Raw genomic sequence first — 115,343 nt, 5'->3', positions numbered from 1 at the left:
TGTTCGCCGCGGCGCATTTCGAAGTCCAGGCGCGCCAGGCGCAGGTCTTTGGTCAGGCCGTTGAGGCTGGAGATGAAGCCCAGCTTGTCGCCGCGACTGATCACGTCACCCAGGCCGGTCCAGCCGGTAAAGGTGATCAACAGCGTCAGGATCAACACCAGGCCAAAGCCGACGCTCAGCTTGCGGTTGACGCTGACATTCCCCAGTTTCTCGGCTAACCAACGATACATGCTGCGAACTCCCCTGGAACAAGGCTTGGACTTATCCAGAGGCTATCGGCATGGGCGCAGGTTTCTGTAGCTATGCACATCTGATGGGGAAGGATGCTTCCCCACTTTCTGTAGGAGCGAGCTTGCTCGCGAGAAACCCATGGGCGCCGCGTTTATCCAGAAGACACGCGTTATCGTTGACGTTTTTCGCGAGCAAGCTCGCTCCTACAGTGGATCGCGAGCATTTTATTAGAACAGTCGGGCAAGCAGGGCGGTGACGGCGGTTTCAACGCGCAGGATACGCGCACCCAGTTGCACCGGCTGCAAACCGGCCTTGGTCAGCAGCTCGACTTCATAGGGAATCCAACCACCTTCCGGGCCAATCGCCAGCGTCACCGGCTCATCCAGCCCCCGGGGGCACGCAGGGTAATCACCGGGATGGCCGATCAGGCCCAGGGTGCCTTCAACCATGGCCGGCAGGCGATCTTCGACAAACGGCTTGAAGCGTTTTTCGATAATGATCTCGGGCAGTACCGTGTCCCGCGCCTGTTCCAGGCCGAGGATGAGTTGCTCGCGCACCGCCTCAGGCTCCAGGAAGGGGGTCTGCCAGAAGCTTTTTTCCACGCGGTAGCTGTTGACCAGCACCACCTTCGGCACGCCCATGGCCGCCACCGTTTGCAGCACCCGGCGCAGCATTTTCGGGCGGGGCAGGGCCAGCAGCAGGGTCAGGGGCAGTTTGGGCGGCGGCGATTGATCGAAGCTGACTTGCAGCTCGGCTTCACCGACGTCCAGGCGCAGCAGTTGGGCATTGCCCATCAGCCCACCAATGCGGCCCACACGCAGGTAGTCACCCACAACAGCGCGGTGGACTTCCTGCATATGCACCAGACGCCGATCACGCAGCACCACCCGGTCCGCCGCGATAAAGTCGGCATCGAGAAGCAGCAGCAGGTTCACGACTGGGTCGCTGGCGGCTGGTCGTCGTCGGCAGCCTGGTCATCCGGGTGTTCGCCACGCTTGCTGATCAAGCCGCTGAACAGGATGCCCACTTCAAACAGCATCCACATCGGTACGGCCAACAAGGTCTGGGAGAAGATGTCCGGCGGCGTGAGGATCATGCCGACCACGAAGCAGCCGATGATTACGTACGGGCGGATCTTCTTCAGGTACTTGACGTCGACTACGCCGATCCATACCAGCAACACCACGGCCACGGGGATTTCGAAAGCGACGCCGAAGGCGAAGAACAGTGTCATCACGAAGTCGAGGTAGCTGGTGATGTCGGTCATCATCTCCACGCCGGCCGGGGTGGCAGCGGCGAAGAACTTGAAGATCAGCGGGAACACCAGGAAGTACGCGAAGGCCATGCCGGTGTAGAACAGCAGGATGCTCGACACCAGCAATGGCACGGCGATGCGCTTCTCATGCTTGTACAGGCCCGGGGCGATAAAGCCCCAGATCTGATGCAGGATCACCGGGATCGCCAGGAACAGCGAGACCATCATGGTCAACTTCAACGGCGTCAGGAACGGCGACGACACATCGGTGGCGATCATTGTCGCGCCGACGGGCAAGTACTGGCGCAACGGCGTGGAAACGAAGGTGTAGATCTGCTGGGTAAAGGCGAACAGCCCGGCAAAAATGATGAAGATTGCCGCTACGCAACGCAGCAGGCGGGTACGCAGCTCGGAGAGGTGCGAGACCAGTGGCATGTGCTGGTCGTTTTCCGGTTTATCAGCGCTCATGGGGCTCGCGGCGGCAATGTAGGGTCATGGGGCGCGGGCGACGCAACGGGCGTCGGCGCGGGCTCTGTCGGAGCGGGCTCGGCAGCGGGGGCGGGCGCGATACTGTGGTCGGCCACCGGTGGTGTAGCCGGCTTGGCCGGTTCTTGCACCGGGGAGAGAATCTTGCGTGCCTCCTGCTCCAACGACAGGATATGTTCGTTGTGCAATTGCCGGCGGATCTCGTCGGCACCGATTTCCCGTTCAACCTCCTGTTTGATCGCGTTGAAACTGCGTTTCAGACGCCCGATCCACAGGCCGGCGGTGCGTGCGGCGCCGGGCAGGCGTTCCGGCCCCAGTACCAGCAGGGCCACCAGGCCGACGAGCAGCAGTTCAGAGAAGCTGATACCAAACATTAGTCAGTGCTCACGAGTCTTTGCGGGTCGTCTCTTGGACTTTTTCAGCCTGCACGTCGAAGGTGCGACGTTCGGTGATCGGCTGGGTGGCCTGCGGGTGTACAGGCTGGGCCGGGGGCACCGGGTTTACCGTTGGCTCGGCTGGTTTTTCGTCGTCGTTCATGGCTTTACGAAAGCCCTTGATCGACTCACCGACGTCGGTGCCGAGGTTTTTCAGTTTCTTGGTGCCGAACACCAGAACAACCACCACCAGAATGACGATCCAGTGTTTCCAGTCAAAAATGCCCATGCTGCAAATCCTCAAGTCTTAGTTATTCAGGCGGACGGGCGCGAGGCCTTCTCGGCGTGCCCGGACAGGCCGAAGCGACGGTCCAGTTCATCCAGCACGGCCTGTGGATGCTGCCCCAGTTGGGCGAGCATGACCAGGCTATGGAACCACAAGTCGGCGGTCTCATAGATTACATCGCTGCAATCACCGCTGATTTGCGCGTCCTTGGCCGCAATGATGGTCTCGACGGATTCCTCGCCGAGTTTTTCCAGAATCTTGTTCAGACCCTTGTGGTACAGGCTGGCGACATAGGAGCTGTCGGCATCCGCGCCTTTGCGGTCTTCCAACACCTGGGCCACACGGTTCAGGGTATCGCTCATGTTCAATGTCCTGCGGGATAAATGGCGTGCGGGTCTTTGAGCACCGGTTCCACGACTTTCCATTCGCCGTTCTCGAACACGCGATAAAAGCAGCTGTGGCGCCCGGTATGGCAAGCGATACCACCGATCTGGTCGACCATCAGGATCACCACGTCGGCGTCGCAGTCCAGGCGCATCTCATGCAGGATCTGCACGTGCCCGGACTCTTCGCCCTTGCGCCACAGTTTGCCACGCGAACGTGACCAATAGATGGCGCGCTGCTCAGTGGCAGTGAGGCTCAGGGCCTCGCGGTTCATCCAGGCCATCATCAGCACGCGCCCGGTCTTGTAGTCCTGGGCAATGGCCGGCACCAGGCCGTCACTGTCCCACTTGATCTCGTCCAGCCAGTCTTTCATCTTCGGCTCCGGCAATTTGCGACAGTGTATAACCGGATTGGCTATCGACGCACGATCAGATAAACGCCCACGGCTACCATGATACCGGCCGGCCAGTGGCCCAGTTGGTTCAATGGACCGCCAATTGCCAGCATCGCGCCGCCCACAAGGTGCGCGGCGCCCAGCAGGCGCAGGAACCAGTCGTCTTTGCGTTTGCGCCACGGCGGCTCGGGGTCTTTGGCATGGGGCTGGGACATACGCTCGAGCAGGTCGCGGGTCATGTTGGCCAGGTGCGGTAGCTGTTCGAACTGGCTGTGCAGGTTGCCCAGCATGGTCTTCGGGCTCATCCGCTCGCGCATCCAGCGTTCAAGGAACGGCTGTGCGGTGTTCCACAGGTCGAGGTCCGGGTACAGCTGGCGGCCCAGCCCCTCGATGTTCAGCAAGGTCTTCTGCAACAGCACCAGTTGCGGCTGCACTTCCATATTGAAGCGCCGCGCGGTTTGGAACAGGCGCATCAGCACCTGGCCAAAGGAAATATCCTTTAACGGTTTTTCAAAGATCGGCTCGCATACCGTGCGGATCGCCGCTTCGAATTCATTGAGCTTGGTTTCCGCCGGCACCCAGCCCGAATCAATGTGCAACTGCGCCACGCGCCGGTAATCGCGCTTGAAGAAGGCAAACAGGTTGCGCGCCAGGTAATCCTGGTCTTCCGGGGTCAGGCTGCCGACGATGCCGCAGTCGATCGCGATGTACTGCGGGCTCCACGGGTTGACGGTGCTGACGAAGATGTTGCCCGGGTGCATGTCGGCGTGAAAGAAGCTGTCGCGGAATACCTGGGTGAAGAAGATCTCCACACCGCGCTCGGCGAGCATCTTCATGTCGGTGCGCTGGTCGGCCAGGGTAGCGAGGTCGGTAACCTGCACGCCGTAGATGCGCTCCATCACCAGCACTTTCGGCCGGCACCAGTCCCAATACACTTGCGGCACGTACAGCAGTTGCGAGCCTTCAAAGTTACGCCGCAGTTGACTGGCGTTGGCCGCTTCGCGCAAAAGGTCGAGTTCGTCGTAGATGGTTTTTTCGTAGTCGGCGACCACATCCACCGGGTGCAGCAGGCGTGCGTCGGCGGAGAAGCGTTCGGCGGCGCGGGCGAGGATGAACAGCCACGCCAGGTCCTGGCCGATGATCGGCTTGAGGCCTGGGCGAATCACCTTCACCACCACTTCTTCGCCGGTTTTGAGCTGCGCGGCGTGCACTTGTGCGACCGAAGCCGAGGCCAGGGGCTCGACGTCGAAGCGGCTGAACACTTCGCTGATCTTCTTGCCCAGCTGTGCTTCGATCAGCGCCATGGACTGCTGCGAATCGAACGGCGGCACGCGGTCTTGCAGCAGCATCAGCTCGTCGGCGATATCTTCGGGCAGCAGGTCGCGGCGGGTCGAGAGGATCTGCCCGAACTTGATAAAGATCGGCCCCAGGTCCTGCAGCGCCAGGCGCAGGCGTGCACCACGGCTCAGCTCCAGCTGCTTGCGCGGCAACCAGCGCCACGGCAGCACGTAACGCACCGCCAGCAAGAACCACGGCAGGGGCAGGGCAAACAGCAGGTCATCGAGGCGGTAGCGGATAACGACGCGCTGGATACGAAACAAACGGCGGACGGCGAGCAGCTTCATGCGTTATCGCTTGGATCAAGGGAGCGGCTCAGGCGTTCGAAGCGGGCCTCGAGGCGTTCCAGGTCGATTTTGGCCTTGTCGAGCTCACGAAAGCGCGCTTGCGCTTCCCGTTGCCCGACCAGGGTGCGCGATTCTTCGCTCAGGTATTCGGCGAGGTTCTGGTTGAGGCTGGCGAACCCTTGCTGGTACCAGCGCGTGCGGCTGCGCAGGTGCCCGCTGATCAGTTGGGTGGCCACGGGGCCGATCCAGCGCGACAGTTCGTGTTCCCAGTCCAGCTCCAGGTCTTGCAGCACAACGGCCAGGTCCATCAGCACCGCACTGTCGCCTTCCAGCTCCACCTCGGGGCTGTGGAGGATGGCGGTCTTGTTGCGGCTCAAAGCCAGGTGCAACAGGCTGGAGGCCGGTGCACGCAAGGTGCAGTCAGCTTCGGCGGCCCATTGGGTGGCGAGAAGCAGGCCTTCATCGCTGGGCAGGATAAATAGCTGCATGGCGGGGCTGCGGCAGTCGACGGCAATGACTTTGCCGTTCAAGTGCGCGAGCCGCGCCAGGGCGGTGCTGTCCAGGCGCAGCACACGGTTAAGGCCGTGTTCAACGCTGGCGAGAAGGCCTTGAAGCAACATCAGGGCTTGATGCCGCGGTGCAGGGCGACGATGCCCGAGGTCATGTTGTGGTAGGTCACGCGGTCGAAACCGGCTTCCACCATCATCGACTTCAGGGTCTCCTGGTCTGGGTGCATGCGGATTGACTCGGCCAAGTAGCGGTAGCTCTCGGCGTCGTTGGTGATCAACTTGCCCATCAGCGGCATGAAGGCGAACGAGTAGGTGTCGTAGACCTTGGACATCAGCGCGTTGGTCGGCTTGGAGAATTCCAGCACCAACAGGCGACCGCCCGGCTTGAGGACGCGCAGCATCGAGCGGATCGCGTCTTCTTTATGGGTGACGTTGCGCAGGCCGAAGGCGATGGTCACGCAGTCGAAATGATTGTCGGGGAACGGCAGCTTTTCAGCGTCGGCCTGGACGAATTCGATATTGCCGGCCACACCTTTGTCCAGCAGGCGATCGCGGCCGACCTTGAGCATCGAACCGTTGATATCGGCCAACACCACCTGGCCGGTGGGGCCAACCAGCTTGGAGAACTTGGCCGCCAGATCACCCGTACCCCCGGCGATGTCCAGCACGCGGTTGCCGGTGCGTACGCCCGACAGCTCGATGGTGAAGCGCTTCCACAGGCGGTGCATGCCGCCGGAGAGCACGTCGTTCATCAGGTCGTACTTGGCCGCCACGGAGTGAAACACCTCAGCGACTTTTTCCGCTTTCTGGCTTTCCGGGACGTTCTTGAAGCCGAAGTGAGTGGTGGGTTCGGCATCGCTGCCTTTGCGCTGATCAGTCATATCGCTGTCACCAAAAGAGAATGCGGGACATGATAATCCCCAAGGCCTGCTTTGTCTTGGCAAGGCTGCAGGTAAGATAGGCGCTCACCGAGACCTTTTGCCGCATGGCGGGTGTTCTGAGTCGTTATAAAGAGGAGTCATTGCAATGGCCCGTATTACCGTTGAACGTGAACATTCCCTGGGAAAAGAACAGGCGCGGGCAAAGGCCGAGCAATTGGCGCGCAAACTCGAGGATAAATATGGCGTGGAGTCCTCATGGTCTGGCGATACCCTCAAGCTCACGCGCTCCGGGGTCAAAGGCACGGTGGCAGTGGCCGATGATTCATTGCGTATCGATGTGGAACTGGGCCTGTTGATGTCGGCCATGAGCGGTACGATCAAGTCCGAAATCGAGAAAGCCCTGGATAAAGCCCTGGCCTGAGCCTGAGGTTCTTAGGGTGCCGATTCTAATTTTAAACCCTACTTTGTGCCCAAGCCCTCAACTCCTGCGGGCGGTCCTCCCCCCTATTTTGTGTGAGGTGCACCATGGCCAAAGTTATTTTGCAGAAAAAAATCGACGTTCAGGCCACTACCCTGAGTGAGGTTAAAAGCTATGCCCGTAAGATTTGGCTGGCAGGTCTTGGTGCCTATGCCAAGGTTGGCAGCGAGGGCGGCGAGTACTTCAAGGAGCTGGTTAAGAGTGGTCAACGTATTGAAAGTAAAGGTAAAAAAGTTGTAGTTGAACAACTTGATGCTGCCAACAGTCAGATTGACCAAGTAAGGAGTAATGTCTCCAGCGTCAAAGGCCGGGTTGAAGTTCAACTGGATAAAGTTGAAAAAGCTTTTGATACTCGTGTCGGCAGTGCCTTGAATCGGATCGGCATTGCGTCTAAACATGACGTGGAGACACTCTCTGCTAAGCTCGAAGAGCTGACGGCATTGCTCGAACGTGTCGCGCGTAAACACTAAGGAGACATCGGGATGGCTGTTAAAAAGACTACTCAGAAAGAAGGCAGCTCGTGGGTCGGGAAAGTTGAAGAATATTCCCGCAAAATCTGGCTCGCTGGTTTAGGCGTGTACTCGAAGATCGACAGTGACGGCAGCAAACTCTTCGAGACCTTGGTTAAAGACGGCGAGAAGGCCGAGAAGTTGACCAAGAGCACAGTGGGTAAAAAAGTGGACGCTGCCAAGGCCAGTGCGGGTTCCGCCAAGTCGAGCATTTCGGATACGTGGGGCAAGTTGGAAGAGACTTTCGACAAGCGCCTCAACAGTGCTATTTCGCGACTGGGCGTGCCGAGCAAGGCTGAGTTGAAAACGCTGCACAGCAAGGTCGATACCCTGACCAAGCAAATCGAAAAACTGACGGGCGCCAAAGTGGCTCCAGCGAAGACGGCGGCGGCCAAGCCTGCTGCAAAACCTGCGGTTAAAACAGCTGCTGCAAAGCCCGCTGTTAAAACGGTTGCCAAGCCTCTGGCTAAAGCTGCAGCCAAACCTGCGGCCAAGGCTCCAGCCAAAGCCGCCGCCAAGCCAGCCGCTAAAACAGCTGCCGCCAAACCGGCCACCAAGCCTGCCGCCAAGCCAGTGGCCGCTAAAGCCGCCGCCAAACCTGCGGCTAAACCGGCTGCCAAGGCCGCTGCAAAGCCTGCCGCGAAACCTGCGACTGCTAAATCTGCTGCCAAGCCATCCGCTGCGAAACCAGCAGCCAAACCAGCAGCAGCCAAGCCGGCCGCTAAACCCGCGGCCGCCGCCAGCAAGAAGCCAGCGGCAGCAAAAAAACCAGCAGCACCAAAACCTGCCGCTGCGGCATCAACCGCTTCGACAGCCAACTCGGTGTCCGCACCGACCCCTGCTGTTGCGACCCCGACTGCTACCTCGGCAACCCCGCCGACATCCAGTCAGTCCTGATCTTTCAGGACAAAAAAATGCCCGACCTGCAGAGGTCGGGCTTTTTTTATGGCGGGCTTATCAAACCCCATGTTCACTCCGTGGTATCCAGGTACTTGAGTGCAAACCGCTCTGTCGCCTGCCGCGCCGTCGGCAGCAGATGCGGGGCCACCAGCATCATGACCTGGTAGACCACCACCTGCACCTCGCCCTCACGGTCGAGAATCCGCTGGTAATCCAGGGAAAACAGCAGGGTGAGGGTGATCTGCTCCACCAGTTGCCCCAATGCCTGGGTGCCGCTGACCAACTGCCCTGAGGCTTTCAAGCGCGCAAGCAAAGAGGCCAGTGTGCGTTTAAGCGCGGTGAGCAGGTGGCGAATCCCCTTGGCCAGCTTCGGCAAGCGCCCGGCCAGGTTCGACAGGTCCTGGAATAGAAACCGATAGTGCGCCATGCGCTCGACTATCAGGTGCAGGAACAGCCAGTAATCCTCGGCCTCCAGTTGCGCGTCGGCGGGAGGGTCGAGCAAAGGCGCCAACTCGCCTTGAAAGCGCTCGAACAGCCCGAGCACCAGCGGCTCCTTGCCGTGGAAGTGGTAGTAGAGGTTACCGGGGCTGATCCCCATTTCATTGGCCACCTCCATGGTCGACACGTTCGGCTCACCCTTCTGGTTGAACAGCTGCAGGGCACATTCAAGGATACGGTCGCGGGTCTTCATCCAGTCTTCTTAATCTGATCGTTGAGCTCAGCGCACCCGCACGTAAGTGCCTGGGGCTGCTTCCATCGGTGGATAATTCTGGTTGCCCAGGGCGGTGAGGGTTTCGCGCTGTACACCGGAGCGCTCCTGTGCCCACGCCAGCCACTGCGGCCACCAACTGCCTTCGACGTGCTGGGCGTCGTAGTACCAGGCGCGAGGGTCGCTGCTCAGCTTGAGGTTTTCGACGTAGTTGGCCTTGGGGTTGCCCGGCGGGTTGAGGATGCTCTGGATATGCCCGCTGTTGGACAGTACAAAGCGCCGCTCGCCGCCCAGCAACTGGGTTGAGCGATACACCGCGTCCCAGGGCGTGATGTGGTCGTTGATCCCGGCCACGCTGAAACTGTCCACCGTGACTTTGCGTAGGTCGATGGGAGTGCCACACACCTCCAGCCCGCCGGGATGGCTCAGCGGGTTGTGCTTGAAGAAGTCCAGCAGGTCGCCGTGCAAGGCGGCAGGCAGGCGTGTGTTGTCGTTGTTCCAGTACAGGATGTCGAAGGCCGGCGGCTCCTTGCCCAACAGGTAATTGTTGATCCAGTAGCTCCAGATCAGGTCGTTGGGGCGCATCCAGGCAAACACCTTGGCCATGTCACGGCCGTCCAGCACGCCTTGCTGGTAGGAGCGGCGCTTGGCGGCTTCCAGGGTCTGTTCATCGGCAAACAAGGTCGCGGGGCTGTCGATCTGGCTGTCCAGCAGGCTCACCAGGTAGCTGGCGCTGGAGATGCGCCGCAACTGGCGCTTGGCTTGCAGGTGGCCTTGCAGGGCAGCTATGGTCAGGCCACCGGCGCAGGCGCCCATCAGGTTGACCTCGCGGGCGCCGCTGATCGCCCGGCAGACGTTGAGCGCTTCTTCAAGCGCTGCCACGTAGGTGGAGAGGCCCCATTCGCGATGACGCACATCCGGGTTGCGCCAACTGACCATGAACGTCTGCAGCCCGTTTTTCAGGGCGTATTGTACAAAACTGTTGGCCGGGCTCAGGTCGAAGATGTAGTACTTGTTGATTTGCGGCGGCACCACCAGCAGCGGCTTGGCGTACTGTTTTTCGCTCATGGGCTTGTACTGGATCAACTCCAGCAGCTCGTTGCGAAACACCACCGAGCCGGGCGTGGTCGCCACTGTCTTGCCCACTTCGAAGGCATGCTTGCTGACTTGGCGCGGCAGGCCATTGTTGTGCAACAGGTCTTCGAACAGGTTGCTCACGCCGCGCACCACGCTGTTGCCACCGGAATTGAGCAGTTCCTTGATCGCCAACGGGTTAAGCAGGGTGTTGGAGGGGGAGACTGCATCGTTGAGCAGGGAAAAGGCGAAATGTGCGCGGGCACGGTCATCGGCGCTCAGGGTGCTGTCATCGATCCAGTGCCGTGTCTGTTTCTGCCAACTCAGATAGGCCTGTAAGCTGCGCCGGTATAGCGGGTTGAGCGTCCAGGTGGGATCGATAAAGCGCGCGTCCCTGGGGTTGGGTTCCTGCACGGTTTCGCCCAGCAGCACGCGGCCCAATTGACCGCCTAGCGCCAAGACATGGCGGGCGGTATGTACGGGGTTACGCAAACCATGGGCAGCCACGCTGCGCAGGGTCGACAGCAGATCGCGTCCCCTGAGGCCGGTGATCGCGTTTTGCGCGTTGATGAACGCAGCAGGGATGGGCGCCGGGGTCGTCACGGGTCTTTCTCGCATGATTCAACACTCCTTGGTCAAGTCATCAAGCAGGCACGCCAATCCAGAACCATAGCTGGTTCCTGGCAAGTTGCGCGTTGGTGTGGTCCTTCACACCGCCGGTCGCGGATGTATCACAGCGCGCAGGCGCTCCTCCTCGAGAAATTTCATGATGATCGGTGCCACGGCTTCGGCCCGCGTGATCAGGAACAGGTGGCCGTCATCGATAATGTGCAACTGCGCATTCGGGATGCGCCAGGCCAGCATGCGCATGTTGATCAGCGGGATCAGCGGATCATCGTCCCCGGCCAGCACCAGGGTGGGCTGGCGGATCTTGTGCAGCCAATGAATGCTGGTCCAGCCCACCCCGGCGAACAGCTGCCAGTAGTAACCCAGCTTGCCGGCCGAGCGCACTTTGCTCGCATGTTCGGCGGCCAGGTTCGAATCGCGGCGGAACGAGCCGCCATAAATCATCGGCGCGATACGCACCACATGGGAGGGTTGGATATAACGCCGGGGGCTGGCCATCAGCCACAGCACTTTGGGTTTGCCCGGCACCATAAAGGCGCCGGCTGCCGTGGCCGCCAGGATCAGCTTCTTGCAGCGTTCCGGATAGTCATAGGCAAACTGCTGCGCCAGTGCGCCGCCCCAGGACACACCCACGGCGTTCACCTGGCCGTAGTCCAGGTAATCGAGCATGCGTGCGGTAAGTTTGGCCAGGCCCGGAAAGCGGTAGGGCCGGTTCGGCGTCGATGAGCCGCCGACACCGGGCACGTCGAAGGCGATCACTTCCAGGTCCGGGTCCAGGGCCTGGACGAACGGGAACACCAGCTCAAGGTTGGCGCCGATGCCGTTGAAGATCAGCAGCGGCGTCAAGTGCGGTTTGCCCGGGCGTACCGCCGTACGGATGGTCTGGCCATCCAGGTCGATGGTACGGAAGATGAACGATTGCGGCATGCTCAAGCCCTGTGAAGTGTTACAGGAGGAATACAGTCAAAATGTGGGAGGGGGCTTGCTCCCGATGGCGGTGTGTCATTGAGCACAACTGACACTGATCCATCCCTATCGGGAGCAAGCCCCCTACCACATTTGGATCTCATTCCAATCTACCGCTCATGTACATAGGTACCTGGCGCCGCTTCGGCTGCGGCATAGATTTTATTTCCTAATGTCGCCGGTGCTTTCTTCAACTTGCCCGCTCGCTGCGCCTGCCACACCTGCCAATGCAGCCACCACGAATCGGTGTGCTTGGTGGCGTTCTCCTGCCACTCCAGCGCGCTGCCCGACAAACCCTCGCTGGTCTGGTAGCGCGCCTTGGGGTTGCCCGGTGGGTTGAGGATGCTCTGGATATGCCCGCTGCTGGACAGCACAAACTCGACCTGGCCGCCAAACAACTGCGCCGACTTGTAGCAGGACTGCCACGGCGTGATGTGATCATTGGTGCCCGCCAGTGCGTAGACATCGGCGGTGACCTGCTTGAGGTCGATGGGCGTGCCGCACACCTCCAGCGCGTTGGCGCGTACCAGTGGGTTGTTCTTGAACAGTTCGATCAGGTCGCCATGGAATGCAGCTGGCAAGCGCGTGGTGTCGTTGTTCCAGAACAGGATGTCGAACACCGGCGGCTCGTTGCCCAGCAGGTAATTATTGACCCAGTAGTTCCAGATCAGGTCGTTGGGGCGCATCCAGGCGAACACCTTGGCCATATCGCGGCCTTCCAGCACACCGGCCTGGTACGAATGGCGCTTGGCTGCTTCGAGGGTCTGCTCGTCGACAAACAGCGCCACCTGGGTGTCCAGGGTGGTGTCCAGTACGCTCACCAGCAGGGTCAGGGCGTTGACCTTCTTCTCGCCCAGCGCCGCGTAGTGGCCCAGCAGTGCTGTGCAGGTGATGCCTCCGGAACAGGCCGCGAGCATATTCACGTCCTTACTGCCGGTAATCGCCGTGACCACATCGACCGCTTCCTTGAGCGCCTCGATATAAGTCGACAGGCCCCACTCGCGCTGGGCCTTGGTGGGGTTGCGCCAGCTGACGATAAACGTCTGCTGCCCATTGCGCAGGCAGAAGCGCGCCAGGCTCTTATCCGGGCATAGGTCGAATATGTAGAACTTGTTGATCTGCGGCGGCACCACCAGCAGTGGGCGCTCGTGTACTTGCTCGGTGGTGGGCTTGTACTGGATAAGCTCCAGCACGTCGTTGCGAAACACCACCGCGCCTTCGCTGGTGCCCAACGTCTTGCCGACTTCAAAGGCACCCATGTTGACTTGGCTCGGCATGCCGCCGTTATGCACCATGTCCTTGGCCAGGTGGGACAAACCGTCGAGCAGGCTTTTACCGCCGGTTTCAAAGAAACGCTTGACCGCTGCCGGGTTGGCCGCGCTGTTGGTGGGGGCCATGGCTTCGGTCATCAGGTTGATCACGAAGTGGCCGCGGCTGATGTCCTGTGCCGACAGGCTGCTGTCGTCGATCCAGTCGTGGAGTTCCTTGCGCCACGCCAGGTAAGTCTGCAAGTAGCGTTTGTAGAGCGGGTTCTGGCTCCAGGCCGGGTCGTTGAAGCGACGGTCGTCGCCCTCGGGCGCCAGGGGGGATTTGCCGAACATCACATTCTTCAATTCGACGCCAAAGTGGGCGACGTGCTTGACGCTGTGCAACGGTTGCTTGATGGCTTGGGTCAGCACCATCCTGGCCGAGGCCAATAGATCCTTTTTGCGTAACGCGATGATCGGGTTCAGCCCCAGGGTGTTTTCCGAGGCCTGGCGTTTCAAGTCATCGTTATTCTTGTTACTCATCTACGACGCTCCGTTGTCCGAAAGACGAGTACCGGCGATTGCTGCGCACCCAATTTCGATACACGACACCAGCCTGGTACTGCGACCCGGGTGACCGTTGATACCGCATCGTCAAATGCAGGGAACTTGCCAGTTCCATTGGTTACCCGAGTTTATTTTTTTTCGCAAGCGGGCCGATCATTGGCCTCGCGACAGGGCATTCAAGCAGATGAAATTAGAAAATGCCCTCTAAAGAGCAAGACGCCTGAGCTAGAGCATCAGCCGCACGACCGACTGGTTCGGGTCGCGGGTTTTTCCGGCCGCTTTGAGCTCGGCCAGGTAGTCGCTCCACAGTGCGTCCTGACGTACGGCCAGTTGGTAGAGGTAGTCCCAGGTGAACAGCCCGCTGTCATGGCCGTCGTCGAAGGTCAATTTCAGTGCGTACTGGCCGGCCGGTTCGACCTTGCTCAACCTGACGTTGAGCTTGCCGAATTGCAGGATGGGCTTGCCGTGTCCCTGCACCTCGGCGGAAGGCGAGTGCACCCGCAGGAATTCGGCGGGCAGATGATAAACCTCGTCTGGGCTGTAAGTGAGGCCGAGGGTGTTGGAGGTTTTGTGCAGGTTTACAGCAGTAGGAAACTTGGCCATATGAGGTACTCCTGAATAAACCGGCTTAAAAATGTGGGAGGGGGCTTGCTCCCGATGACGGTGTGTCAGTCAGCTCATCTGATACTGAAACACCGCCATCGGGAGCAAGCCCCCTCCCACATTTGAAGCAAAGCAGTTCTGTGTGAGGCTTACAGGATATAACGAGACAAGTCTTCGTTCTGCGCCAATTCGCCCAGGTGGCTGTTGACGTAGTCGGCATCGATTTTGATCGCTTCGCCATTCTGCGCACCGGCCATGTCACCAGCACTGAACGATACTTCCTCAAGCAGGCGCTCAAGCAAGGTATGCAGGCGGCGGGCACCAATGTTCTCGGTCTTCTCGTTGACCTGCCAGGCGATTTCCGCCAAACGCTTGATGCCGTCGGCCTGGAACTCGATACCCAGGCCCTCGGTTTTCAGCAGCTCACGGTATTGCTCGGTGAGGGATGCGTGAGGCTCGCTGAGGATGCGCTCGAAGTCGCCCGGGGTCAGCGCCTTGAGTTCCACGCGAATCGGCAGGCGGCCTTGCAGCTCGGGCACCAGGTCGCTTGGCTTGCTCAGGTGGAAGGCGCCGGAGGCGATAAACAGGATGTGGTCGGTCTTGACCATGCCCAGCTTGGTGTTGACTGTGCAACCCTCGATCAGCGGCAGCAGATCGCGCTGCACGCCTTCACGGGAGACATCGACGCCGCCGGAGTTACCGCGCTTGGCCACCTTATCGATCTCATCGATAAACACGATGCCATGCTGCTCGACAGCTTCCAATGCCTTGGCCTTGAGTTCTTCCTCATTGACCAGACGCCCGGCTTCTTCGTCGCGCACCAGCTTGAGCGCTTCCTTGACCTTGAGCTTGCGGCTCTTCTTCTTGTCCTTGCCCATGTTGGCGAACAGGTTCTGCAACTGGCTGGTCATTTCTTCCATGCCCGGCGGAGCGGAAATATCCACACCGGACACTTCGGCCACTTCAATCTCGATTTCCTTGTCATCCAGCTGGCCTTCACGCAGGCGCTTGCGGAACAGCTGACGGGTGTTGGAATCCGAGGACGGTGCGGCGTCTTCGTTGAAACCCATGCGTGCCGGTGGCAGCAGGGCATCGAGGATACGTTCTTCAGCGGCGTCTTCTGCGCGGTGGCTGACCTTGGTCACTTCCTGTTCGCGCAGCATTTTCAGGGCAGCGTCGGCCAAGTCACGAATGATCGACTCGACGTCGCGGCCCACATAGCCGACTTCGGTGAATTTGGTCGCTTCCACCTTGATGAACGGCGCATTGGCCAACTTGGCCAGGCGTCGGGCGATTTCGGTTTTACCGACACCGGTCGGGCCGATCATCAGGATGTTCTTGGGCGTTACTTCAACGCGCAGTTCTTCCGGCAGTTGCATGCGGCGCCAGCGGTTACGCAGGGCGATGGCAACGGCGCGCTTGGCATCGTCCTGGCCGATGATATGGCGATTGAGTTCATGGACGATTTCGCGGGGAGTCATGGACATAGTTGTTTGGCGGCCTCAAGCGAGAATAAGCCCAAGGCTTACTCGGCGAGGTCCTGCTCCTCAATGGTCTGGTTGTGGTTGGTGAACACGCAGATATCGCCGGCGATGCCCAGGGCGGTCTCGACGATTTCCCGGGCCGACAGATCGGTTTTCTTCAGCAACGCACTGGCTGCCGCCTGGGCGTAGCCACCGCCGGAACCCATGGCGATCAGGCCGTGCTCAGGTTCTACCACGTCGCCATTGCCGGTGATGATCAGGGACGCGTCTTTGTTGGCGACGGCGAGCATGGCTTCAAGGCGGCTGAGGGAGCGGTCGGTGCGCCATTCCTTGGCCAACTCGACAGCGGCGCGCACCAGGTGGCCCTGGTGTTTCTCAAGCTGGCCTTCGAAGCGTTCGAAGAGGGTAAAGGCGTCGGCGGTAGCGCCTGCGAAGCCGGCAAGCACCTGGCCGTGGTACAGGCGACGCACTTTCTTCGCGTTGCCTTTCATTACGGTATTGCCCAGGGAAACCTGGCCGTCGCCGCCCATGACAACTTTGCCGTGGCGACGTACTGAAACGATGGTGGTCAAGGGGAGAGTCTCCACGCAGCGGGGCGAAAATGCCCTGATGGAAACTCATATGGGGGTGGCGGTGGGGATTTCAACCGTAGGACGAGAGCGCGGACGAGTGGTGTTTACCGCTCTGACACCTAACCAAGCACACCGCAAAATCAAATGTGGGAGGGGGCTTGCTCCCGATGGCGCGCTGTCAGCCAATGAATATGTTGACTGACACTCCGCTATCGGGAGCAAGCCCCCTCCCACATTTTGATTTGTGTTGACCCCGAATCAGCGACTCTGGCGCTGTTGTAACAACAGGTTGCTGAACCCGGCGCCGGCCAATTGTTTCTGTGCCACGGTCAGTTGCTCACGGTTGCTGAACGGCCCTACCAGTACGCGATACCAGGTCGCTTCCTTCACCGTGCCGGACTCCACCGTCACCGACTGGCCCAACAGGATGATCTGCGCCCGCACCCGGTCCGCATCCGCCTGTTTCGGGAACGAGCCCGCCTGCAGGAAGAACTTGGTCACCGGCGCGGCCTTGGTGGCAGCGACCGGCGGTGGTGGCGGCGGCGTGATCCCGGCCAGCGCGGCCTGGGCGCGGGCGGTGTCGATTTTCGCGGCTTCGGCAGGTGTCACCGGCGTGGTTGGCACTTGCGGCGTCGGCAGGGTCTTCTCCGGCACGGCATCAGGAGGCACGATCACTTCCGATTCCGGCAGCAGGGTGTAGAAGTCGTACTTCGGCTTCACCGGTGCAGTCGGGCTCGGCGCGGTTTTGTTGGCCTCGGCGATTTTCGTGGCCTTCTGCTGCTCCTGTTTGACGCGCTTGACGTCGTCGCCCTGGCCAGGTTCGAGCTTCATCAAAAATACGATGAATGCGCCGACCGTGAGGCCGATAGCCATCCACAGCCAGCCCGGAATCGGCTGCTTCGCCGGGGCCTGGTAGCGGCTGGCGCCGCGCTTGGGGGCAGGTTTTTTCTTGGCGGCCAACTTACATGCGCTCCAGGGTTTCCAGGCCCAAGAGTTCCAGGCCTTGCTTGAGGGTGCGTCCAGCCAGGGCGGCGAGGCGCAGGCGACTTTGTTTCTGGGCTTCGTCGTCGGCGGTCAGGATCGGGCAGTTCTCGTAGAAGCTGGAGAACAACCCGGCCACTTCGTACAAATAGGTGCACAGGATATGCGGTGTGCCTTTCTCGCCGACGCTGTTGAGCACTTCGCCGAACTGCGCCAGCTTGGCGGCCAGTTCCTGCTCATGGGCGGCATCCAGCACGATCTGGCCTTCGACTTCGCTGAAGTCCTTGCCCAGCTTGCGGAACACACCCGCCACGCGGGTGTAGGCGTACAGAAGGTACGGCGCGGTGTTGCCTTCGAAGTTGAGCATCAGGTCGAAGTTGAAGCTGTAGTCGCTGGTGCGGTGTTTGGACAGGTCGGCGTATTTCACCGCGCCAATACCTACCACGCGGGCGATGTTGCGCAGGTCGGCCTCGGCCAGCTCCGGGTTCTTTTCCTTCACCAAGCTGTAGGCGCGTTCCTGGGCCTCGGTGAGCAGGTCGATCAGCTTCACGGTGCCGCCGTCACGGGTCTTGAACGGGCGGCCATCGGCGCCGTTCATGGTGCCGAACCCCATGTGTTCCATGTGCATCGGGTGGGTGACGAAGCCGGCACGACGGGCCACTTCGAACACTTGCTGGAAGTGCAGGGCCTGGCGCTGGTCAACGAAGTACAGCGCACGGTCGGCCTTGAGCACGCCGCTGCGATAGCGCACGGCGGCCAGGTCGGTGGTGGCGTAGAGGTAGCCGCCATCGGCCTTGACGATGATCACCGGCAGCGGCTCGCCGTCGGCGGTCTTGAATTCTTCGAGGAACACGCACTGCGCGCCGTTGCTCTCCACCAGCAGGCCCTTGGCCTTGAGGTCGTTGACCACGTTGATCAGGTCGTCGTTGTAGGCGCTTTCACCCATCACGTCGGCCATGGTCAACTTCACGTTGAGCAGCTCGTAGATTTCCTGGCAGTGGGACAGGGAAATTTCCCGGAAGCGGTTCCACAGCGCCAGGCACTCCTCATCGCCCGCTTGCAGCTTGACCACCAGGCCGCGGGCGCGGTCGGCGAATTCTTCGGATTCGTCGAAACGCTTCTTGGCGGCGCGGTAGAAGTTCTCCAGGTCGGCCAGCTCGTTGCTGGTGATCGGGTTTTCCTGCAGGTAGGCCATCAGCATGCCGAACTGGGTGCCCCAGTCGCCCACATGGTTCTGGCGGATCACCGTATCGCCGAGGAATTCCAGTACCCGGGCCACGCCGTCGCCAATGATGGTGGAGCGCAGGTGGCCAACGTGCATCTCCTTGGCCAGGTTCGGCGCCGACAGGTCGATGACCACGCGCTGGGCGGCACCAGCCTTGTGCGCACCGATGTTGGCATCGGCCAGGGCGGCGTCCAGGCGCGCAGCCAGGGCCTGGGTGTTCTGGAAGAAGTTGATAAAGCCCGGGCCGGCGATTTCGGCCTTGGTCACACTGGCGTCAGCCGGCAGCGCGGCAATGATTTTTTCCGCCAGGTCGCGGGGTTTCATACCGGCCGGCTTGGACAGCATCATCGCGATGTTGCTGGCGAAGTCGCCGTGGGTCTTGTCGCGGGTGTTCTCCACCTGGATCGCCGGCGACAGGCCTTCAGGCAACACACCTTCGTTGACGAGTTGGGTGAGGGCTTGTTGGAGCAGCTGGCGAATGGTGTCTTTCATGGTGTTCTCTTTCGACCGCAAGCGGCGGCGCGCGATGCGCAGGTGGAAAAACTGGGCATTATCCGTGGCGAGGGCGAGCTTGCCAACCGTTCCGGACCTGTGGAGCATTTTGTAGGAGTGAGCTTGCTCGCGAAAATCGTCAACGATAACGCGGGCTTCCTGATTTAACGCGGTGTTCTTGAGTTTTTCGCGAGCAAGCTCGCTCCTACAGTGGTGGGTGGATCAGTACAAATCTACCGGGTCTACATCCAGTGACCATCGCACTTGTCGGCCGCTGGGTATTTGCTCCAGCTCAAGCATCCAGCGACTTAATAGCCGATGCAGCGGCGCACGGGAGGTTGCCTGCAAGAGTAGCTGAGCGCGATAACGTCCGGCGCGACGCTCCATGGGGGCGGGTACCGGCCCGAGCAATTCGATGCCGCTCAGACTCAATTCACCCAGCAAACCCTCGGCGGCACTGCAGGCTTCATCCAGGAAACCTTCGGCTTGTCCCGGTTTATGCGCCTCGGCACGCAACAATGCCAAGTGCGCAAAGGGTGGCAAGCCGGCCGCGCGGCGTTCACTCAAGGCCTGCTCGGCGAAGGCAAAGTAGCCTTGTTCCGTCAGTTGAATCAGCAATGGATGGTCGGCCAGGTGCGTCTGGATAATCACCCTGCCCGGCTCTTCGGCCCGTCCGGCGCGCCCTGCCACCTGCACGATCAACTGCGCCATGCGTTCGCTGGCGCGGAAATCCCCGGAGAACAACCCGCCGTCGGCGTCCAGGATCGACACCAGGGTCACCCGCGGGAAGTGATGCCCTTTGGCAAGCATTTGCGTGCCCACCAGGATGCACGGCTGGCCTTTCTGAATGGTGGCAAACAACTGGTTCATCGCGTCTTTGCGCGAGGTGCTGTCGCGGTCGACCCGCAGCACCGGGTAATCCGGAAACAGAATGCCCAGGCGCTCCTCGGCGCGCTCGGTGCCGGCCCCTACCGGGCGCAGGTCGACCTTGCCGCACTGCGGGCAATGGCGTGGCACCCGCTCTACATGGCCGCAGTGGTGGCAGCGCAGTTCGCCATAGCGCTGGTGCACGGTCATGCGTGCATCGCAGCGTTCGCACCCGGACATCCAACCGCAGTCATGGCACAGCAGCGTCGGGGCAAAGCCACGGCGATTGAGAAACACCAACACTTGTTGGCCTGCGGCAAGGGTCTGGCCGATGGCCTGTTGCATCGGGCCGGAGATACCACTGTCCAGCGGGCGGCTCTTTACGTCCAGGCGCAGGAAGCGTGGTTGCTTGGCACCGCCGGCGCGCTCATTCAGGCGTAGCAGCCCGTAGCGTCCGGTGTAGGCGTTGTGCAGGCTTTCCAGGGACGGCGTGGCCGAGCCCAGCACAATCGGGATGTCTTCCTGGCGTGCGCGCACCAGTGCCAGGTCGCGGGCGTGGTAGCGCAGGCCTTCCTGTTGTTTATAGGAGCCGTCGTGTTCCTCGTCGATGATGATCAGCCCGGGGTTCTTCATCGGGGTGAACAGCGCCGAACGGGTGCCTATGATGATGTCTGCCTCACCGTCCCGCGCCGCCAGCCACGACTCCAGGCGCTCACGGTCATTGACCGCCGAGTGCACCAGGGCGATGCGGGCGTTGAAGCGCTGTTCGAAACGCGCCAGGGTCTGTGGGCCCAGGTTGATCTCGGGGATCAGCACCAGTGCCTGCTTGCCGGCCTGCAGGGTTTCGCGGATCAGTTGCAGATACACTTCGGTCTTGCCACTGCCGGTGACGCCGGCCAGCAGGAACGCATGGAAACTGTCGAACCCTGCGCGGATCGCCTCATACGCGGCGCGTTGCTCGGGGTTGAGCGGCAATTCCGGTTGGGCCAGCCAGTGTTCGTGGCGCGGGTCGGGGGCGTGCTTGCGGATTTCCACCTGCACCAGGCCCTTGGCCAACAGCAGGTCGAGGCTGTCTTTGCTCAGCATCAGCTTGCTTAACAGCTGATGGGCGACGCCATGGGGATGCTGGGCCAGTGTGGCCAGGGCTTCACGCTGGCGCGGGGCGCGGGCGATACGCGGGTCGTCCAGGCGTGCACCGGGCGCCATCGACCAGAAACGTTCCTGTCGCGCTTCGGCCAGTTCGCCCTGGCGCAGCAGCACCGGCAAAGCCCAGCTCAAGGTATCGCCGAGGCTGTGCTGGTAATACTGCGCGGTCCACAGGCACAGCTTGAACAGCTCAGGCGGCAGTGGTGGCGTGGTATCGAGGATGGCCAGCGCCGGTTTGAGTTTCTCCGCCGGGACTTCGCTGTGATCGGTGACTTCTACCAGGATGCCGATCATCTCACGCCGCCCGAACGGCACGCGTACGCGCATCCCCGGCTGCAACTGCGCCCGCAGCACCCCGGCCGGAGCCCGGTAATCGAACAGGCGGCGCAGGGGCGAGGGCAGGGCTAGGCGCAAAATGGCGTCGGGCACGCGAGGGGTCTCATATAAAGGCAGGCGGTGGTGCAGGGGCGCGAGCCTAGCAGACGAGGGGGGGCTTGGGTATGCCTCGCTTTTCTGATGAAAGGCGCTTTTATCTTTACAAGCAAATAGTGTTGCCGCTTGCGCGTTTAAAAAGGTCTGGTAGAATCCGCGGCCTAATTACGTGCGGTATTCGACAATAGTGTCGAGTGGCGGCACGCTAGCCCGAGGAAGTGCCATGAAAGCCGATATCCATCCAGCGTACGAAACCATCGAAGTCACCTGCAGCTGCGGCAACAAGTTCGAAACCCGTTCGAACCTGTGCAAGCCACTGGGTACTGACGTATGCAACGAGTGCCACCCGTTCTACACCGGTAAGCAGAAAACTCTGGACACCGGCGGCCGTGTACAGCGCTTCGCAGATCGCTTTGGTGCTTTCGGCAAGAAGCCTGCTGCTGCTACTCCAGCAGAGTAAGGTTCAAGAGCCTTATGGGCTTTTGCCAGCTGTTGAAAAAGGCGTCCCTTGTGGGCGCCTTTTTTGTGCCTGGCATTTGGCTGGCGACCGCCCGGGCCGAAGCATTCTGCCCCGCACCGGCCTCTGTGGTGCGTGTCGAGGTGCAGCGGGTGGTGGACGGCGACACCGTGCGCCTCAAGGATGGCCGCAGCGTGCGCATGATCGGCCTCAATGCGCCGGAAACCGGCAAGAAGAGACGCGCTGACGAGCCATTTGCCGTCGCCGCCCGCCAGCGTCTACAGGCGCTGGTGCAGGCCAGCGATGGGCGTGTCGGTCTGGTGCCGGGGCGCGAGGGCAAGGATCACTACGGTCGCACCCTGGCCCATCTTTACGGCGCCAACGGTGAGAATCTGGAGGCGCAATTGTTGGCTGAGGGCTTGGGTTTCCAGGTGGGCGTGGCGCCGAATGTGGACCTGGTCGCCTGCCAGCAGGCCGCCGAAAACAGCGCCCGCCAAGCGCGGCTCGGCCTATGGCGCCAAACGCCAGTGCAAACCGTTGGGCAACTCAAGCATTCCGGCTTTGCTTTGATCACTGGCCGGGTCAGCAAGATCGAGCGCAATCGCGGTGGCATTTGGATTAAATTACAGGGCTCATTGGTATTACGCATTGCACCCGATCTGATCAGTCGTTTCGACGCGACCCTGCTCAATGGTCTGCAAGGGCGTACCATCGAGGCGCGTGGCTGGGTGCAGGATCGCTTGCGACGCGGCGGCCTGAAAAAAGGCCAGTCACGCTGGCTACTGCCACTGACCGACCCCAGCATGCTGAAATCAACGTCTTGAATAAAAAAATTGTAGACATTTTTTATTTCGATTGTGAACAGTTGAGCCCTTGTATCCCGTGGCTCTTGGCCAAAAGTCGTAGCCCAGGGCCCTTGACACCCGTGACTGCCCAGTCTTGTAGGTAAATTGCTACGCGCGTATCCTCGGCGGTCCGTCGACCAACAGTAAAAGCGGAATGCCGATATGTCTGATTTGAAAACTGCCGCTCTCGAATATCATGCCCATCCTCGTCCAGGAAAGCTGAGTGTAGAGCTCACCAAAGCCACTGCCACCGCTCGCGACCTGTCGCTGGCCTACAGCCCTGGTGTTGCCGAGCCCGTACGTGAAATCGCCCGTGACCCGGAACTGGCGTACAAGTACACCGGCAAGGGCAACCTGGTTGCAGTGATTTCCGATGGCACCGCGATCCTCGGCCTGGGTAACCTCGGCCCATTGGCCTCCAAGCCAGTCATGGAAGGTAAAGGCGTGCTGTTCAAGCGCTTTGCCGGCATCGACGTTTTCGACATCGAAGTCGATTCCGAGAGCCCGCAGGCTTTCATCGACACGGTCAAGCGCATTTCCATCACTTTCGGTGGCATCAACCTGGAAGACATCAAGGCACCTGAGTGCTTCGAGATCGAAAAAGCCCTGATCGAGCAGTGCGACATTCCGGTATTCCACGATGACCAGCACGGCACCGCCATCGTTACCGCAGCCGGCATGATCAACGCCCTGGAAATCGCTGGCAAAACCCTGGGCGAGGCGAAGATTGTCTGCCTGGGCGCCGGCGCTGCGGCCATTTCCTGCATGAAGCTGATCATCAGCATGGGCGCCAAGCTGGAAAACATCTACATGGTCGACAGCAAGGGCGTGATCCAGTCCGAGCGTACCGACCTGAACCAGTACAAGGCGATGTTTGCCCATCCGTCCTCCAAGCGCACCCTGGCTGACGCCCTCGACGGTGCCGACGTGTTCGTCGGCCTGTCCGGCCCGAACCTGCTGAGCGCCGAAGGCCTGAAGTCCATGGCACCGAACCCGATCGTGTTCGCCTGCTCCAACCCAGACCCGGAAATCTCGCCTGAGCTGGCCCACGCCACCCGCAGCGACGTGATCATGGCCACTGGTCGTTCGGACTACCCCAACCAGGTCAACAACGTTCTGGGCTTCCCGTTCATCTTCCGTGGAGCCCTGGACGTACGCGCCAAGCGCATCAACGAAGAAATGAAAGTGGCCGCCGCCAACGCCCTGCGTGAACTGGCCAAGCTGCCAGTGCCTCAGGATGTCTGCGACGCCTACGGTGGCGCCAAGCTGGAATTCGGTCGTGAGTACATCATCCCGAAACCAATGGATAAGCGCCTGATCACCCTGATCTCCGATGCCGTGGCCAAAGCCGCCATCGAGACCGGCGTGGCGACCCTGCCGTATCCGAAGCACTACCCGCTGCAGAGCGTGGATGATGTGTTCAACGGCTAAGCTGTTGTAGCGCACCAACAAAAAGCCCCGGCTCGAATGAGTCGGGGCTTTTTTTATGGCAATTCTCTTGAAGCCGATAGAGGTCAAATGTGGGAGGGGGCTTGCTCCCGATGGCGGTGTATCAGTCGCCATATTCATTGACTGACAGTCCGCCATCGGGAGCAACCCCCCTCCCACATTTGGATCTATGTTGCGTCTTGGATCGGGTCAGAACAAATCGATCGGCGCGCCTTCATCCGCCGGCAGCGGGCTGCCCGGTGCCACGCCATTGCCCAGCTCGTTGACCGACGGCGGCGTGTCCTCGCTCTTGAACAGCTCGAAGTAAGCATTCGGCGTACTCGGCGAAGCCGCACGTCCACTGATCGGATCGATGCGCAGGCTGAGGATGCCTTCCGGTTCCGGTTGGGTGTGCAAAGGCTTGTCCTTCAAGGCCGCGCCCATGTAGCTCATCCAGATCGGCAGGGCGACGGTGCCGCCAAACTCGCGGCGGCCCAGGCTTTCAGGCTGGTCGTAGCCGGTCCACACAGTGGTCACGTAGTCGCCGTTATAGCCAGAGAACCAGGCGTCCTTGGATTCGTTGGTAGTACCGGTCTTGCCGGCAATATCTGCGCGGCCCAGGGCCAGTGCTCGGCGGCCGGTGCCCTTCTTGATCACGTCTTGCAGGATGCTGTTGAGAATATAGGTGGTACGGCCATCCACGATGCGCTCGGCAACTGCCGGGGCTTGCGGTTCGGTGGTCGCGGGGGCGGTTGCCGCAGGCGTCGTGCCTGGGGTTGGTTCAATGGTGATGCCGCCATTACTCGGTGCCGCGAGGCCATCGGTCGCTGCCACCCCATTGACCACGTCGCCCGGCACCCGCGGTGGGTTGGCGGTGAACAGCATGTCGCCATTGCGGCTTTCGATCTTGTCGATCAGATACGGCGTGATCTTGTAGCCGCCGTTGGCGAAGGTGCTCCAGCCGGTGGCGATTTCCATCGGCGTGAGAGTCGCGGTACCCAGGGCCAGGGACAGGTTCGGCGGCAGGTCGGACTTGGCGAAGCCAAAGCGTGTCATGTAGTCGATGGTCTTGCCCACGCCCATTGCCTGCAACAGGCGAATCGACACAAGGTTGCGCGACTTGTACAGCGCTTCGCGGATACGGATCGGGCCGAGGAAGGTGTTGGTGTCATTCTTCGGGCGCCAGACCTTGTCCAGATATTCATCGACAAACACGATCGGCGCGTCGTTGACCAGGCTGGCGGCGGTGTAGCCGTTGTCCAGCGCGGCGCTGTAGACGAATGGCTTGAAGCTCGAACCCGGCTGGCGCTTAGCCTGGGTGGCGCGGTTGTAGTTGCTCTGCTCGAATGCAAAACCGCCGACCAATGCACGGATCGCACCGTTCTGCGGGTCCAGGGACACCAGGGCGCCCTGGGCGACCGGCACCTGGCTGAACTTGAGGCTGTCATCCTTCTGACGTTGCACGCGAATCAAGTCGCCCACCTGGGCCACGTCGGACGGTTGCTTGGGCATCGGCCCCATGCTGTTGGTATTCAGGAACGGCCGCGCCCATTTCATGCTGTCCCATGCCACATGCGCTTCGCCGGTACGGGTCAGCACCTGGATGCCGTCTTTTGTCACCTGGGTGACGATGGCTGGGTCCAGGCCGCTGATGGAGCGCTGCTTGCTCAATTCGGTGGTCCACGCGCTCAGGGTCTTGCCGGGCAGGCGCGATTCCGGACCGCGGTAGCCGTGGCGCTGGTCATAGGTGATCAGGCCTTCATGCACCGAGTTGTTGGCGATTTCCTGCAAGTTGCTCGGAACCGTCGTGGTCACCCGGAAGCCTTCGGTATAGGCGTCGCTGCCATAGCGCCCAACCATCTCGGCACGGGCCATTTCGGCGATATACGGCGCATTCACTTCTGGCGTCGGCACGTGATAACTGGCGTTCAGCGGCTCGGCCACAGCGCTTTCGTAGGCGGCCTGGTCGATCTTGCCCAGCTTGTACATGCGCCCCAGGATCCAGTCGCGCCGCTCTTTGCTGCGCGCCGGGTTGGCGAGCGGGTTAAAGCGCGACGGGGCCTTGGGCAGGCCGGCAATCATGGCCATCTGCGCCAGGCTGGCGTCACGAATCGACTTGCCATAGTAGACCTGGGAGGCGGCCTCGATGCCGTAGGCGCGGTTGCCCAGGTAGATCTTGTTGACATACAGCTCGAGGATTTCGTCCTTGGTCAGCTGACGTTCGATCTGCAGTGCCAGCAGGATCTCGGTGGCCTTGCGGGAAAAACTGCGCTCGCTGGTAAGGAAGAAGTTCTTCGCCACCTGCATGGTAATGGTGCTGCCGCCGGATTGAATGTGTCCGCTTTTTACCAACTGCGTGGCTGCACGCACCAGGCTGCTGGGGTCGACGCCGTAGTGGTTGGCGAAATTGTCGTCTTCGGCAGACAGCAAGGCGCTGATGAAATTGGGCGGAATATCGGCGAAACGGATCGGTGTGCGGCGCATTTCGCCGAACTCCGCGATCAGTTTTTCATCGCTGCTGTAGACCCGCAAAGGAATCTGCAACTGGATACTTCTGAGGGCCTCTACGGAAGGCAAACCCGGACTAAGGTAGAGGTAGGCCCCGCTGAGTACGAGCAGCAGCCCGCAGACGATGGCGACAATGGAGTACCCGAAAAACTTCAGCAGACGAATCAAGGCTTTTGGATTTCCAGAGAAAAGAATGAGTTACGCGTCGGGGCATGCATGGCTAACGATGGATCGACCCGGGCAGCAGATAAAAGCGGGAAAAAACGCTGGGCATTAAAGCATTTTTCAGCTTGGGGCGTCATTCGCGTGCCTTGAGCAAGCCGACCGGATGCAAGGTGCCTGGCAGCAATCAGACGATACGACAGCCGGTATGACAGGGAAAGTTTTGGGGAGTTTTATGGGAAAGGGAATTTTCAGGCGAAAAGTCGACACCGTCCTGGGCGTCGATATCAATGACAGCAGTATCAAGCTGGTAGAGCTGGGCCGTTCAGCGGGCGTTTTCAGCGTCCAGGGCTACGTGACCCAGGCGCTGGCGGCCCATGCGGTGGTCGATGGTACCCTGTTGGACCTCGAAGGCGCGGGGCGGGCATTGCTGCAGGCATTATCGCGCTTGCGTCCCTCGGCCCGGCATGCAGCCGTGGCGGTGGGGGGGCCTTCGGTGATCACGCGGTTGATCGAAATGGACGCAGGGCTCAGCGATGAGGAAATGGCCTGGACGATTCAGATGGAAGCCGATCAGTTCATTCCTTATCCATTGGATGAGGTGGCCATCGACTTTCAGGTCTGGGGCCCGTCGGCCCAGGGGCCACAATGGGTCCAAGTGATGTTGGCGGCGTGCCTGCGCGAGCAGGTCGAGGCGCGTGAAACGGTTTTGTCCCAGGCGGGGCTGGTGCCGCGGGTGGTAGATGTGGAAGAGTTTGCATTGGAGCGCGCTTGCCGTCAGGATTTTGCCAGCTTCGCGCCGGGTCATCGAGTCGATGGCGCACAATGGGCCGTGGATGCCCAAGGGATGGGAGTGGCTTGCGGGTTGGCCCTGAGGAGTTTCGCTGGATGATACGAATCAATCTTTTGCCTTGGCGCCAGGCGCTGGCGGAACGCAGGCGCAGGTATTTCCTGGTGCTGTTGCTGGTGTTTGCCTGCCTGGCACTGGCTGCAGTCTGGTTGGCTGGCCAGGTGATCGACCAAGCGATAGATCGGCAGGTAAGTCGAAACAATCGCTTGGGTGAGGACATTGGCGTACAGGATTCACGGATCAGGACCATCGACGACCTGCAGGAGCGCAGCCAGCAATTGGCCGAACGCATGAAGGTTGTTCAGGATCTGCACGACGCCCGTTCTTCCGGTGCCCGGCTGTTCGATGAGTTGGCTCGCGCAGTGCCCGAGGGCGTACATCTGCATGAGGTGGTGGCGAATGGCGATACCATCAGCATCCGCGGCAGTGCTGAAAGCCACCAGGATATCGCCCAGTTGATGCGTCGGCTCGAGGCCACGCAAGGGGCTCATGCGACTCGTCTGGAGCGCGTGCAGGCCGAAGGTGAACGCGGCGAAAGTGAATTCCAGCTGATGGTTCGCCAGGGGGAAACTGTCGAGGCGCAACCATGAGCCTGTCCAGGCTCGACGTTTTCACGCTTTCCCACAACGCTGCCAAATGGCCCTTGCCCTGCCGGGTCCTGCTCGGCTGTGCGCTGGCCGTCCTGGTGTTGCTGGTGGGAGAGGTTGTGTACCTGGGCCCGTCGCGGGAGCGGTTGCAGGGGGTCGAGGCGCGAGGGCATGTGCTTCAACAGCAGCTTGCAGAAAAAACCGGATTGGCCGCCACTCTTGAAGTGCGCACTGAGCGGTTGCGCGCGATGGAGAATAAGCTCGCAGGCCTTCTGCGGCAGTTGCCCGCAGAGTCCGAAGTGCCTGCCTTGCTCGAAGACGTGGCCCGGTTGGCGGTTGCCAACGGTATATGGGTGGAGGGCATCACGGTGCTCGAAGAAGAGCCCCGTCAACTCTACACCGGGCAACCTATGCAGGTGGGCGCCACTGGGGCCTACCACGACCTGGCGGCGTTCGTCAGTGCCTTGGGTGGGCTGCAGCGGGTCGTCACCGTGCAGGATGTCACGCTTCGGCCTGAGGGTGCCTTGCTGCGTCTGGAAATGTTGGCCAAGACCTATCGGGGCACCACGCCAAGCGGCAAGGTCCGCCAGGCGCTTGAGTCAGGCCCGCGATTTGTCTACGACCCTACGGCCCTGCGCGATCCGTTCCAGTCGCCCACCTTGCAGATCGCCCGCGCGCCCGGTCGGCCGGCGCTTTCGCCGGATCTCACCCGGCCACGGGGGATGCTGGAGGGCATGACCATCGATCAGTTCGAAATGGTCGGCACACTATCCAATGACATGCAGGCTTTCGCCTTGCTGCGGGTGGGGTCACGGGTGCACCGGCTGGCGGTCGGTGATTACCTTGGGCCGGACCATGGCCAGGTCACGGCCATTCAAGACGGGTATGTCGAACTGGTCGAGCTGTTCCCCGATGAACAGGGCGCATGGCTGGAGCGCCCGCGAACCCTGATGCTGAACGTCAATTCATAACGGAATCTAACAATGAAAAGGACTTTCTCGTCCTTCGGTGTGGCGCTATGGATAGCGTTCACGGCACCGATGGCTGCCGCTGTGCCCAATCGCCCGGACCTGATCCACCTGCCGCCGCCTGACAGTGCCTTGCCGGTCAGCTATACGGGCAAAAAACTGACCCTCAATTTCCAGGACATCGACCTGCGCGCGGTATTGCAGCAAATCGCCGATGTCGCCGGGCTCAACCTGGTGACCAGCGACGAGGTGCAGGGCTCGATCACCCTGCGGCTCAAGGACGTGCCCTGGGATCAGGCGCTGGACCTGGTGCTGCAAACCAAGGGCCTGGACAAGCGGGTGAAGGCCGGCGTGTTGCTGGTGGCGCCCACCGATGAATTGGCCGCTCGCGAACTGCTGGTGCTGGAGTCGCGCAAGCAGATGGCCGAGCTGGCACCCTTGCGTCGGGAATTATTGCAGGTCAATTACGCCAAGGCTGCGGACCTGGCCAAGCTGTTCCAGTCGATGACCGGCTTTGAAGGTGCCACGGATGAGCGCGGCTCGGTGGCGGTGGATGACCGCACCAACAACATCATCGCCTACCAGACCGGCGAACGGCTGGAAGAGCTGCGGCGCATCGTGGCGCAGTTGGATATCCCGGTACGTCAGGTGATGATCGAGGCGCGAATCGTCGAGGCTAATGTCGACTACGACAAAAGCCTGGGCGTGCGCTGGGGTGGGCGGCTCAGCCGCGGCAACTGGGGCGCCGGGGGTATTTCCAAGCCCGTGGCGGACGGCGCCGAGCCTCCGCAAAGCCCGCCCAGCTCACCCTTCGTCGATCTGGGTTCGCTGACCGGCACGTCGGGGCTGGGTATCGCCTACATCACCGACAACCTATTGCTGGATCTTGAACTGACGGCGATGGAGAAAAGCGGCAACGGCGAAATCGTTTCGCAGCCCAAGGTGGTCACGTCCGATAAAGAGACCGCACGCATCCTCAAGGGCACCGAGATTCCCTACCAGGAGTCCACCTCCCAGGGCGCTACCTCGGTGTCGTTCAAGGAAGCGTCCCTTTCACTGGAGGTTACGCCGCAAATCACCCCCGATAACCACGTGTTCATGGCGGTCAAGGTTACCAAGGACGAGCCTGACTATTTGAACCGGCTCAACGACGTGCCGCCGATCAAGAAAAACGAAGTCAACGCCAAGGTGCTGGTCCGGGATGGCGAGACCATTGTCATCGGCGGGGTTTTCTCTAATACCCAAAGCAAAGTGGTAGATAAAGTGCCATTTTTGGGCGATGTACCGTATCTTGGCCGCCTTTTCCGGCGCAATGTGCTGTCGGAGAAAAAATCTGAGCTGCTGGTATTCCTGACTCCGCGTATTATGAATAACCAGGCGATTGCTGTGAGTCGTTGATTCTGTGCGAAATTTGATTCTTGTAGGACCGATGGGTGCTGGAAAGAGCACCATCGGCCGTTTGCTGGCCAAAGAGCTGCGCCTGCCATTCAAAGACTCCGATAAGGAAATTGAATTGCGCACGGGTGCCAATATCCCATGGATCTTCGATAAGGAAGGCGAGCTGGGCTTTCGCGACCGCGAGCAGGCGATGATTGCCGAACTGTGCGGTTGCGATGGCGTGGTGTTGGCGACCGGCGGTGGCGCAGTGATGCGCGATGAAAATCGTCGGGCGCTGCATACCGGTGGTCGGGTGGTGTATTTGCACGCGTCGGTCGAACAGCAGGTGGGCCGCACCGCCCGCGATCGCAATCGCCCTTTGCTGCGCACGGCCGACCCGGCGAAAACCTTGCGGGACCTGCTGGCGCTACGCGATCCGCTATATCGGGAAATCGCCGATCTGGTGGTGGAAACCGATGAACGGCCGCCGCGGATGGTGGTGCTCGACATTCTAGAGCGCTTGCAAAGGTTGCCGCCCCGTTAAAGCCTGGCCCGAAATGCGCTATTCTCGGCGGCGCGCCATGACTTGCGAGGTGTGGCGTAGAGCTATCAGGCGGTGTCGGATCACGGCGTTGCCGGTCGTCAATATATCTTCAACGCGGGGACACATGCAGACACTTAAGGTCGATCTAGGCGAGCGCAGCTACCCGATCCACATTGGCGAAGGCCTGTTGGACCAGCCCGAGCTGCTTGCGCCGCATATTGCCGGTCGGCAGGTGGCGATCATCTCCAACGAAACGGTCGCACCGCTGTATCTTGAGCGTCTGAGCCGCAGCCTTGCGGCGTATTCGGTGATCTCTGTGGTGTTGCCAGACGGCGAAGCCCACAAGAACTGGGAAACCCTGCAACTGATCTTTGATGGCCTGCTGACTGCGCGTCATGACCGTCGAACCACCGTGGTCGCCCTGGGCGGCGGTGTGATCGGCGACATGGCCGGTTTTGCCGCGGCCTGCTACCAGCGCGGCGTGGACTTTATCCAGGTGCCGACCACCCTGTTGTCCCAGGTCGATTCGTCGGTGGGCGGCAAGACCGGTATCAACCATCCGCTGGGCAAGAACATGGTCGGTGCGTTCTACCAGCCCCAAGCGGTGCTGATCGATACCACCACCCTCAACACCTTGCCGCCGCGGGAGCTGTCGGCGGGCCTGGCGGAAGTCATCAAGTACGGGCTGATCTGCGACGAGCCCTTCCTGACCTGGCTCGAAGAACACGTAGATGCCCTGCGCGCGCTCGACCAGGTGGCCCTGACCGAAGCGATTTCCCGCTCCTGCGCCGCCAAGGCGCTGGTGGTGAATGCCGACGAACGGGAGTCTGGCGTACGCGCCACCCTGAACCTGGGGCATACCTTCGGCCATGCGATCGAAACGCACATGGGCTATGGTGTGTGGTTGCATGGGGAAGCCGTAGCGGCTGGCACTGTGATGGCATTGGAAATGTCGCAGCGCCTGGGCTGGATCAGCGCCCAGGAGCGCGATCGTGGCATTCGCCTGTTCCAGCGCGCCGGTTTGCCGGTCATCCCGCCGACGGAGATGACCGAGGCCGATTTCCTCGAACATATGGCAATAGACAAGAAAGTGATCGACGGTCGACTGCGACTGGTGCTGTTGCGCCACATGGGCGAGGCAGTGGTGACCGACGATTATCCGAAAGAGATTTTACAGGCCACGCTGGGAGCGGATTACCGCGCCCTGGCCCAGCTTAAAGGTTAATAAGATCCCGATGACTAGTTTGCATGCCGACGAGGCGTTCCTCGGCCATTATCACTTGAGCCATGACCCTTTCGCTCCACGGGTGCCTGGCTTCAAATTCTTCCCGGCCCAGCGCAAGCCCGTGCTGGGGCAACTGCACCACCTGGCACGCTACAGCCAGCTGCTGCTGGTGGTCACCGGCCCGTTGGGCAGCGGCAAGACCTTGCTGCGCCAGGCGCTGGTCGCCAGCACTAACAAGCAATCGGTGCAAAGTGTGGTGGTCTCGGCCCGTGGCGCCGGCGATGCTGCAGGCGTACTGCGCCAGGTGGCCCAGGCGCTGGACGTGGCCAATGCCGAGCCAAACGCGATTCTCAAGCAGGTGGTGCAACTGGGCCTGACCGGCCAGGAAGTCTATCTGCTGGTGGACGACGCCGAGCAGCTTGACGAATCTGCCCTCGAAGCGCTGCTGGCGCTGGCTGCGGGCACGCCGGAAGGTCGCCCCCACGTGTTCCTGTTTGGCGAGTCGTCGTTGATCGCCGATCTGGAGCAGATCAGCGGTGATCAGGAGCTGTTCCACGTCATTGAGCTGCAGCCCTACGAAGAGGAAGAAACCCGCGAATACCTGGCTCAACGCCTTGAAGGCGCCGGGGCGGGTATCGAACTTTTCTCCGCTGCGCAGATCTCTGATATTCACGAAAGCTCCGATGGCTGGCCTGGCAACATCAACCAGGTTGCCCGCGATGCAATGATCGAAGCCATGATTGCCAGCCGCTCAGCGGTCAAGCGTCCAAAGATGGGGTTCACTATGCCTAAGAAGCACGTATTGGCTATTTCTGCCGTTGTCGTGGTCGCTGTTGCCGCCGCCTGGTTGATCCCGGGCCGCAATAAAGCACCGACAACGACCGGCGCGCCAACTGAGCAGGCGCAGTTGCCACTGGGTAAGCCCACGCCAAACGTCGAGTTCGCCAACTCCGGCCAGCCGACCAACCTGCCGATGGTTGGTCAGCCTGTAATGCGTGGCCCGCTCGCCGAAGAAGCCGGTGGCATTTCTGAAGGCGATGACGGTGTGCCGGTGGAAGGCTCCAGTGCCACGCCGCCGACCGTGACCACCACCGCGCCACCAGCGGGCGTACCGGCCGGCACGCCAGCAACCCCAGTAGCGCCTGCCGCACCGGTTGCGCCAGTTGCCAAGCCGACCCCGGCGCCGACGGTCGCGACAGCCAAGCCCGCAGCACCAGTTGCCAAGCCGGCACCGGCACCCGCGGCCAAGCCTGCTGAAAAACCAGCCGCTACCGTGGCCAAGGCCGGCGCCGCTGGCAGCAGCTGGTACAGCAGCCAGCCTACCGGCAACTTCGTGGTGCAAATCCTCGGCACCAGCTCCGAGGCCAACGCCCAGGCGTTCGTCAAGGAGCAGGGCGGCCAGTACCGTTATTTCAAGAAAGTGCTCAACGGCAAGCCTCTCTACGTGATCACCTACGGCAGCTTCCCAAGCCGCGCCGCAGCCGATTCTGCCATCAAGGCCTTGCCAGCGAAGGTTCAGGCTGGTAAACCTTGGCCTCGCACTGTTGCCAGCGTTCAACAAGAACTGGCAGCAACTCGCTGAAGATCCGGCGGCCTTACCCAGGCCGCCCTCCCGGCACCTCAAAAAACAATCGCAAGGCGTGCAGTCCCCCGCAAGGACCGCGCGCTTTGTGGTGTCTGCGCCACAGTAGCTTTTGAGTCGTAGCGGTCAGAATTAAAAAAGTTTTGACTAGCACAGCATATCGCTTTAAACCTTTCATAAATGCGACATAGATTTGCGACATTTCGTCGCTAAATTTGTGAGCGTCTGTGTCGGTGTGTACAATGACCTCCCTTTTGCCCCCGCTAAGCCGGCGTACGTTCGGCGTGGAAGGTAACCGGTTGAATTGAAAAGAAATTTGCCTCGAAATAAGAGGCAGCCTGGTGAGAAAGTGTCTATGAAAGCAGGTCTGTACCAACCCGATGAATTCAAGGATAACTGCGGTTTCGGCCTGATAGCCCACATGCAGGGCGAGCCCAGTCATACCCTTTTGCAAACGGCCATCGAGGCCCTGACCTGCATGACCCACCGCGGTGGGATCAACGCCGACGGCAAGACCGGTGACGGTTGCGGCTTGCTGATTCAAAAGCCCGACCAGTTCCTGCGCGCTGTCGCCAAAGAGCATTTTGCGGCCGACCTGCCCAAGCAGTACGCCGTGGGCATGGTGTTTTTCAACCAGGACCCGGTAAAAGCCGAAGCCGCTCGCGAGAACATGAACCGCGAGATCGTTGCTGCCGGCCTGCAACTGGTCGGCTGGCGCAAAGTGCCAATCGACACCAGCGTACTCGGCCGCCTGGCCCTGGAGCGCCTGCCGCAGATCGAACAAGTGTTCATCGCAGGCGACGGCCTGAGCGACCAGGACATGGCGATCAAGCTGTTCACGTCCCGTCGTCGTTCGTCGGTGCTTAACGCCGCCGACACTGACCATTACATCTGCAGCTTTTCCCACAAGACCATCATTTACAAAGGCCTGATGATGCCGGCGGATCTCACCGCCTTTTATCCGGACCTGAGCGATGAGCGCCTGCAAACCGCGATCTGCGTGTTCCACCAGCGCTTCTCCACCAACACCTTGCCGAAATGGCCGTTGGCCCAGCCGTTCCGCTTCCTCGCCCACAACGGCGAGATCAACACCATCACCGGCAACCGCAACTGGGCCGTGGCCCGTCGCACCAAGTTCGCCAACGATTTGATGGACCTCGAAGAGCTCGGCCCGCTGGTCAACCGCGTGGGTTCCGACTCCTCCAGCATGGACAACATGCTCGAACTGATGGTCACCGGTGGTATCGACCTGTTCCGTGGCGTGCGCATGATCATTCCGCCTGCGTGGCAGAACGTCGAGACTATGGACCCGGACCTGCGGGCGTTCTACGAATACAACTCGATGCACATGGAACCCTGGGACGGCCCGGCCGGCGTGGTCATGACCGACGGTCGCTACGCGGTGTGCCTGCTCGACCGTAACGGTCTGCGCCCTGCGCGTTGGGTCACCACGACCAACGGCTTCATCACCCTGGCGTCGGAAATCGGCGTGTGGAACTACAAGCCGCAAGATGTGATTGCCAAAGGCCGCGTTGGCCCGGGCCAGATCCTGGCCGTGGACACCGAGACCGGGCAGATCCTCGACACCGACGCCATCGACAACCGCTTGAAGTCTCGTCACCCGTACAAGCAATGGCTGCGCAAGAACGCCCTGCGCATCCAGGCGACCATGGAAGACAACGACCACGGTTCGGCTTTCTACGACATCGACCAGCTCAAGCAGTACATGAAGATGTACCAGGTCACGTTCGAAGAGCGCGACCAGGTGCTGCGTCCGCTTGGCGAACAAGGCTACGAGGCCGTCGGCTCCATGGGCGACGATACGCCGATGGCCGTGCTGTCCCAGCGCGTGCGCACCCCGTACGACTATTTCCGCCAGCAGTTCGCCCAGGTCACCAACCCGCCGATCGACCCGCTTCGCGAAGCCATCGTGATGTCCCTGGAAGTGTGCCTCGGTGCCGAGCGCAATATCTTCCAGGAGTCGCCTGAGCACGCTTCCCGCGTGATCCTCAGCTCGCCGGTCATCTCCCCGGCCAAATGGCGCTCGCTGATGACCCTGGAGCGTCCAGGTTTCGACCGCCAGATCATCGACCTGAACTACGACGAGAGCCTCGGTCTTGAAGCTGCGGTGCGTAACGTCGCCGACCAGGCCGAAGAAGCCGTGCGCGCCGGGCGTACCCAGATCGTGCTGACCGACCGCCATATCGCGCCAGGCAAGCTGCCGATCCACGCTTCGCTCGCCACCGGCGCGGTGCACCACCGTCTGACCGAAAAGGGCCTGCGTTGCGACTCCAACATCCTCGTTGAGACCGCTACCGCCCGTGATCCGCATCACTTTGCAGTGCTGATCGGTTTCGGCGCGTCGGCGGTGTATCCGTTCCTGGCGTACGAAGTGCTCGGCGACCTGATCCGTACCGGTGAAGTCCTGGGCGATCTCTATGAAGTGTTCAAGAACTACCGTAAAGGCATCACCAAGGGCCTGTTGAAGATCCTGTCGAAGATGGGCATCTCCACTGTCACCTCGTACCGTGGTGCCCAGTTGTTCGAAGCTATCGGCCTGTCCGAAGAAGTCTGCGAGCTGAGCTTCCGTGGCGTGCCGAGCCGCATCAAGGGCGCACGTTTCGTCGACATCGAAGCCGAGCAGAAAGCCTTGGCGTTGGAGGCCTGGAGTGCGCGCAAGCCGATCCAGCAAGGTGGCTTGCTCAAGTTTGTGCACGGTGGCGAATACCACGCCTACAACCCGGACGTGGTCAGCACTTTGCAAGCCGCCGTGCAGCAGGGCGACTACGCCAAGTTCAAGGAATACACGAGCCTGGTGGATAACCGCCCGGTGTCGATGATCCGCGACCTGTTCAAGGTGAAGACTTTGGACACGCCGATGGACATCAGCGAAGTCGAGCCGCTGGAATCGATCCTCAAGCGTTTCGACTCTGCCGGTATTTCCCTGGGGGCGTTGTCGCCCGAGGCCCACGAGGCCCTGGCCGAGGCCATGAACCGCTTGGGTGCGCGTTCCAACTCCGGTGAAGGCGGCGAAGACCCGGCGCGCTACGGCACCATCAAGAGCTCGAAGATCAAGCAGGTCGCCACTGGTCGTTTCGGCGTTACCCCCGAATACCTGGTCAACGCCGAAGTGCTGCAGATCAAGGTGGCCCAGGGCGCCAAGCCTGGTGAAGGCGGCCAGCTGCCAGGCGGCAAGGTCAACGGCCTGATCGCCAAGCTGCGTTATGCGGTGCCGGGCGTGACGCTGATCTCTCCACCGCCGCACCACGACATCTATTCAATCGAAGACTTGTCGCAGCTGATCTTCGACTTGAAACAAGTCAACCCCCAGGCCCTGGTCTCGGTGAAGCTGGTGGCGGAAGCCGGTGTCGGCACCATCGCCGCCGGCGTGGCCAAGGCCTATGCCGACCTGATCACCATCTCCGGCTACGATGGCGGTACCGGCGCTTCGCCGCTGACCTCCATCAAGTACGCCGGCGCGCCATGGGAACTCGGCCTGGCCGAAACCCACCAGACCCTGCGCGGCAACGACCTGCGCGGCAAAGTGCGGGTACAGACCGACGGCGGCCTGAAAACCGGCCTCGACGTGATCAAGGCGGCGATCCTCGGCGCCGAAAGCTTTGGCTTCGGTACTGCGCCGATGATCGCCCTGGGCTGCAAATACCTGCGCATCTGCCACCTGAACAACTGCGCTACTGGTGTGGCGACTCAGAACGAAAAACTGCGCAAGGATCACTACATCGGCACCGTCGACATGGTGGTGAACTTCTTCACCTACGTCGCCGAAGAAACCCGTGAGTGGCTGGCCAAGCTGGGCGTGCGTTCGCTGGAAGAGCTGATCGGGCGTACCGATCTGCTGGACATCCTCCAAGGCCAGACCGCCAAGCAACAACACCTGGACCTGACACCGCTGTTGGGCAGCGATCACATCCCGGCAGACAAGCCACAATTCTGCCAAGTGGACCGCAACCCGCCGTTCGATAAAGGCCTGTTGGCCGAGAAGATGGTCGAGATGGCCAGCGCCTCGATCAATGACGCCAGCGGTGGCGAATTTGCCCTGGATATTTGCAACTGCGACCGTTCCATCGGCGCACGCATCTCCGGCGAAATCGCACGCAAGCACGGCAACCAAGGCATGGCGAAAGCGCCGATCACCTTCCGCTTCAAAGGCACGGCCGGCCAGAGCTTCGGCGTGTGGAACGCCGGCGGCCTGCACATGTACCTGGAAGGCGACGCCAACGACTACGTGGGCAAGGGCATGACCGGTGGCAAGCTGGTCATCGTTCCGCCGACCGGCAGCGTCTACAAGACCCAGGACAGTGCCATTATCGGCAACACCTGCTTGTACGGCGCCACCGGAGGCAAGTTGTTCGCCGCCGGCACTGCCGGTGAGCGCTTCGCCGTGCGTAACTCCGGTGCCCACACCGTGGTGGAAGGCACCGGCGATCACTGCTGCGAGTACATGACCGGCGGCTTTGTCGCGGTACTGGGCAAGACCGGTTACAACTTCGGTTCGGGCATGACCGGCGGTTTCGCCTACGTGCTCGACCAGGACAATACCTTCGTCGACAAGGTCAACCACGAGTTGGTCGAGATCCAGCGGATCAGCGGTGAAGCCATGGAGTCCTACCGGAACCACTTGCAGCACGTGCTGGACGAGTATGTCGAGGAAACCGGCAGCGAATGGGGCCGGGAACTCGCCGAGAACCTCGATGATTACCTGCGTCGTTTCTGGCTGGTCAAGCCCAAGGCTGCCAACCTGAAATCGTTGCTCTCCAGCATCCGTGCCAACCCGCAGTGATATGCGCCTGAACAGTTTGATGAGGTTTTAACATGGCTGAACGTCTGAATAACGACTTCCAGTTCATCGATGTCGGGCGCAAAGATCCGAAGAAGAAACTGTTGCGTCAACGCAAGAAAGAGTTCGTGGAGATCTACGAGCCCTTCAAACCCCAGCACTCGGCCGACCAGGCCCACCGCTGCCTGGGGTGCGGTAACCCGTATTGCGAATGGAAGTGCCCGGTGCACAACTTCATTCCCAATTGGCTCAAATTGGTGGCCGAGGGCAACATCCTCGCTGCCGCCGAGCTGTCGCACCAGACCAACACCCTGCCGGAAGTCTGCGGCCGGGTGTGCCCGCAGGATCGGTTGTGTGAAGGTGCCTGCACCCTCAACGACGGCTTCGGCGCGGTGACGATCGGTTCGGTGGAGAAGTACATCACCGACACCGCGTTCGCCATGGGCTGGCGCCCGGACATGTCCAAGGTCAAGCCGACCGGCAAGCGCGTTGCGATCATCGGCGCGGGCCCGGCGGGCCTGGGCTGTGCCGACGTATTGGTGCGTGGTGGCGTGACCCCGGTGGTCTTCGACAAGAACCCGGAAATCGGCGGTTTGCTGACCTTCGGCATCCCCGAGTTCAAGTTGGAAAAAACCGTACTGAGTCACCGTCGTGAAGTCTTCACCGGCATGGGTATCGAGTTCCGCCTCAATACCGAAATCGGCAAGGACATCACCATGGAGCAACTGCTCGCCGAATACGATGCGGTGTTCATGGGGATGGGCACCTACACCTACATGAAGGGCGGCTTTGCCGGTGAAGACTTGCCGGGCGTGTATGACGCGCTCGACTTCCTGATTGCCAACGTCAACCGCAACCTGGGCTTTGAAAAGTCGCCGGAAGATTTCGTCGACATGAAAGGCAAGAAGGTCGTGGTGCTGGGCGGTGGCGACACCGCGATGGACTGCAACCGTACCTCGATCCGCCAGGGCGCCAAGTCGGTCACCTGTGCGTATCGTCGCGACGAAGCCAACATGCCCGGCTCGCGCAAAGAGGTGAAGAACGCCAAGGAAGAAGGCGTGAAATTCCTCTACAACCGCCAGCCGATTGCAATCGTCGGTGAAGACCGTGTCGAAGGCGTGAAGGTGGTCGAGACCCGTCTGGGCGAACCGGATGCCCGTGGCCGCCGCAGCCCCGAGCCGATACCGGGTTCCGAGGAGATCATCCCGGCCGATGCCGTGGTCATCGCTTTCGGCTTCCGGCCAAGCCCGGCGTCGTGGTTCGAGCAGTTCGAGATCCAGACCGACAGCCAGGGCCGCGTGGTCGCCCCGGAGCAAGGCCAGTACAAGCACCAGACCAGCAACCCGAAAATCTTCGCCGGTGGCGATATGGTGCGCGGGTCTGACTTGGTAGTGACAGCGATTTTCGAAGGCCGCAACGCCGCCGAAGGCATCCTGGACTACCTGCAAGTCTGACCCCGATCCTGAATTGAAATGGGATCAAACTGTGGGAGGGGGCTTGCCCCGTCCCACATTTGTTTTGCGCTGCGTTCAAGCTACCGCGACAAATTGACCCGATAGACAAAAGGCACGGCGCATTCCGTGCCTTTTGCGTCGCGCTCTGAGAAAATGCCCGCACTTTTTTTGCGGATGCCGACATGACTGCCCTCAAGAACGACCGTTTCCTTCGTGCCCTGCTCAAGCAACCTGTAGACGTCACCCCCGTGTGGATGATGCGTCAAGCCGGTCGCTACCTGCCGGAATACCGCGCCAGTCGCGCCCACGCCGGCGACTTCATGAGCCTGTGCATGAATCCTGCGTTCGCCTGCGAAGTCACGATGCAGCCGCTGGACCGCTACCCACAACTGGACGCGGCCATCCTCTTTTCCGACATCCTTACCATTCCCGACGCCATGGGCCAGGGCCTGTACTTTGAGACCGGCGAAGGCCCGCGTTTCAGGAAGGTCGTCAGCACCCTGGCCGATATCGAAGCCCTGCCGATTCCTGATCCGCACAAAGACCTCGGCTATGTGATGGACGCGGTCAGCACCATCCGCCGCGAGCTGAACGGCCGCGTGCCGCTGATCGGCTTCTCCGGTAGCCCCTGGACCCTGGCCACCTACATGGTCGAAGGCGGCTCGTCGAAAGACTTCCGCAAGACCAAGGCCATGCTCTACGACAACCCGCAAGCCATGCACCTGCTGCTGGACAAGCTGGCGCAGTCGGTCACCTCTTACCTCAACGGCCAGATCATGGCCGGCGCTCAAGCGGTGCAGATCTTCGATACCTGGGGTGGCAACCTGTCGGCGGCGGCGTACCAGGAGTTCTCCCTGGCCTACATGCGCAAGATCGTCAGCGGGCTGATCCGCGAACATGAAGGTCGCAAGGTTCCGGTCATCCTGTTCACCAAGGGCGGCGGCCTGTGGCTGGAAAGCATCGCCGATGCTGGCGCCGATGCATTGGGCCTGGACTGGACCTGCGATATCGGCGAAGCCCGCCGTCGCGTTGGCAACCAGGTTGCGCTGCAAGGCAACATGGACCCCACTGTGCTGTACGCCAAGCCGGAAGCGATCCGCACGGAAGTCGGGCGCATCCTGGCCAGCTATGGCAAGGGCACCGGCCATGTGTTCAACCTCGGCCATGGCATCACGCCGGAAGTGAATCCGGAACATGCGGGTGCATTCCTGCGTGCGGTGCATGAACTGTCGGCGCAGTACCACGAGTGACGGTTGCCTGATAAAGAACGCCCGGCCTAGGCCGGGCGTTCTTGTTTGTGGTCAGCAGACGTATGGTGCTTGTAGTGTCCGTCATTGCGGACATAATGAGCTTCCTATGCTTATAAGTCCGTTATAGGTGACATTATGTTGCTGACCACTCCACCTGATCTGGGCGAAAGGATACGACAACTGCGTCGGGCCAGGGGCTTTAGCCAGGCGCAACTGGCGGACCGGGCCAAGTGCAACCGCAAGACCATCATTGATCTGGAAGCGGGTGAAAATGTCGCGATGTACACGGTGTTCCGGGTGATTTCTGCACTGGGTATGGCCCTGGAAGTCGTGGATAAACGCATCGATCTCAAATCCTTGGCCGATCTGGTGGAGCACGATGAGTAGAATCAAGTTGCTCAATGTTGTGACACCCCAGGGGCATGCAGGCGATTTGTCTAAAGGCTCGCAATTCTCGTTTTCTTATTCATCTGCTGATGCCGGATGCGAGGTATCCCTGGTCATGCCCTACGACCCGACACCTGCGGTCAGTAACGTACTGCATCCGATTTTCGATATGAACGTACCGGAAGGTTTTCTGGCCGATCAGATCAAACGACGGATGGCCAAGCACATGCAGATAGACGAGATGCGCCTGTTATCGGTGATCGGCGGTAACCAGATTGGGCGGCTTACCTACCAGAACCCTGTCGAGGCATCAGTACCCGTGAAGGCTCAGGTGGGCCTCCAGCAAATACTGTCAGCCGATACCTCCCAGGGTGTATTCGAGTTTCTTGTGGAGACGTATTTCGAGTCGGGTATTTCCGGCGTGCAACCCAAGGTACTGGTGCCTGACCTGGACAAGCTGACTGGCAGTCGCAAAACCATGCTCAGTTCTGACCTGATCGTGAAGTCGGGTGCCGATGAATACGTTCACCTGGCACAGAACGAGTTCCTCTGTATGGAGGCTGCGCGCATAGCAGGCATGGAAACACCACCTTTCTGGTTGTCCGGAGGGGGTGACCTGTTTGTGATGGAGCGCTTCGATTTGAACTCGACCGGGCGGCTGGGCTTTGAGGACATGGCCGTTCTGTTGGGACTCAACAAAGATCCCCACGACAATTACAAGTACTCGCAGAGCTACGAGACTCTCGCTGCGGTGATCAATCACGTCTGTGCGCAGGGTGATCCGTTACGCGAGCTTGAGCGGTTCTTTTCTTCGGTTTGCTTGTCGGTCATGGTGCGTAATGGTGACGCGCACCTGAAAAACTTCGGTGTGATCTACACCCATCCTGGAGCCCGAGAAACAGTGCAATTAGCGCCTGTCTTCGATGTCACCACCACTACTGTGTATGAGAACTACAATCCCAAGTCCGGTCGTTCATTGGTTGATCGCACCTTGGCGATAAAAATGAACAAGGTCAAAACCTATCCGGACCGTCAGCAACTGATGGAGTTTGGTCGTAAGCATTGTGGGGTGGAGAAGCCTTGGGTGATCATTGAGCGAATCGCCGAGGCAATGTCCGAGGCGCTCGTTGCCCATCAAGCGCGTATCGATATCGAGCTGTTTTCGGCAATGCAGGCGGAGTGGGATGGAGGACGTGCCATGGCACTTCATGATTCGATCGGCACTGGAATGAAGCGAAAGCCCATTGCGAAAAAACCGCTGTGAAGCGGTTTTCTCGTTAAACAGTGCCTCAAGCTGCTGTGCGTCCCAGCGGCGGCAACTTCGCCAGCTTCAACGCCACCAGCAGCGCGCCAATCAGCAGCGCCACGATAAACCCGCCAATCCCGTTCCATCCGGCAAAGTGCCAGAAGAACCCGCCCGCCGTCCCGGCAATACTCGATCCCACGTAATAGCAGAACAGGTAAAGCGACGACGCCTGCCCCTTGGCTTTCACCGCACGGCGGCCGATCCAGCTGCTGGCCACCGAGTGGGCGCCGAAGAAGCCGAAGGTGAACACCAGCATGCCCGGCACCACCAGCCACAACGGCGTGAACAGCGTCAGTAACATCCCCGAAAGCATCAACACGATGGTGCCCCACAGCACGCGGCGGCGGCCAAGGCGGTCGGCCAGAGAGCCGATCTTGGCCGAACTGTAGATGCCCGAGAGGTACACCAGCGACAGCAGGCCCACTACGGCCTGGCTCAGTTCATAGGGTGAGGCCAGCAGGCGATAACCGATGTAGTTGAACATCGTTACGAACGCGCCCATCAACAGGAAGGCTTCGAGGAACAGCCACGGTAGGCCCGCATCCTTGAAATGCATGACGAAGCCATCCACCAGGCTGCGCGGCTTGAGGCTGCTGGCGCGGAAGTTGCGCGATGGTGGGAGGATCTTCCAGAACACCGTGGCCGCGATCAGGGCCAGGGCGCCGATGATCAGCATTGCGGTGTGCCAGCTGACGAAGTCGATCAATACGCCGATGATCAGTCGGCCGCTCATGCCGCCAATCGCATTGCCGCCGATGTACAGGCCCATGGCCAGGCCGATGTGCTGCGGGTGGATCTCTTCGCTGAGGTAGGTCATCGCCACGGCAGCCAGGCCGCTCAGGGACAGGCCCACCAGCGCCCGCATCAGCAGAATCCCCTCCCAGGTCGGCATCAGACCGCTGGCGATGGTGGCCAGCGCCGCACAGAACAACGCGGCGACCATCACCGGCTTGCGCCCCAGCCGGTCGGAAATCGGCCCGGTGATTAGCAGGCCGCAGGCAAGCATCGCGGTTGCGACCGAAAGAATCAGGCTGCTTTGCGCCGCATTGATGGAAAATTCATGGGACAGCGCCGGCATCATCGGTTGTACGCAATACAACAGGGCAAAGGTGGCAAACCCGCCGGAAAATAGCGCCAACACCGTGCGCATGAACATCGGCGTGCCTTTTTCGATGTACTCGTCATTAAGCTGCGCCACCACCTCATCGAGGGCTGAGGGCGGGGTGTATTGGGCAAGTGGAGCAACAGCAGGATTCACGGGGGACCTCGGGGAGGAAAGTCTGCCAGGACTGACAATACGAAAAAGAATATAGCTGGCTAATGATTCTTTCCAATATATTGTTCGACCTGTTTGATAGGTTCTACGACCTAATGAGGTGTGCATGGAATTACGTCACCTGCGGTACTTCATCGCCGTCGCTGAAGAACTGCACTTTGGCCGCGCCGCGCAGGTGCTGGGTATCTCGCAACCGCCCCTGAGCCAGCAGATCCAGGCGCTGGAACAAGAGGTGGGCGCGCGGTTATTTGAGCGTACCAATCGTCGGGTCGAGCTGAGCGAGGCCGGGCGCCTGTTCCTGCAAGAGGCGCGGCTGGTGTTGGCCCAGGTCGACAAGGCGGCAGACGTGGCGCGGCGGGCGCAATTGGGAGAGCTCGGGGAGTTGAAGATCGGCTTCACGTCTTCCGCACCGTTCAACTCCAGCATTCCCCAGGCGATCTTCGCGTTTCGCCAGGCTTTCCCGGCGGTGCACCTCAATCTGCAGGAGATGAGCAGCACGGAGGTGGCCGAGTCATTGGTGGATGAGTCGATTCAGGTCGGGCTGATGCGGCCTTTGCCATTGCCCGATTCGCTGAGCGTGGTCGAGTTGATGCGCGAGCCCCTGGTCGCGGTCTTGAATGCTGGCCATCCCTTGGTGGAAGGCAGCGAGCGCGGCTTGCACCTGGCGCAATTGGCGCAGGAGCCCTTTGTGTTTTTCCCACGCACCTACGGCAGCGGCCTGTATGCCCAACTGCTCAACCTGGCCCGCGACGCCGGGTTCAGCCCGCATTTTGCCCAGGAAGCGGGGGAGGCGATGACCATCATCGGCCTGGTGGCGGCGGGGTTGGGCGTGTCGGTGTTGCCGGCGTCTTACCAGCGTATCCGCATTGATGGCGTGGTCTACCGCACACTGCTCGACCCGGAGGCGATGACGGCGGTGTGGCTGGTGCAGCGCAAGGGCGTGCAAACGCCGATGGCGAAGGGGTTTGTGGAGTTGTTGACGCGTCAGGTATTGGTGTAGGCGGGGTCACATACCAGGTAACGCAACCGGCTTAGTTATTCGCCAGAAACTTGCGCAAAATCATTCTTTTTCAGGCGAGTGGATATGGATGGCACTTCTCTATCAGCCCAAGGAGGGCAGCGTGTTGATTTGTGATTTTCGTGGCTATGAGGTTCCGGAAATCATCAAGATTCGACCTGTTATTGTGATACGCAAACACCGGACGAATAAGCTGCTCGTAACGGTGGTACCTCTGAGTACTACCGCTCCACAGCAGGTGTTGGAACACCATTTGCGGCTTGATAGCCACCTTCAGGGAGCGAGCCCGGTCTGCTGGGCTAAATGCGACATCGTCGCGACAGTCAGCTTGGGTCGACTGGACCGAATCAAAAGTAAAGATCGTCATGGCAAACGAACTTACAAAATAGCCGAACTCACCAATGACCAATTTTTGGCGATAAAAGCGGCGGTGCGCAGTGCGCTTGGGTTGCGATAAAGTGGGATATAGATGGACGGCGTTTTGCCACCGATTGCAGGTAACCTGCTTTCAGGCATACTGGCCGAGTTCCCGAAAAGGGGCTTGTGAGACTCTGAGGGTCCTGGGCAACCAGCCACCGCAGAGCCAGGCAGGAAGCGGCGATGACAAGCCAACCTGTTTGTGAAGAGGGCGCCTAAAGGCGCCCTTTGTCGTTTCTGGCCTTACTGCATCCCGGTCGAGCGCAACCCTGCCAGGATGTCCCTATCCAGCATGCTTATCCAACGGTTGTAGTTGCGATGGATCTTGCCGTCCTTGTAGCCCAGGTCGCGGCTGTCGCGGTAGGTGATGGCGTAGCTGTTACGGGTGTAGCGGATATCGATGGCGGCATAGAACTGGCCGCGCACGGTGATCTCGGCCTGCACCAGTTGCGGGCTCAGGCGTTGCACCGTCCATTCGCGTTTCTGCAGGGCGGCGACGATGGCCTGTTTCATCTTTTCTTCACTGACCTGGCTGGTAGCCGGCAACTCATGCTGGGTGTTGAGTACCGGTTTGCTGGTGCACCCGGCGGTGGTCAGCAGGGCCAGGGTGATCAGGCTAGCGCGTAGCAGGGAAGACATTCCGTTTTCTCCAATCGATTAAAAGTCAGGACCAGCGGCGGAAGATCAACGAGGTGTTGACGCCGCCGAAGGCGAAGTTGTTGTTCATCACGTAGTCGTTGTGCATCTGCCGAAAGCCACCTTGCAGGTAGTCCAGTTCGCCGCATTGCGGGTCGACCGAATCCAGGTTGAAGGTGTGCACGTACTCGTCGCGGTTCATCATTTCGATGCTGAACCACGACTCCAGCGCGCCGCAGGCACCCAGGGTGTGGCCCAGGAAGCTCTTCTGCGAGCTGATCGGCATACGACTGCCGAACAGGCTGCTGGTGGCCAGGGTTTCGGCGATGTCGCCTTGGTCGGTGGCGGTGCCATGGCCGTTGACGTAGCCAATGGCGGACGGTTCAAGCCCGGCATCTTCCAGCGCCAGTTCCATGGCGCGGCGCATGGTTTTCTGCTCCGGGCGGGTGGTGTGCTGGCCGTCCGCGTTGCTGCCAAAACCAACCAGCTCGGCGTGGATGTGCGCACCCCGCGCCAGGGCATGTTCCAGCTCCTCGAGCACCAGCATGCCGCCGCCTTCGCCGATCACCAGGCCATCGCGGCCGCTGTCGTATGGGCGTGGGCTGGTTTGCGGTGCGTCGTTCTTCAGGCTGGTGGCGTAGAGCGCATCGAACACCATGGCTTCGGTGGGGCAGAGCTCTTCGGCGCCACCGGCGAGCATCAAGGGCAGCCGCCCGAACTTGATCGCCTCGTAGGCGTAGCCGATGCCCTGGCTGCCGCTGGTGCAGGCGCTGGACGTGGGGATCAAACGCCCGGTGAGGCCAAAGAAGATGCTGATATTCGCCGCCGTGGTGTGGGGCATCATGCGCACATAGGAGTTGGCGTTGAGCCCTTCGGCCACCGAGTTGAGCAGCATATTGCCGAAGGCCTTGATCTCATCGGTGCTGCCGGTGGACGAGCCACAGGCCACGCCCATGCGCCCGTCCTTGATCGACTCGTCACCGAGCAGACCGGCGTCGTGCAACGCCTGTTCCGCCGCCCACACTGCCAGGCGCGAGACGCGGCCCATGCTGCGCAGCTGCTTGCGGGTCCAGTGGGCGGGCACGACGAAATCATCGATGGGCCCGGCCAAGCGCGTGTTCAATTCGGTAAAGCGGTCCCACTCATCCATGCGTCGGATGCCGCTGCGGTTGGCGCGAAAGTTGGCGGCAATGGTCTCCCAGTCGCTGCCCAGGGAGGTCATGCCGGCCATGCCGGTGACGACGACGCGCTTCATCAGCACAGGCCTCCGTTCACGGCCAGCACCTGGCGCGTGATATAGCCGGCTTCGGCCGACATTAGGAAATTCACCGCGCCGGCGACTTCTTCCGGGGTGCCCATGCGTTGCGCGGGGATCATTTTCATCAGTTCTTCGACGGGGACGTTTTCATCCAGCATCGCCGTGTCGATCAACCCGGGTGCCACGCAGTTGACGGTGATCTTGCGCTTGCCCAACTCGATGGCCAATGCTTTGGCCGCGCCAATCAGCCCGGCTTTTGAAGCGCTGTAGTTGACCTGGCCGCGGTTGCCGATCAACCCGGAGACCGACGTGATACACACGATGCGCCCGGCGGCGCGGCGGCGGATCATCGGCATCATTACCGGGTGCAGCACGTTGTAGAAACCATCAAGGTTGGTGCGCATCACCACGTCCCAGTCGTCTTCCGACAGCGCCGGGAACGCGCCGTCGCGGGTCAGGCCGGCATTGAGCACCACGCCGTAGTAGGCGCCATGTTGCTCCACATCGGCTTCAAGGATGGCCTTGCAACTGGCACGGTCGGACACGTCGAATTGCAGCACCCGCGCCTTGCGCCCCAGGGTCTCGATCTCGACCTGCACGGCGTCGGCTTCGGCGCGACCACTGCGGCAATGCAGCACGATGTCATGGCCGGCCTGGGCCAGGCGCAGGGCAATGGCGCGGCCGATGCCACGGCTGGAGCCGGTGACCAGTACGGGTTCAGTCATGGCGTTTGGTCCTTCGATTCATCTAGATAGTTGGCCGCCTGGGGCGGTCGAAATACGTTCAAGCGTGCGCTGGCCTGGATGCCGTCGCCGGTGAGGTGGCATTCGAACACACCCATGCCGTTGTCGTCTTCCAGGGAGCGCAAGCCATGGATATTCAACTCGGCGCCGGCGGGAAAGTGCTCCACGTTGCACTCGAATTTACGCGTGCCCAACAGGAAGCCCAGCTCTACCGCCTGGCCTTGCTGGCGCGCACGGCAGCCGGCATAGGCGGCGACGCTTTGCGCCATCAACTCCAGGCCGACCCAGGCCGGCAGGCTGCCGTCAGGGCGGTTGAACAGGCCGCCGGGCTTGACGGTGACGCGGGTGCGCACCTGCTCTTCATCGAACGACAGCACCTGGTCGATCAGGATCATGTCGCCGGCATGGGGTAGTAGTTCGGCAAGTGGCCAATCGATCATGGGGCCTCTGCAATTATCAGGCTGACGTTGTTGCCGCCGAAGGCAAACGAGTTGCTCATCAGGCAGGTTTTTTTCAAGGTGTCGCCGCTGCGTGTCCATTGCAAGGCGGGCAGCGCCGGATCCGCTTGGCCATCCCATACGTGGGGCGGCAGCAAGCCGTGGCCCAGGCTAAGCCAACAGAACGCCGCTTCCAGCGCTCCGGCAGCGCCGAGGGTGTGACCGGTCATGGGTTTGGTCGACGAGCAGGCTACGCCATCGGGGAACAGGCTGGCGACCGCCAGGCTTTCCATGGCGTCGTTGTGTTGGGTGGCGGTGCCGTGCAGGTTCAGGTAGCCGATCTGCTCGGGAGCCAGTTTTGCCTTGGCCAGGGCCTTGCGCATCGCTTGCAACGCGCCCTTGCCGCTGGGCTCCGGCGCGGAGATATGATGGGCATCGCAACTGGCGCCGCTGCCCAGCAAGGCGATCGGGGCTGGCTCGCGGCTCATCAGGAACAGCACCGCCGCTTCACCGATATTAATGCCGTTGCGGTTCACCGAGAACGGATTGCAGCGCTCGCTGGAGACGGCCTCCAGTGCGGTGAAACCGTTCAGCGTCAGCTTGCACAGGCTGTCCACGCCGCCGCAGATCACTGCATCGCAGATGCCAAGATCCAGCAGGCGCTGGGCACTCATCAGTGCTCGGGCGCTGGAGGTGCAGGCGGTAGAAATCACATAGGCCGGGCCGCTCACTTGCAGCCAGTCGGCGAGGAAATTCGCCGGGGCGCTGAGTTCCTGTTGCTGGTAGTCGTAGTCGGCGGGGAACTGCTGGTCGCGCAGGTAGTGGGCAATGCCACGGCTGGCTTCGTCGATGCCTGAGGTGCTGGTGCCGAGCACAATGCCGACCCGCGAAGGCCCATAGGTTTGGATTGCCTGGCGCAGCTGAGCTTCGATCTGCAACGCCGCTTCCAACAGCAACTGGTTATTGCGGCTGCTCTGTTGGCCCAGCGTCACCGGCAGGGGCGCCAGCTCGCCGTGCACGGCCGCCACCGGTACCACGCGCTCTGGCACCCAGCCGCTTTCGGCGCGCATGCCCGAGCAGTCGCCGGCAAACAGCTTGCGGCTGACTTCGGCCTGGCCGCGGCCAAGGGCGCAGATCACGCCAAGGGCGTTGAGGTAAGCGGTCATCGTTTGAGGCCCAGCGGAGTAATGCGATAACGCAACGGCTGGCCCGCCATGTTCACGCTGAACACCTCGGAGGACTGATAGACGATCTGCCAATGGCCCGGCAGCGTACGCGTCAGGTCCATGGCCTGGGCGTGCGGATACAGCGCCGGCACTTCATCGGCCGAGGTCAGGGCAAACAGCAGCGCGGCAAACAGCTCCCGGGCCTGGGGGTTGGGTGGCAGCAAGCCGTCGGCCTGCCACTGCCCATCCACCAGTTTTTGCCGGGCCAGCGGAATGCCCAATGGGTCCATCATCGACCAGCGAATCGCGCTGCCTTCACTCTGGATCACCAGCAGCCAATCCTGGCTCTGGCCGTCCGCCAGGCGTTGCACGTGCAGTTGCATCGGCAAGGCCAGGGTTGGGGTTCTTTGCGGCAGCGGTGCCTGGCTGGCACAGGCGCTCAGCAGCAACACGCAACCGATCAACAGCAGGCGCATCATGGGGCAGCATTCTCCAAAGGTTTACGCGCTACGCAGTTGACCAGGGTTTCCTCGCGCTGGCCTGCCGGCGGCGCCTTGCGCAGGCCCCAGCGCTCCAGCAGGCCGAAGTCGCTGGAGCGGCTCCACCACAGGTAGGGGTACGAGACATTCTGCGAGTCAAATTCAAAACCCTGCTCGCGAAGCATCTCCAGGTATTGCTCGGCGCTTTTCTGCACATGCATCGGGTGGCGGAACAGCCAGCGAATCACCCAGGTGTCGATATAGGCTTCGGTGGATTCGGCAAACAGCAGATAACCGCCCGGCTTGAGTACCCGATAAAACTCCTTGAGTGCGCGATGTTGTTCCACCAGGTGATGGAAGGTCTGGTGGCAGAACAGGATGTCGACGCTGGCGTCCGGTACTTTCAGGGTGGCGCAGTCGCTGCCGATCAACTCGACAGCCATGCCCTGGCGCTCGGCTTCTTCGCGGCTCAGTTCGAGGCTGTGGGGGTCAGCATCCAGGCCGATCAGGCGTGAGGGCGCAAACACCTCCTGCAGCAACCGGAAGGATTTACCCTGGCCGCAACCGGCGTCGAGCAATACCGGCGCCAACGGCAGCGGCTCGCTGAACAGGCTGCGCAGATCGTTGATCGCCACCCGCAACACGTGATGCTGCCAGGTATGGCTGCGCAGGAACCAGAAGCCGAACCTGGTTTCTTCGACGTAATTCTTGCTCAGGTAGTTTTTTCCAACGGCAGGACTGCTCATACCGCTTCACTCGCACAGATATCCGACAACATCCGCAACCGCCGCTTCGGCTCGCTGACAAAGGGGTTGCGCTCATCCCAGGCGTAGCCAGCCAGGATCGAGCTGATCATGCGGCGAATCTCAGGCGAGCTGCCGGGATGGAAAATCACGTCTTGGAACGTGCCGGCATACCAGCCTTCGACGTAGCAACGGAAAGTGTCGACCCCTCGTTTCAAGGGCTCGGCGAATTCGCGTTGCCAGTCGACGGTCTCGCCGTTGAGCTGACGGTGCAGCACCCCTGCGGCCATGCTCGCCGAACGCATGGCGATGGTCACGCCGGAAGAAAACACCGGGTCGAGGAATTCCGCCGCATTGCCCAGCAGCGCAAAGCCCGGCCCGTGCAGGGTTTTGACGTTGGCCGAGTAACCGCCGATGCTGCGCGCCGGGGTGTCCCATACGGCATTGTTGAGCACGCCGGATAAGCTTGGCGTTTCGTCGATGAAGCTGCGCAGGCAGGCGTCGAGGTCGCTGTCGCGGCCATCGAAATGCTCCTTGGCCGCGACCACGCCTACTGAGCAACGGCCATTGCTGAACGGGATGGTCCAGAACCAGATATCGCGCTGGGTCGGATGGGTAGTGACGAGGATCTTGGTGCGATCAAAGCCTGGGTGTTCGATACGGTCTTCGACGTGTGTGAACACGGCCTGGCGCAGCGGAAAGTTCGAAGGTGCTTCAAGGTCCAGCAGACGCGGCAGCACGCGGCCATAGCCGCTGGCGTCGAGCATGAACTTGGCCTTGATGTGGTACTCGCTGCCGTTCTGTCGGCGCACATGCAGGTAGCGGCACTCGCCGGAGAAATCCACGCCGACAATGGTTTGGCCATAGCGGATGTCCACGCCCTGCAACGCCGCCTGATCGGCCAGCAATTTGTCGAACTCGCCGCGTTGCACTTGGTAAGTGGTGGGCTTGCCGTTGCTGAACGTGTCACCAAAATCAAATGCACTGTAGCGCTCGCCCCAGGCGAAGGCAGCGCCGGTTTTTACCTGGAAGCCCGCCGCTTGCACGGCGTCGAGCATGCCCGCTTCTTCGATAAAATCGATGCAATGCGAGAGCAGGCTTTCGCCAATCGAGAAACGTGGGAAGTGCTCGCGCTCGATGATCAACACATCATGCCCTTTGCGCTTTAGCAGCGCGGCCGCGATGGCCCCGGATGGTCCGGCACCGATCACCACCACCTGGCGACGTTCCATTTCAACTATGGGCACGAGGGCTCCTTGCCGCATGGGCGATAATCGCATTCATAAGGTGTGTTTCTGCTGCCCGGCCCAGGGCGCCAGCATAAAGCTGAACGCCAGGCCGAGGCTGACCGACAGGCCGAAATTACTCACCGCCGGTGTACTAGAGACTGCCAGCAGGCCAAACGACAACCAAGTCGTCAGTGCTGCCAGCAGCGTCCCCAACAGGCTGACGGCCGGGCCGCCGATCTGCTCGCGCATCAAAATCGCATAGTCAACGCTGATGGCCGTCACCAGCAACAGGCCGAACAGGCTGAAAAGGGTCAGTGGCTGGCCCAGCCAGCCGAGGCTGGCCAGGCTGCACAGCGCGGCCAGCAGCGGCAGGGCGACGATACGCAAGGCACCGCCAAAACCAAAGGGCGCAATCAGCAACAGCACGATCAGCACGCAAGACATCAACTTTAACTCGGCGGCGCTGATTTGCGTGTCGGCAAACACCCGGTTCAAGTCGCCCAGGCGATCGACCAATTGCACACCGGGCAAGTCCAGCGCCTGCACCCGCAGTAGCGCCGGGTTGTTCAAGCCTTGCAGGCTGACCATGGCCGCGACGCCGCCGTCTACCGGGCCGAGCCACAGCGTGCGCCAGGGTTCGGCCAGCGGCCCTTGCAATGCTGCGTCGATGTCGGTGATGGGCAGCGCCTGCAACTGCGCGATTTCAGCTTGCAGGGCGCTGGCGGGCACACCCAGGTCCAGCAGCGGCTGCCAGTGTTGCGGCAGTTTGTTCAGCGCGTCCCGCAGTTGTTGCTGTTCGTCCGCCAGGCTCACCAGCTGATTGAGCGCCAGGTAACCCTCGAGCTTGTCCATATTCACTAACTGATCCAGGCGTTTGCCCAGGGCGGCTTGGCGTTCCAGCAACTGTTGCTGATTGTCGGCCCGCACCAGGAAAAACTGGCTGGTGGGCTGGAACCCGGTGATGCGCGCTACGGCCTGGGCTTCCTGGAGCAATTGCGGCGGCGCGCCGATCCATTGGCGGATATCGTTCTTGCTGTTCAGTTGCCACAGGCCCGCGGCGCAGAACAACAGCACCCACACCAGCAGCACCGAACTGGGGACGTGCTTGATCAGTGCAGCCCGCATTTGCCACAGCGTCTGGGCGATATGCAGCGGCCATTGGGCCGGGCGCAGTTCCACGCCCTTGAGCAGCGCCGGCAACAGGCACACGGCGCACAAATAAGCTCCCACCAACCCGGCGGCGGAGAACACGGCGATTTGTGTCAGCGCCGGGAACGGCGTCCAGGCCAGTGCCAGGTAGCCGATGCAACTGGTGGCCAGGCTCAGGCTCAGCCCCGGCAGGGTCAGGCGCAAGGCCGGCCAACTGCGCCAGGGTTGCAGGCTCCAGCTTTTCGACAGGTAGTGCAGTGGGTAATCCACCGCCACGCCGATCAGGCTGGAGCCCAGCACCAGGGTCATCACATGCATATGCCCGAACAGCGCCACGCAGGCCACCGCGCCAAACAGCATGCCCACCAGTACCGGCACAAACGCCAGCAATACGCGCCAGCGTCGGAATGCCAGCAGCAGCAATAGCAGGATGCCGACGGTCGCACCGCCGCCGACCCAGGTGATTTCCCGGCTGGCCTGTTGTTGCCCATTGGCGGCGTAGAGCAGACCGCTGGCCGCGAGCAACTGCGCGCCTTGCTCGCCAGCTTGTGCGCGACTGGCCTGAAGCAGATCCGCCACTTGCAGCGGCAATTTCATATCGAAGGCATTGCCGGTGGTGCGCGCCCGCAGGAGCACCCAGCTTTTGCCGTCGGCGTCGGCGATCAAGGCGCCGCTGCCGATATCCAGTTGCACCGAGCCGTGTTGCGGCTGGCTGTTCTGGATACGCCCGGTCAGGCCCAGCCAGTCGTCCTGGCTCGGCACCAGGCTGAAGCCGGTGAACGGGTCGAACAGCGCTTGCACCCGTTGCTGGATGAAGGCGTCGGGTTGCTCAATCAGTTGCTCGCGGTCCTTGGCCGAGAGCATCGACAAGCGCCCGCGCAGCAGTTGCTCGCGCAGTGCTGGCAGGTCGGCTTGCAGGTTCCACTGCACTTTTTCAAACAAGCCGCTGGCCTGCCAGCGCTCGCCCAATTGTTGTGCCATGGCCAGCGCTTGCTGGCGGTCGGCATGCCCCACCAGCACCAGCATTTCGCGGTTGAGCGGCTCCTGCATGCGCTGTTCGGCTTGCTGTTCAAGGGCGTCCGGCGTGCTGCCGGGCACCAGCTCCATCAGGTTGGCCGACAACGGCGCGCCATGGCGCCACTGCCAGCCGGCCAGGGCCAGTACGGCCACCAGCAGGATCAGGAACAGGCGCGGCAGCAGGCGCTCACTGGGCAAAGTCGTGTTGCTCCCCATCGCTCAGGGGCTGGCTGGCCGTGCTGTCCTGCATGCGCAGCACGGTGCTGTCGCCCTGGGTTTCCAGCAGTTCGATTGTGTGCACCAGCTCGCCGCCGTCGATATTGATCCGGGTGAACACTTGCTTGAGCAGCAGCGAGCGCGGGATCAGGGTGAGCTTCCATTGCTGGGCCTGGCCTTGCAGTTGCAGTTCGAAGTCACGCTGCAAGCCACTGCTGTCGCCCTGCAGCACGGCGAGGAACAGGCGATTCTGCTCGGCGCCGGCGCTCTTGTTCGGCAGCGGTTGCCAGCCGTTGGCGTCACGCCTGGCAATGCCTTGGCCTGTGATGCGGTAGTCCTGTTGCAGTGGGGTCTTGAGCAGCCATAACAAGCCGTGGTCCTTGGCGAGCACGAAGGTGCCTTTGCTGACCAGCGGCTGGGGCAGGGCACGCAGGTGTTTTTCCTGGGTGAAGCTGCCGTGGATGACGGCGGGTTTTGCAAGCTGATCGCTCAACTGCTGCAAGTCGAAAGCCTGGGCATTGAAGCTCAGCAACAACGCGACCCCTGTAGGAGCGAGCTTGCTCGCGAAAAACCTGAGGGCGCTGCGCAGTGTCAGTTGGCGCGCGTTATCGTTAACGTCCATCGCGGGCAAGCCCACTCCCACAGGGGATCTCATTTCAAGGCTCTCTCTACGGCGTCGGTGAATACTCTGGGCGAGGCAAGTTGCATCTCGCGGTTGGCGATTTGCACCGCCACCTGCACGGTGCTGGCGCGGGTCAAACGCTCGCCGCTGGCCAGGTCAGTGATCAGGTAATTGACCTTCAAACGGTTCTCCCACTCCACCAGGCTGGCGCGCACATTGAGGGTTTGGCCGAAAGTGGCGCCACGTACATAGCGTAGCTGCATGTCGATCACCGGCCAGGCGTAGCCGGACTCCAGCATGGCCGTGTAGTTATGGCCGATCTTGTCCAGCAACGCACAGCGCGCCACTTCCAGGTACTTCACGTAATGCCCGTGCCACACCACGTTCATGGTGTCGATATCGAAAAACGGCACGAGGATTTCAGTGTCGCTGTGCAACACGCCGGGGCTACGCATGCAGCCTCCAATGTTGCTCGGCGATGCGTTGCAGGCACAGGCGCAGTTCGCCTTCCAGGGCGCGGTCTTCGATGACTGGCGGGAAGTCCTTGGCCAGCTCTGCATGCATCGCGGCCAATGCCGGTGGCAGCGGTCGTGCATCCTCGGCCTGGGCGCGCAGCCACACGCCCTGGTTGGCGGCGAGCAGGGTAGCGGCGGCGACCTGTTCGGTCAGCTCCAGCACACGGATGGCGTCGCGGGCGGCGATGGTGCCCATGCTGACCTTGTCTTGGTTGTGGCACTCGGTAGAGCGTGAGAACACGCTGGCCGGCATGGTGTTTTTCAAGGCTTCGGCGGTCCAGGCGCTGGTGCCGATCTGCACGGCCTTGAAGCCGTGGTTGATCATCGCGCGGTCTTCGGGGGCGCCCGACAGGTTGCTTGGCAGGCCATGGTTGTAACGCACGTCCACCAGCAGCGCGAGCTGGCGGTCGAGCAGGTCGGCGACGTTGGCCACCAGGGTCTTGAGGCTGTCCATGGCGAAGGCGATATGCCCGCCGTAGAAGTGCCCGCCGTGCAGCACGCGTTCTGCTTCGGCGTCGATGATTGGGTTGTCGTTGGCGCTGTTGAGCTCGATCTCGATAAATGAGCGCAGCCAGTTCAGGCTGTCGGCCAGCACACCGAGGACATGAGGGGCGCAGCGCAAGGAGTAGCGATCCTGCAAGCGATGCAGCGGCGCCGTCGGCGCATCAATCGCCAGGTCGTTGCGCAGCCAAGCGGCGACTTGCATCTGGCCTGGGTGTGGCTTGGCGGCGAACAGGCGCTCGTCGAAGTGCTCCGGGTTGCCTTGCAGCGCCACCACATTCAGCGCGGTGATGCGCGTGGCCAGGTGCAGCAGGTAGTCGGCGCGGGCGAAGGCCAGGCAAGCAATGCCGGTCATTACCGCGGTGCCGTTCATTAACGCCAGGGCTTCCTTGGGCCGCAATACCAGCGGCTCCCAGCCCAGTTCGCGATGCACTTCGGCCGCCTGGCGACGTTCGCCTCGGAACAGCACTTCACGTTCGCCGGACAAGGTCGCGGCCACGTAGGACAGCGGCGTCAGATCACCGCTGGCGCCCACCGAACCTTCTTCCGGGATCAGCGGCAACACATCGTGTTCGAGGAATCCATGCAGGCGCTCCAGCAGTTCCACGCGTACCCCGGACACGCCGTGACACAGCGACTGCAAACGCGCCGCCAGTACCGCCCGGGTCGCCTGGGCATCGAGCAACTTGCCCAACCCGCACCCATGAAAGGTGTACAGATGACGGGGCAGCGCCTCGACATGTTCCAGCGGCACCGCCACCACGCAGGAGTCGCCGTAGCCGGTGGTCACGCCGTAGATCACGCCTTCCTTGTCCAGCAACGAGTCGAGGAACTGCGCGCCTTTGGCGATGCGCTGGCGATAGGCAGCGTCATCCTGCAACTGCGTGGGCGCCTGACGGTTGGCCAGGGCCAGCACGTCTTCGATGCGCAAAGGGCGTTCGCCAAAGGTTACCGGCTCAAGATGCGTCGTCATCGGTCTTCCAGAAAGGGTAAAAGTTGAACCATTGTTGGGGCGCTTGCAGGCAAAACTGGCCCAGGCGTGCGGCGTAGCGTGCGGTCCACTCGGCAATCACTTGCTCGCGGGTGCTGCGCTTCCATTCGATCAACGGCGCGAAAGGCTCGATGGTCAGGCGATAGCGGCCTTGGTGTTTGAGGCACATCAGCAGGTTCACCGGGCATTTGAGCAGGCCGGCCAGCAGCCATGGGCCTTGGGGGAAGGCGGCGGCATGGCCGAGGAAGTCCACGCGCACCGTGCGCCCGCCGTGCAGCGGTATGCGGTCGCCGGCAATCGCCAGCCACTCGCCGTCGTCCAGGCGCTGGCTGAGCAGCAGCATGGTGGCCGGGTCCAGTTCGCTGACCTGGATCAGGCGCAAATGGGTGGCGCCGGCTTCGCCCAACAGGCGGTTGAAACGCTCGGCGTGCTTGGTGTGCACCAGCACGTTCATGGTCACCTGCTCACCGATCTCCGCGAGGGCGCGGCACACTTCGAGGTTGCCCAGGTGCGCGCCCACCAGCATCTGTCCGCGTTCGCCGCGCAGTTGCCCGCGCAATTGCGCCGGGTCGTCGATGTCGATCTGCTCCAGGCTTAGCTTGCCGTTCCACACATCGAGCTTGTCCAGCAGCGAATCGGCGAAGGCCATGAACTGGCCGAAGACTTTCCTGTGGGTGGGATGCAGCTCATTGCGCCCACTCCATTCGGCCAGGCGCTGCTGGTATTGCCAGGCGCTCTGGCGGGCGGTGCGGCCGAACAGGAAGAAGTAAAAAACGATGCTGTACAGCAACGGGCTCAACAGTCGACGACCAAGGATTTTTGCCGCGACCGCCGTGAATTTCATCAGCCAGAAGCTGCCACGTTCCTCGCGGTCGGCCCAGTGCTTGGTACTGTCGCTCATGCCTGCCACCGTCGCCACAGGATCATCGGCGCACGCACCAACATGCCGAAGAACAAGCGCGTGTGCATGGCGCTGATGCGAACGTTGTCGCGGAACAGGCGAAAGTGCGATAAGCCGTCGGCCGGGTAGTGCACCTGGGTCGGCAGCCAGCGCATCGGTTGGTTGCGCCAGGCCAGGCGCACCAGGATGTCCGAGTCGAAATCCATGTACGTGCCGATATAAGCCGAGTCCATCAAGGTCAGGGTCGGCGCCAGCGGGTACACGCGAAAGCCGCACATCGAGTCGCGGATCTGCAGCGACAGGGTGTTGATCCACACCCACACGTGGGTCAGGTAGCGCGCATACAAGCGGCCTTTGGGTACGCTGTCGTCGTATTCGGGGTAGCCGCATATCACCGCGTTGGGATGCCGGCGGGAGGTGTCGATAAAGGTTTCGACTTCACGCAAGTCGTGCTGGCCGTCGGCATCCACTTGCAGGGCGTGGGTGTAGCCCAGGCGCGCCGCCTCGCGGAAACCGGCCATGACCGCGCCGCCTTTGCCCTGGTTGCTGGGCAGGGTCAGCAGGGTGACGTTGTCCAGGGTCGCCAGTTGCGCCAGCACCGCCGCGCAGGCCGGGCTGCTGCCATCGTCGACCAGCAGGCAGGGCAGGCCGCTGTCGAGCAGACTGCGGACCACAGCAGGTACGGCGGTTTCATGGTTGTAGACCGGGATCAGGGCGCAGGGGTTATGCATGGGCGGCTTCCAGCTGTATGCGGCCACTGGAACAGGCCGCGACGCCGTTGCGGTAGGCGAAGTACAGCTTGCGGCGTTCCCGGTCATAGCGCAGGTGCAGTTCGATACGGTCGCCTGGGCGCACCAGTTGCTGGAACTTGAGTACTTCCATGCCGGCGAATGTGCTCGGCAAATCGAGCAGTTGCTGGCCCAGATTGAACGCCCATTCCACCTGCACCACGCCTGGCAGCACGGGCGTTACCGGGAAGTGACCGCTGAAATAGGCCAGGTCCGGCGGGACGCTCAGTTGCACGGTCCATTCGCCATCGGCTTCGACCTGCTCCAGCACTTCGGGGGCTTTTGGCCGGGGAGCCAGCAGAAGTGCTTCGATGTCGGCCTGGGGCAGCTTGCCCTGGCTGTTCAGCGGCAATTGGCGCAGCAACCGCCAGCGCCGGGGCAGGGCCAGGGCTTCGCAGTGTTGGCCCAGGTGCTGGCGCAGGGTTTGGGTGAGCGTGCGCCGGCCCTGGTTGCGCAGGGCATGCAGGCCAGCCGCGCTGAGTACCACCAGGGCGCCGAGGGAGGCGCGGTTTTCCTGCACCACGCCCAGGCGGGTTTCCGCAACCCAGGGGTGGGTCATAAGCGCTTGTTCCAGCATCGGCAGGGAGATGCGTTTTTCTTCCAGCTTGACGATGCGGTCCAGGCGGCCCAGCAATTCGAAACGGCCATCGGCATGGATGCGCGCGGCGTCGGCGGTCTGCTCCACATGCCCTTCGGGCAGGTATTTTGAGGCGATGCGCAGCGCGCCGTCGGCATCCTGGCTCAGTTGCACATCGGCAAACGGCTGCCAGGGCTGCGCGCCCTGGCGCCAGGCGATGCCGCCGGTTTCCGAGCTGCCGAGAATTTCCGTCGGCCATTGCTGCAAGCGGTCGTATAGGCTGCCCGCGGCTTCAACCGGCAAAGCACCGCCGGAGGAAAACACTCGTGCTACTTGGCTCAGCGCCGGCCAGTCGAGGTTGTCGCCCATGCGCTTGAGCAGCGCCGGGCTGGCGACCCAGGCAAATCGGGGGTGCTCGCGGCTGGCACGCTGCATGTCCTCGGGGAACGCCAGTTGCTTGCGCACAAAGGGGCGGCCGGCGCACAGCGGCCACAACACGCGAAACAGCAAGCCGTAGATGTGCTGGGTAGCGACGCTGCCGATGACGCAGGCGTCTTTGAGGTCCGCGCCCCACAGGGCTTCCAGCGCCTCGACTTCATTGGCCAGTTGGCGCAGGGATTTGTCGATGCGCTTGGGCTCGCCGCTGGAGCCGGAGGTACACAGGCTCAATTGGCAACTGTCCAGATCAAGCACCGCAGGGCTCAGTGGCGCCTGGTACAGCGCCTCGAGGTCAGTGGCTTCTGTCAGCCAGGCGTCGACGGCAGGATCCCAGCGATGGCGGGTCTGGGGCTGCAGGTCGGCCGGCAGCAGCACGCTGGCACCGGCGCGCCAGGCGCCCAGCAAGGCAATCGCCAGGACGCCGGCGTCTTCCAGGTACACGGCCAGGCGCTGGATGCCACGCGCCTGCAGGCCGGCCGCCAGGCGCAGTGACGCTTCCCACAGTTGGGCGTGGTTCATGTCAGGCTCGGTGGTGACCCAGCGCTGTTGCAGCGGCTCGAGCAACAAGTGCTCAAGTTTCAACCCATTCATACGCGGCCTCGAACCCTTTGTCGTACCAGCCATTCCACGGCAAACAACAGCGCCATCAGCCCGTAGGCGATCAAGCCGTTGTACAACGTCCACCAGCTCAGCGGCGCCCACAGCGTGAGTGCGGCGGCGAGCAGGCCATTACACAGAAAAAATGCACTCCACACCACGGTGACCTGGCGGGTGTACACGATTGCCTTCGGCGGCAGTTGCGGGTCAGTCATGCGCGCCAGGCGCTCGACCATCGGCGGGCCGTATTTCAGGCTCAGGCCGAACAGCGCCAGCATGAACGCGCTGACCAGGCTCGGGTACCAGCGCAACCACTGCGGGTTATCGAACCAGGCCAGCAGCAGGCAGAACAGGATCACCGTCGCCGCCATCCAGCGGCTGCCCGGGCGCCGCGCAGCCGTCAGGGCGCGCAGCAGCCACAAGCTGCCCAGCAGCAAGCCGAACTGCCACGGTGCAAAGTGCTCGGTGCCGTAATACACGGCGAAGGGATACAGCAGCCCCGCCAACAACAGGCCAAGGCCGATCAGCCGGCTCATGCGGCAGGCTGGACCAGACGGTACACCGCCTCAACCACGTCGTTCACCGTGCGTACGGCCTTGAACTCTTCAGCGGCGATCTTCTTGCCGGTCTGGCGCTTGATGTGGTCGATCAGGTCCACGGCGTCGATGCTGTCGATTTCCAGGTCCTGATACAGGTTGGCGTCAAGGGTGACGCGTTCAGGTTCCAGCTCAAACAGTTCCACCAAGGCGTCGCGCAGGGTGTTGAAAATATCGTCACGAGTTTGCATGGTACGGTCTCAAGCTGCCTGTCGGGCCGTGACAAACGCCGCAAGGCTGGCCACGTTGGTGAAATGATTGCGGGTGTCCTTGGCGTCGGCATCGATCTTGATACCGTAGGTTTTCTGGATCGCCAGGCCCAATTCCAGGGCGTCGACCGAGTCCAGGCCCAGGCCTTCGCCGAACAGGGGCTGATCGCTGCCAATATCGTCGGCGCTGATGTCTTCCAGGCCCAGGGCCTCGATGATCAGCTCTTTTATCTCGTGCTCAAGGCGGTGTTGGTCGCTCATCTTCGGCGAGCTCCTTAATGAAATAGTGATGCAGGTAATCGTTGAGCTTGCGTGAAGCCTGGGGCGCGGGGCCGAGCGCGGCAAACGCTTGTGGTTCTATATCGGCCCCCACGCGCAAACTGAAGTGGAATCGACGTTTGGGAATGCGATACCAGGGTTCGGCCTTGGTCAGGGTCGTGGGGCTGACCTTGATCACCACCGGGGTGATGATTGTCGCACCGCGCAGGGCAATGGCTGCGCCACCGCGATGAAAGGCAGGCGCCGCGCCGGGCGTGGTGCGGGTGCCTTCGGGAAAGATGATCAGGGTCTGGCCGGCGCGCAGGGCGTCGGCAGCCGCATCGAGCATGTCGGCGCTGCCGTCGTTGCTGATATAGCCGGCATCGCGCACCGGCCCGCGGGTGAACGGGTTCTGGAACAGGCTCTGCTTGACCACGCAGTTGGTCTGGCGCATGAGGCCGATCAGGAACACCACGTCGATCAGCGACGGGTGGTTGGCGACGATCATTTGCCCGGGGCGCCCGAGCTTGTCGGCGCCCTCGACACTGAAAGTGAGGATGCCCAGGGATTTCATCATGCGGATGAAGAACCAGAACAGGCAACTGATGGTGTGGCGTGCGCGCCGCTGGTGCTGCGTGGCGTCGCCCGGCAGGCAATTAAGCAGCGGAAACACCAGCAAACGCAGGCACAACCCGCCCACGCCGAACAGGAAAAAGCTCGCGGCGGTGGCGAACAGGCGCCAGTGGTAGGCGTCCCGAGGCTTGTCGGTCAGGGCTTGCGTTGCCAGTTCCATACGCGGTTCTTCCAGGCATGTTGGCAGGCGCCCTGTTCGGTCAACAGGGTGCGCAGCAGGTTCAGGGCATGGGGCCACTGGGCGGTGGTGGTGGGTTGGACAGTGGCGCTGGTAAGTTCCAACTGCCACTCGTCGCCCGGGGTCAGCAACAGGCCGAGGGCGTAGGGGAACGGCACGTCATCGATCCAACCGGCGTAGGCTTCGGGCGGCTGTTCTTCGGTGATCACCAGCAGCACCGCCGGGGCGCCTTCATTGAATAGCGCGGCGGCTTCGAGCAGGCCATGCTCCAGGCCATCGCCTGCGGCGGCGAGGGCGGTCATTTCACTGGTTTCATTGCGCAGGATCGACCACAGGCCAATCACTGCGTTGTGCACCGACAGGCTGAATTGGGTCGGTGACAGGGGCTGATCGTTGGCCAGGTCGCTGAGGATATCGAGGGTGCGCGGGGTTTCGCCGTGCCGGGAGATAAACACCAGGGGCAAATCCTGCAAACCCTCGGCCAATGGCCAGCCCACACTGAAGGCCATGCGCGCCAGGCGACTGAGGCGGCGGCGTTGCATCGCTGGCAAAAATGACACATCCGGCGAGTCTTCACAGACAGGCAGCAACACCGGGGCCCGGCACCAGCCGTGCCAGTCGTCCGCGGTCTCCAGGCCAGGAGCCCAGGCGCGCCATTGGGCGATGTTGAAGTTGATCACTGAGAAGATATCCCGCCCCTGCGGGCTTCCATGTGCGGCCGGTAGCCCCGAATACCGGGATAGGCAGCGATGGCCGAATGGCGCGCATTATCCCGGTGCCGTGGGGTTCTAGCAAACTTTGGTAAAGAATTGTTCAAGTCTGATTACAAATTAGTGGGCAGGAATGACAGATTGTCCCTTACTCAGGCGCGACTTGGATTGTCGGACCGTTCCTATCCATTTGTGCGTGATGTACTAAGGCTTACTGGTAATGCAGCAGTGCATGGATGAACGAGGTAGCTAACGGGCGCTTTTGCGCTCTACACTCGGGCATTCATTGATACACGGAGGTTTTTCCATGCGGCGCGTGGTGTTCAATCAGAAAGGCGGGGTTGGCAAGTCCAGCATCGCCTGCAACCTGGCGGCGGTCAGCGCCAGCGAAGGTTACCGGACCCTGTTGGTGGACCTCGATGCACAAGCCAACTCGACCCAATACCTCACCGGCTTGACCGGCGACGATATTCCCATGGGAATTGCCGACTTTTTCAAGCAAACCCTATCTTCCGGACCGTTTTCCAAGAAGAACAAGGTGGATATCTACGAAACGCCGTTCGACAACCTGCACGTGATCACCGCCACCGCCGAGCTGGCAGACCTGCAGCCCAAGCTCGAAGCCAAACACAAGATCAACAAGCTGCGAAAGCTGCTGGATGAGTTGAGTGAGGATTACGACCGCATTTACCTCGATACGCCACCCGCGTTGAACTTCTATGCGGTTTCTGCGCTGATTGCGGCTGATCGTGTGCTGATCCCCTTCGATTGCGACAGCTTTTCGCGCCAGGCCCTGTACGGCCTGCTGAGGGAAATCGAAGAATTGAAGGACGACCACAACGAAGGCCTTGAAGTGGAAGGCATTGTGGTCAATCAGTTCCAGGCCCGGGCCAGCCTGCCGCAGCAGATGCTGGATGAGTTGATCGCCGAGGGCCTGCCGGTGTTGCCGGTGTACCTGGCCAGTTCGGTGCGCATGCGCGAGTCGCACCAGGAGAGCAAGCCACTGATCCACCTGGACCCCAGGCACAAGCTGACCCAGCAGTTTGTGGAATTGCACAATCTGCTGGAAAACGCCTGATCTCAAGTGCCACACAGATCCAATGTGGGATGGGGCTTGCTCCCGATGGCGGTGTGTCAGTCACCTTATAAGTTGACTGGCCTACTGCTATCGGGAGCAAGCCCCCTCCCACATTTGGATGGTATTCCAATGAATCGTCCCACAGAGGCTGTAGGACCGGTCTGGCAATAAGGCTTGTGCCTTGTAACCTTGCCTACAGGTACGCCAGAATCCGCCGGCTTGTGCGTCTGGATGGGCGTCTCTAAGGTTTGCCGGTCGCTGAATGTTCAGTGATCGGGTTTAGTAGCCCGTGGTGAGACGTACGGCAATTCGTCGATCAGGAGCGTCCTGAACTTGATGGTGGCTGTACGGAGGGCGCTTTCGAGCGCGCCGGTTGCGTCTCCCCGGTCTACTAACCTGCGTACAGCTGCCACCCTTAGTAGCGGCAGGTTGCGGCTCCCTTACTCGGAGACGATTCATGGTTAACCTTTATACCGTTACACCCAACCTCCCCACCGAAACTCTCGTGCTCAACAGCTACGAAACCTTCTCCTCCGTGCGCACGCTATTACTCAACTTGTCCAACGACCTCACTGGCGAACATCGCGATGTGGCGCTTGCGATTCACCAATTAAGTGAACTGGGCGTCATGCTGGTCGGCCAGATGATGGACCGAGAAGCCCCACTGCCCCAAAGCTGAAACACGGTCAAAAATGTGGGAGGGGGCTTGCCCCCGATAGCGGTGTGTCAGCCAATCCATGTGGTGACTGACACACTGCATCGGGGGCAAGCCCCCTCCCACACTGTCCGGTGTTGTGCTGATGATCTGGTTATACGCCCTGGCTACGCAACCAGCTCATCAACTGCGGCAACGGGAATGCCCCACTCTGGCGCGCCACTTCGCGTCCGTTCTTGAACAGAATCAAACTGGGAATCGAACGAATCTCCAACTGCGCCGACAGCTGCTGATTGGCCTCGCTGTCCAGCTTCGCCAACCGGCACTTACCTTCCAGCTGCCCGGCGGCCTGCTCGAATACCGGCGCAAACGACTTGCACGGCCCACACCAAGCCGCCCACACATCCACCAGCAACGGCAAATCGCCCTTGATCTGGCTGGCATAGTCGCCTTGTTTCAATTCAAAGGGCTTGCTCAACAACACCGGCTGCTTGCAACGCCCGCATTTGGGCGCATCACCCAGGCGTTCGCCGGGGATGCGGTTGAGGCCGTTGCAATGAGGGCAGGGGATTACAAGTGGTTCGGACATCGGAGGCTCCTGGAGTCTGGCCAATAGATGTATTTGGTGCCGGGAGTGGGGTTTATCAAGGTTAGATACAGCGACTTATTCGCTCACATTTTCGCCCGCTCCGGGATGATTCGTGTAGCTAGGCTTTTTGTTGTGCGCCACCGGTCTGTTTGCGGCTATAGCAAATTGCGATAGTTCGAATTCAGGTTTAACCTTCATAGCAAGATGCGATAAGGACGTTGCATGCGAGTCATCAGTGAAAGCAGGATCTGGGAAGCAAAGGGAAAATGGCCGCGCTCGGCAACGGCTCTGGATCAGTGGTATCGCGTGATCAAGCGCAACGCCCCCAAGGACTTTGCTGCGATGAAAGCCATGTTTCCAGCCACGGACAAGGTAGGTGAATTTCATGTGTTTGATATTGGCGGTAACAAGCTGAGGTTGATTGCGTCGGTGCAGTATCGAATGCAGCGCGTTTACATCAAGCACCTGCTTGACCATCGCGATTATGAGAAGGACAAATGGAAGGAAAAAATCAGATGAGCGCACTTATGCGAGTGGCGGCAGAGCACTGGCAATTCGTTTCGCCTGTGCTGCGCAAGCCGGAAAACGAGGCAGACTACGACGCACTGGTGTGCGGTTTGGATGAGTTGTTGAGCCTGGTGGGTGAAGACGAGGACAGCCCGCTGATGAGCCTGGTCGACATTCTGAGCGACTGGATCGAAGCTTATGATCGCGAGCATCGCCCAATGCCCGTCGCCAGCGGGGTCGATGTGCTGCGCTACATGATGCGCGAGCACAACCTCACCCAGAGCGACCTTCCGGGGGTTGGGGCGCAATCAGTCGTCTCTGAGGTATTGAGCGGAAAACGCCAGCTCAACGTGCGCCAGATTCGTTGGCTGGCCGAGCGTTTTGGGGTGTCTGTGGAGACCTTTATCTAAGAGGTCAAGACGAACAACTGATCTCCAAATGCTTGCCCCAATCCGGCGGCCGCTGCGCGTATTGCTCCATCCCCGCTTGTTCCTCAAACGGTTTGGAAAGCACCTCATGCAGCCGTCGCACTTCGCTGTAGTCCCCCGCCTCGGCGGCGGCGATGGCGTTTTGTGCCAGGTAGTTGCGCAGGATGTACAGCGGGTTCACCGCATGCATGCGCCCACGGCGCTGCTCCTGAGTGTAATCCCCGTCCCGCGCAACACGAGCTATGTACCGCTCGGCCCAGGCATCGAACCCAGCCAGGTCGACAAAGTCGTCGCGCAACCGCTTCACTGCAAGCTCCGCGGACTCATCGCCCAGGCGCCGGAAGAACAGCGTGTAGTCCACGCCACTGTTCTGCATCAGCTTGAGCAAGCCTTCCACCAGTTTCTGGTCATCGTCTTCGGCAGTGGTCAGCCCCAGCCGGCGGCGCATCAGGTCCAGGTAATGGGCCTGGTAGAACGGCAGGTACAGCCCAAGTGCCTCTTTCAAGGCGTCGACGCTGATAAACGGCGTAAGCGCCTGGGCCAATGCGCTGAGGTTCCACTGCCCGATCGGCACTTGGTTGCTGAAGGAATAACGCCCTTCATGGTCGGAATGGTTACAGATGAAGTGCGCATCAAAGTCGTCAAGGAACGCAAACGGCCCGAAGTCGAAGGTGATGCCGAGGATCGACATGTTGTCGGTGTTCATCACGCCATGGCAAAAGCCATACGCCTGCCATTTGGCGATCATCTCGGCATTGCGCTCGACGATTTCGCGGAACATCGCCAGGTACGGCTCAGGCTGCTCGCGGCACTCGGGGTAGTGCAGGTTCAGCACGTGCTTGGCCAGCTCGGCCTGCTGTTCGGGCTTCTTGGTGTAGTAGAAGTACTCAAAATGCCCGAAGCGGATATGGCTCTGGGCCAGGCGCAGAACCATGGCGCCACGCTCCTGTTTTTCACGCCATACCGGAATGCTCGAGCCGATAACGCACAGGGCGCGGCTGCTGGGGATGCCCAGTGCATGCAGGGCTTCAGAGGCAAGGAATTCTCGGATCGATGAGCGCAATACTGCGCGCCCGTCGCCCATGCGCGAGTAAGGCGTCATGCCAGCGCCTTTGAGGTGCAAATCCCAATGTTCGCCGGCCTGGTTGTAGACCTCGCCCAGCAACAATCCGCGGCCATCGCCCAATTGCGGGGTGTAACCGCCAAACTGATGCCCGGAATAGACCATCGCCCGAGGTTCTGCCTCGGCCCACAACTTGTGGCCGCCAAACAGCTCGGCAAATACCGGTGTTTCGGCCACGGCCGGGTCGAGGTCAAGCAGGGCCATGGCGGCCTTGCTGGCCACCACCAGGCGCGGTTCGTCCAGCGGCTCTGGCAGCACGTGAGTTGAGAACGCGTCGCCCAGGCGTGCGAAGCGGTTGTCGAAGGTCAGTTCGTCGAGGGCTTTCACCGGCCATCTCCAGCAGAATGTCCGAGCATTCTGCTGGGGATAGGGCGTTTAGTCGAGTTTGCTCGGTGGCGGCTCCGGCGCGTCGACCACTTTGCCAGCGGGTGGCTCCGGTGCGTCGGGCTTGTCGACGGGCTCGACGATGGTCTTGCGCTCGTCCTCGGCCGGCACCAGTTTGTATTCCTGGCCGTGGAGGTTTTTCAGGTAGATCTCCATCTGCCTGAACGAGATGTTGATGTGCTGTTTCTTGAACTCACGGTTGATAAAGCGGTTGACCTCGTCCAGCACCGGGTTGCGGTCGCCCAGGTCGCGTACGTGCATGCGCAACTCGTGGTCCAGGGTGCTTTCGCCGAAGTTGAGGAAGTACACGTGGGGTTCGGGCTCTTTCAGTACCCGAGGGTTTTCCCGTGCGGCTTTGAGTAACAATTCCTTCACCAGGTCCAGGTCCGAGCCGTAGTCCACCCCGAGTTTGAGGGTCACCCGAGTGATGGTGTCGGTCAGCGACCAGTTGATCAGTTGCCCGGTAATGAAGGTTTTGTTCGGGACGATGATGTCCTTGTTGTCGAAGTCGGTGATGGTGGTGGCGCGAATGCGGATCTTGCTCACCGTTCCCGACAGGTTGCCGATGGTGATGGTATCGCCAATGCGCACCGGGCGTTCGAACAGGATCATGATGCCGGAGATGAAGTTGGCGAAGATCTCCTGCATACCGAAACCGAGGCCCACCGACAGCGCGGCCACCAGCCATTGCAGCTTGTCCCAGCTCACACCGAGGGTGGAGAGCGTGGTCACAAAGCCCACGCCGGCAATGATGTAGGACAGCAAGGTGGTGGTGGCGTAGGCGCTGCCCTGGGCCAGGTCCAGCTTGGACAGCACCAGTACTTCCAGCAGGCCGGGCAGGTTGCGCGCCAGGGCGAAGGTGATGCCGATGATGATCGAGGCGCCCAGCAGGTCGCCGATGCTGATGGGCACCATGCTGATATTCGCGCCCGTGCCGCTGGTGTATTCGTACAGGGTGACGTTATCCAGGTATGAGAATACCGAGATCAGATCCGACCACACCCAGTACAACGCCGCGATGAAGCCGCCGAGCAGGGCCAGTCGGATCAGGCGCAAGGATTGTTCATTGACTTTTTCGATGTCCAGTGTCGGCTCTTCCACCACGGATTCGCCTTCACCGGCGTCCTTGGCGGCCTGGCGTTTGGCCAGGGCCCGGGCGTAGGCCAAACGCCGGGCGGCGACGCTTAGCCAGCGTACGAAGGTGGCCTCGATCACCAGCCAGAACATCAGCAAGTACAGGGTGTTGATCAGCCGGTCGCTGAGTTTCAGTGCGGTGTAGTAGTAGCCAAAGCACACGGCAATAAACAGCGCGACCGGCAGGGCGGTGAACAGCAGCCCGATGGCCTTACGAAACAGTGAGGCTTTTTCGTGGGTCGGGCTGTTGAGCAGCAGGCGGCTCAGCAACCATGCCATCAGCGCGTAGCAGGTGAGCACTACGGCGATGCCCAGAACGTCTTCGGCCAGTGCCGCCGGCTGATGTTCGGCAATCGCAACCACGGCCACCAAGGCCAATACCACGAGGCCGAGCTTGCGCACCCAGCCTTGCAGGAACTCGACTTGGGGCTTTTCCCAGCGAAAGTGCAGTTCGGCTACGCCGCCCGGCGCCAGGATCCGGTAGGCGGTGTAGAACACCAGCCACGCCTGGGCGATCTGCAGCAGGGCCGAGCCCAGGTTGGCGTTTTGCCCGCGGGCGTCAATCTGCAGCGCATAGCCGCACAGCGCCAGGCCCAGGGCCACCGGCATGGCCAGCAGGACATTGATCAGGATGGCCTGGGGCGTGTGCCACTGGCTGTCGCGCTTGAAGTGGCCGATGTCCAGGTGCACCTTCTTCAGCCGTACATACAGCGCATTACGGCGCCACAATAGCGCGCCGATCAGCAGCAGCAACGGCAGGAACAGCAGCGGGCGTTGGGTGAGGCCGTCATACAACTCGCTGACGCTGGACGCCCAGGGCAAGGTGGTGACCTGCTTGCTCAAGTGAGCCGGCACGGTTTCCAGCCACTCGGTGTCCAGCGGCTTGTTGCTCGGGATCCAGAACATCTGTTCGTCGAGCGTCGCTCGCAGGGTGGTGGCGGTGCTGAGCAGTTGTTTCTGGTTCAGTTGCAGGGTGATGGATTCATTGAGCAGTGCGCTCAACTCGCGGCTCAGGCGTTCCAGCAGGTCACTGCGGGTGATCGCCAGCTCCAGCAAGGTACGCCGCAGTTGCGGGGTGACTTCATCCGGCGGCTGGTCGGCCAGCAGCTTATCCACGTAGGCACTGGGGGAGCTGATCAGCTCGCGCTGCTGGTTGACCTCGAACTGGTACAGGCGAATGTTGGCGATATCGTCGGCCAGGTCGCGGTCGACGGTAAGGCGTGGCAGGGCCTGTTTCTGCTTATACAGAATCTTGGACAGCAGCAGGCTGCCCTTGAGCACGTTGATCTGCTCGTCCAGGGCCGAATCGCTCTGGGTCACGGTGTCCAGTTGCTGCTTGGTCTGCAGGTTTTTCTGGGTCAAATCGTTGAGGCGGTCGGTGCTTTTGAGCAGGTAATCGGAGAGCTTGAGGTTCGCCGCGCTTTCCGTGGCCAACAGGCTGCTGCCACCGGCTTTCTGCGCTTCGATGGACTGTTGGGTGACGGTCTGTTGGGATTGGGCCAGGCGTTTCTGGTTGATCAGGGTTTGCAGGTCCTGGATTTCCTGCTCCAGGCGCGCGGTTTTCTCCTGGATCAGGTCATGCTGGCTGTTGCCCAGGTCTTGCAGTTGGCTGTTGCCGGCCAATTCCTGGCGGCGTAGGGGGATCAGTGCATTCAGGGCCGCCAGTTCAGCGTTCAACTGGTTGCGCTGGTCGCCGCTGAGAGCCTTGCCATTGTCTTTGCCGAGTTTGAGCGTGGCGTTGATCTGCTGGATGCGCGTCTGGCTGCTGCTGATTTCGGTCTGGGCGCGCTCGGGGCGGGTCTGTGCGGCGATGGTCAGGCTGTTGGCCTCGGCCAGCTCTTTTTGCAGATCGCCTTGCTGGGTGGTGCGTTGTACCAGCAATTGCTCGAGCTGCGGCACCGGCAGGGTGGCGTAGCGTTGGGCCACCGGGATGACCTTGGTGGCCTTGAGCCGGGTCAGCTCGCGTTGGTTCTCGGTGGTCTGGCGCGGAGCCTCTTCCAGCTGGCGCTTGAGGTCGGCCAGGCGTTGTTCGTAATCCTGCTTGTTGCCCAGGTAGGTCAGGGTCTGCTGCAGGATCGCCTGCAACGCCTTCATGTCGGCGTCGGGCAGCTTGCGATCGGGCAGTTTATCCAGGTTTTGCTGGGTCGGCGGCGTATACGCTGCCGACACAAAGGGTCAAGCCCAGCAGGGCAGTGGCGAGAAAAGTGCGCAGGGTTGGCATAGAGACCGGTCTTGCAAGGTGAAGAATCGGGGCGTTATTGCCCCGCAGTTTAGAGGAAGAGTCCGGGGCCCGGGCGACTTCCTTCGGGGAATCTGACGCCGACTTTGCCAATCTTGTTCCCGTCCATGACCGCGACGGTCCAGATGGTGTTGTTCCATTCCACCTGGTCGCCCACTACCGGCGCGCCGCCGACCTTCTGGGTAATGAAGCGGCTCAATGGCATGTCCGGGTCGATACCCTCCAGCTTGAGCCCGTACAGGGCCGAAACCGCGCCCAGCTGGGCATCGCCTTCGAGCACGAAGTCGCCGAAGAAGCGCAGGTCGAGGCCCCGTTGGGGTGCCTGGCTGAACAGTTTGCCAAGGGCCGGCAGGTTGTGTTCGTGGCCGATCACACAGAGCAGATCGTCGACTTCAAGCACCGTACTACCCGACGGATGGAGCAGTTGCTGGCCCCGGAACAGCGCGGCGATGCGCGTGCCTTCGGGCATTTTCAGCTCGCGCAGGGCCGCGCCGATGCACCATTTTTCCGCGCCCAGGCGGTAGACGAACAGCTCCCACTCGCTGGTGACGTGCACTTCCAGGGCGGCCCGGGAAATCGGGGCTGGGTCCGGCGGTACGGTGACCTTGAGCAGCTTGGCCACCCACGGCAGGCTCGTGCCCTGCACCAGCAGCGACACCAGCACGATAAAGAACGCCAGGTTGAAGTACAGCTGCGCATGGGGCAGGCCGGCCATCAGCGGGAACACCGCGAGGATGATCGGCACCGCGCCGCGCAGGCCGACCCAGGCGATAAAGGCTTTTTCGCGCCCGTGGAAGGCCTTGAACGGCAACAGCCCGACCATCACCGACAACGGCCGCGCAAACAGGATCATCCACAGCGCCAGGCCCAGGGCTGGCAGGGCGATGGGCAGCAGGTCATGGGGCGTGACCAACAGGCCCAGCACCAGGAACATGCCGATCTGCGCCAGCCAGGCCATGCCATCGAGCATATGCAAAATGCCATGGCGGCTGCGCACCGGGCGGTTGCCAATCACCAGGCCGCACAGGTACACGGCCAGGAAGCCGCTGCCGTGCAGGGCGTTGGTCAGGGCGAAGACGAACAGGCCGCCGGCGATGACCAGGATCGGATACAGGCCGTTGGCCAGGTTGATACGGTTGACCAATTGCAACATCAGCCAGCCGCCGCCCAGGCCCACCAGGCCGCCGATGCCGAATTCGCGGATAAGGTGCGTCAGCAGGCTCCAGTGCAGGCCGGTCTGGCCGCTGGCGAGCATGTCGATCAGGGTGACGGTGAGGAACACCGCCATCGGGTCGTTGCTGCCGGATTCGATTTCCAGGCTGGCGCTGACCCGTTCGTTGAGGCCCTTGCCGCCCAGCAGCGAGAACACCGCTGCAGCGTCCGTGGAGCCGACGATGGCGCCGATCAGCAAGCCCTGGATGATATTGAGGTCGAACAGCCAGGCCGCGGCCATGCCCGTGAGGCCGGTGGTAATCAACACCCCCACCGTAGCCAGGGACAAGGCCGGCCACAGCGCCACACGGAAGCTCGCCACCCGTGTGCGCAACCCGCCGTCGAGCAGGATCACGGCCAGGGCGAGGTTGCCCACCAGGTAGGCGGTCGGGTAGTTATCGAAAATGATGCCGCCGCCATCGACGCCGGCGGTCATGCCCACGGCCAGGATGATCACCAAAATCGGGATACCCAGGCGGGACGAAAGGGAGCTCACCAGAATGCTCGCACTCACCAGCAACGCGCCGATCAAGAACAGGCTGTTGATGGTCGTCGCATTCAAAGGCAGTACTCCAGAGCAGGGAAGACGGGGCGCAAACTGACCATGCAGTCTGCGTGCCAGGGATTCTAACCTGTTGAAATGCTGCGCTGTCAAAAAGCTTTTTCTGATTTGCGCAAAAGCAAATGTGGGAGGTGTAGGAGCGAGCTTGCTCGCGAAAAACTCCCAGGCGCCACGTTTATTCAGGACGCGCGCGTTATCGTTGGCGTTTTTCGCGAGCAAGCTCGCTCCTACAAAGGGGGGCGGGCTTCAGGGTTATAGACGGAAGCGGCCTACCATCCCGTTCAGGTCCACCGCCAGGCGCGACAATTCGCTGCTCGCGGCGCTGGTCTGGCCGGCGCCCGTAGCGGATTGCACCGACAGATCACGAATGTTCACCAGGTTACGGTCCACTTCCCGCGCCACTTGCGCCTGCTCTTCCGCCGCGCTGGCGATGACGAGGTTGCGCTCGTTGATCTCGACAATCGCGGTGTTGATGGTATCCAGCGACATGCCCGCGCCCTTGGCAATGTTCAGCGTCGACTCGGCCCGCTCGGTGCTGTTGCGCATCGAATCGACTGCGTGCTCAGTACCGGTCTGGATGCTGCCGATCATGCGCTCGATCTCGCTGGTGGATTGCTGGGTGCGATGAGCCAGGGCCCGCACTTCATCCGCCACTACGGCGAAACCGCGCCCGGCTTCCCCGGCCCGTGCGGCTTCAATTGCTGCGTTCAGGGCCAGCAGGTTGGTCTGGTCAGCCAGGCCGCGAATCACGTCCAGCACCTTGCCGATATCCCGCGATTCATTGGCCAGGTCGCCAATCAGCGAGGCGGTGGCTTGTACGTCGGCGCTCATGCGTTCGATGGCACTGACGGTTTCCTGCACCAGGTCACGACCATCACCGGCGGAGGTGGTGGCGTTGCGCGAGGCCTCGGACGTGCTGACCGCATTGCGCGCGACTTCTTCCACGGCGCTGGTCATCTCATTGACGGCGGTGGCCGCCTGTTCGATTTCATTGTTTTGCTGGGTCAGGCCACGGGCGCTTTCGTCGGTGACGGCGTTCAGCTCCTCGGCAGCAGAGGCCAGTTGCGTGGCGGAGCCGGCGATGCGTTGCAGGGTGTCGCGCAGCTTGTTTTGCATCTTGGCCATGGCGGCCAGCAGGCGGCCGGCTTCGTCGTTGCCGTCTACGGTGATCGGGCGCGTCAGGTTACCTTCGGCCACTTCTTCGGCGGCTTCAAGCGCTCGGGCGATGGGCAGGGTGATGCTGCGGGTCAGCAGCCAGGCGAACAACACGGTCAGCGCCGTGGCAACCACCAGCAGGCCCACTACCAGGTCAAAGGCCATTTCGTACTGGTCTTTGGCTTGCTGGTTGGTGGCGTTGGCGTCGTCGTTGTTGATATCCAGCAAACGGGTCAATACGGCGTTGACCTGCTCGGAGTTGCTCAGCAACTCGGTGTTCAGCAAGTTGCGCAGCTCGTCGATCTGATTGGCGCGTGACAGGCTCTTCATGCGCTCTTCAATCTGGTGGTACTGGCCCAGCAGGCGCACGTACTCGTCGTAGGCGTTGCGTTCTTGCGTACTGGTGATGAGTTTTTCGTAGACGCCCTGGGCCGTGCGAATCTGCTGATTGCGCAACTCAAAGGCTTCCAGGGTTTTTTGCTGCACCTCAGGCTCGCGGTTGGTCAGCAAACGGTACGACAACACGCGCAAGCGCAGGGTCAGCTGGGTGAACTCGTCGAGGGCACGAATGCTGGGTACGCTGGCCGAGGTGATGTCTTCGGTGGCTGCGCGGATCTTGCTCATCTGGTTCAGGGCGAACACACCGAGCAACAACATCAGGGCGCCAATAAACGCGAAGCCGAGGAAGGCCCTCGGGGCGATATTCATATTACGAAGAGACATGCTGGAATCCTGGGGAGAAGCGCGATCCATGCGGCCATGGGACGAGGTGTGCCTGCCTTATCGGCCATGGGACTAAAGTCTTAAGGGGCCGCGCGCTTTTGTCGCATCTGACGAGGGGTTGGGACGATTCAGGAACCAGATCGGGTAAATGCAGTCACTAAGGCTCGAAAGTGCGGCCCGCCCCTGGATAATCGGGCCGCACGCCGGGGATAACCCTGGCATCCGAGGTGAATTTTCTTTATCGTCACCGCCCTTTTTAAATGCCCGAGAAATCAAAATGTTAGAAGCATCCCTCAGCCAATTGGAACAACTGGTCAGCGACCTCGTACAGCAGAATCAAGAGCTGCTGGGCAGCAACGAATCCCTCAAGGCCGAACTGGCCCGTGCCAAGGATGAAAACGACAGCCTGCAACTGAACCTGATGGAGCAGGAAGAAAAGCACGGCGCCACCGCCGCTCGCATCCAGGCACTGGTTGAGCGTGTGAGCGCAGGGCCTGTCAGCGCATGAATGAAGGGATAAAGGTCGTTTCGATTCTCGGAGAGGATTACTCGATCAAGGCACCGGCCGGCGAAGATCAGACCCTGATGCACGCTGTGACCATGCTCAAGGCTTCCCTGGCAGTGACCAAGAAAAAGTACCCGACCCTGATCGGTGACAAATTATTGGTATTGGCCGCGCTGAACCTGTGCGCCGAGCAGATCGAAATGCAGCAAGCGCACCAGCAGGAACTCGACCGTTACCAAGAGCAAGTCAGCGCCACGGTTGATGTGATTTCCAAGGTGATCGGGCAGCCCTAGAACCAGTCGTCTTGCATCCCCAGGCACGTATCGTCGCGTGCCTCCAGAATCGCCAGTTCATGATGGCAGCCTGGTACTTCCCACGTCAGAAAGTACCGGGCAGCCTGGAGCTTGCCCTTATAGAAGGCCACATCGGCTGCATTGCCTTTGACCAGCCCTTCTTCGGCGCGGATCGCCTGTTCCAGCCAGCGCCAGCCGATCACCGTATGCCCGAACACCTTCAAGTACAGTGCCGAGTTCGCCAGGCTGCTGTTGACCTTGCCCTGGGCGAGATCGGTCAGCAGGCCAATGGTGACGCTTTGCAGTCGATTAACCAGTTGCTCCAATGGCTCCCTTAGTGCCGTAAGTGACGGGTGCTGCTGCGCCCGTGCACCGGTCTCGGCGATCAAGCGAATCAACTGTTTCAAACCGGCTCCACCGTTCTGTGCCAATTTGCGCCCGAGCAAGTCCAGGGACTGGATACCGTGGGTGCCTTCGTGGATCGGGTTCAAGCGGTTATCGCGATAGTACTGCTCCACCGGGTATTCGCGGGTGTAGCCATGGCCGCCGAGGATCTGGATCGCCAGTTCGTTGGCCTTGAGGCAAAACTCCGACGGCCAGGATTTGACGATAGGCGTGAGCAGATCGAGCAGTTCGTGGGCTTGTTTGCGCTCGACGTCGGAGGGCAGGGTGGTGGTGTCATCGAACAGCCGCGCCGCGTACAGACCGAGGTCGAAGGCGCCTTCCACATAGGCTTTCTGGGTCAGCAGCATGCGCTTGATGTCGGCGTGCTGGATGATCGACACCGGCGCGGTGCTCGGGTCCTTGCTGTCCGGCAGACGGCCCTGTGGGCGTTCGCGGGCGTACTCCAGCGAGTAAAGGTAGCCGGCGTAACCGAGCATCACCGCGCCCATGCCCACGCCGATGCGCGCCTCATTCATCATTTGGAACATGCAACTCAAACCCTGGTGGGGTTTGCCCACCAGATAGCCGACACAGTCACCGTTATCCCCGAAGTTCAGCGCGGTGGACGTGGTGCCGCGCCAGCCCATCTTGTGAAACAGCCCGGCCAGCAACACGTCGTTGCGAGCGCCCAGGCTACCGTCATCGTTGACCAGGAACTTAGGCACGATAAACAGCGAAATACCTTTCACGCCGGCAGGGGCGTCGGGCAGCTTGGCCAGCACCATATGCACGATGTTTTCCGACAGCGAGTGGTCACCGCCGGAGATGAAGATCTTGTTACCCTTGAGTCGATAACTGCCGTCAGCCGCAGGTTCAGCGCGGGTACGAATATCCGATAGGGATGAACCAGCATGGGGCTCGGTCAGGGCCATGGTTCCGAAGAAACGTCCTTCGATCATCGGTTGCAGGAAGCGTTGTTTCTGCTCTTCGGTGCCGAAGCTTTCGATCAGGTTGGCGGCGCCCATGGTCAGGAACGGGTAGGAGGTCGATGCGGCGTTGGCCGATTGGAAGTGGGCGAAGCACGCCTGGGACAACAGTGTCGGCAGTTGCATGCCACCGGCTTCGAAACTGCGTGCGGCGTTGAGGAAACCGGCTTCCAGGAAGGCATCTACGGCGGGTTTGACCTCCGGAATCAGGATGGCCTGGCCGTCTTCATAGCGCGGTTCGTTTTCATCATTCTTGCGGTTGTGGGGGGCGAAGTACTTTTCGGCGATGTTGCGCGCGGTGCTAATGGCTGCATCGAAGGTTTCGCGATTGTGTTCGGCAAACCGCTCGCGCTGGGTCAGGCCCTCGGCATCGAGGACTTCATACAGCTCGAAAGCCAGATTGCGGGAACTGAGCAGCGACTCGGACATGGCGGCTTACCTTTGGAGGAATTGGCCTGAGTCTAAGCGCGTGAATATAGGCTGGATAGCAAGATTGATCTGGGTGATGGAAGGGCAAAACGCAGGCAGGTAATTGAAGTGCAGTCAATGTGGGAGGGGGCTTGCTCCCGATAGCAGTGTGTCAGTGTCCAATGTGCTGACTGACACTCCGCTATCGGGAGCAAGCCCCCCCACAGGTTTTAACCGATAGTCATCAGGCTGGCGTTACCGCCTGCCGCTGCGGTGTTGACGCTCAACGCCCGCTCGATCACCAAACGCTCCAGGGCAATGGCCGTCTCACCCTGAGACATACCATGCACCCCAACAATCGCCCCACCACGCTGCGCCACTTGCTGGCATACCGCACGCAATTGGTCGGAATCGCCGTGGTGCAGGACGGCATCGAACACCACGTCGTCTTTGGTCCAGTCAGCCACGCGCTTGATCTTCGCCTGAATATCCTTCGGCAGGCGTGCGAACAACGCTTTGGTCAGCTCGGTTTCCGGCCATACCGCCGAGCCGCCTACCGCCAACACCGCCGCCAGTTGAGTGAGCAAGTCGCCTTCCACTTCAGCCAGGCACAGCACGTGCTCGCGCGGCAGGATGGCATAGCTGTTGCGCTCACCGGTCGGGCCGGCCAGTTGGCGGGTGATACCGCTTTGCGACTGCGCGGCAAACTGCGTGCACAGCGCGCTCAGTTCACTGAACTTATTGCTGTCGGTCCAGGACTTCAGAGAGGTCAGCGCTTGGCTCATGGCATCGCGCAGACGTACATCCGGCGCCGCCAACTTGTCACCCCGTACAAAGGATTGCTCGATTGCATCGGTAGGACGAGTCGACAGCAGGCGGTACAGGTACAGCGGGCCACCGGCTTTCGGGCCGGTGCCCGACAGGCCTTCGCCGCCGAACGGTTGCACGCCGACCACGGCACCCACGATGTTGCGGTTGACGTAGACGTTACCGGCATTGACGTTGTCGATCACCTTGGCGATGGTTTCGTCGATGCGGGTGTGCACGCCCAGGGTCAGGCCGTAGCCCGACGCGTTGATCTGGCCGATCAACTGGTCGATCTCTTTGCGCTTGTAGCGCACCACGTGCAGCACCGGGCCGAAGATTTCCCGTTGCAGTTCGTCGAAGCTTTCCAGTTCGATCAGGGTTGGCGTCACGAAGGTGCCGCGCTTGATCTCTTCACCGTCGGCAATCGCCACCTGGTACACCGTGCGGCCTTTATCGCGCATGGCCTGGATGTGTTTTTCGATGCCGGCCTTGGCTTCGGCGTCGATCACCGGGCCGATGTCCACCGACAGACGCTCAGGGTTGCCCAGGCGGCATTCAGCCATGGCGCCCTTGAGCATTTCGATCACGCGGTCTGCCGAATCTTCCTGCAGGCACAGTACACGCAGGGCCGAGCAGCGTTGGCCGGCGCTGTCGAAGGCCGAGGACACCACGTCGATCACCACCTGTTCAGTGAGTGCCGACGAGTCAACGATCATTGCGTTCTGGCCACCGGTTTCGGCGATCAGTGGGATCGGGCGACCCTGGGCGTCCAGGCGCCCGGCAACATTGCGTTGCAGCAGGCGCGCAACCTCGGTGGAGCCGGTGAACATCACGCCTTTGACGCGATCATCACCCACCAGGCGGGCACCGACGCTTTCGCCCTGGCCCGGCAGCAGTTGCAGCACGCCTTCCGGAATACCGGCTTCTAGCAGGATGCGCACGGCTTGGGCGGCGACCAGCGGGGTTTGTTCGGCAGGTTTGGCCAGTACCGGGTTACCGGCGGCCAATGCTGCAGCAACCTGGCCGCTGAAGATGGCGAGCGGGAAGTTCCATGGGCTGATGCATACCACCGGGCCCAGTGGGCGATGGGCGTCATTGGTGAAATCGTTGCGCGCCTGCACCGCGTAGTACCGCAGGAAGTCCACGGCTTCACGCACTTCGGCGATGGCGTTGGCGAAGGTCTTGCCGGCTTCGCGGGCCAGCAGGCCCATCAGCGGCTGGATCTCGCCTTCCATCAGGTCGGCGGCACGCTCCAGGATCGCGGCGCGTTCGGCGGGCGGGGTGGCCTGCCAGATCGGTGCGGCGCTGATGGCGCACTGGATCGCGTTGTCGACGTCTTCGACAGTGGCTTCCTGTACGTGGCCGACCACATCACGCAGATCAGACGGGTTCAGCACCGGCTGGGCCGCTTCCTGGCTGGAGGCGCAACCGAGCATCGGCGCGGCTCTCCAGTTGTTGTGGGCGGTAGCCAGCAAGGCGCAGGACAGCGACGCCAGGCGGTGTTCGTTGGCCAGGTCGATACCGGCCGAGTTGGCGCGGTCGCTGCCATACAGGTCACGCGGCAGCGGAATACGCGGGTGCGGCAAGCCGAAGCCACCTTCCAGCGTAGCCATCTGCTCGATGCTGGCCACTGGATCGGCCACCAGCTCCTGGATCGAGATCGATTGGTCGGCGATACGGTTGACGAATGAGGTGTTGGCGCCGTTTTCCAGCAGGCGGCGTACCAGGTAGGCCAGCAGCGTTTCGTGGGTACCGACCGGCGCGTATACGCGGCACGGACGGTTCAGCTTGCCTTCGGAAACCTTGCCCACCACTTGTTCGTACAGCGGTTCACCCATGCCGTGCAGGCATTGGAACTCGTACTGGCCGGGGTAATAGTTCTGACCGGCGATATGGTAGATGGCCGACAGGGTATGGGCGTTGTGCGTGGCGAACTGCGGGTAGATGGCTTCCGGCACCGACAGCAGTTTGCGTGCGCAGGCAATGTAGGAAACGTCGGTGTACACCTTGCGGGTGTAGACCGGGTAGCCTTCCAGGCCCTCGACCTGGGCGCGTTTGATTTCGCTGTCCCAGTACGCGCCTTTTACCAGGCGGATCATCAGGCGATGGCGGCTGCGGCGGGCCAGGTCGATGACGTAGTCGATCACATACGGGCAACGCTTCTGGTAAGCCTGGATCACAAAGCCGATGCCGTTCCAGCCAGTCAGTTGCGGCTCGAAGCACAGGCGCTCGAGCAGGTCCAGGGACAGCTCGAGGCGGTCGGCTTCTTCGGCGTCGATGTTCAGGCCGATGTCGTATTGCTTGGCCAGCAAGGTCAGCGACAGCAGGCGCGGGTACAGCTCGTCCATCACACGCTCGTACTGTGCGCGGCTGTAGCGCGGGTGCAGGGCGGAAAGCTTGATGGAGATGCCCGGGCCTTCATAGATCCCGCGGCCATGGGAGGCTTTGCCGATGGAGTGAATGGCTTGTTCGTACGAGGCCAGGTACTTCTGGGCATCGTGTTCGGTGAGTGCGGCTTCACCGAGCATATCGTAGGAATAACGGAAGCCTTTGGCTTCGAACTTGCTCGCATTGGCCAGGGCTTCGGCGATGGTTTCGCCGGTGACGAACTGCTCGCCCATCAGGCGCATGGCCATGTCGACGCCCTTGCGGATCATCGGCTCGCCGCTTTTGCCGATGATACGGCTCAGGGACGAGGTCAAGCCCGCCTCATTATGGGTAGCGACCAATTTGCCGGTCAGCAGCAGGCCCCAGGTGGCGGCGTTGACGAACAGCGACGGGCTGTTACCCAGGTGCGGCTGCCAGTTACCGGTGCTGATCTTGTCGCGGATCAGCGCGTCACGAGTGCCTTTGTCCGGGATGCGCAGCAGCGCTTCAGCCAGGCACATCAGTGCCACGCCTTCCTGGGACGACAGGGAGAATTCTTGCAGCAGGCCTTGGACGATACCGGCACGGCCACCGGCGCTCTTCTGATTGCGCAGTTTTTCGGCAATCGAGGCGGCCAGTTTGTTGGTGGCTTCGGCCATTTCGACCGGCAGGCGCGCCTGCTCGATCAGCATCGGTACCACTTCCGGCTCTGGGCGGCGGTAAGCGGCGGTGATCGAGGCGCGCAGGACCGATTGCGGCAGGATGCTTTCGGCGAACTCCAGGAAGCATTGATGGGCGTGATCGGCCTGGATCTCGCCTGCGTCTTCGGCGTCCTTGCTGCCCGAACCATTGAGCTCGGACAGGGTTGCACCACCCTCGAGTTTCTCCAGGTAATTGAAAATCGCCTGTTTGATCAGCCAGTGCGGCGTGCGATCAATTGAGGTCGCAGCGGCCTTAAGGCGTTCGCGGGTCGGGTCGTCGAGTTTGACCCCAAGGGTGGTCGTTGCCATCTTTATTATCCTCATGGGTGCCACTACCGAGTGGCATCTGCTGGCCGCAAGATTAGCTTTGCCCATGCGCAGGTGCAACCGGGTGCAACCCTTTTGTTCAGGAAATTTTCGACGGTTGATCGGAAAAAATATGGCCCACGGCCGAATCCGCTTTGCATTGGTGCATTTGCTTCTGAGATCCGCTGTTCTTGCTCCGAAAAGGAGCAAAAACAGGGCGTTTATCCAGAAACACACTTGGGTGCAACTTATTCGAAAGAAACTGGTTGCACCTTATTTGCTTTGTTGAATAGCATTCGCGCACCAAGGTGCAACCATCTCTAGGGGTGGTTCATCGGCTGGCGGCTTTCCTGGGGAAACGCCAGTCATAAATGCGCGGCATGCGGGCTCGTCTATCCGGTTACTGAACCGATGGTCGTCCGACTGACCGTCGCTACATAAAAACAAAGCCAGGGCGTCACTCCTATGAGCGTTAGCAATCCAACCCTGATCACGTTCGTGATCTACATCGCAGCAATGGTGCTGATCGGCCTGATGGCCTATCGCTCCACCAACAACCTTTCCGATTACATCCTCGGCGGTCGCAGCCTCGGTAGCGTGGTAACAGCCTTGTCAGCCGGTGCTTCCGACATGAGCGGCTGGTTGTTGATGGGCTTGCCGGGCGCGATCTACATGTCCGGCCTGTCGGAAAGCTGGATTGCCATTGGCCTGATCGTCGGTGCCTACCTCAACTGGTTGTTCGTGGCCGGCCGCCTGCGGGTGCAGACCGAACACAACGGCGACGCCCTGACCTTGCCGGATTACTTCTCCAGCCGCTTCGAAGACAAAAGCGGCCTGCTGCGGATCATCTCCGCCGTGGTGATCCTGGTGTTCTTCACCATTTACTGCGCTTCCGGCATCGTCGCCGGTGCCCGCCTGTTCGAAAGCACCTTCGGCATGTCCTATGAGACTGCGCTGTGGGCCGGTGCTGCGGCGACCATTGCCTACACCTTTATCGGTGGTTTCCTGGCGGTCAGCTGGACCGACACCGTACAAGCCACACTGATGATCTTCGCGCTGATCCTGACGCCGATCATCGTGCTGCTGGCGACCGGCGGTGTAGACACCACCTTCCTGGCTATCGAAGCCAAGGACCCGACCAACTTCGACATGCTGAAGAACACCACCTTCATCGGCATCATCTCGCTGATGGGCTGGGGCCTGGGTTACTTCGGCCAGCCGCACATCCTTGCGCGTTTCATGGCAGCGGATTCGGTAAAGTCGATCGCCAAGGCGCGTCGCATCTCCATGACCTGGATGATCCTGTGCCTGGGCGGCACCGTGGCAGTGGGCTTCTTCGGTATCGCCTACTTCTCGGCGCATCCGGAAGTGGCAGGCCCGGTGACCGAAAACCCTGAGCGTGTGTTTATCGAACTGGCCAAGCTCCTGTTCAACCCATGGATTGCCGGTGTATTGCTGTCGGCGATCCTGGCGGCGGTCATGAGTACTTTGAGCTGCCAGTTGTTGGTGTGCTCCAGCGCCCTGACTGAGGACTTCTACAAGGCGTTCCTGCGCAAAGGCGCTTCCCAGCTTGAGCTGGTATGGGTTGGCCGAATCATGGTGCTGGTAGTGGCCTTGATCGCCATCGCCATGGCCGCCAACCCGGAAAACCGCGTACTGGGCCTGGTCAGCTACGCCTGGGCAGGCTTCGGCGCTGCGTTCGGCCCTGTGGTGCTGATCTCGGTGATCTGGAAAAACATGACTCGCAACGGCGCACTGGCCGGCATCCTAGTCGGCGCGATCACCGTCATCGTGTGGAAGCACTTCGAACTGCTGGGGCTGTACGAAATCATCCCAGGCTTCATCTTCGCCAGCCTGGCGATCTACTTCGTGAGCAAGATGAGCGCACCGACTGCGGGTATGGTCGAGCGCTTTGATGCGGCGGAAAAAGACTACAACCTCAACAAGTAAATCCTTGGGCGTTTAACGCCTGTTGAACGAGTGAAAAAGGCCCGCGTCCTGAGGATGCCGGGCCTTTTTTTGTGCGAGCCTTCGGCTGCTGACGAATGAAGCCAAGGGTAGGACCTTACTGATTTGCCTGCGAGGAGTCCTGGCCGGCAACAAGCTGGTGCAGAATCGACCGCCCACCCTTCGCAGAGAAACACCGGATGTTCGCTCCTGCCAATCAAAGTGCATTTACCCTGGCCCTTGATGGGGTGCCCAGCGACTTAAAGGTGTTCAAGTTCAGCGGCACCGAGGCCATCAGCCAGCCTTACCGTTTTGAACTTGAGCTGGTCAGCGAGCAACCGGATCTTGATTTGGAGGGCTTGCTGCATCGCCAGGTGTACTTGAGTTTCAATGAGCAGGGCCATGGTGTTCACGGCTTGGTTTATCGGGTCGCCCAGGGCGATTCCGGACGACGCCTGACGCGTTACCAGCTCAGTCTGGTGCCGCACTTGGCGTACCTGGCGCACAGCGGCCAGCAACGTATTTTTCAACATAAGACGGTGCCGCAGATTGTTGCGCAGGTGTTGATTGGGCAAGGTATCCAAAGTGATCGCTTCGAGTTCCGGCTTAGCGGCCATTACCCTGAACGCGAGTACTGCGTGCAGTTCGGTGAGACTGACCTGGCGTTCATCCAGCGCCTGTGTGCCGAATTGGGCATTCACTATCACTTCCAACATGCTTGCGAGGGGCACCTGCTGGTGTTTGGCGATGACCAGACCGTGTTTGCCCAGGCGGAACAGCCCACACCTTACCGACCCGGCTCGGGAATGGTTGCCGATACCCCCGCGATCAAGCGCTTTACGCTGCAGCTGGCAACCCGCACCACGGCGCTCAACCTGCGCGATTATGATTTTCGCAAACCACGTCTTGAGCTGGAAAGCGCGGCCGGCGACAAACAGCCCCCAACGCTTGAAATGCAACAATTCCCCGGCCATTTTTCCGACCGGGCCCATGGGAAGTATCTCGCCCAGCGTGGCTTGGAGCGGCACCGTAGTGACTATCGGGTTGCCTATGGCCAAGGTGACGAGCCGGCCTTGGCCAGCGGTCGGTTCCTGCAGCTGCGGGACCACCCGTGCGAGGGCTGGAACGACTTGTGGCTGGTGACGCAAGTGACCCACGAAGGCAAGCAGCCCCAGGTACTGGAGGAAGCGGTCACCGAGGTGGCTGGGGGAGAATTTCGCCAGGGGTATCGCAATACATTTGCCGCCGCACCCTGGGATGCAGTCTTTCGCCCGCCCTTGGCTGAGCAGCCGCGCCCGAGCGTATCGGGTTATCAAAGCGCCGTGGTCACTGGCCCGGCGGGCAGTGAAATCCATTGTGATGAATACGGTCGCGTCAAGGTGCAACTGGCCTGGGACCGCGTAGGTGAGCACGACGAGCATTCCAGTTGCTGGTTGCGGGTCGCCAGCGGCTGGGCCCATGACTGCTATGGTGCGGTGCTGATCCCCAGGGTCGGCATGGAAGTGCTGGTGGGCTTCGTCAATGGCGACTTGGATATGCCGCTGGTGGTGGGATGCCTGCCAAATGCCGCCACGGCGATGCCTCTCGATCTGCCGGCGGACAAAACCCGCAGCATATGGCGTAGCCAGAGCAGCCCGGGGGGTGGAGGCTACAACGAATTACGTATCGAAGACCGCAAGGGCGCCGAGGAGATCTACCTGCGCGCCCAGCGCGACTGGACCCAGCATGTGCTGAATGACCAGCAGGTGCGGGTCGATAACCGGCGTCGTGTGCGGGTGGGCGGTGAGTCGTACCATGAGTTGCAGGGCGAAGAGCAGCGCATCACACATGGCAATCGCGTAACTGAACTCAAGCAGGATGATCATCTGGTGGTCGGCGGTTCGCAGCATATGCGTGCCGGGCAGACCATTCAGTTGGGGGCTGGGCAAAGCATCGTTATTGATGCGGGTGTCAGTGTGACCATTCAAGCAGGAGGGCAGTCGATCACGCTGTCGGCGGCCGGGATTTTCAGCAGTGTGCCGATCCAGCTCGGAGGCGGGCCTGTTTCGGCGGCTGCGCCATTGATACCAGGGTTCAATGGGCAATTACTGGCGGTTATTCCTGCTCCACTGAGCCTCGTACAGGTCGCCAGCCTGAAACGCAGTGCTCCATTTTGCGAGGAGTGCGAGCGCTGCAAAAGCGGGCAGTGCGATTTTGCTCAGCATGACCATGTTGCACACCTCTAAAACTGAACAGTGTGTAGGCATTGGCTGATAGTGGCTTTGTTCTTCGGATCAAGGCCGTAGGCAATGTAGGGTTAAGTGGGGCTTATTTGTTACCAGCCTGGACCGATGAGCACTTAAGTGATGTTGTTATGGCGCTGTCTCTGAAGAGTAAATTTATCGATGAAGGGAAAAATGTTTTATAAATCTTTATTTATTTTCTGAAAAGAGCGGCGGAAACATATTTCAACTTTAAGGTTGTGGTCACGCTTGAGGGCGTGAGGTAAATATATAGCACGCCTGCTGGCATGTCCGGGCCTTGAGGTTATTGCTGTACGGGTTGGTAGTCGTCTATTGAAAACTTAAAGTTGAGGTGTTAACCATGATGCCGTCTTTTAGCTCCGGGCGTGCAGCACTTGAGGCGGTTAAGAATCCGCCGGTTGAAACGGTGCAGAATTTTGATTCTCTGTCCAAATTAAGCACGTCAGCCAGTGTGTATGATCCTAATGCATCACTAAAGAAATGGTTACAACAGCAGGTGCTGGCGGCCACGGGTAGACTCGTTGATCCTGATAAGGTTTATTTACATCGTTTTTCCAAAAGCCAAGGTGCTCATTCCGCAGATACCAGTACCGGTTGGAAATATTCAGGTAAACCTGAACAGTCGATGACATTGACCGAGGCTGTGACCAGCAATTTCTTTTCCGCCGAACGCTACCGTTGGGTTGGAAGAGTTGAGAGTACAGCGCACTTTGCAAGTTCTAACGTTAGTCCGTTTTCGCTGCTGGATAGTAGTAGTGTTTCAGATTTTTTCGGGCGTCTGGGGAGGTTGATTGCTGATAGAACCCTGCCGGGTTATATCTATTCGAAAATAAAAGATGATGTGCCGAGTGCAATAGAGAGTTGGCGTGACTTGGATGCGGTCTATGGTATTTATACGGATGGTCCCGACAAGGATAGTTATGACGCCCGTAATGAACTGCCGCTAAAACCTTCGCAGTTCTTAGATATCGTACGCACAGGGGATGTGCAGAACATGCTGACTGGAAACGTCAAAAAGTTCTGGACTGATCATCGTGCACAATGGCGCTCCGCGGCCAAAGGCCATTTTGTTGATGAAGCGCGCAAGGCGCTGAACGCCAACACGCTAAATCCCGCAGAGTATGCCTTGGTGATGGGGGGCGGGGCACCGGACCTTCCATTGAATGCACCAACGACGTCTGAGCAACTACAAGCAACGGCAGCGCCTGGTGCCAGCAGCCAGGTCATGCGTTTTGATATCAACGGCTACCATGCCACCGATATCCTGCGTTTCGTTGGCGAGCGGGGTAAACAAATTCTCTACATCCCCGGTGCGTGCCCGGTCTTTGAGGTATTCCAGAACACGGCAGAACTGCAAAGGTGGGTGGTAGAGCAGGGGAAGGACCCTGGCAAATCTGCCGCTCTTGCTCATCACTTTTCCCTGAGCGATCGCCAGCAAGGAATATATGGTTCGCTGAGTGTCAACGGTGTTGACAGCGCATTAAGCAAACTCGGTAGCGGTGAGATGAAGGCCGATAGTGATCATATCAACGTCAACGACTCGCGGGTTCGAGAAGATGTTTTCACCATGATGGCCCGGGAGACGCAGGCGCGCATAGAGTCCGATTTGGATACCCAGATCAAGTCGAATTCGGAAGTGTACAGGGACGATGCTTTGGGAGTCGTCCAGTCTGCCAACGCAGTGTTCTCAATTCCCTTGGCGCTCTTGGGACCCATTGGCATGGGCGTCAATGCCTTGGCGTTCACGACACAAGTAGGACTGGAAACGGATCAAGCCATCGAAGGTGATACCTATTCTGAGCGTAAGAACGGTTTCAAGGCAGCCGTGACAGATGTGGCGATGATGGCTATGAGTCATGCAGTTGGTAAGTATACGAACTCGCGGTCAGGTGCAAGAACGGTAGAAACGCAATCGAGTAGCGGCGGCCCGCCGTTGAACGTATCCCAAGAGCGGTTTCCGTATGTCTTTGAACGGCCTGCCGCGTTCAATCCATTTAGCCTGAAGCTTTCAGAGGCCAGGGAAATTACGTTCAAGGGGCGACAGTATTTTGTTGGCGCTGCTCCGGATGCTATGGATGGCCAGCACTACCTCTTATGGCAGCGGGATCCTGAAAACCCTTCTCTATTGGTCAGCACTGCGAGAGTCGCCAAGCCGGATGCAAGCGGAATTTGGCACTCCATGCGCACTGCGGGGGGAGCATGGCAGCCTCCTTCCCAGCCTGAGGCTTGGCAAGGCACTATCACGCTTGACCCCTATGAAGTCCGGACGGTTGGCCAAACGCCTATCGATGTGCCTCCTGGATATGAATTGATATCCATAGGTAAGGAATCAATATTTGCTCCGGAAGGCTATCGAAGGGTTAGAAACTTCAATCAGGAAGGGGAACTGACTAATTATCCTCTTTGGAAGATAAAGGATGGGGTTGCTACAGAGTGCGGGCACTATACGCAGGAAGGTATTATTAGTCTGGTCGGTTCGGATCTTAAAACCAGCAATTATGTTCAGATTGAGGGGAAGATATTTAACGTAGACTATGATGCTGATAAAGCTTCTTGGAAGATAATTGGCAGCGACGATGTGTCGGCCCCTGATATATTTATACAGCCAGGTCTCGAAATAGGTTCTTGGATACCTGAGCCAGATATGGCGGGGCGGGAAGTCCTGAGCAGTATGGTAAGACGTCTTCTCGGTATTTCGGAGAGCGCCAACAAGGAAGCCGGAGTGCGTACTGCAAATGATGTTGCGGTACAAGAATATATAAAACAATACGGTCGACAAATAATTCGCACTACTGAACCTACCATTCTGATGGCCGAGGCTTCTCGGCAAGATGCACTTATCGATCAGTATGTGCTTAAGCATGGACTTCCCTATGATCAAGTTCAAAGTTTGGTGGAGGTAAGTCTCAAAGGCTTGCCGCTACCGTTGTGGGCTCCGAGGTTCGACGCTTTCGAGGGGCTGGGATCCATCGCTGCTGCGGGTGGGCGCGGAGGCTTGAATGTTAACCAAGCCTCAAGAAATGCGGCAGTTCGCTATCCCGCTCGCACTTACAATCAGGAGCAAATTGAAAGTATTCAAGCGCTGAATGCGCTTAACCAAGTGCATGAAAATTCTCCAATAAAGATAGCCGAAAATAATTATAAAAAGGGTGCTCTTAACGAGAAAATACTGAAGCTCACTCTTGAGCGTGACGGATACAAGGTGCTCCCAGGAGGGCAGTACAAGAATGGGAAAAGTGGATTTGATCTGGTGTTAGAGGGGCCGAATGGAAATATATACGTACTGGAGGCAAAGCAGATTAAAAGCGTTGGCAATGGCAATACGTTAGGCTCTGTAGCGATGTCTGATGCGGGGGCGGGAGGGAATGTGCAGTTGAGCGATGCGTGGGTCAGTTCGGTGTTGGATAACTGTCTTGCTGAGGCGAACTCTTCGGCGGCGCGTGCCGAAGTAGCCAATACGCCGGCCTATCAGGCTGTCTCGCACGCGCTGCAAAATGGCACACTGAGAAAGCTGTTAGGTGGTGTAACACCTGACGGCTCAGTGCTTATATTCAAGGTTGATTTTTCCGCATACGATTCAGCTCATCCGCGGTAAATGCCAGGGCGGGGAAATCAAGCCTGACACTTTTGTCACAATGAACTTGGTGTAGGGATTATCCGATTTAGTAGCTGCTTGACCAACAGGATAAAGGGCCGGTGCAGAATCGGTTGCCCACTCGTTTGCAGATGAAGAGTGTTTCAGTCAGCTTTAAAAAGGAACTTGTCCTAATGCATCCATCTTTGGCTCCCAGTGCCTGGCTTGCACAAGACGTGCTGCGCCCCAATGAACAGCTCTATGCCGTGCTGAGCAATGCCAGTGCCGCCAGGCCGTTGGCCGCCTGGCAAGCCACAGCTGCGGGGATGCGCCCTCAATCGCTATGGGCAGGTACGCCATATGCCGAATGGGATGAGGTAATGCCTTACGTGGGTATCGTCGAGCCAGGAAGCGCTTTTCTCGACTGGATCGCCGCCACCGAAACCACTGATTGGGGATGGCTGGCGGTATCGTCCAGCCCTTTGGAAGTGGTGATCGCACATCTGCAAAGCTTGACCAAGGTATACCTGGCCGATGGCCACGCAGTATTTTTACGCTTTTGGGATGGCCTGCAGTTTCTGCCGATTATGCAAAAACTGGGAGAGGAAGCGGGCAGCGTATTGCCGGTGTTTCGCTGTTATTGGATCAATGGCGACTCGTTGACGGTGACGACCGGGCCGGTGACCGCAGCCAAGCCAAGTCCCTGGTGGCGAGTACCCGCATCATTACTGAAACAGTTGGCCGAGCAATCACCTCAAACGCTGATCGAAAATCTGCTGCAATGGCTTGAAGAGCAACGTCCCGACTTATACGCAGCCTTCTCATTGTCGATTTTGAGGCACAAGGTTGCCTACTTCGTGCGCGAACCATTGGTGGATTACCAGGCGCTGGTTAACCACCTCGAATCGGAGTTGTGCAGCACGCCATGGTTGGTGGCATAAACGCCTCTCGGCACACGACTCTGCACCTTTGCTCGCGCAGAAGGTAAACTTCGCCCCCTGCGCAGGAGCAACCATGAATTATCGTCACGCCTTTCACGCCGGCAACCACGCCGATGTCTTCAAACACCTGACCTTGACCCGCCTCATCGCCCTGATGTCGCGCAAGGAGCAGCCGTTCGCCTACCTCGACACCCACGCTGGCATTGGCCTGTACGACCTGCAGGGCGACCAGGCCAACCGCACGGGTGAATACCTGGAGGGCATCGCCCGCCTGTGGGGAGCAAGCGACCTGCCGCCGCTCACCGCTGACTACATGCGCGTGCTGCACGAGATGAACCCGGATGGCCAGTTGCGCTATTACCCGGGCTCGCCGGAGCTGGCCCGACGCCTGACGCGGCCACAGGACCGCGTGCTGCTTAACGAAAAGCACCCGGAAGACGGCGTGCTGCTCAAGGACAACATGAAGGGTGATCGCCGCGTCAAAGTGCACCTGGGCGAAGGCTGGCACGTGCCACGCGCCATGCTGCCAGTGCCGGAAAAGCGCGCGCTGATGCTGATCGACCCGCCGTTTGAACAGCTTGATGAAATGCAGCGTTGCGCGGCGTCCCTCAAGGAAGCGGTCAGCCGTATGCGCCAGACGGTCGCGGCGATCTGGTACCCGGTGAAGGACCAGCGCATGTTGCGCCGCTTCTACCAGGACCTGGCCGGCACCGGTGCGCCGAAGTTGCTGCGGGTGGAGTTGCTGGTGCATCCCCTGGACACCCCCAACACCCTGACCGGCTCGGGCCTGGCGATTGCCAACCCGCCGTGGGGTTTGGAAGAGGAGTTGCGTGAGCTGCTGCCGTGGCTGTCCAAGAAGCTTGGCCAGACCCAGGGTGGGTGGCAGATGGATTGGCTCATCGCCGAATAACTGTTCCCAAACCAAACACAGAACCAAATGTGGGAGGGGGCTTGCTCCCGATAGCGGAGTGTCAGTTACAGCTGTAATGGCTGGCACTCAGCAATCGGGAGCAAGCCCCCTCCCACATTTTCGATTTATGGTGACCTTAGATCGGGCAGATCACGCCAGTGCCGCCGATTCCGCAGTAACCCTGCGGGTTCTTCGCCAGGTACTGCTGGTGGTACGCTTCGGCAAAGTACACCGTCGGTGCTTCGTCGATTTCAGTGGTAATAGTACCCACGCCGGCTTTGGTCAATTCGGCTTGATAAGCCTCGGCGCTCGCTTTCGCCGCCGCCAATTGCTCTGGCGTGGTGGCATAAATCACCGAACGGTACTGGCTGCCGATGTCATTGCCCTGGCGCATGCCCTGGGTCGGGTTATGCAGTTCCCAGAACATCTTCAACAGGTCTTCATACTTGACCTTGGCCTGGTCATACACCACCAGCACCACTTCGCTGTGGCCGGTCAGGCCAGAGCAGACTTCTTCGTAGGTCGGGTTCGGCGTGAAGCCGCCGGCATAGCCGACCACTGTGCTGACCACGCCGTCGCGTTCCCAGAATTTACGTTCCGCACCCCAGAAACACCCCAGGCCGAAGATTGCAAAGCCGACGTCATCAATGAACGGGCCCAGCAGCGGGTTGCCGTTGACGAAGTGGGTCTCTGGCAGCGCCATTGGGGTTTCACGGCCAGGCAAAGCTTGTTCTTGAGTAGGCAGCACGTTTTTGTTCACCAGAATTTCCGAGCGCAAGACCATGATCAGTCCTCTCGTCAGGTTGAGTAGCAGTAAATTGTCAGACAGCCAGTGTGCCCGAGTGTTACAGCGCTGTCAGGCGATTGGCCCGCGGGGATAGCGTTTAAGCTTCTCCAGCAGCTCTGCACCGGGGATCGGCCGGTCGAACAGGTAGCCCTGGCCCACATCGCAGCGATGCCGGCGCAGGAACGCCAATTGCTCGGCAGTCTCGATGCCTTCGGCCACCACCTTGAGCTTGAGGTTGTGGGCCATGGCGATCACCGCCGAGGTGATCTCCATGTCGTCCTGGTTATCCGGGATTTCGTGGATAAAGCTGCGATCAATCTTAATGATGTCGATGGGGAATTTTTTCAAGTAGCTCAGCGACGAGTACCCGGTGCCAAAGTCATCCATGGCCAGGGTCAGGCCGAAGTTCTTGAGCTGGTCAAGTTGCAAGCGCGTGTCTTCGGTGGCCTCCAGCAGCAAGCCTTCGGTCAGCTCCAGCTCCAGCAGGTTGGCCGGCAGTTGTTCTTCCTTGAGGATCGTGGCGATCGAGGCCACCAGGTCCGGGTCGGAAAACTGCTTGGGCGACAGATTGATCGCCACCTGCAGATTGCCCATGCCTGCAGCGCTCAACTGTCGGCTCATGCGACAGGCCTGGCGGGCGATCCATTTGCCGATGGGGATGATCAACCCGGTCTCTTCGGCCACGCTGATGAACTGGTCGGGGCGGATCATGCCCTTTTCCGGGTGGTTCCAGCGCAGCAGCGCCTCCATGCCCAGCAGGCGACCGCTGCGCAGGCACAGCTTGGGCTGGTAGAACACGTCCAGCTCGTTCTGGGTCAGGGCGCGGCGCAGGTTGTTTTCCACGAACAGCTTGTAGCTGGCCTCGGCGTTCAAGGCTTCGGTAAATACCTGCACCTGGTGCTTGCCGTTGGCCTTGGCCTTGTGCAGGGCCAGCCCGGCGTTGCGCATCAGGGTCTGCGGGTCGCGGCCATGCAGCGGCGCGCAGGCCAGGCCTACGGAACCGGTGACGCTGATCAGCTGGTTGTCGACGAACATCGGCTTGTCGAGGGTGGCCAGCAACTGGCAGGCCACCTGTTGGCCAGTCTCCAGGTCGGCGTCGTCCAGCAGTACGGCAAATTCGTTACTGGCAAAGCGTGCCAGGCTGCCGCCGCTGCTCAAGCTGTTGCGCAGACGGCGGGCCAGGCTGATCAGCAACTTGTCGCCGGTCTGGTGGCCGAGGCTGTCGTTGATGCGCTTGAAGTTGTCGATATCCACCAGCAGCAGGCTGATCGGGCTGTCGCTGTCGCGGGCGAAGCGCTCATCGAGGTTGCGGATAAACGCCGGGCGGTTGCCCAGGTTGGTCAGGTTGTCGGTGTAGGCCAAGCGTTCGATGCGCTGTTGCGCCAGCTTGGTCTGGGTGATGTCTTCGTAGATGCCGATGTAGTGGGTCAGCTCGCGGTTGTCGCCGTACACCTTGGAAATCGACAGTTGGCCCCAGTAGGGTTCCAGGTTCTTGCGCCGGCTCTTGAACTCACCCTGCCAGCTGTTGCTTTTGGCCAAGGCCGACGGCGCGTCGAACAGCAATTCGCTGAGATTTTCCAGGGCCGGTAGTTGGGCCAGGCGATGGCCGTGGACTTCTTCGGCGCTGTACTGGGTGATCGCGGTGAAGCTGGGGTTGACGTACTCCACCACGCCGTCGCAGTTGACCAGCAGAAAGGCGTTGGCGCTTTGTTCCACTGCACGCTGGAACAGGTGCAGGGCGCTGGTGGCAGTGCGGCGGTTGTGATTGTTGATCACCTGGGCGAACTGGTCCGCCAACTCGCCGGCAAACGCGATCTCATCGGACTGCCACGCCCGCGAGCTGCCGCTTTGTTCCAGGCACAGCACGCCGACTACCTGGCCGTCGACCCGAATGCTGGCGTCGAGCATCGCGTGAATATCTTTGGCGCGCAGGCTTTCGGCCATTTCCCGGGTGCGCGGGTCGCGCAGGGCATGAGTGGCGTCGATGGCACGGCTAGAGTGCAGGGCTTCCAGGTAATCCGGGAAACCACTGGCGTCGATGGTGTCGGGCAGGCGGTGCTGCTGGTCGGCACGGTGGTACGCCGAGATCGGCACCAGGCGCTGACCTTCCAGGTTCCAGATGCTGGCGCAATCGATCTGGTAGATGTCGCAGGCGCTGCGGGTAATCAGCTCGGCGGCTTCTTGCAGCGAATTGGGCGTGGTGTAGCGCTGGCGGGCCAGCAGCAGGATCAACTCCTGCTGGGCGCGTACCCGCTCCAGGTGTTGCAGCTGTTCTTGCTGGGCACGCTGGTTGAGTTCCAGGGCGATCTGCAGGCGGCTGTTCTGGTTTTCCAGGTCGGCGGTCGGGGCGGGCGCGGTGGTATCACCGAACAGCCCGTCGACCACCATCAGGTAGCCGCGCAGCAGATGGCGGTTGTGTTGTTTGTAGGCCTCGCCCATTTCCAGCAGGCTCATCGGGCCGTCATGGGTGTGCAGGGTGTAGCGCACCAGGTAATGGGGGCTGTGGGTCAGTTGCTGCTGGATCGCGTCGTGCAGCTGATAGCGGGCCTGGGGCTCCATCAGGCTGGCGTAGGGCGTGCCGATCAGGGCACAGAGCTCCACCGCGGGCAGGCCAAACTGGCGCTCGCAATTGGGATCGAGGTACAGCAGGGCCCAGCTTGCCTCATTAAGCCGCTCGAAACGCAGCATACCGAGGCGCGAAGGCACCGGTAATTGCGTCACTACCTCGGCCGCCATACGGGCGACATCGGGTTGGCTTTTCATGGGGAAACTCGCTTGGGAAAATGCGCGTGGCGCCCGGCTCACGCCCTCTTTACTGTCGCCTGCGGCAAGGTTGCATCATGCGGCACGCACTGACAAGAGAGGATGAAGGCTAAGTGCTATAAGGCGGTTATCGGCCGCGCGAAGGATTTCTGCAATCGAAGTGACAGAAGGTGTACAAACCTGTCCTGTACGTACACCGAGCGCGCAAAAAAAGCCCCGCCAAGCGGCGGGGTTGAGGTACGAGCGTGGCGCTCGGAAATCGGTGCGGCAGGGGCCTTCCCGGTGAAAGGAAGGCCCTGCGGCTTACAGCAGGATGGTGCGGATGTCGTTCAGCAACTGGCTCAGGCGCTGGGTGAAGCGCGCCGCCGCGGCGCCGTTGATCACACGGTGATCGTAGGACAGCGACAGTGGCAGCATCAGCTTCGGCTGGAACGCTTTGCCGTCCCACACAGGCTGGATGGTGGCCTTGGAAACACCCAGGATCGCCACTTCCGGCGCGTTGACGATTGGCGTGAAGCCAGTGCCGCCAATGTGACCGAGGCTGGAGATGGTGAAGCAGGCGCCCTGCATGTCGTCCGGGGTGAGCTTCTTGTCGCGGGCCTTTGCAGCCAGTGCAGCGGCTTCGGCAGCGAGTTGCAGCAGGCTCTTCTGGTCAACGTTCTTGATGACCGGCACCAGCAGGCCATCCGGGGTGTCGACCGCGAAACCGATGTGCACGTATTTCTTGCGGATGATCGCCTTGCCACTTGGCGCCAGCGAGGCGTTGAAGTCCGGCAGTTCCTTGAGCAGGTGCGCGCACGCCTTGAGCAGCAGTGGCAGCACAGTCAGTTTCACGCCGGCCTTTTCGGCCACGGCTTTCTGCGCAACGCGGAAAGCTTCCAGGTCGGTGATGTCGGCCTGGTCGAACTGGGTCACGTGCGGGATGTTCAGCCAGCTCGCGTGCAGGCCGGCCGCGCCGATTTGCATCAGGCGGGTCATCGGCACTTCTTCGATTTCGCCAAAGCGGCTGAAGTCCACGGTACGGATCGGCGGAATGCCCGAACCACCGGTAGCGCCACCGGCAGCCGGCGCTTCCTTGGCTTTTTGCATCATGGCCTTGACGTAGACCTGCACGTCTTCTTTCAGCACGCGACCGTGAGGACCCGTGGCCGACACAGCATTGAGCTCAACGCCGAACTCACGGGCCAGTTGACGCACGGCAGGGCCAGCATGCACCTTGGCACCGCTTGGCGCAGGTGCGGCAGCAGCAGCAGGGGCGGGTGCGGCCTCGGCTTTCGCAGCAGGTGCTGGGGCAGCAGCGGCCGGAGCGGCTTCAGCCTTGGCAGCCGGAGCAGCCGCTGGTGCTGGAGCGGCTGCCGGGGCAGCACCTTGTACTTTCAGCTTGAGGATGAAGTCGCCAGTGCCGACTTCGTCTTCCAGCTTGACCGCGATGCTTTCCACCACGCCGGCAGCCGGCGAAGGGATCTCCATGGAGGCCTTGTCGGACTCCAGGGTGATCAGCGACTGGTCGGCTTCGACGGTATCGCCGACCTTGACCAGCAACTCGATGATCTTGGCCTTGCCCGACGAACCGATGTCCGGGACGTGGATATCTTGAACGGTGGCGGCGGCAGGTTCAGCAGCCGCAGCGGCAGGCGCTTCGGCTGGCTTTTCAGCGGGTGCTGGGGCAGCAGCGGCAGCAGGAGCCGCCGCCGCAGGGGCTGCATCAGCAGCGCCTTCGATTTCCAGCTCCAGCAGTTCGTCGCCTTCTTTCAGGCGGTCGCCCAGCTTCACTTTCAGGCTCTTGACCACGCCGGCCTTGGGAGCAGGGATTTCCATGCTCGCCTTGTCCGATTCCAGGGTCAGGATGCTCTGGTCGGCTTCGACGGTGTCGCCGACCTTCACAAACAGCTCGATTACTTCACCTTCACCGCTGCCGATGTCAGGTACGCGAATGAGTTCGCTCACAAAAAATCTCCTCAGCAGTCCAGTGGGTTGCGTTTTTCCGGGTTGATCCCGAACTTGACGATGGCGTCAGCCACCACCTTGGGTTCGATCTCACCACGGTCAGCCAAGGCTTCCAGGGCTGCCAACACCACGAAGTGACGGTCGACTTCGAAGAAGTGACGCAGCTTCTTGCGGCTGTCACTGCGGCCGAAACCATCGGTGCCCAGGACTTTGAATTCCTTGGACGGGACCCACTGGCGAATTTGTTCAGCAAACAGTTTCATGTAGTCGGTGGAGGCGATAACCGGACCCTTACGGCCGGCCAGGCACTCTTCGACGTAGCTCAGCGCAGGCTTCTGGCCAGGGTGCAGGCGGTTGCTGCGCTCTACGGCCAGGCCGTCGCGACGCAGTTCGTTGAAGCTGGTCACGCTCCACACGTCGGCGCCGACGTTGAACTCGTCACGCAGGATCTTGGCCGCTTCACGCACTTCGCGCAGGATGGTGCCGGAGCCCATCAGTTGCACGTGGTGCGCCGCTTCCTTGGTGTCTTCTTCGAGCAGGTACATGCCCTTGATGATGCCTTCTTCCACGCCGGCCGGCATGGCAGGCTGCTGGTAGGACTCGTTCATCACGGTGATGTAGTAGAAAACGTCCTGCTGCTCTTCGGTCATCTTCTTCATGCCGTCCTGGATGATCACCGCCAGCTCGTAGCCGTAGGTTGGATCAAAGGTGCGGCAGTTCGGGATGGTGGCAGCCAGGATGTGGCTATGACCGTCTTCGTGTTGCAGGCCTTCGCCGTTCAGCGTGGTGCGGCCGGCGGTGCCGCCGATCAGGAAACCACGGGTACGGCTGTCGCCTGCTGCCCAAGCCAGGTCGCCGATACGCTGGAAGCCGAACATCGAGTAGAAGATGTAGAACGGCAGCATCGGCTGGTTGTGGCTGGAGTACGAAGTACCGGCAGCGATGAAGGAGCTCATGGCGCCCGCTTCGTTGATGCCTTCTTCGAGGATCTGGCCCTTCTTGTCTTCCTTGTAGAACATCACCTGGTCTTTATCGACTGGCTCGTAGAGCTGGCCGACGGAAGAGTAGATGCCCAACTGGCGGAACATGCCTTCCATACCGAAGGTACGGGCTTCGTCCGGGATGATCGGCACGATGCGCGGGCCGATTTCCTTGTCCTTGACCAGTTGCGCAAGGATGCGCACGAAGGCCATGGTGGTGGAGATCTCACGATCGCCCGAGCCGTCAAGGATGGCCTTGAGGGTGCTCAGGTCCGGTGTCGGTACGCTGAAGCTGTTGGCGCGGCGCTGTGGCACGAAACCGCCCAGTGCACTGCGACGCTCGCTCAGGTAGCGGGCTTCGGCGCTGTTTGGCTCAGGCTTGAAGAACGGCAGGTTCTCCAGCTCTTCGTCCTTGACCGGGATGTCGAAGCGGTCGCGGAACAACTTCAAGCTGTCGACATCGACTTTCTTGGTGTTGTGCGCGGTGTTCTTCGCTTCGCCGGCACCGGTGCCATAACCCTTGATGGTCTTGGCCAGGATGACGGTGGGTTGTTCTTTGTGGTTGACCGCCTGGTGATACGCCGCATAGACCTTGTACGGGTCGTGGCCGCCACGGTTGAGCTTCCAGATCTCGTCGTCGGACAGGTCGGCAACCATCGCCTTGAGTTCAGGCGTGTTGAAGAAGTGCTCGCGAACGAACGCGCCGTCTTTAGCCTTGTAGTTCTGGTACTCGCCGTCGATGACTTCGTCCATGCGACGTTGCAGGATACCGTCGACGTCCTTGGCCAGCAGTGGGTCCCAGAAGCGGCCCCAGATGACCTTGGTCACGTTCCAGTGGGCGCCACGGAACACGCCTTCGAGTTCCTGGATGATCTTGCCGTTGCCGCGAACCGGGCCGTCAAGGCGCTGCAGGTTGCAGTTGATGACGAAGATCAGGTTGTCGAGCTTCTCGCGGCCGGCCAGGGAGATGGCCCCCAGGGATTCCGGCTCGTCGCACTCGCCGTCACCCAGGAAGCACCAGACTTTCTGCTTGCCTTCGGGGATGAAGCCGCGGGCTTCCAGGTACTTCATGAAGCGTGCCTGGTAGATCGCCTGGATCGGGCCCAGGCCCATGGAAACGGTTGGGAACTGCCAGAAATCAGGCATCAGCCAAGGGTGCGGGTAGGACGACAGGCCCTGACCGTCGACTTCCTGGCGGAAGTTGTTCATTTGTTCTTCGCTGATGCGACCTTCCATGAACGCACGGGCGTAGACGCCTGGCGAGGTGTGGCCCTGGAAGTAGATCAGGTCGCCGCCGTGTTCGTCGGTCGGGGCCTGGAAGAAGTAGTTAAAGCCGATGTCATACAGGGTTGCGCTGGAAGCGAAGCTGGAGATGTGACCGCCCAGGTCAGAATCTTTCAAGTTCGTGCGCATTACCATCGCCATGGCGTTCCAACGTACCAGCGAGCGAATGCGGCGTTCCATGAACAGGTCGCCAGGCATGCGTGCTTCGTGGGTAACGGGGATGGTGTTGCGGTATGGCGTGGTGATGGCGTAGGGCAGTTGCGAGCCGCTGCGGGTCGCGAGTTCGCCCATACGGGTCATCAGGTAGTGAGCACGGTCTTCGCCTTCTTTGTCGAGAACCGATTCCAGGGCGTCCAGCCATTCCTGGGTTTCGACGGGATCGAGGTCTTGCATGGCTTGCTCCAGGGCGGAAAGGCTACCAGAATCGGTTGCCTGAAGTTTGCGACTGGCCTTGTGGGCAGACGACATAAATTCTTGGATGGCCGAAGGTTGCTTCGGCGTCCTGTAGTTTTACTACAAATCGTCGGCCATTTCAGCCTTTCGAATGTATATACGAGTAGTAAAACTACACAAGACTGAGCGTATGGCTCGGTCTGGCTGGTGAGCATAATCGTTATTGTTGATCTTTTGCGAACAAGAAAAGGTGAAAGTTTAATGCTGTCTGCCAAGATTGATTTAATTTCAGCTATTTATAACCTTTGTTCGACAGTCCATCACCGAGGGTGGTTCTTGCGTTCACAGCCGCAGGTCATTTACGCGCCGATCAAGGATAGACCATGAGCCTTCCCACGCTGGCCGAACTACCGGCCATTCTCCTGCCTTACGCCAGCCGGGCCGAGCAGTCATTTCGTGACGCAGTGGCCGCGCTGGATGACGATCATGGCCTTTCTGCGTGGACGCCGCAACGGTGGGCCGACTTCGCCCGCGTGTGCGCAGCCAGTGATTTTGTCATTGAACAGAGTGTTCGTGACCCTTTGATGTTGCTCGAACTGGTGGCCTGGGGCGAGCTGGACCGCGGCTTTGCGCCCGGTGAGCTGTGCAGCCAGATTGCTGGTGCAGTGCAACAAGCCGAAACAGAAGATGAACTGGGCCGTGTGCTGCGCCGCCAGCGCACGCGCCAGCAAGTACGCATCATCTGGCGCGACCTGACTCGCCAGGCTGACCTGGTGCAAACCTGTCGCGATCTCTCTGACATGGCCGATGCCAGCATCGACCAGGCCTACCAATGGTTGTACCAGCGCCACTGCGCCCAGTTCGGCACGCCCACCGGGCGACGCAGCGGTGAAGCCCAGCACATGGTTATCCTCGGCATGGGCAAGCTCGGTGCGGTGGAATTGAACCTGTCGTCGGATATCGACCTGATTTTTGCCTACCCTGAAGGTGGCGAAACGGTGGGTGTGAAACGCTCCCTGGATAATCAGGAGTTTTTCATCCGCCTTGGTCAGAAATTGATCAAGGCCCTCGACCCGATGACCGTCGACGGCTTTGTCTTTCGCGTGGACATGCGCTTGCGTCCCTACGGCTCGTCCGGCGCCTTGGTGCTCAGCTTCAACGCGCTGGAGCAGTACTATCAGGATCAGGGCCGGGACTGGGAACGCTACGCGATGATCAAGGCGCGGGTGGTGGCCGGCGATCAGGTGGCGGGCGCGCAGTTGCTGGATATGCTGCGGCCGTTCGTCTACCGCCGCTACCTGGACTTCTCCGCCATCGAAGCGCTGCGCACCATGAAGCAGTTGATTCAGCAGGAAGTGCGGCGCAAGGGCATGGCCGACAATATCAAGCTGGGTGCGGGCGGCATCCGCGAGGTGGAATTTATCGCCCAGGCGTTCCAGTTGATCCACGGTGGTCGCGACCTCAGCCTGCAACAGCGTCCGTTGCTGAACGTGCTGGGCACCCTGGAAGGCCAGGGTTACCTGCCGCCGGCGGTGGTCACCGAGTTGCGCAATGGCTACGAATTCCTGCGCTACACCGAACACGCGATCCAGGCGATCGCCGATCGCCAGACGCAAATGCTCCCTGATAGCCCCGAAGACCAGGCGCGTATCGCCTTTATGCTGGGTTTCAGCGATTGGGCCGCGTTCCACGAACGCCTGATGTACTGGCGTGGTCGTGTGGACTGGCACTTCCGCCAAGTGATTGCCGACCCGGATGAAGAGGAAGGCGAAGAAAGCGAGCTGGTCGTCGGTGGCGAATGGTTGCCGCTGTGGGAAGAGTCCCAGGATGAAGACGCCGCTTGCCGCCAACTGGCCGAAGGTGGTTTCACCGATGCGCCCAAGGCCCTCAAGGCCCTGGCCGGCCTGCGCGGTAGCCCGCAATTGCGTGCCATGCAGCGCCTGGGGCGTGAACGCTTGGACGCGTTTATCCCGCGCCTGCTGGCCCAGGCCGTCGAGCACGCCAACCCTGACCTGGTGCTGGAGCGTGTGTTGCCGCTGGTGGAAGCGGTCGCCCGGCGTTCGGCTTATCTGGTGTTGCTCACGGAAAACCCCGACGCCCTGCGTCGCCTGCTGACCCTGTGCGCCGCCAGCCCGTGGATCGCCGAGCAGATCACCCGTTTCCCATTGTTGCTGGATGAGTTGCTCAACGAAGGCCGTCTGTTCAAGCCGCCGCTGGCGCCGGAACTGGCCGCCGAGCTGCGCGAACGCCTTACGCGCATTCCCGAAGATGACCTTGAGCAGCAGATGGAAGCCCTGCGGCATTTCAAGCTGGCGCACCGCTTGCGGGTGGCCGCCTCGGAAATCGCCGGCAGCCTGCCGTTGATGAAAGTCAGCGACTACCTCACCTGGCTGGCCGAGGCGATTCTTGAACAAGTGCTGGCCCTGGCCTGGCGCCAGACTGTCGCCCGCCACGGCGCGCCGCAGCGCCTGGACGGTACCCTGTGCGATCCTGGGTTCATCATTGTCGGTTATGGGAAAGTCGGCGGCATCGAACTGGGGCATGGTTCGGACCTGGACCTGGTGTTTATCCACGATGGCGACCCCCAGGCCGAGACCGATGGCGCCAAGCCGATTGACGGCGCGCAGTTCTTTACGCGCCTGGGCCAGCGGATCATTCACCTGCTGACCACCCAGACCAACTCGGGCCAGCTCTATGAAGTGGACATGCGCCTGCGGCCTTCCGGTGCATCCGGCCTGCTGGTGAGTTCTCTGGGCGCATTCGACCGCTATCAACAAAATGAAGCCTGGACCTGGGAACATCAGGCCCTGATACGCGCGCGGGTGCTGGTCGGCAGCCAGGATGTGGGCCAGGCATTCGAGCAGGTACGCGCTAAAGTGTTGGGACGTGAACGGGACTTGGCCAAGCTGCGCCAGGAGGTCAGTGAGATGCGTGCCAAGATGCGCGATAACCTCGGTACCCGGGCCACGGCGGCCGGCCGGGGCGCCAATGCCTTCGAGGCTGCGGCGGTGTTCGATCTCAAGCAGGACGCCGGAGGTATCGTCGATATTGAATTTATGGTGCAATACGCGGCTTTGGCGTGGTCTGCGCACCATCCATCGTTGCTGCGCTACACCGATAATATTCGCATTCTGGAGGGCCTGGAGCAGGTTGGGCTGATGCCCGCCGCCGATGCCCATTTGTTACGTGAGGTGTATAAGGCCTACCGGTCCGCCGCGCACCGCCAGGCCTTGCAGAATGAGGCCGGCACGGTCGCCGGGGATCAATTTGCAGACGAGCGGCGCCAGGTGATGCGAATCTGGCAGGCGTTGGGCTTGAGCTGAAACACTATTAGGGCGGGGAGGCATAAGCCTCCCCGCATCGTTTGTGGAAACTACATGAATATTCTGATCGTTGGGCCCAGTTGGGTCGGTGACATGGTGATGGCACAGACACTGTTCCAGTGCCTGCGGCAGCGCTATCCAGACTGCCAGATCGACGTGCTCGCCCCTGAGTGGAGCCGGCCGATCCTGGAGCGCATGCCCGAGGTGCGCAAGGCCTTGAGCTTTCCGCTCGGCCACGGCGCACTGGAACTGGCGACCCGTCGGCGCATCGGCAAGTCCATGGCCGGCCAGTACGACCAGGCGATCCTGTTGCCCAACTCGCTCAAGTCGGCGCTGGTGCCGTATTTCGCCGGCATCCCCAAGCGCACCGGCTGGCGCGGCGAGTTTCGCTATGTGTTGCTCAATGACGTGCGCACCCTGGATAAAGCCCGCTACCCGCTGATGATTGAGCGTTTCATGGCTCTGGCGTATGAGCCGGGCGCCGAGTTGCCCAAGCCCTATCCGCGCCCCAGCCTGCAGATCGACCCCGTCACCCGCGATGCGGCGCTGGCCAAGTTCGGCCTGGCTCTGGATCGGCCGGTGTTGGCCTTGTGCCCAGGCGCCGAGTTTGGCGAGTCCAAGCGCTGGCCGTCGGAGCATTACGCCAAGGTTGCCGAGACCAAGATCCGCGAAGGCTGGCAGGTGTGGCTGTTTGGTTCGAAGAACGATCATTCGGTCGGTGAAGATATTCGCCAGCGCCTGATTCCGGGCCTGCGAGAGGAAGCGACGAACCTCAGTGGCGACACGTCCCTGGCCGAGGCTATCGACCTGCTGTCCTGCGCCGACTCGGTGGTGTCCAACGACTCCGGCCTGATGCATGTGGCGGCAGCGCTGAACCGCCCGCTGGTGGCGGTGTACGGCTCCACCTCCCCAGGGTTTACCCCGCCCTTGGCCGACAAGGTCGAAGTGGTGCGCCTGGGCCTGGATTGTAGCCCGTGCTTTGACCGTACCTGCCGTTTCGGTCACTACAACTGCCTGCGCCAATTATTGCCGCAGCCGGTAACCGATGCCTTGCAGCGGTTGCAGGGCGCCGTGGTCGAGGTTCGCTGAGTTGCGGGTACTGGTAGTCAAGACCTCATCCCTGGGCGATGTGATCCACGCCTTGCCGGCATTGACCGATGCAGCGCGGGCGATCCCCGGCATTCGCTTTGATTGGGTGGTGGAAGAAGGCTTTGCCGAAATCCCTGCCTGGCACCCGGCGGTGGACCAGGTGATCCCGGTAGCGATCCGCCGCTGGCGCAAGAATCTCTGGCAAACCTTCAAGAGCGGCGAGTGGCGGCGCTTCAAGCAGCGTGTGCAGTCGACCAAATATGACTTGGTGATCGACGCCCAGGGTCTGCTGAAAAGCGCCTGGCTGACCCGTTATGTGCGGGCACCCGTGGCCGGGTTTGACAAGCACTCGGCCCGCGAACCGATCGCGGCACACTTCTACTCGCGGCGCCTGGCCGTGGCCCGTGGGCAACATGCGGTAGAGCGCCTGCGCCAACTGTTCGCGGTGGCCTTGGGCTACGACCTGCCCAAAGGCCTTGGCGACTATGGCCTGAGCACCGAGAAGCTGCTTGGGCTGCCGCCAAAGAAACCTTTTGTATTGCTGTTGCACGGCACCACCTGGGACACCAAGCACTGGCCCGAAGCCTACTGGCGCGAACTGGCCGAACGCATGGGCCGCCTGGGGGTGGACGTGAAGCTGCCCTGGGGCAACCCCGCCGAAAAGGCCCGGGCCGAACGCCTTGCCCAGGGCCTGCCCAACGCCGAAGTGCTGCCCAAGCTCAACCTGGCGGGGGTGGCCGGTGTATTGGCCAGCGCCCGGGCCTGTGTGGCCGTGGACACCGGGCTCGGCCACCTGGCCGCTGCATTGGATGTGCCGACCATTTCCCTGTTCGGTCCCACCAACCCTGGCCTGACCGGTGCCTATGGCAAGGGCCAGGTTCATCTGGCCAGCGATTGGCCGTGTGCGCCATGCCTGCAAAAAAACTGCACCTATCAACCAACGGCCGACGACCTGCGTCGGTTCGACATCCAGCGTGAGTCGCCCCTGTGTTTCACGCGCTTGAATCCTGAGCGTGTAGCAAGCCGGCTGAGCACGTTGTTACTGGCTGAGGAGCAGCACTGATGCAACTGGCTTTTGTTTTGTACAAGTACTTCCCCTTCGGTGGCTTGCAGCGCGACTTCATGCGCATCGCCCTGGAGTGCCAGCGGCGCGGCCACCAGATTCGTGTGTACACCTTGATCTGGGAGGGTGATATCCCGCCGGGCTTTGAGGTGCTGGTGGCACCGGTCAAGGCGCTGGTCAATCACCGTCGTAACGAAAAGCTGTATGCCTGGATCCAGGCTGACCTGGCCAAGCGCCCGGTGGACCGCGTGGTGGGATTCAACAAAATGCCCGGGCTGGATGTGTACTTCGCCGCCGACGGGGTGTTCGAGGACAAGGCGCAAAACCTGCGCAACCCCATGTACCGCTGGTTCGGGCGCTACAGGCACTTCGCCGAATACGAGCGTGCGGTATTCGACAAAAACGCCAAGACCCAGATCATGGTGTTGTCCGAGCATCAGCAGCAGCTCTTCACCCAGTATTACGGCACCCAGGCTGAGCGTTTCCACCTGCTGCCGCCTGGCATCGCGCGCGACCGGCGCGCCCCGCCGAACGCCGCCGAAATCCGCGCCGAGTTTCGCGGTGAATTTGGCCTGGCCGAGGATGACCTGTTGCTGGTGCAGATCGGCTCGGGCTTCAAGACCAAGGGCGTCGACCGCAGCCTTAAGGCCTTGGCCGCATTGCCTTCGAAGCTGAAGAAACGCACCCGGCTGTTTGTAATCGGCCAGGACGACCCCAAGGTATTCCAATTGCAGAGTGCAGCATTGGGACTTGGCGACCAGGTGCAGTTCTTCAAGGGCCGCAGTGATATTCCGCGCTTCCTGCTGGGTGCCGACTTGCTGATCCACCCTGCTTATAACGAGGCGGCCGGCATGGTGCTGGTCGAAGCGGTGGTCGCCGGCCTCCCGGTACTGGTGAGCCGGGTGTGTGGCTACGCGTTCTACATCGACAAGGCCCAGAGCGGTCGGGTGTTGGACGAGCCGTTCGAGCAAGCCCAGCTCAACCAGTACCTGGTGGATATGCTCGACGATCCACACGCACGCGCGACCTGGAGTCGCAATGGTCTGGCCTTCGCCGAGACGGCCGACCTCTATAGCATGCCGCAGTACGCTGCGGACCTGATTCTGGCGGAGCCAAACCGATGAAGTTGATTCTTGCCGAACCCTTCAAGACCCTCTGGGCCGGGCGCGATGCGTTCGCCGAGGTCGAGAAGCTGGACGGCCAGGTGTTCCGCGAGCTGGCCGCTCGCCGTACGTTGCGTACGGTGGTCGAAGGCCAGCCTTATTTTGTGAAGATCCACCGTGGCATCGGCTGGGGCGAAATCCTCAAGAACCTGATTACGGCCAAGTTGCCGGTATTGGGCGCGGGCCAGGAGTGGCTGGCGATCCAGCGCTTGCAGGAACTCGGCGTGCCGACCATGACCGCCGTGGCGTTTGGCGAAAAAGGCAGCAACCCGGCCGACCAGCATTCGTTTATCGTCACCCGGGAACTGACCCCGATTATCAGCCTGGAAGACTTGACCCTCGACTGGGTCAAGCAACCGCCCGTGCCAGCCATCAAGCATGCCTTGACCCTTGAGCTGGCGCGTACCGTCGGCGCGATGCACCGCGGCGGGGTCAATCATCGCGATTGCTACCTCTGCCATTTCCTGTTGCACACCGACCAGCCCATCAGCGTCGACAACCTCAAGCTGTCGGTGATCGACCTGCACCGCGCCCAGGTGCGTGCGACGATACCCATGCGTTGGCGTAATAAAGACCTGGCCGGCCTGTATTACTCCGCCCTGGAAATCGGCTTGACCCAGCGCGACAAACTGCGCTTCCTGAAGGCTTACTTCCAGCAGCCACTGCGCCAGATCCTGGCCGAGCAAACCGCGCTGTTGGCCGAATTGGAGCACATGGCGGCAAAGCTCTATGCGCGCAAGCAGCGATACGGGGATGCGCTCTGATGGCGGGTTGGAACCTGGAACCTGCCTACGCCGCCCTGGCGGATGACTTTGGAAGCCTGGACGCGGTCTTCGCCCTGCAAGGCGAGCGGCTGACCCGCGACCCGCTGTCGGAAGTGATCCGGGTGGAGCGGGGTGGGGTCAATTATTACGTCAAGCGCTATGTGGGCGCCGGCAAAGGCTTACGCCGCTATTTGGGCCGGCCGCGGGTGAAATCCGAATGGCAGAACCTCAAGCGTTTCGCCAAATGGGGCATCCCTACGGCTGACGTAGTTGCCTGGGGCCTGGACCGCAAGGGCCTGGCCTACAACCGCGGCGCCATGATCACCCGTGAATTGCCCAGGACCGAAGACCTGTCGGTGCTGGCCGAGCGTAATGACGAACGCCTGAAGGACCCCCGTTGGGTCGATGGCATCAGCCGTCAGCTCGCCGAATACACGCGGACCATGCACGACCATCGCTTCACCCACAACGACTTGAAGTGGCGCAACCTGTTGGTGGACGACCAGCGCACCCTGTACCTGATCGACTGCCCCAACGGCGATTTCTGGCGCGGTTTCTGGCTCAAGTATCGCATCACCAAGGACCTGGCCTGCCTGGACAAAGTCGCCAAGTATCACTTGTCGGCCACCCAGCGCCTGCGCTTCTACCTGCAATATCGCCAACGTGCGCACCTGACGGCGTCGGACAAACAACGGATTCGCCACGTGGTGAAGTTTTTCGAGGGACGCGAATGAGTGACTTCCTGGCGGCCGAAGACCGCGCTTTGCTTGAGCGCAACGGCCTCGCGACGTTCGACGCCCTGTGGGCCAAGCAACTGGACGCGGTGGACGAGCCCAATACCAGCCAAGGCGGCTGGAGCAGCGTGTATCGCCTGGAGCTTGAAGGCCAGGGTTACTACCTCAAGCGCCAGAGCAACTACCTGACCCGCACCTTGCACCGGCCGTTGGGCGAACCCAGTTTCGCCCGCGAGTTTCGTAACATCAGCCTGTATCGAAAGCTGGGGATCCCGGCGTTGCAGGCGGCTTTCTTCGGCGAGTGCAAGGTCGCAGGCGAACGCCGGGCGATGCTGCTTACCCGCGCCCTGGATGGTTGGAACGACCTGGATTCGTTGCTGGAACAATGGCCGCAATTGAGCGATACCCAGCAGCGCGCAATCCTGCTGGCGTGCGGCAAGCTGGCGCGGCACCTGCACGGCGTGGGTCAGGTGCACGGCTGTTTTTACCCCAAGCATATTTTCCTGCAGGCCACCGCGCAGGGTTACGCCGCGCAGTTGATCGACCTGGAGAAAACCCGCCCGCTGTTGTTCGGCTGGCGTGACCGGGTCAAGGACCTGGAACCGCTGCTGCGCCGCGCATCGCAATGGTCTGATGCGCAAGTGCGCCAACTGCTGGCGGCATACCTTGAACAGCCCGAGGACAGTGCCTTGGTATCCACTTGGCTCCAACGCTTGACCGCACGCCGCAGCCACAAGGAGAACCGCTGATGCGTCTATCCGAGCTGAAAAATGTCGGCCGTTCCCCCAGCCTGCCGTTGACTGTCGACTTGGCAGATGCCGCAGGCCCGGGGCAGTTGCAGTTGCTGAGCCTATTGCGGGTGTTGCCGGGGCAGCGCTACGTGGGCGCGGCGGTTTGGCGCGGTCGCCCGGTGTTGGCCAAGCTGCTGGTGGGCAGCAAGGCGGCGCGGCATTTTCAGCGTGAGCTCAAGGGTGTGCGCTTGTTGGCCGAGCAAGGCCTGACCACGCCGTTGTTGCTGGCCGATGGCTTGCAGGAAGGCGAGGGCGGCTGGCTGCTGTCTGAATTTATCGAGGGCGCCCAAAGCCTGGCCGACGCCTGGCTCGCCGTCGAGAGCCTGCCGCCGTTGGCGGACGAACAAACCGCGGTGCTCGCCGAAGCGCTTGGCGCGATTGCCCAGATGCACGCCAAAGGCCTATGGCAGGAAGACCTGCACTTGGACAATCTGCTGCGCCAGGACGGCAAGCTGTATTTGATCGATGGCGCCGGTATTCGTGTCGAAGAGCCGGGCAAGCCGCTGTCGCGCAATCGTGTGCTGGAAAACCTCGGGGTGTTTTTTGCCCAGTTGCCGAAAAACCTCGAACCCTTTACCGAAGAATTGCTGGTGTATTACCTGCTCGGCAATGGCGAGCATGCCTTGCCCCTGGAAGCCCTGGAAAAGCAGGTACGCAAAGTCAGCGCCTGGCGTTTGAAAGATTTCCTCGACAAGACCGGTCGCGAGTGCACGCTGTTCAGCGTGGTACGTGGCGCTTTTGCCCTGCGTGCGATCCGACGCGAAGAAGAGGCAGCCATGCTGCCGGTGCTGGAACAGGCGGATGCGTTGCTCGATCAGGGCCACCTGTATAAGACCGGCGGCGCGGCCAGCGTGGGCAAGGTCGAGGTGGCCGGTCGACCGCTGGTGATCAAGCGCTACAACATCAAGGGCTTTGCCCACTGGCTCAAGCGCTTCTGGCGCCCGAGCCGCGCCTGGCATTCCTGGCGAGAAGGTAACCGACTGGCGTTCCTCGGTATTGCCACGCCCAAGCCGCTGGCGGTATTGGAGAAGCGCTTTTTATGGTTGCGCAGTGGTGCCTACCTGATCACGGAGTTCCTGCCTGGGCCGGACATCATCGAGCGCTTCGCGCCCTATGTCGAAGGCGGGGATGCGCCTGAAAACGAGCTGCTGGCGTTGGACCATCTGTTTGCCGAGCTGATTCGCGAGCGCATCAGCCACGGCGACTTCAAGGGGCATAACCTGTTTTGGAGTAACGGCCGCTGGGCGATGATCGACCTGGACGCGATGTGTCAGCACAGCTCCATCGCCAGCTTCGCTGCGGCCTATGCCAAGGATCGTGCGCGGTTTATGCGCAATTGGCCGCAGGGCAGCGCGTTGTATCAAGTGATTGATCAGCGTTTGCCTAAAGAGACGGATGTTTTGGCGGGCCTGGTTTAAGAGCACGCTTGAAGTCCAAATGTGGGAGGGGGCTTGCCCCCCGATGCGGGGCGTCAGTGAATGTTTCTGTAACTGATCCACCGCTATCGGGAGCAAGCCCCCTCCCACATTAGAATTGATATTCAGCCCCAGCCCCCGCGTACCACGATCGCCCCGCCGGCGTTGCTGACATACCGGCAGGTCGAGCGTCGGGCTGGCGCTGCGCGAGCCGGTGATCACGCTGGGGTCGAGGGTCAGCGTTGCGTCGCCGGCCAGGGCTGTGGTGCACAAGCCCAGTGCAAGCAGGGCGGCGGGATCGGACGGTTCCTACACAAAATTGCGCCCAGCAGAGCCTGTGGATAACGGTTCGGAGTGTTAGCTTTCAGCCCCTCAACTGGAGAAGCAAGCATGAAGACTGGAATGGCGAGGCGGTGGGCGCTGGTAGGCAGCCTGTTGCTGCTGGCCGGCTGCGGGACCGTGACAACGGTGTTGCGTGACGATGGTGTCGCAATCCGGGAGCTCAAGGCGAAAAAAACCTACTGCCAGTCCGTTCCACGTGTCTACAGCGGCGTGGCTTATGACCTGTGCGTACTGCATGCACCGCCCAATTCCGCAGGTGGCCTCGCGCTGGACGGTATTCCCTGGGCCTTTATCGATGTGCCGATCTCTGCCGTGCTGGACACCCTTGCCTTGCCTTACACCCTCTACCGACAAAACGCCGACGGTAGCCTCGAGCTGCGGTAGCCAAGCGAGCCTGGCGCGTGCCGCTAACAGCTTCCCCCTGCTTTTAAGCTATAATCCCGCCCTTTAGCTGTTTCTCGCCCAGGCGAGAGGCACACTTTTTTCAGGCGCGACCCGCCTGCATGCAGACTAAAAGAGGCTAGACCCCTGTGGCATTGACGATTCTTGGCCTGTCCGGCGCCCTTAGCCATGATCCTTCCGCAGCCCTGTATATCGACGGCAAGCTGATTGCGGCCGCCGAAGAAGAGCGCTTCGTACGCGACAAACATGCAAAGAACCGCATGCCTTACGAGTCGGCGAAGTTCTGCCTGGAACAGGCCGGCATCAAGCCTTCCGACGTTGACGTGGTGGCGATCCCGTTCGCCCCGATCAGCCTGTTCGGCGAGGCGCGCTGGCACTACGCCAAGCGTTACTGGTATGCCCCGGACCGTGCCCTCGACGCGATCCTGATGGGCAACCGTCGCTACAAGCGCTATCGCAACAAGATCGTCTGGTGCCTGGAGCAATTGGGTTTCGACCCGAAGAAAATCAAGATCGAACCGGTTGAACACCACCTGGCCCACGCTTCCAGTGCCTACCACTGCTCGGGCTTCCAGGAAAAAACCGCGATCCTCGGCATCGACGGCAAGGGTGAATACGCCACTACCTTCTTCGGCTACGGCGAAAACGGCAAGATCCACAAGATCAAGGAATTCTACGACCCGGACTCCCTCGGCGGCCTGTACGGCGCGATCACCGAGTTCCTCGGTTTCGAGATGCTCGACGGTGAGTTCAAGGTCATGGGCATGGCGCCCTATGGCGACGCCAGCAAGTACGATTTCTCGCGCCTGGCCTCGTTTGAAAACGGCGAGCTGGTGATCAACACCGACTACGCCAACGTCATCGGCCTGCGTCGTTATAAAGAGAAGGGCAAGGGTTTCTACTTTTCGCCAAAACTGATCGAGTGGCTGGGGCCCAAGCGCGAAGGCGATATCGCCGACGAGCCGTACATCCACTACGCGGCCAGCATGCAGGCGCTATTCGAGAAGCTGGCCCTGCAGATGATCGATTACTACCTGGGTGACATCCTCAAGGACACCGGCAAACTGGCCTTCGCCGGTGGCTGTGCGCTGAACGTCAAGCTCAACCAGAAGATCATCGCCCGTGACGACGTGAAAGAGCTGTTCGTACAGCCCGCTTCCGGCGATGCCGGTACAGCAGTCGGTGCGGCGGCCTACGTTTCTCACGCCCGTGGTGTACCGGTTGAGAAGATGGAACACGTCTACCTCGGCCCGTCCTACAGCAACGAAGATGTAATTGCCGCCTGCGCCAAGCACGCGAGCAAGCCGAACTGGCGCAAGATCGAGAACATGCCGCAGCGCATCGCCAGGATCATGGTCGACGGCAACCCCGTGGCCTGGTTCCAGGGGCGCATGGAGTTCGGCCCGCGTGCCCTGGGTGGTCGTTCGATCATCGGTTGTCCGAGCGCCACCGGCGTGGCTGACCGCATCAACCACCAGATCAAGTTCCGCGAGCGCTGGAGGCCCTTCTGCCCGTCGATGCTCGACACCGTGGCCCCGCAGATGATCAAGGTCGATCACCCGGCGCCGTTCATGACCTTCACCTTTGAAGTCGCCGAAGAATGGAAGACCCGCGTGCCGGAAGTGGTGCATGAAGATGGTACGTCCCGCGCCCAGGTGCTCAAGCGCGAATACAACCCGCGCTACTACGACATGATGAAAGAGCTGGAAGTGCTGACCGGTAATGGTGTGTCGCTGAACACCTCGCTCAACCGTCGTGGCGAAGCAATGATCTGCTCGCCGACCGATGCGCTGAACATGTTCTTCGGCTCCGACCTGCAGTACCTGATCATGGAAGACATCCTCGTGGTCAAGGACGGCGTGGACCCTTATGACGCCGTGGTTTAAATGCTGAACCGCTTCCAGGGCTGGCGTGAACGTGGCTGGGCGCCTGTCGAGGCCGAGGTTTACGCCCAGGCCTGGCAGCGTTATGGCGGCAGCGTGGCGACTCATCCACAGGTGATCGAACGGATGGCCGGGCTGGCGCAGATCCCGGTGCGATACCTGGGTTGGGAGCAAGGCGGTGAACTCAAGGGGGCGATAGCCACCTGGGGGCGCGACCTGGCCCTGTCCAAGGAGGTGCTCAAGCGCAGCGGCAAGAAAGGCCTCTTTGACCTGGGCAATGCCGAGATCATCTTGCCGATTGCAGCCGATGCGCAGGTGCCGTTGCGGCATCGTGCGCGCTACCTGTCGGCGCTGAACGAAGGGCGCGTCAGCACCCTCAAGCCCCAGGCCGAGCAATTGGCCATGGCGCGCACGCCCGAAGAACTGTCGAAGAAGTTTCGCTACAACCAGCGGCGTGAATTGCGTTTGCTGGAGGAAGCGGGCGGCGTAGCGCGGGCGGTCAGTGAGTTTTCCAGCGTGGAGCTGGCGACGATTTATTGCGACCTGTTCCAGCGTCGCTGGGGCTTTCCCGCAGCAGGCGCGGCGCGCCTGGCCGAGGTGCTGGAGCTGCTCAAGGAGTTCCTGTTCGGCTCAGTGCTGTTTCTCAATGACGCCGCGATTGCGGTGCAGTTGGTGTATCAGGTGCAGTCAAATGAGTGGTTCAGTGCCGAGTACGTCAACGGTGGCGTCGACCCGGAAACCCGCGCATTCAGCCCCGGCAGCGTGCTGAGTTTCCTCAATACCCAAAGCGCGTGGGAACAGGCGCGGGCGGCGAACAAGTCGCTGCGTTTTTCCTTCGGGCGTTCCGACCGTGAGTATAAGGAGCGCTGGTGCAACCCGGTGCCGGTGTTCAGCGTATGAGTCGCAAGCAGCAACTGCTCAAGCGCCATCGGCGCAACAAGCGCATCGCGCTGTTGATCGGCTTGCTGGTGTTGGTGGCAGCCGGCGTCCTGGTGGCTTGGTGGTTGCCGCTGCTGCTGGCGGTGCTGCTGTGGGCGGCCCATGAAGCCTGGTTTGCCGATCACCTGTTTTACTCGCCCCAAGACAGCTACGGCTATGCGTTCCCGGCCGGCAATGAACAGCCCGGCCTGCGCCTGGAGGCGGGGCGGCTGCTGTTGGACACGCGTCTGGCTGGCGATGAAACCCTGATCGTGGCTGTCGAATTGAAAAGCGCCTGGCTTGGGCGGTTCCTCGACCCTGCGGTGGACGTCTTGGGCCTGGAGGTGCCGGATCGGCAAGTCTTCGAACGCGGCGTCGCCGGGCGGCGTTACCTGAACCTGACCGGCGCCGCCGAAGCCTTGGCGGCGGGCAATGTCAGGCTGCGCGGGCGTTTCTGCCGGATCAAGGGCCAGCCGACACTCTGGCGTTTTCGCCAACCGGACTATCGCCAGCAACGGGTGATGGTCATCGCGCCCCACGCCGACGATGCCGAGCTGGCGGCGTTCAGCCTTTACAGCCAGGCGCCCGAAAGCTGGATCGTGACCCTGACCGCCGGTGAAATTGAAGCCGAACATTACCAGCACATGGGGCTGCCCAAGGCTGAAGCCGCTCGCCTCAAGGGCCGCCTGCGTGCCTGGGACAGCGTCGCCGTGCCGCGCTGGGCTGGCGTTCCCGAGACGCAGTGTGTGCAACTGGGCTACTTCTGCATGCAGTTGCAGGCCATGCAGGCTGCGCCGGATCAACCTATGGCGTCCCGCGAAGCCGACTTAAGCGATACGCGGTTGTTTCGCCAGTTCAACGGCTTTGCGCTACCGGGGGATGTGGACGGCGCACCGACCTGGCATAACCTGATTGCCGACCTGCGGGCGCTTTTGCTCAAGGCGCGGCCACAGGTAATCGTGTTGCCCACTCCATTGCTCGACCCCCATGCGGACCACATCTGCGCCCATGCGGCGATCCTTGAAGCCTTGCAAGGCCTGGAGTGGCAGCCCGACACATTGCTCGGCTACGCCAATCACCTGCATGATAATGACCGTTGGCCCATGGGTGATTCCGGGGCCGGGGTGGCGCTGCCGCCGCGTTTCGATACCACGATAGAGATGGTGCCTTGCAGCTTTGCGCTCGGCTTGAGCCAGCAGCAGGACAAGGCCATGGCCTTGGGCATGATGCATGACCTGCAGCCGCCCGCGCCGTTCAAGCGCCGGATGCGCAGGTGGTTGCAGCAACTGCTGGCGGGCCGCAAGCCGTCGCCCTACGGCGAAAACGAATTCTTCCGCAAGGCCGTGCGCCGTCACGAGCTGTTGTGGGTCCTGAAGCAGGACTGAAAGCCTATTGAAGGCAGGTCGGTATTCGCCTGTCGCCCTTTTTACCGGGCTGCGTGCCCGTAGCCAGATCGCTGCATGGAGAGTTATGAAGCCGCGTTTCAAGGTTTTGCAGTTACAGCCGGACTACAACGTCAAGACCAATGATTTCGCCGACCTGGGTGAGCAAATCGTCAAGTCCTTGCCGGCTGAGCGTTTCGAGGTGACATCCGGATTTCTCAGCGGCCGCCCGCTGCCCGGCCAGCCCCTGAGCGTGGCTGAACACTCCCATTATTTCGAGCTGCCGGAGAAGTCCCTCAAGGGCATTCGCTTCGGTGCCATGTGGCAGATCTACAAGTATTGCCGCGAGCAGAAATTCGATGTGGTCATCTGTAACCGCTTCAAGTCGGTAAACATGATGCTCTCGCTCAATCGCTGGCTGAAAATTCC

At 61.0% G+C, this 115,343-nt stretch carries 95 protein-coding genes and 4 pseudogenes (2 of these 99 cut by a window edge); 45 read left to right on the top strand and 54 right to left on the bottom strand.

Annotated elements, in window-relative coordinates; all coding sequences use genetic code 11:
- The 10 genes and pseudogenes from ASD70_RS30020 to ubiE all read right to left on the bottom strand — a co-directional run.
- Positions 1-230 (bottom strand): annotated as a pseudogene (locus ASD70_RS30020) (methyl-accepting chemotaxis protein); its annotated part reaches 829 nt to the left of the window's first position; the annotation flags it as partial.
- Positions 231-458: 228 nt separating this feature from the next.
- Positions 459-1,166: a 16S rRNA (uracil(1498)-N(3))-methyltransferase gene (locus ASD70_RS19090; protein WP_046070534.1), complete on the bottom strand. Its 708-nt coding sequence runs from the start codon at positions 1,164-1,166 to the stop codon at positions 459-461.
- Positions 1,163-1,954, bottom strand: coding sequence for a twin-arginine translocase subunit TatC (gene tatC, locus ASD70_RS19085; protein WP_046070535.1), 792 nt, complete (start codon positions 1,952-1,954; stop codon positions 1,163-1,165). The genes ASD70_RS19090 and tatC overlap by 4 nt, the downstream gene beginning before the upstream one ends.
- Entirely contained in the window at positions 1,951-2,346 is a 396-nt protein-coding gene (gene tatB, locus ASD70_RS19080) for a Sec-independent protein translocase protein TatB (RefSeq protein ID WP_046070536.1), read from the bottom strand. The genes tatC and tatB overlap by 4 nt, the downstream gene beginning before the upstream one ends.
- Before the next feature lie 10 nt (positions 2,347-2,356).
- Complete coding sequence (locus tag ASD70_RS19075) at positions 2,357-2,635, bottom strand: twin-arginine translocase TatA/TatE family subunit (protein ID WP_046070537.1); 279 nt, start codon at positions 2,633-2,635, stop codon at positions 2,357-2,359.
- A 26-nt stretch (positions 2,636-2,661) separates the two neighbouring features.
- Positions 2,662-2,994 carry a phosphoribosyl-ATP diphosphatase gene (locus ASD70_RS19070; RefSeq protein ID WP_003209299.1) on the bottom strand — a complete coding sequence of 111 codons (333 nt, stop codon included), beginning with the start codon at positions 2,992-2,994 and terminating at the stop codon, positions 2,662-2,664.
- A 2-nt stretch (positions 2,995-2,996) separates the two neighbouring features.
- Positions 2,997-3,389: a phosphoribosyl-AMP cyclohydrolase gene (gene hisI, locus ASD70_RS19065; RefSeq protein ID WP_046070538.1), complete on the bottom strand. Its 393-nt coding sequence runs from the start codon at positions 3,387-3,389 to the stop codon at positions 2,997-2,999.
- 41 nt (positions 3,390-3,430) lie between these two features.
- Positions 3,431-5,035, bottom strand: coding sequence for a ubiquinone biosynthesis regulatory protein kinase UbiB (gene ubiB / locus ASD70_RS19060; RefSeq protein WP_046070539.1), 1,605 nt, complete (start codon positions 5,033-5,035; stop codon positions 3,431-3,433).
- Complete coding sequence (locus tag ASD70_RS19055; protein WP_056847163.1) at positions 5,032-5,655, bottom strand: ubiquinone biosynthesis accessory factor UbiJ; 624 nt, start codon at positions 5,653-5,655, stop codon at positions 5,032-5,034. The genes ubiB and ASD70_RS19055 overlap by 4 nt, the downstream gene beginning before the upstream one ends.
- The gene (gene ubiE / locus ASD70_RS19050) at positions 5,655-6,425 is read right to left on the bottom strand and encodes a bifunctional demethylmenaquinone methyltransferase/2-methoxy-6-polyprenyl-1,4-benzoquinol methylase UbiE (protein ID WP_003171186.1); all 771 of its coding nucleotides are present in this window, start codon (positions 6,423-6,425) and stop codon (positions 5,655-5,657) included. Before ubiE ends, ASD70_RS19055 begins: the two co-directional genes overlap by 1 nt.
- Before the next feature lie 145 nt (positions 6,426-6,570).
- Here ubiE and ASD70_RS19045 point away from each other — a divergent pair, with 145 nt between their 5' ends.
- From ASD70_RS19045 to ASD70_RS19035, 3 genes are all read left to right on the top strand, one after another.
- Positions 6,571-6,846: a polyhydroxyalkanoic acid system family protein gene (locus ASD70_RS19045; protein WP_046070541.1), complete on the top strand. Its 276-nt coding sequence runs from the start codon at positions 6,571-6,573 to the stop codon at positions 6,844-6,846.
- Between the two features lie 104 nt (positions 6,847-6,950).
- A complete protein-coding gene (locus tag ASD70_RS19040; protein ID WP_056847162.1) occupies positions 6,951-7,373 on the top strand; it encodes a phasin family protein in 423 nt (140 codons plus the stop codon).
- Positions 7,374-7,385: 12 nt separating this feature from the next.
- The gene (locus ASD70_RS19035; RefSeq protein WP_056847161.1) at positions 7,386-8,309 is read left to right on the top strand and encodes a phasin family protein; all 924 of its coding nucleotides are present in this window, start codon (positions 7,386-7,388) and stop codon (positions 8,307-8,309) included.
- Between the two features lie 73 nt (positions 8,310-8,382).
- Here the strand turns inward: ASD70_RS19035 and ASD70_RS19030 are convergent, their stop codons facing one another.
- The 9 genes from ASD70_RS19030 to argS form a co-directional block, all read right to left on the bottom strand.
- Entirely contained in the window at positions 8,383-9,003 is a 621-nt protein-coding gene (locus tag ASD70_RS19030; RefSeq protein WP_046070544.1) for a TetR/AcrR family transcriptional regulator, read from the bottom strand.
- 27 nt (positions 9,004-9,030) lie between these two features.
- Positions 9,031-10,713 (bottom strand): class II poly(R)-hydroxyalkanoic acid synthase, encoded by a 1,683-nt coding sequence (gene phaC / locus ASD70_RS19025; protein WP_056847160.1) that lies wholly within the window; start codon positions 10,711-10,713, stop codon positions 9,031-9,033.
- Between the two features lie 90 nt (positions 10,714-10,803).
- Complete coding sequence (phaZ, locus tag ASD70_RS19020) at positions 10,804-11,649, bottom strand: poly(3-hydroxyalkanoate) depolymerase (protein WP_056847159.1); 846 nt, start codon at positions 11,647-11,649, stop codon at positions 10,804-10,806.
- A gap of 149 nt (positions 11,650-11,798) precedes the next feature.
- Positions 11,799-13,478, bottom strand: coding sequence for a class II poly(R)-hydroxyalkanoic acid synthase (gene phaC, locus ASD70_RS19015; protein ID WP_056847158.1), 1,680 nt, complete (start codon positions 13,476-13,478; stop codon positions 11,799-11,801).
- A 249-nt stretch (positions 13,479-13,727) separates the two neighbouring features.
- Positions 13,728-14,105 carry a gamma-butyrobetaine hydroxylase-like domain-containing protein gene (locus ASD70_RS19010; protein WP_046070548.1) on the bottom strand — a complete coding sequence of 126 codons (378 nt, stop codon included), beginning with the start codon at positions 14,103-14,105 and terminating at the stop codon, positions 13,728-13,730.
- 149 nt (positions 14,106-14,254) lie between these two features.
- Complete coding sequence (hslU, locus tag ASD70_RS19005; RefSeq protein ID WP_056847157.1) at positions 14,255-15,592, bottom strand: ATP-dependent protease ATPase subunit HslU; 1,338 nt, start codon at positions 15,590-15,592, stop codon at positions 14,255-14,257.
- A 38-nt stretch (positions 15,593-15,630) separates the two neighbouring features.
- Entirely contained in the window at positions 15,631-16,161 is a 531-nt protein-coding gene (hslV, locus tag ASD70_RS19000; protein WP_003171209.1) for an ATP-dependent protease subunit HslV, read from the bottom strand.
- A gap of 258 nt (positions 16,162-16,419) precedes the next feature.
- Positions 16,420-17,121: an SPOR domain-containing protein gene (locus ASD70_RS18995; RefSeq protein ID WP_046070550.1), complete on the bottom strand. Its 702-nt coding sequence runs from the start codon at positions 17,119-17,121 to the stop codon at positions 16,420-16,422.
- A gap of 1 nt (position 17,122) precedes the next feature.
- Complete coding sequence (gene argS / locus ASD70_RS18990; protein WP_046070551.1) at positions 17,123-18,859, bottom strand: arginine--tRNA ligase; 1,737 nt, start codon at positions 18,857-18,859, stop codon at positions 17,123-17,125.
- On the opposite strand from argS, the gene ASD70_RS28935 reads away from it, so the two are divergent.
- Positions 18,830-19,027, top strand: a complete 198-nt coding sequence (locus ASD70_RS28935; protein ID WP_059397530.1) for a hypothetical protein — start codon at positions 18,830-18,832, stop codon at positions 19,025-19,027. The genes argS and ASD70_RS28935 overlap by 30 nt on opposite strands.
- Positions 19,028-19,081: 54 nt before the next feature.
- On the opposite strand, the gene ASD70_RS18985 is transcribed toward ASD70_RS28935, so the two are convergent.
- A complete protein-coding gene (locus tag ASD70_RS18985) occupies positions 19,082-21,301 on the bottom strand; it encodes a primosomal protein N' (RefSeq protein ID WP_056847156.1) in 2,220 nt (739 codons plus the stop codon).
- A 226-nt stretch (positions 21,302-21,527) separates the two neighbouring features.
- Here ASD70_RS18985 and rpmE point away from each other — a divergent pair, with 226 nt between their 5' ends.
- The 3 genes from rpmE (at position 21,528) to ASD70_RS18970 (ending at position 24,037) form a co-directional block, all read left to right on the top strand.
- Positions 21,528-21,764: a 50S ribosomal protein L31 gene (rpmE, locus tag ASD70_RS18980; RefSeq protein ID WP_003237330.1), complete on the top strand. Its 237-nt coding sequence runs from the start codon at positions 21,528-21,530 to the stop codon at positions 21,762-21,764.
- Between the two features lie 14 nt (positions 21,765-21,778).
- The gene (locus ASD70_RS18975; RefSeq protein WP_056847155.1) at positions 21,779-22,585 is read left to right on the top strand and encodes a thermonuclease family protein; all 807 of its coding nucleotides are present in this window, start codon (positions 21,779-21,781) and stop codon (positions 22,583-22,585) included.
- A 183-nt stretch (positions 22,586-22,768) separates the two neighbouring features.
- Positions 22,769-24,037, top strand: coding sequence for a malic enzyme-like NAD(P)-binding protein (locus ASD70_RS18970; protein WP_034117342.1), 1,269 nt, complete (start codon positions 22,769-22,771; stop codon positions 24,035-24,037).
- 207 nt (positions 24,038-24,244) lie between these two features.
- Here ASD70_RS18970 and ASD70_RS18965 read toward each other — a convergent pair whose 3' ends face one another.
- The gene (locus ASD70_RS18965) at positions 24,245-26,707 is read right to left on the bottom strand and encodes a penicillin-binding protein 1A (RefSeq protein WP_419178872.1); all 2,463 of its coding nucleotides are present in this window, start codon (positions 26,705-26,707) and stop codon (positions 24,245-24,247) included.
- Positions 26,708-26,939: 232 nt separating this feature from the next.
- On the opposite strand from ASD70_RS18965, the gene pilM reads away from it, so the two are divergent.
- The 12 genes from pilM to ASD70_RS18905 all read left to right on the top strand — a co-directional run bounded on the left by pilM (position 26,940) and on the right by ASD70_RS18905 (position 42,990).
- On the top strand, positions 26,940-27,596 hold the full coding sequence (gene pilM, locus ASD70_RS18960) for a type IV pilus assembly protein PilM (protein ID WP_046072635.1): 657 nt from the start codon (positions 26,940-26,942) through the stop codon (positions 27,594-27,596).
- Complete coding sequence (locus ASD70_RS18955) at positions 27,593-28,144, top strand: PilN domain-containing protein (RefSeq protein WP_046070556.1); 552 nt, start codon at positions 27,593-27,595, stop codon at positions 28,142-28,144. Before pilM ends, ASD70_RS18955 begins: the two co-directional genes overlap by 4 nt.
- Positions 28,141-29,112, top strand: coding sequence for a pilus assembly protein PilP (locus tag ASD70_RS18950; RefSeq protein ID WP_056847153.1), 972 nt, complete (start codon positions 28,141-28,143; stop codon positions 29,110-29,112). Before ASD70_RS18955 ends, ASD70_RS18950 begins: the two co-directional genes overlap by 4 nt.
- Positions 29,113-29,181: 69 nt before the next feature.
- On the top strand, positions 29,182-30,507 hold the full coding sequence (locus ASD70_RS18945; protein WP_056847152.1) for a type IV pilus secretin PilQ: 1,326 nt from the start codon (positions 29,182-29,184) through the stop codon (positions 30,505-30,507).
- Positions 30,508-30,511: 4 nt separating this feature from the next.
- Positions 30,512-31,030, top strand: coding sequence for a shikimate kinase AroK (gene aroK, locus ASD70_RS18940; RefSeq protein ID WP_046070559.1), 519 nt, complete (start codon positions 30,512-30,514; stop codon positions 31,028-31,030).
- A 124-nt stretch (positions 31,031-31,154) separates the two neighbouring features.
- On the top strand, positions 31,155-32,255 hold the full coding sequence (aroB, locus tag ASD70_RS18935; protein WP_046070560.1) for a 3-dehydroquinate synthase: 1,101 nt from the start codon (positions 31,155-31,157) through the stop codon (positions 32,253-32,255).
- Between the two features lie 10 nt (positions 32,256-32,265).
- Positions 32,266-33,837, top strand: a complete 1,572-nt coding sequence (locus ASD70_RS18930; RefSeq protein WP_046070561.1) for an SPOR domain-containing protein — start codon at positions 32,266-32,268, stop codon at positions 33,835-33,837.
- A 355-nt stretch (positions 33,838-34,192) separates the two neighbouring features.
- Positions 34,193-38,638, top strand: a complete 4,446-nt coding sequence (gene gltB, locus ASD70_RS18925) for a glutamate synthase large subunit (RefSeq protein ID WP_056847151.1) — start codon at positions 34,193-34,195, stop codon at positions 38,636-38,638.
- 32 nt (positions 38,639-38,670) lie between these two features.
- Positions 38,671-40,089 (top strand): FAD-dependent oxidoreductase, encoded by a 1,419-nt coding sequence (locus ASD70_RS18920; RefSeq protein WP_046070563.1) that lies wholly within the window; start codon positions 38,671-38,673, stop codon positions 40,087-40,089.
- A gap of 182 nt (positions 40,090-40,271) precedes the next feature.
- Positions 40,272-41,339 carry a uroporphyrinogen decarboxylase gene (hemE, locus tag ASD70_RS18915; protein WP_046070564.1) on the top strand — a complete coding sequence of 356 codons (1,068 nt, stop codon included), beginning with the start codon at positions 40,272-40,274 and terminating at the stop codon, positions 41,337-41,339.
- A 135-nt stretch (positions 41,340-41,474) separates the two neighbouring features.
- Positions 41,475-41,726 carry a helix-turn-helix transcriptional regulator gene (locus ASD70_RS18910; RefSeq protein WP_046070565.1) on the top strand — a complete coding sequence of 84 codons (252 nt, stop codon included), beginning with the start codon at positions 41,475-41,477 and terminating at the stop codon, positions 41,724-41,726.
- The gene (locus ASD70_RS18905) at positions 41,719-42,990 is read left to right on the top strand and encodes a type II toxin-antitoxin system HipA family toxin (protein ID WP_046070566.1); all 1,272 of its coding nucleotides are present in this window, start codon (positions 41,719-41,721) and stop codon (positions 42,988-42,990) included. Before ASD70_RS18910 ends, ASD70_RS18905 begins: the two co-directional genes overlap by 8 nt.
- A 25-nt stretch (positions 42,991-43,015) precedes the next feature.
- Here ASD70_RS18905 and ASD70_RS18900 read toward each other — a convergent pair whose 3' ends face one another.
- Positions 43,016-44,290 carry an MFS transporter gene (locus tag ASD70_RS18900; protein WP_156382930.1) on the bottom strand — a complete coding sequence of 425 codons (1,275 nt, stop codon included), beginning with the start codon at positions 44,288-44,290 and terminating at the stop codon, positions 43,016-43,018.
- 124 nt (positions 44,291-44,414) lie between these two features.
- Between ASD70_RS18900 and ASD70_RS18895 the strand changes: the two genes are divergently transcribed.
- Together ASD70_RS18895 and ASD70_RS18890 are read left to right on the top strand one after the other, a co-directional pair.
- The gene (locus ASD70_RS18895) at positions 44,415-45,308 is read left to right on the top strand and encodes a LysR family transcriptional regulator (RefSeq protein WP_046070567.1); all 894 of its coding nucleotides are present in this window, start codon (positions 44,415-44,417) and stop codon (positions 45,306-45,308) included.
- Positions 45,309-45,396: 88 nt separating this feature from the next.
- Positions 45,397-45,783 (top strand): type II toxin-antitoxin system PemK/MazF family toxin, encoded by a 387-nt coding sequence (locus ASD70_RS18890; protein WP_032878300.1) that lies wholly within the window; start codon positions 45,397-45,399, stop codon positions 45,781-45,783.
- A gap of 203 nt (positions 45,784-45,986) precedes the next feature.
- Here ASD70_RS18890 and ASD70_RS18885 read toward each other — a convergent pair whose 3' ends face one another.
- The 20 genes from ASD70_RS18885 to ASD70_RS18790 are packed head-to-tail and all read right to left on the bottom strand — an operon-like array spanning position 45,987 to position 63,300.
- Positions 45,987-46,382, bottom strand: coding sequence for a hypothetical protein (locus tag ASD70_RS18885; protein ID WP_056847150.1), 396 nt, complete (start codon positions 46,380-46,382; stop codon positions 45,987-45,989).
- A gap of 25 nt (positions 46,383-46,407) precedes the next feature.
- Entirely contained in the window at positions 46,408-47,634 is a 1,227-nt protein-coding gene (locus tag ASD70_RS18880) for a beta-ketoacyl-ACP synthase (RefSeq protein ID WP_056847149.1), read from the bottom strand.
- Positions 47,634-48,362: a 3-oxoacyl-ACP reductase FabG gene (gene fabG, locus ASD70_RS18875; RefSeq protein WP_046070570.1), complete on the bottom strand. Its 729-nt coding sequence runs from the start codon at positions 48,360-48,362 to the stop codon at positions 47,634-47,636. Before fabG ends, ASD70_RS18880 begins: the two co-directional genes overlap by 1 nt.
- A complete protein-coding gene (locus tag ASD70_RS18870) occupies positions 48,359-48,820 on the bottom strand; it encodes an ApeP family dehydratase (RefSeq protein ID WP_046070571.1) in 462 nt (153 codons plus the stop codon). Before ASD70_RS18870 ends, fabG begins: the two co-directional genes overlap by 4 nt.
- Entirely contained in the window at positions 48,817-49,983 is a 1,167-nt protein-coding gene (locus ASD70_RS18865) for a beta-ketoacyl-[acyl-carrier-protein] synthase family protein (RefSeq protein WP_056847148.1), read from the bottom strand. Before ASD70_RS18865 ends, ASD70_RS18870 begins: the two co-directional genes overlap by 4 nt.
- A complete protein-coding gene (locus tag ASD70_RS18860) occupies positions 49,980-50,462 on the bottom strand; it encodes a hypothetical protein (RefSeq protein WP_046070573.1) in 483 nt (160 codons plus the stop codon). Before ASD70_RS18860 ends, ASD70_RS18865 begins: the two co-directional genes overlap by 4 nt.
- Positions 50,459-51,208 (bottom strand): class I SAM-dependent methyltransferase, encoded by a 750-nt coding sequence (locus ASD70_RS18855; RefSeq protein ID WP_046070574.1) that lies wholly within the window; start codon positions 51,206-51,208, stop codon positions 50,459-50,461. The genes ASD70_RS18860 and ASD70_RS18855 overlap by 4 nt, the downstream gene beginning before the upstream one ends.
- Positions 51,205-52,452 carry an NAD(P)/FAD-dependent oxidoreductase gene (locus ASD70_RS18850; protein WP_046070575.1) on the bottom strand — a complete coding sequence of 416 codons (1,248 nt, stop codon included), beginning with the start codon at positions 52,450-52,452 and terminating at the stop codon, positions 51,205-51,207. The genes ASD70_RS18855 and ASD70_RS18850 overlap by 4 nt, the downstream gene beginning before the upstream one ends.
- A gap of 33 nt (positions 52,453-52,485) precedes the next feature.
- Complete coding sequence (locus ASD70_RS18845; protein WP_056847147.1) at positions 52,486-54,816, bottom strand: MMPL family transporter; 2,331 nt, start codon at positions 54,814-54,816, stop codon at positions 52,486-52,488.
- A complete protein-coding gene (locus ASD70_RS18840) occupies positions 54,788-55,438 on the bottom strand; it encodes an outer membrane lipoprotein carrier protein LolA (RefSeq protein WP_056847146.1) in 651 nt (216 codons plus the stop codon). Before ASD70_RS18840 ends, ASD70_RS18845 begins: the two co-directional genes overlap by 29 nt.
- Before the next feature lie 29 nt (positions 55,439-55,467).
- On the bottom strand, positions 55,468-55,893 hold the full coding sequence (locus ASD70_RS18835; RefSeq protein WP_046070578.1) for an acyl-CoA thioesterase: 426 nt from the start codon (positions 55,891-55,893) through the stop codon (positions 55,468-55,470).
- Positions 55,886-57,427, bottom strand: a complete 1,542-nt coding sequence (locus ASD70_RS18830; protein ID WP_046070579.1) for an HAL/PAL/TAL family ammonia-lyase — start codon at positions 57,425-57,427, stop codon at positions 55,886-55,888. The genes ASD70_RS18835 and ASD70_RS18830 overlap by 8 nt, the downstream gene beginning before the upstream one ends.
- On the bottom strand, positions 57,411-58,346 hold the full coding sequence (locus ASD70_RS18825; protein ID WP_056847145.1) for an LpxL/LpxP family acyltransferase: 936 nt from the start codon (positions 58,344-58,346) through the stop codon (positions 57,411-57,413). The genes ASD70_RS18830 and ASD70_RS18825 overlap by 17 nt, the downstream gene beginning before the upstream one ends.
- On the bottom strand, positions 58,343-59,077 hold the full coding sequence (locus ASD70_RS18820; RefSeq protein ID WP_056847144.1) for a glycosyltransferase family 2 protein: 735 nt from the start codon (positions 59,075-59,077) through the stop codon (positions 58,343-58,345). The genes ASD70_RS18825 and ASD70_RS18820 overlap by 4 nt, the downstream gene beginning before the upstream one ends.
- Positions 59,070-60,740 (bottom strand): acyl-CoA synthetase family protein, encoded by a 1,671-nt coding sequence (locus ASD70_RS18815; RefSeq protein WP_046070582.1) that lies wholly within the window; start codon positions 60,738-60,740, stop codon positions 59,070-59,072. Before ASD70_RS18815 ends, ASD70_RS18820 begins: the two co-directional genes overlap by 8 nt.
- Entirely contained in the window at positions 60,737-61,282 is a 546-nt protein-coding gene (locus ASD70_RS18810) for a membrane protein (protein ID WP_046070583.1), read from the bottom strand. The genes ASD70_RS18815 and ASD70_RS18810 overlap by 4 nt, the downstream gene beginning before the upstream one ends.
- Positions 61,279-61,533 carry an acyl carrier protein gene (locus ASD70_RS18805; protein WP_003209389.1) on the bottom strand — a complete coding sequence of 85 codons (255 nt, stop codon included), beginning with the start codon at positions 61,531-61,533 and terminating at the stop codon, positions 61,279-61,281. The genes ASD70_RS18810 and ASD70_RS18805 overlap by 4 nt, the downstream gene beginning before the upstream one ends.
- Positions 61,534-61,542: 9 nt before the next feature.
- Positions 61,543-61,812: a phosphopantetheine-binding protein gene (locus ASD70_RS18800; RefSeq protein ID WP_046070584.1), complete on the bottom strand. Its 270-nt coding sequence runs from the start codon at positions 61,810-61,812 to the stop codon at positions 61,543-61,545.
- A complete protein-coding gene (locus ASD70_RS18795) occupies positions 61,790-62,602 on the bottom strand; it encodes a lysophospholipid acyltransferase family protein (RefSeq protein ID WP_056847143.1) in 813 nt (270 codons plus the stop codon). Before ASD70_RS18795 ends, ASD70_RS18800 begins: the two co-directional genes overlap by 23 nt.
- Positions 62,578-63,300, bottom strand: coding sequence for a beta-ketoacyl synthase chain length factor (locus ASD70_RS18790; RefSeq protein ID WP_056847142.1), 723 nt, complete (start codon positions 63,298-63,300; stop codon positions 62,578-62,580). The genes ASD70_RS18795 and ASD70_RS18790 overlap by 25 nt, the downstream gene beginning before the upstream one ends.
- Positions 63,301-63,637: 337 nt before the next feature.
- Between ASD70_RS18790 and ASD70_RS18785 the strand changes: the two genes are divergently transcribed.
- Together ASD70_RS18785 and ASD70_RS18780 are read left to right on the top strand one after the other, a co-directional pair.
- Positions 63,638-64,408 (top strand): ParA family protein, encoded by a 771-nt coding sequence (locus ASD70_RS18785; protein ID WP_056847141.1) that lies wholly within the window; start codon positions 63,638-63,640, stop codon positions 64,406-64,408.
- A gap of 457 nt (positions 64,409-64,865) precedes the next feature.
- On the top strand, positions 64,866-65,087 hold the full coding sequence (locus tag ASD70_RS18780) for a DUF6124 family protein (RefSeq protein ID WP_056847140.1): 222 nt from the start codon (positions 64,866-64,868) through the stop codon (positions 65,085-65,087).
- Between the two features lie 130 nt (positions 65,088-65,217).
- On the opposite strand, the gene trxC is transcribed toward ASD70_RS18780, so the two are convergent.
- On the bottom strand, positions 65,218-65,652 hold the full coding sequence (trxC, locus tag ASD70_RS18775; protein ID WP_056847139.1) for a thioredoxin TrxC: 435 nt from the start codon (positions 65,650-65,652) through the stop codon (positions 65,218-65,220).
- A gap of 222 nt (positions 65,653-65,874) precedes the next feature.
- On the opposite strand from trxC, the gene ASD70_RS18770 reads away from it, so the two are divergent.
- Both ASD70_RS18770 and ASD70_RS18765 read left to right on the top strand, forming a co-directional pair.
- Entirely contained in the window at positions 65,875-66,171 is a 297-nt protein-coding gene (locus tag ASD70_RS18770; protein WP_043047206.1) for a type II toxin-antitoxin system HigB family toxin, read from the top strand.
- On the top strand, positions 66,168-66,569 hold the full coding sequence (locus ASD70_RS18765; protein WP_046070589.1) for a helix-turn-helix domain-containing protein: 402 nt from the start codon (positions 66,168-66,170) through the stop codon (positions 66,567-66,569). Before ASD70_RS18770 ends, ASD70_RS18765 begins: the two co-directional genes overlap by 4 nt.
- Positions 66,570-66,573: 4 nt before the next feature.
- Here the strand turns inward: ASD70_RS18765 and selO are convergent, their stop codons facing one another.
- The 5 genes and pseudogenes from selO to ASD70_RS30010 form a co-directional block, all read right to left on the bottom strand.
- Positions 66,574-68,037 carry a protein adenylyltransferase SelO gene (gene selO, locus ASD70_RS18760; RefSeq protein WP_056847138.1) on the bottom strand — a complete coding sequence of 488 codons (1,464 nt, stop codon included), beginning with the start codon at positions 68,035-68,037 and terminating at the stop codon, positions 66,574-66,576.
- 48 nt (positions 68,038-68,085) lie between these two features.
- A pseudogene (mscK, locus tag ASD70_RS18755) lies at positions 68,086-71,449 on the bottom strand (mechanosensitive channel MscK).
- 49 nt (positions 71,450-71,498) lie between these two features.
- A complete protein-coding gene (locus tag ASD70_RS18750) occupies positions 71,499-73,241 on the bottom strand; it encodes a potassium/proton antiporter (RefSeq protein WP_005784108.1) in 1,743 nt (580 codons plus the stop codon).
- Positions 73,242-73,493: 252 nt separating this feature from the next.
- Positions 73,494-74,093, bottom strand: a pseudogene (locus ASD70_RS30015) (methyl-accepting chemotaxis protein); the annotation flags it as partial.
- Positions 74,094-74,396: 303 nt separating this feature from the next.
- A pseudogene (locus tag ASD70_RS30010) lies at positions 74,397-75,053 on the bottom strand (MCP four helix bundle domain-containing protein); the annotation flags it as partial.
- A gap of 343 nt (positions 75,054-75,396) precedes the next feature.
- On the opposite strand from ASD70_RS30010, the gene ASD70_RS18740 reads away from it, so the two are divergent.
- Together ASD70_RS18740 and ASD70_RS18735 are read left to right on the top strand one after the other, a co-directional pair.
- Positions 75,397-75,627: a hypothetical protein gene (locus ASD70_RS18740; protein ID WP_003187970.1), complete on the top strand. Its 231-nt coding sequence runs from the start codon at positions 75,397-75,399 to the stop codon at positions 75,625-75,627.
- Positions 75,624-75,917 carry a cell division protein ZapA gene (locus ASD70_RS18735; protein WP_043047201.1) on the top strand — a complete coding sequence of 98 codons (294 nt, stop codon included), beginning with the start codon at positions 75,624-75,626 and terminating at the stop codon, positions 75,915-75,917. The genes ASD70_RS18740 and ASD70_RS18735 overlap by 4 nt, the downstream gene beginning before the upstream one ends.
- On the opposite strand, the gene ASD70_RS18730 is transcribed toward ASD70_RS18735, so the two are convergent.
- Both ASD70_RS18730 and putA read right to left on the bottom strand, forming a co-directional pair.
- Complete coding sequence (locus ASD70_RS18730) at positions 75,914-77,716, bottom strand: acyl-CoA dehydrogenase (protein WP_056847137.1); 1,803 nt, start codon at positions 77,714-77,716, stop codon at positions 75,914-75,916. The two genes, ASD70_RS18735 and ASD70_RS18730, sit on opposite strands and share 4 nt — an antisense overlap.
- A 209-nt stretch (positions 77,717-77,925) precedes the next feature.
- A complete protein-coding gene (gene putA / locus ASD70_RS18725; RefSeq protein WP_056847136.1) occupies positions 77,926-81,879 on the bottom strand; it encodes a trifunctional transcriptional regulator/proline dehydrogenase/L-glutamate gamma-semialdehyde dehydrogenase in 3,954 nt (1,317 codons plus the stop codon).
- Between the two features lie 462 nt (positions 81,880-82,341).
- On the opposite strand from putA, the gene putP reads away from it, so the two are divergent.
- From putP to ASD70_RS18700, 5 genes are all read left to right on the top strand, one after another.
- Complete coding sequence (gene putP / locus ASD70_RS18720; RefSeq protein WP_056847135.1) at positions 82,342-83,826, top strand: sodium/proline symporter PutP; 1,485 nt, start codon at positions 82,342-82,344, stop codon at positions 83,824-83,826.
- A 197-nt stretch (positions 83,827-84,023) separates the two neighbouring features.
- Complete coding sequence (locus tag ASD70_RS18715) at positions 84,024-86,048, top strand: type VI secretion system Vgr family protein (protein WP_056847134.1); 2,025 nt, start codon at positions 84,024-84,026, stop codon at positions 86,046-86,048.
- A gap of 358 nt (positions 86,049-86,406) precedes the next feature.
- On the top strand, positions 86,407-89,661 hold the full coding sequence (locus ASD70_RS18710) for a dermonecrotic toxin domain-containing protein (protein WP_156382929.1): 3,255 nt from the start codon (positions 86,407-86,409) through the stop codon (positions 89,659-89,661).
- A 173-nt stretch (positions 89,662-89,834) separates the two neighbouring features.
- A complete protein-coding gene (locus ASD70_RS18705; RefSeq protein WP_056847132.1) occupies positions 89,835-90,581 on the top strand; it encodes a DUF4123 domain-containing protein in 747 nt (248 codons plus the stop codon).
- Between the two features lie 73 nt (positions 90,582-90,654).
- A complete protein-coding gene (locus ASD70_RS18700) occupies positions 90,655-91,491 on the top strand; it encodes a 23S rRNA (adenine(2030)-N(6))-methyltransferase RlmJ (protein WP_046070598.1) in 837 nt (278 codons plus the stop codon).
- 136 nt (positions 91,492-91,627) lie between these two features.
- Here ASD70_RS18700 and msrA read toward each other — a convergent pair whose 3' ends face one another.
- The 4 genes from msrA to aceE all read right to left on the bottom strand — a co-directional run bounded on the left by msrA (position 91,628) and on the right by aceE (position 99,645).
- Entirely contained in the window at positions 91,628-92,275 is a 648-nt protein-coding gene (gene msrA / locus ASD70_RS18695; RefSeq protein ID WP_046070599.1) for a peptide-methionine (S)-S-oxide reductase MsrA, read from the bottom strand.
- 72 nt (positions 92,276-92,347) lie between these two features.
- Positions 92,348-95,041: a putative bifunctional diguanylate cyclase/phosphodiesterase gene (locus ASD70_RS18690; protein ID WP_046070600.1), complete on the bottom strand. Its 2,694-nt coding sequence runs from the start codon at positions 95,039-95,041 to the stop codon at positions 92,348-92,350.
- Positions 95,042-95,344: 303 nt separating this feature from the next.
- Positions 95,345-96,988: a dihydrolipoyllysine-residue acetyltransferase gene (aceF, locus tag ASD70_RS18685; RefSeq protein WP_056847131.1), complete on the bottom strand. Its 1,644-nt coding sequence runs from the start codon at positions 96,986-96,988 to the stop codon at positions 95,345-95,347.
- 11 nt (positions 96,989-96,999) lie between these two features.
- Positions 97,000-99,645: a pyruvate dehydrogenase (acetyl-transferring), homodimeric type gene (gene aceE, locus ASD70_RS18680; RefSeq protein WP_046070602.1), complete on the bottom strand. Its 2,646-nt coding sequence runs from the start codon at positions 99,643-99,645 to the stop codon at positions 97,000-97,002.
- Between the two features lie 383 nt (positions 99,646-100,028).
- On the opposite strand from aceE, the gene glnE reads away from it, so the two are divergent.
- The 13 genes from glnE to ASD70_RS18615 form a co-directional block, all read left to right on the top strand.
- Positions 100,029-102,968: a bifunctional [glutamate--ammonia ligase]-adenylyl-L-tyrosine phosphorylase/[glutamate--ammonia-ligase] adenylyltransferase gene (gene glnE / locus ASD70_RS18675; RefSeq protein ID WP_056847130.1), complete on the top strand. Its 2,940-nt coding sequence runs from the start codon at positions 100,029-100,031 to the stop codon at positions 102,966-102,968.
- A 54-nt stretch (positions 102,969-103,022) separates the two neighbouring features.
- Complete coding sequence (waaF, locus tag ASD70_RS18670; protein ID WP_056847129.1) at positions 103,023-104,057, top strand: lipopolysaccharide heptosyltransferase II; 1,035 nt, start codon at positions 103,023-103,025, stop codon at positions 104,055-104,057.
- Position 104,058: 1 nt separating this feature from the next.
- The gene (gene waaC, locus ASD70_RS18665) at positions 104,059-105,120 is read left to right on the top strand and encodes a lipopolysaccharide heptosyltransferase I (protein ID WP_056847128.1); all 1,062 of its coding nucleotides are present in this window, start codon (positions 104,059-104,061) and stop codon (positions 105,118-105,120) included.
- Positions 105,120-106,244, top strand: a complete 1,125-nt coding sequence (locus ASD70_RS18660; protein WP_056847127.1) for a glycosyltransferase family 4 protein — start codon at positions 105,120-105,122, stop codon at positions 106,242-106,244. The genes waaC and ASD70_RS18660 overlap by 1 nt, the downstream gene beginning before the upstream one ends.
- Positions 106,241-107,047 carry a lipopolysaccharide core heptose(I) kinase RfaP gene (rfaP, locus tag ASD70_RS18655; protein ID WP_056847126.1) on the top strand — a complete coding sequence of 269 codons (807 nt, stop codon included), beginning with the start codon at positions 106,241-106,243 and terminating at the stop codon, positions 107,045-107,047. The genes ASD70_RS18660 and rfaP overlap by 4 nt, the downstream gene beginning before the upstream one ends.
- On the top strand, positions 107,047-107,781 hold the full coding sequence (locus ASD70_RS18650; RefSeq protein WP_046070607.1) for a lipopolysaccharide kinase InaA family protein: 735 nt from the start codon (positions 107,047-107,049) through the stop codon (positions 107,779-107,781). The genes rfaP and ASD70_RS18650 overlap by 1 nt, the downstream gene beginning before the upstream one ends.
- Positions 107,778-108,530 (top strand): lipopolysaccharide kinase InaA family protein, encoded by a 753-nt coding sequence (locus ASD70_RS18645; RefSeq protein ID WP_056847125.1) that lies wholly within the window; start codon positions 107,778-107,780, stop codon positions 108,528-108,530. Before ASD70_RS18650 ends, ASD70_RS18645 begins: the two co-directional genes overlap by 4 nt.
- Positions 108,530-109,990: a lipopolysaccharide kinase InaA family protein gene (locus ASD70_RS18640; RefSeq protein WP_056847124.1), complete on the top strand. Its 1,461-nt coding sequence runs from the start codon at positions 108,530-108,532 to the stop codon at positions 109,988-109,990. Before ASD70_RS18645 ends, ASD70_RS18640 begins: the two co-directional genes overlap by 1 nt.
- Positions 109,991-110,377: 387 nt before the next feature.
- A complete protein-coding gene (locus ASD70_RS18635) occupies positions 110,378-110,713 on the top strand; it encodes a YceK/YidQ family lipoprotein (protein WP_056847123.1) in 336 nt (111 codons plus the stop codon).
- 146 nt (positions 110,714-110,859) lie between these two features.
- On the top strand, positions 110,860-112,617 hold the full coding sequence (locus ASD70_RS18630) for a carbamoyltransferase family protein (protein ID WP_056847122.1): 1,758 nt from the start codon (positions 110,860-110,862) through the stop codon (positions 112,615-112,617).
- Complete coding sequence (locus ASD70_RS18625; RefSeq protein ID WP_056847121.1) at positions 112,618-113,514, top strand: GNAT family N-acetyltransferase; 897 nt, start codon at positions 112,618-112,620, stop codon at positions 113,512-113,514.
- On the top strand, positions 113,511-114,917 hold the full coding sequence (locus ASD70_RS18620) for a PIG-L deacetylase family protein (protein WP_046070613.1): 1,407 nt from the start codon (positions 113,511-113,513) through the stop codon (positions 114,915-114,917). The genes ASD70_RS18625 and ASD70_RS18620 overlap by 4 nt, the downstream gene beginning before the upstream one ends.
- An 85-nt stretch (positions 114,918-115,002) precedes the next feature.
- A protein-coding gene (locus ASD70_RS18615) for a glycosyltransferase family 4 protein (protein WP_056847120.1) crosses the window boundary here: on the top strand, positions 115,003-115,343 show its beginning. It continues 808 nt past the right edge of the window; the window shows 341 of its 1,149 coding nt (coding positions 1-341); it begins with the start codon at positions 115,003-115,005; its stop codon lies beyond the right edge, outside the window.

Source organism: Pseudomonas sp. Root569 (assembly GCF_001427465.1).
GTDB classification, from domain to species: domain Bacteria; phylum Pseudomonadota; class Gammaproteobacteria; order Pseudomonadales; family Pseudomonadaceae; genus Aquipseudomonas; species Aquipseudomonas synxantha.
The sequence above is the reverse complement of the archived record's forward strand: the minus strand, read 5'-3'. Positions and strand labels throughout refer to the sequence as shown.

Coding starts and splice junctions, on each gene's coding strand:
- ASD70_RS18835 (WP_046070578.1), bottom strand. CDS start 55,893: ATGCGTAGCCCCGGCGTGTTGCACAGCGACACTGAAATCCTCGTGCCG.
- ASD70_RS18660 (WP_056847127.1), top strand. CDS start 105,120: ATGCAACTGGCTTTTGTTTTGTACAAGTACTTCCCCTTCGGTGGCTTG.
- ASD70_RS18715 (WP_056847134.1), top strand. CDS start 84,024: ATGTTCGCTCCTGCCAATCAAAGTGCATTTACCCTGGCCCTTGATGGG.
- ASD70_RS18805 (WP_003209389.1), bottom strand. CDS start 61,533: ATGCAAACTCGTGACGATATTTTCAACACCCTGCGCGACGCCTTGGTG.
- argS (WP_046070551.1), bottom strand. CDS start 18,859: ATGAAAGACACCATTCGCCAGCTGCTCCAACAAGCCCTCACCCAACTC.
- rfaP (WP_056847126.1), top strand. CDS start 106,241: ATGAAGTTGATTCTTGCCGAACCCTTCAAGACCCTCTGGGCCGGGCGC.
- ASD70_RS18785 (WP_056847141.1), top strand. CDS start 63,638: ATGCGGCGCGTGGTGTTCAATCAGAAAGGCGGGGTTGGCAAGTCCAGC.
- msrA (WP_046070599.1), bottom strand. CDS start 92,275: ATGGTCTTGCGCTCGGAAATTCTGGTGAACAAAAACGTGCTGCCTACT.
- ASD70_RS19075 (WP_046070537.1), bottom strand. CDS start 2,635: ATGGGCATTTTTGACTGGAAACACTGGATCGTCATTCTGGTGGTGGTT.
- ASD70_RS19040 (WP_056847162.1), top strand. CDS start 6,951: ATGGCCAAAGTTATTTTGCAGAAAAAAATCGACGTTCAGGCCACTACC.
- ASD70_RS18945 (WP_056847152.1), top strand. CDS start 29,182: ATGGCTGCCGCTGTGCCCAATCGCCCGGACCTGATCCACCTGCCGCCG.
- pilM (WP_046072635.1), top strand. CDS start 26,940: ATGGGAAAGGGAATTTTCAGGCGAAAAGTCGACACCGTCCTGGGCGTC.
- ASD70_RS18885 (WP_056847150.1), bottom strand. CDS start 46,382: ATGTCTTCCCTGCTACGCGCTAGCCTGATCACCCTGGCCCTGCTGACC.
- tatB (WP_046070536.1), bottom strand. CDS start 2,346: ATGTTTGGTATCAGCTTCTCTGAACTGCTGCTCGTCGGCCTGGTGGCC.
- ASD70_RS18765 (WP_046070589.1), top strand. CDS start 66,168: ATGAGCGCACTTATGCGAGTGGCGGCAGAGCACTGGCAATTCGTTTCG.
- phaC (WP_056847160.1), bottom strand. CDS start 10,713: ATGCGAGAAAGACCCGTGACGACCCCGGCGCCCATCCCTGCTGCGTTC.
- ASD70_RS18930 (WP_046070561.1), top strand. CDS start 32,266: ATGACTAGTTTGCATGCCGACGAGGCGTTCCTCGGCCATTATCACTTG.
- ASD70_RS18855 (WP_046070574.1), bottom strand. CDS start 51,208: ATGAGCAGTCCTGCCGTTGGAAAAAACTACCTGAGCAAGAATTACGTC.
- phaZ (WP_056847159.1), bottom strand. CDS start 11,649: ATGCCGCAATCGTTCATCTTCCGTACCATCGACCTGGATGGCCAGACC.
- ASD70_RS18740 (WP_003187970.1), top strand. CDS start 75,397: ATGTTAGAAGCATCCCTCAGCCAATTGGAACAACTGGTCAGCGACCTC.
- ASD70_RS18920 (WP_046070563.1), top strand. CDS start 38,671: ATGGCTGAACGTCTGAATAACGACTTCCAGTTCATCGATGTCGGGCGC.
- ASD70_RS18815 (WP_046070582.1), bottom strand. CDS start 60,740: ATGAATGGGTTGAAACTTGAGCACTTGTTGCTCGAGCCGCTGCAACAG.
- ASD70_RS18770 (WP_043047206.1), top strand. CDS start 65,875: ATGCGAGTCATCAGTGAAAGCAGGATCTGGGAAGCAAAGGGAAAATGG.
- ASD70_RS18625 (WP_056847121.1), top strand. CDS start 112,618: ATGCTGAACCGCTTCCAGGGCTGGCGTGAACGTGGCTGGGCGCCTGTC.
- ASD70_RS18820 (WP_056847144.1), bottom strand. CDS start 59,077: ATGCATAACCCCTGCGCCCTGATCCCGGTCTACAACCATGAAACCGCC.
- ASD70_RS18825 (WP_056847145.1), bottom strand. CDS start 58,346: ATGAGCGACAGTACCAAGCACTGGGCCGACCGCGAGGAACGTGGCAGC.
- phaC (WP_056847158.1), bottom strand. CDS start 13,478: ATGAGTAACAAGAATAACGATGACTTGAAACGCCAGGCCTCGGAAAAC.
- ASD70_RS18730 (WP_056847137.1), bottom strand. CDS start 77,716: ATGTCCGAGTCGCTGCTCAGTTCCCGCAATCTGGCTTTCGAGCTGTAT.
- tatC (WP_046070535.1), bottom strand. CDS start 1,954: ATGAGCGCTGATAAACCGGAAAACGACCAGCACATGCCACTGGTCTCG.
- ASD70_RS18840 (WP_056847146.1), bottom strand. CDS start 55,438: ATGGACGTTAACGATAACGCGCGCCAACTGACACTGCGCAGCGCCCTC.
- hemE (WP_046070564.1), top strand. CDS start 40,272: ATGACTGCCCTCAAGAACGACCGTTTCCTTCGTGCCCTGCTCAAGCAA.
- aceE (WP_046070602.1), bottom strand. CDS start 99,645: ATGCAAGACCTCGATCCCGTCGAAACCCAGGAATGGCTGGACGCCCTG.
- ASD70_RS18800 (WP_046070584.1), bottom strand. CDS start 61,812: ATGAGCGACCAACACCGCCTTGAGCACGAGATAAAAGAGCTGATCATC.
- ASD70_RS18705 (WP_056847132.1), top strand. CDS start 89,835: ATGCATCCATCTTTGGCTCCCAGTGCCTGGCTTGCACAAGACGTGCTG.
- ASD70_RS18865 (WP_056847148.1), bottom strand. CDS start 49,983: ATGACCGCTTACCTCAACGCCCTTGGCGTGATCTGCGCCCTTGGCCGC.
- ASD70_RS18955 (WP_046070556.1), top strand. CDS start 27,593: ATGATACGAATCAATCTTTTGCCTTGGCGCCAGGCGCTGGCGGAACGC.
- ASD70_RS18860 (WP_046070573.1), bottom strand. CDS start 50,462: ATGATGCGCCTGCTGTTGATCGGTTGCGTGTTGCTGCTGAGCGCCTGT.
- ASD70_RS18735 (WP_043047201.1), top strand. CDS start 75,624: ATGAATGAAGGGATAAAGGTCGTTTCGATTCTCGGAGAGGATTACTCG.
- ubiB (WP_046070539.1), bottom strand. CDS start 5,035: ATGAAGCTGCTCGCCGTCCGCCGTTTGTTTCGTATCCAGCGCGTCGTT.
- ASD70_RS18830 (WP_046070579.1), bottom strand. CDS start 57,427: ATGACGACGCATCTTGAGCCGGTAACCTTTGGCGAACGCCCTTTGCGC.
- ASD70_RS18970 (WP_034117342.1), top strand. CDS start 22,769: ATGTCTGATTTGAAAACTGCCGCTCTCGAATATCATGCCCATCCTCGT.
- ASD70_RS19030 (WP_046070544.1), bottom strand. CDS start 9,003: ATGAAGACCCGCGACCGTATCCTTGAATGTGCCCTGCAGCTGTTCAAC.
- hslU (WP_056847157.1), bottom strand. CDS start 15,592: ATGTCCATGACTCCCCGCGAAATCGTCCATGAACTCAATCGCCATATC.
- waaF (WP_056847129.1), top strand. CDS start 103,023: ATGAATATTCTGATCGTTGGGCCCAGTTGGGTCGGTGACATGGTGATG.
- gltB (WP_056847151.1), top strand. CDS start 34,193: ATGAAAGCAGGTCTGTACCAACCCGATGAATTCAAGGATAACTGCGGT.
- ASD70_RS18795 (WP_056847143.1), bottom strand. CDS start 62,602: ATGGAACTGGCAACGCAAGCCCTGACCGACAAGCCTCGGGACGCCTAC.
- ASD70_RS18895 (WP_046070567.1), top strand. CDS start 44,415: ATGGAATTACGTCACCTGCGGTACTTCATCGCCGTCGCTGAAGAACTG.
- hisI (WP_046070538.1), bottom strand. CDS start 3,389: ATGAAAGACTGGCTGGACGAGATCAAGTGGGACAGTGACGGCCTGGTG.
- ASD70_RS18640 (WP_056847124.1), top strand. CDS start 108,530: ATGCGTCTATCCGAGCTGAAAAATGTCGGCCGTTCCCCCAGCCTGCCG.
- ASD70_RS18780 (WP_056847140.1), top strand. CDS start 64,866: ATGGTTAACCTTTATACCGTTACACCCAACCTCCCCACCGAAACTCTC.
- aroB (WP_046070560.1), top strand. CDS start 31,155: ATGCAGACACTTAAGGTCGATCTAGGCGAGCGCAGCTACCCGATCCAC.
- ASD70_RS18910 (WP_046070565.1), top strand. CDS start 41,475: ATGTTGCTGACCACTCCACCTGATCTGGGCGAAAGGATACGACAACTG.
- ubiE (WP_003171186.1), bottom strand. CDS start 6,425: ATGACTGATCAGCGCAAAGGCAGCGATGCCGAACCCACCACTCACTTC.
- trxC (WP_056847139.1), bottom strand. CDS start 65,652: ATGTCCGAACCACTTGTAATCCCCTGCCCTCATTGCAACGGCCTCAAC.
- ASD70_RS18905 (WP_046070566.1), top strand. CDS start 41,719: ATGAGTAGAATCAAGTTGCTCAATGTTGTGACACCCCAGGGGCATGCA.
- ASD70_RS18975 (WP_056847155.1), top strand. CDS start 21,779: ATGGGCTTTTGCCAGCTGTTGAAAAAGGCGTCCCTTGTGGGCGCCTTT.
- ASD70_RS18870 (WP_046070571.1), bottom strand. CDS start 48,820: ATGATCGATTGGCCACTTGCCGAACTACTACCCCATGCCGGCGACATG.
- rpmE (WP_003237330.1), top strand. CDS start 21,528: ATGAAAGCCGATATCCATCCAGCGTACGAAACCATCGAAGTCACCTGC.
- ASD70_RS19055 (WP_056847163.1), bottom strand. CDS start 5,655: ATGTTGCTTCAAGGCCTTCTCGCCAGCGTTGAACACGGCCTTAACCGT.
- ASD70_RS18635 (WP_056847123.1), top strand. CDS start 110,378: ATGAAGACTGGAATGGCGAGGCGGTGGGCGCTGGTAGGCAGCCTGTTG.
- ASD70_RS18880 (WP_056847149.1), bottom strand. CDS start 47,634: ATGAAGCGCGTCGTCGTCACCGGCATGGCCGGCATGACCTCCCTGGGC.
- ASD70_RS18645 (WP_056847125.1), top strand. CDS start 107,778: ATGAGTGACTTCCTGGCGGCCGAAGACCGCGCTTTGCTTGAGCGCAAC.
- glnE (WP_056847130.1), top strand. CDS start 100,029: ATGAGCCTTCCCACGCTGGCCGAACTACCGGCCATTCTCCTGCCTTAC.
- ASD70_RS18950 (WP_056847153.1), top strand. CDS start 28,141: ATGAGCCTGTCCAGGCTCGACGTTTTCACGCTTTCCCACAACGCTGCC.
- ASD70_RS18700 (WP_046070598.1), top strand. CDS start 90,655: ATGAATTATCGTCACGCCTTTCACGCCGGCAACCACGCCGATGTCTTC.
- ASD70_RS18810 (WP_046070583.1), bottom strand. CDS start 61,282: ATGAGCCGGCTGATCGGCCTTGGCCTGTTGTTGGCGGGGCTGCTGTAT.
- ASD70_RS18890 (WP_032878300.1), top strand. CDS start 45,397: ATGGCACTTCTCTATCAGCCCAAGGAGGGCAGCGTGTTGATTTGTGAT.
- ASD70_RS19035 (WP_056847161.1), top strand. CDS start 7,386: ATGGCTGTTAAAAAGACTACTCAGAAAGAAGGCAGCTCGTGGGTCGGG.
- ASD70_RS19010 (WP_046070548.1), bottom strand. CDS start 14,105: ATGGCCAAGTTTCCTACTGCTGTAAACCTGCACAAAACCTCCAACACC.
- ASD70_RS19070 (WP_003209299.1), bottom strand. CDS start 2,994: ATGAGCGATACCCTGAACCGTGTGGCCCAGGTGTTGGAAGACCGCAAA.
- ASD70_RS18620 (WP_046070613.1), top strand. CDS start 113,511: ATGAGTCGCAAGCAGCAACTGCTCAAGCGCCATCGGCGCAACAAGCGC.
- ASD70_RS18845 (WP_056847147.1), bottom strand. CDS start 54,816: ATGGGGAGCAACACGACTTTGCCCAGTGAGCGCCTGCTGCCGCGCCTG.
- putP (WP_056847135.1), top strand. CDS start 82,342: ATGAGCGTTAGCAATCCAACCCTGATCACGTTCGTGATCTACATCGCA.
- fabG (WP_046070570.1), bottom strand. CDS start 48,362: ATGACTGAACCCGTACTGGTCACCGGCTCCAGCCGTGGCATCGGCCGC.
- ASD70_RS18710 (WP_156382929.1), top strand. CDS start 86,407: ATGATGCCGTCTTTTAGCTCCGGGCGTGCAGCACTTGAGGCGGTTAAG.
- ASD70_RS18690 (WP_046070600.1), bottom strand. CDS start 95,041: ATGAAAAGCCAACCCGATGTCGCCCGTATGGCGGCCGAGGTAGTGACG.
- putA (WP_056847136.1), bottom strand. CDS start 81,879: ATGGCAACGACCACCCTTGGGGTCAAACTCGACGACCCGACCCGCGAA.
- ASD70_RS19045 (WP_046070541.1), top strand. CDS start 6,571: ATGGCCCGTATTACCGTTGAACGTGAACATTCCCTGGGAAAAGAACAG.
- ASD70_RS18650 (WP_046070607.1), top strand. CDS start 107,047: ATGGCGGGTTGGAACCTGGAACCTGCCTACGCCGCCCTGGCGGATGAC.